At 64.3% G+C, this 113,047-nt stretch carries 108 protein-coding genes and 1 tRNA gene (2 of these 109 only partly in view); 37 read left to right on the top strand and 72 right to left on the bottom strand.

Annotated elements, in window-relative coordinates:
* Both H163_RS0106275 and lpdA read left to right on the top strand, forming a co-directional pair.
* Positions 1-561: the 3' portion of an HXXEE domain-containing protein gene (locus H163_RS0106275; RefSeq protein ID WP_019963706.1), read on the top strand. Its footprint begins 48 nt before the window's first position; the window shows 561 of its 609 coding nt (coding positions 49-609); its start codon lies beyond the left edge, outside the window; the stop codon is at positions 559-561.
* Positions 562-571: 10 nt separating this feature from the next.
* Positions 572-1,975 (top strand): dihydrolipoyl dehydrogenase, encoded by a 1,404-nt coding sequence (gene lpdA / locus H163_RS0106270; protein WP_019963705.1) that lies wholly within the window; start codon positions 572-574, stop codon positions 1,973-1,975.
* Positions 1,976-2,216: 241 nt separating this feature from the next.
* On the opposite strand, the gene H163_RS0106265 is transcribed toward lpdA, so the two are convergent.
* The 22 genes from H163_RS0106265 to ahcY form a co-directional block, all read right to left on the bottom strand.
* A complete protein-coding gene (locus tag H163_RS0106265; RefSeq protein WP_019963704.1) occupies positions 2,217-2,924 on the bottom strand; it encodes a phosphoribosyltransferase in 708 nt (235 codons plus the stop codon).
* A complete protein-coding gene (locus H163_RS0106260) occupies positions 2,917-4,095 on the bottom strand; it encodes a M20 aminoacylase family protein (RefSeq protein ID WP_019963703.1) in 1,179 nt (392 codons plus the stop codon). The genes H163_RS0106265 and H163_RS0106260 overlap by 8 nt, the downstream gene beginning before the upstream one ends.
* A gap of 12 nt (positions 4,096-4,107) precedes the next feature.
* On the bottom strand, positions 4,108-5,898 hold the full coding sequence (locus H163_RS0106255) for an adenine deaminase (RefSeq protein WP_019963702.1): 1,791 nt from the start codon (positions 5,896-5,898) through the stop codon (positions 4,108-4,110).
* On the bottom strand, positions 5,895-6,821 hold the full coding sequence (locus H163_RS0106250) for a nucleoside hydrolase (RefSeq protein ID WP_019963701.1): 927 nt from the start codon (positions 6,819-6,821) through the stop codon (positions 5,895-5,897). The genes H163_RS0106255 and H163_RS0106250 overlap by 4 nt, the downstream gene beginning before the upstream one ends.
* A gap of 3 nt (positions 6,822-6,824) precedes the next feature.
* Complete coding sequence (locus H163_RS0106245) at positions 6,825-7,850, bottom strand: ABC transporter ATP-binding protein (RefSeq protein WP_019963700.1); 1,026 nt, start codon at positions 7,848-7,850, stop codon at positions 6,825-6,827.
* Entirely contained in the window at positions 7,843-8,622 is a 780-nt protein-coding gene (locus tag H163_RS0106240; RefSeq protein ID WP_019963699.1) for an ABC transporter permease, read from the bottom strand. Before H163_RS0106240 ends, H163_RS0106245 begins: the two co-directional genes overlap by 8 nt.
* A complete protein-coding gene (locus H163_RS0106235; protein WP_019963698.1) occupies positions 8,619-9,446 on the bottom strand; it encodes an ABC transporter permease in 828 nt (275 codons plus the stop codon). The genes H163_RS0106240 and H163_RS0106235 overlap by 4 nt, the downstream gene beginning before the upstream one ends.
* 135 nt (positions 9,447-9,581) lie before the next feature.
* Positions 9,582-10,607: an ABC transporter substrate-binding protein gene (locus tag H163_RS0106230; RefSeq protein ID WP_026355514.1), complete on the bottom strand. Its 1,026-nt coding sequence runs from the start codon at positions 10,605-10,607 to the stop codon at positions 9,582-9,584.
* The gene (locus H163_RS0106225) at positions 10,604-11,671 is read right to left on the bottom strand and encodes a LacI family DNA-binding transcriptional regulator (protein WP_019963696.1); all 1,068 of its coding nucleotides are present in this window, start codon (positions 11,669-11,671) and stop codon (positions 10,604-10,606) included. Before H163_RS0106225 ends, H163_RS0106230 begins: the two co-directional genes overlap by 4 nt.
* Before the next feature lie 153 nt (positions 11,672-11,824).
* Complete coding sequence (locus tag H163_RS0106220; protein WP_019963695.1) at positions 11,825-12,244, bottom strand: MerR family transcriptional regulator; 420 nt, start codon at positions 12,242-12,244, stop codon at positions 11,825-11,827.
* 73 nt (positions 12,245-12,317) lie between these two features.
* Positions 12,318-12,749, bottom strand: a complete 432-nt coding sequence (locus H163_RS0106215; RefSeq protein WP_019963694.1) for a hypothetical protein — start codon at positions 12,747-12,749, stop codon at positions 12,318-12,320.
* 193 nt (positions 12,750-12,942) lie between these two features.
* A complete protein-coding gene (gene rpsU, locus H163_RS0106210) occupies positions 12,943-13,188 on the bottom strand; it encodes a 30S ribosomal protein S21 (protein ID WP_019963693.1) in 246 nt (81 codons plus the stop codon).
* Positions 13,189-13,518: 330 nt separating this feature from the next.
* Positions 13,519-13,725, bottom strand: coding sequence for a cold-shock protein (locus H163_RS0106205; RefSeq protein WP_019963692.1), 207 nt, complete (start codon positions 13,723-13,725; stop codon positions 13,519-13,521).
* A 186-nt stretch (positions 13,726-13,911) separates the two neighbouring features.
* Complete coding sequence (locus tag H163_RS0106200) at positions 13,912-14,859, bottom strand: tyrosine recombinase XerC (RefSeq protein ID WP_019963691.1); 948 nt, start codon at positions 14,857-14,859, stop codon at positions 13,912-13,914.
* Between the two features lie 96 nt (positions 14,860-14,955).
* Positions 14,956-15,549 (bottom strand): nucleotide exchange factor GrpE, encoded by a 594-nt coding sequence (grpE, locus tag H163_RS0106195; protein ID WP_019963690.1) that lies wholly within the window; start codon positions 15,547-15,549, stop codon positions 14,956-14,958.
* 203 nt (positions 15,550-15,752) lie between these two features.
* Entirely contained in the window at positions 15,753-16,073 is a 321-nt protein-coding gene (gene trxA / locus H163_RS0106190) for a thioredoxin (protein ID WP_019963689.1), read from the bottom strand.
* Positions 16,074-16,201: 128 nt separating this feature from the next.
* The gene (addA, locus tag H163_RS22295; RefSeq protein WP_019963688.1) at positions 16,202-19,720 is read right to left on the bottom strand and encodes a double-strand break repair helicase AddA; all 3,519 of its coding nucleotides are present in this window, start codon (positions 19,718-19,720) and stop codon (positions 16,202-16,204) included.
* The gene (addB, locus tag H163_RS0106180; protein ID WP_019963687.1) at positions 19,717-22,860 is read right to left on the bottom strand and encodes a double-strand break repair protein AddB; all 3,144 of its coding nucleotides are present in this window, start codon (positions 22,858-22,860) and stop codon (positions 19,717-19,719) included. Before addB ends, addA begins: the two co-directional genes overlap by 4 nt.
* 28 nt (positions 22,861-22,888) lie before the next feature.
* Entirely contained in the window at positions 22,889-23,623 is a 735-nt protein-coding gene (locus H163_RS0106175; RefSeq protein ID WP_026355513.1) for a nucleotidyltransferase family protein, read from the bottom strand.
* Positions 23,624-23,761: 138 nt separating this feature from the next.
* Complete coding sequence (locus H163_RS0106170; RefSeq protein ID WP_019963685.1) at positions 23,762-25,333, bottom strand: bifunctional tRNA (adenosine(37)-N6)-threonylcarbamoyltransferase complex ATPase subunit type 1 TsaE/phosphotransferase; 1,572 nt, start codon at positions 25,331-25,333, stop codon at positions 23,762-23,764.
* Between the two features lie 7 nt (positions 25,334-25,340).
* Positions 25,341-27,863, bottom strand: coding sequence for a PAS domain-containing sensor histidine kinase (locus H163_RS0106165; protein ID WP_081625967.1), 2,523 nt, complete (start codon positions 27,861-27,863; stop codon positions 25,341-25,343).
* A gap of 226 nt (positions 27,864-28,089) precedes the next feature.
* Positions 28,090-29,478: an adenosylhomocysteinase gene (gene ahcY, locus H163_RS0106160; protein ID WP_019963683.1), complete on the bottom strand. Its 1,389-nt coding sequence runs from the start codon at positions 29,476-29,478 to the stop codon at positions 28,090-28,092.
* Positions 29,479-29,815: 337 nt separating this feature from the next.
* Here ahcY and H163_RS24300 point away from each other — a divergent pair, with 337 nt between their 5' ends.
* A complete protein-coding gene (locus H163_RS24300; protein WP_147290379.1) occupies positions 29,816-30,466 on the top strand; it encodes a hypothetical protein in 651 nt (216 codons plus the stop codon).
* A gap of 282 nt (positions 30,467-30,748) precedes the next feature.
* Here the strand turns inward: H163_RS24300 and H163_RS0106150 are convergent, their stop codons facing one another.
* The 5 genes from H163_RS0106150 to H163_RS0106130 all read right to left on the bottom strand — a co-directional run bounded on the left by H163_RS0106150 (position 30,749) and on the right by H163_RS0106130 (position 34,721).
* On the bottom strand, positions 30,749-31,042 hold the full coding sequence (locus H163_RS0106150) for an HPr family phosphocarrier protein (protein ID WP_019963682.1): 294 nt from the start codon (positions 31,040-31,042) through the stop codon (positions 30,749-30,751).
* A 32-nt stretch (positions 31,043-31,074) separates the two neighbouring features.
* Entirely contained in the window at positions 31,075-31,479 is a 405-nt protein-coding gene (locus tag H163_RS0106145; RefSeq protein ID WP_019963681.1) for a PTS sugar transporter subunit IIA, read from the bottom strand.
* Between the two features lie 134 nt (positions 31,480-31,613).
* Positions 31,614-32,099, bottom strand: a complete 486-nt coding sequence (locus tag H163_RS22290) for an HPr kinase/phosphorylase (protein ID WP_019963680.1) — start codon at positions 32,097-32,099, stop codon at positions 31,614-31,616.
* Positions 32,096-34,006 (bottom strand): sensor histidine kinase, encoded by a 1,911-nt coding sequence (locus tag H163_RS0106135; RefSeq protein ID WP_019963679.1) that lies wholly within the window; start codon positions 34,004-34,006, stop codon positions 32,096-32,098. The genes H163_RS22290 and H163_RS0106135 overlap by 4 nt, the downstream gene beginning before the upstream one ends.
* A 16-nt stretch (positions 34,007-34,022) precedes the next feature.
* A complete protein-coding gene (locus H163_RS0106130; RefSeq protein ID WP_026355512.1) occupies positions 34,023-34,721 on the bottom strand; it encodes a response regulator transcription factor in 699 nt (232 codons plus the stop codon).
* A 421-nt stretch (positions 34,722-35,142) separates the two neighbouring features.
* Between H163_RS0106130 and H163_RS0106125 the strand changes: the two genes are divergently transcribed.
* From H163_RS0106125 to H163_RS0106100, 5 genes are all read left to right on the top strand, one after another.
* Positions 35,143-36,753, top strand: coding sequence for a phosphoenolpyruvate carboxykinase (locus H163_RS0106125; RefSeq protein WP_019963677.1), 1,611 nt, complete (start codon positions 35,143-35,145; stop codon positions 36,751-36,753).
* Positions 36,754-37,016: 263 nt separating this feature from the next.
* Positions 37,017-37,337 carry an XdhC family protein gene (locus H163_RS0106120; protein WP_019963676.1) on the top strand — a complete coding sequence of 107 codons (321 nt, stop codon included), beginning with the start codon at positions 37,017-37,019 and terminating at the stop codon, positions 37,335-37,337.
* Positions 37,327-38,022, top strand: a complete 696-nt coding sequence (locus H163_RS0106115) for an XdhC family protein (RefSeq protein ID WP_019963675.1) — start codon at positions 37,327-37,329, stop codon at positions 38,020-38,022. The genes H163_RS0106120 and H163_RS0106115 overlap by 11 nt, the downstream gene beginning before the upstream one ends.
* Positions 38,022-39,647, top strand: coding sequence for an NTP transferase domain-containing protein (locus H163_RS0106110; protein WP_026355510.1), 1,626 nt, complete (start codon positions 38,022-38,024; stop codon positions 39,645-39,647). The genes H163_RS0106115 and H163_RS0106110 overlap by 1 nt, the downstream gene beginning before the upstream one ends.
* A 243-nt stretch (positions 39,648-39,890) precedes the next feature.
* Positions 39,891-40,097: a hypothetical protein gene (locus H163_RS0106100; protein WP_026355509.1), complete on the top strand. Its 207-nt coding sequence runs from the start codon at positions 39,891-39,893 to the stop codon at positions 40,095-40,097.
* 198 nt (positions 40,098-40,295) lie between these two features.
* Here the strand turns inward: H163_RS0106100 and H163_RS0106095 are convergent, their stop codons facing one another.
* From H163_RS0106095 to H163_RS0106070, 6 genes are all read right to left on the bottom strand, one after another.
* Positions 40,296-40,703: a F0F1 ATP synthase subunit epsilon gene (locus tag H163_RS0106095; protein ID WP_019963672.1), complete on the bottom strand. Its 408-nt coding sequence runs from the start codon at positions 40,701-40,703 to the stop codon at positions 40,296-40,298.
* Positions 40,704-40,820: 117 nt separating this feature from the next.
* Positions 40,821-42,245 (bottom strand): F0F1 ATP synthase subunit beta, encoded by a 1,425-nt coding sequence (gene atpD / locus H163_RS0106090; RefSeq protein ID WP_019963671.1) that lies wholly within the window; start codon positions 42,243-42,245, stop codon positions 40,821-40,823.
* Between the two features lie 19 nt (positions 42,246-42,264).
* On the bottom strand, positions 42,265-43,146 hold the full coding sequence (locus H163_RS0106085; protein WP_019963670.1) for a F0F1 ATP synthase subunit gamma: 882 nt from the start codon (positions 43,144-43,146) through the stop codon (positions 42,265-42,267).
* Positions 43,147-43,183: 37 nt separating this feature from the next.
* The gene (atpA, locus tag H163_RS0106080; protein WP_019963669.1) at positions 43,184-44,713 is read right to left on the bottom strand and encodes a F0F1 ATP synthase subunit alpha; all 1,530 of its coding nucleotides are present in this window, start codon (positions 44,711-44,713) and stop codon (positions 43,184-43,186) included.
* Positions 44,713-45,273 (bottom strand): F0F1 ATP synthase subunit delta, encoded by a 561-nt coding sequence (locus H163_RS0106075; RefSeq protein ID WP_026355508.1) that lies wholly within the window; start codon positions 45,271-45,273, stop codon positions 44,713-44,715. Before H163_RS0106075 ends, atpA begins: the two co-directional genes overlap by 1 nt.
* Positions 45,274-45,493: 220 nt before the next feature.
* Positions 45,494-47,689, bottom strand: coding sequence for a primosomal protein N' (locus H163_RS0106070; protein WP_019963667.1), 2,196 nt, complete (start codon positions 47,687-47,689; stop codon positions 45,494-45,496).
* Between the two features lie 230 nt (positions 47,690-47,919).
* On the opposite strand from H163_RS0106070, the gene fsa reads away from it, so the two are divergent.
* Positions 47,920-48,573 carry a fructose-6-phosphate aldolase gene (fsa, locus tag H163_RS0106065; RefSeq protein WP_019963666.1) on the top strand — a complete coding sequence of 218 codons (654 nt, stop codon included), beginning with the start codon at positions 47,920-47,922 and terminating at the stop codon, positions 48,571-48,573.
* Between the two features lie 66 nt (positions 48,574-48,639).
* On the opposite strand, the gene maiA is transcribed toward fsa, so the two are convergent.
* The 3 genes from maiA to H163_RS0106050 all read right to left on the bottom strand — a co-directional run bounded on the left by maiA (position 48,640) and on the right by H163_RS0106050 (position 51,877).
* Positions 48,640-49,290: a maleylacetoacetate isomerase gene (gene maiA / locus H163_RS0106060; RefSeq protein WP_019963665.1), complete on the bottom strand. Its 651-nt coding sequence runs from the start codon at positions 49,288-49,290 to the stop codon at positions 48,640-48,642.
* Between the two features lie 698 nt (positions 49,291-49,988).
* A complete protein-coding gene (locus H163_RS0106055; RefSeq protein WP_019963664.1) occupies positions 49,989-51,218 on the bottom strand; it encodes an alpha/beta hydrolase family protein in 1,230 nt (409 codons plus the stop codon).
* A 98-nt stretch (positions 51,219-51,316) separates the two neighbouring features.
* Positions 51,317-51,877 (bottom strand): helix-turn-helix domain-containing protein, encoded by a 561-nt coding sequence (locus H163_RS0106050; protein ID WP_019963663.1) that lies wholly within the window; start codon positions 51,875-51,877, stop codon positions 51,317-51,319.
* Between the two features lie 127 nt (positions 51,878-52,004).
* On the opposite strand from H163_RS0106050, the gene H163_RS0106045 reads away from it, so the two are divergent.
* Both H163_RS0106045 and H163_RS0106040 read left to right on the top strand, forming a co-directional pair.
* Positions 52,005-52,697: an AzlC family ABC transporter permease gene (locus H163_RS0106045; protein ID WP_019963662.1), complete on the top strand. Its 693-nt coding sequence runs from the start codon at positions 52,005-52,007 to the stop codon at positions 52,695-52,697.
* Positions 52,690-53,013: an AzlD domain-containing protein gene (locus tag H163_RS0106040; protein ID WP_019963661.1), complete on the top strand. Its 324-nt coding sequence runs from the start codon at positions 52,690-52,692 to the stop codon at positions 53,011-53,013. Before H163_RS0106045 ends, H163_RS0106040 begins: the two co-directional genes overlap by 8 nt.
* 102 nt (positions 53,014-53,115) lie before the next feature.
* Here H163_RS0106040 and H163_RS0106035 read toward each other — a convergent pair whose 3' ends face one another.
* Positions 53,116-53,922, bottom strand: coding sequence for an undecaprenyl-diphosphate phosphatase (locus H163_RS0106035; protein ID WP_019963660.1), 807 nt, complete (start codon positions 53,920-53,922; stop codon positions 53,116-53,118).
* A gap of 181 nt (positions 53,923-54,103) precedes the next feature.
* Between H163_RS0106035 and H163_RS0106030 the strand changes: the two genes are divergently transcribed.
* Positions 54,104-54,796 carry a glutathione S-transferase family protein gene (locus H163_RS0106030; protein ID WP_019963659.1) on the top strand — a complete coding sequence of 231 codons (693 nt, stop codon included), beginning with the start codon at positions 54,104-54,106 and terminating at the stop codon, positions 54,794-54,796.
* A gap of 56 nt (positions 54,797-54,852) precedes the next feature.
* A complete protein-coding gene (queG, locus tag H163_RS0106025; RefSeq protein ID WP_040678144.1) occupies positions 54,853-55,995 on the top strand; it encodes a tRNA epoxyqueuosine(34) reductase QueG in 1,143 nt (380 codons plus the stop codon).
* Positions 55,996-56,048: 53 nt separating this feature from the next.
* Here queG and H163_RS0106020 read toward each other — a convergent pair whose 3' ends face one another.
* The 15 genes from H163_RS0106020 to rplU form a co-directional block, all read right to left on the bottom strand.
* Positions 56,049-56,600, bottom strand: coding sequence for an RNA pyrophosphohydrolase (locus H163_RS0106020; protein WP_019963657.1), 552 nt, complete (start codon positions 56,598-56,600; stop codon positions 56,049-56,051).
* Between the two features lie 86 nt (positions 56,601-56,686).
* Positions 56,687-57,826 (bottom strand): divergent polysaccharide deacetylase family protein, encoded by a 1,140-nt coding sequence (locus H163_RS0106015; RefSeq protein ID WP_019963656.1) that lies wholly within the window; start codon positions 57,824-57,826, stop codon positions 56,687-56,689.
* Positions 57,827-57,965: 139 nt separating this feature from the next.
* Positions 57,966-59,318 (bottom strand): S41 family peptidase, encoded by a 1,353-nt coding sequence (locus tag H163_RS0106010; protein ID WP_019963655.1) that lies wholly within the window; start codon positions 59,316-59,318, stop codon positions 57,966-57,968.
* Positions 59,315-60,652 (bottom strand): murein hydrolase activator EnvC family protein, encoded by a 1,338-nt coding sequence (locus H163_RS0106005; RefSeq protein WP_026355507.1) that lies wholly within the window; start codon positions 60,650-60,652, stop codon positions 59,315-59,317. The genes H163_RS0106010 and H163_RS0106005 overlap by 4 nt, the downstream gene beginning before the upstream one ends.
* Positions 60,653-61,002: 350 nt before the next feature.
* Positions 61,003-61,485: a 23S rRNA (pseudouridine(1915)-N(3))-methyltransferase RlmH gene (rlmH, locus tag H163_RS0106000; RefSeq protein WP_019963653.1), complete on the bottom strand. Its 483-nt coding sequence runs from the start codon at positions 61,483-61,485 to the stop codon at positions 61,003-61,005.
* Between the two features lie 90 nt (positions 61,486-61,575).
* The gene (gene rsfS / locus H163_RS0105995; protein WP_081625965.1) at positions 61,576-61,974 is read right to left on the bottom strand and encodes a ribosome silencing factor; all 399 of its coding nucleotides are present in this window, start codon (positions 61,972-61,974) and stop codon (positions 61,576-61,578) included.
* A 242-nt stretch (positions 61,975-62,216) separates the two neighbouring features.
* Positions 62,217-62,861: a nicotinate-nucleotide adenylyltransferase gene (locus H163_RS0105990; protein WP_019963651.1), complete on the bottom strand. Its 645-nt coding sequence runs from the start codon at positions 62,859-62,861 to the stop codon at positions 62,217-62,219.
* Between the two features lie 12 nt (positions 62,862-62,873).
* Positions 62,874-64,154, bottom strand: a complete 1,281-nt coding sequence (locus H163_RS0105985; protein WP_019963650.1) for a glutamate-5-semialdehyde dehydrogenase — start codon at positions 64,152-64,154, stop codon at positions 62,874-62,876.
* A gap of 10 nt (positions 64,155-64,164) precedes the next feature.
* Entirely contained in the window at positions 64,165-65,316 is a 1,152-nt protein-coding gene (proB, locus tag H163_RS0105980) for a glutamate 5-kinase (protein WP_019963649.1), read from the bottom strand.
* The gene (gene obgE, locus H163_RS0105975; protein WP_019963648.1) at positions 65,304-66,350 is read right to left on the bottom strand and encodes a GTPase ObgE; all 1,047 of its coding nucleotides are present in this window, start codon (positions 66,348-66,350) and stop codon (positions 65,304-65,306) included. The genes proB and obgE overlap by 13 nt, the downstream gene beginning before the upstream one ends.
* A gap of 27 nt (positions 66,351-66,377) precedes the next feature.
* Positions 66,378-66,944, bottom strand: a complete 567-nt coding sequence (locus H163_RS0105970; protein ID WP_019963647.1) for a GNAT family N-acetyltransferase — start codon at positions 66,942-66,944, stop codon at positions 66,378-66,380.
* Positions 66,944-67,513, bottom strand: coding sequence for a GNAT family N-acetyltransferase (locus H163_RS0105965; protein WP_019963646.1), 570 nt, complete (start codon positions 67,511-67,513; stop codon positions 66,944-66,946). Before H163_RS0105965 ends, H163_RS0105970 begins: the two co-directional genes overlap by 1 nt.
* Positions 67,510-68,115 (bottom strand): GNAT family N-acetyltransferase, encoded by a 606-nt coding sequence (locus H163_RS0105960; RefSeq protein WP_019963645.1) that lies wholly within the window; start codon positions 68,113-68,115, stop codon positions 67,510-67,512. The genes H163_RS0105965 and H163_RS0105960 overlap by 4 nt, the downstream gene beginning before the upstream one ends.
* Positions 68,116-68,238: 123 nt before the next feature.
* Positions 68,239-68,508 carry a 50S ribosomal protein L27 gene (gene rpmA, locus H163_RS0105955; RefSeq protein ID WP_019963644.1) on the bottom strand — a complete coding sequence of 90 codons (270 nt, stop codon included), beginning with the start codon at positions 68,506-68,508 and terminating at the stop codon, positions 68,239-68,241.
* Positions 68,509-68,558: 50 nt separating this feature from the next.
* Complete coding sequence (rplU, locus tag H163_RS22285; RefSeq protein WP_019963643.1) at positions 68,559-68,933, bottom strand: 50S ribosomal protein L21; 375 nt, start codon at positions 68,931-68,933, stop codon at positions 68,559-68,561.
* A gap of 792 nt (positions 68,934-69,725) precedes the next feature.
* Here rplU and H163_RS0105945 point away from each other — a divergent pair.
* Positions 69,726-69,815, top strand: a tRNA-Ser gene (locus tag H163_RS0105945).
* 115 nt (positions 69,816-69,930) lie between these two features.
* On the opposite strand, the gene H163_RS0105940 is transcribed toward H163_RS0105945, so the two are convergent.
* Positions 69,931-70,437 (bottom strand): ClbS/DfsB family four-helix bundle protein, encoded by a 507-nt coding sequence (locus H163_RS0105940; protein ID WP_026355504.1) that lies wholly within the window; start codon positions 70,435-70,437, stop codon positions 69,931-69,933.
* Between H163_RS0105940 and H163_RS24890 the strand changes: the two genes are divergently transcribed.
* Positions 70,436-70,558: a hypothetical protein gene (locus H163_RS24890; RefSeq protein ID WP_280176599.1), complete on the top strand. Its 123-nt coding sequence runs from the start codon at positions 70,436-70,438 to the stop codon at positions 70,556-70,558. The two genes, H163_RS0105940 and H163_RS24890, sit on opposite strands and share 2 nt — an antisense overlap.
* Before the next feature lie 106 nt (positions 70,559-70,664).
* Here the strand turns inward: H163_RS24890 and H163_RS0105935 are convergent, their stop codons facing one another.
* Complete coding sequence (locus tag H163_RS0105935) at positions 70,665-71,282, bottom strand: TetR/AcrR family transcriptional regulator (protein ID WP_019963641.1); 618 nt, start codon at positions 71,280-71,282, stop codon at positions 70,665-70,667.
* A gap of 216 nt (positions 71,283-71,498) precedes the next feature.
* Here H163_RS0105935 and H163_RS0105930 point away from each other — a divergent pair, with 216 nt between their 5' ends.
* Genes H163_RS0105930 through H163_RS0105920 form a run of 3 tightly spaced genes read left to right on the top strand, consistent with a single transcriptional unit; the run spans position 71,499 to position 76,743 of the window.
* Positions 71,499-72,572 carry an efflux RND transporter periplasmic adaptor subunit gene (locus H163_RS0105930; protein ID WP_026355503.1) on the top strand — a complete coding sequence of 358 codons (1,074 nt, stop codon included), beginning with the start codon at positions 71,499-71,501 and terminating at the stop codon, positions 72,570-72,572.
* The gene (locus tag H163_RS0105925) at positions 72,569-73,654 is read left to right on the top strand and encodes an efflux RND transporter periplasmic adaptor subunit (protein ID WP_019963639.1); all 1,086 of its coding nucleotides are present in this window, start codon (positions 72,569-72,571) and stop codon (positions 73,652-73,654) included. The genes H163_RS0105930 and H163_RS0105925 overlap by 4 nt, the downstream gene beginning before the upstream one ends.
* The gene (locus tag H163_RS0105920) at positions 73,651-76,743 is read left to right on the top strand and encodes an efflux RND transporter permease subunit (RefSeq protein WP_019963638.1); all 3,093 of its coding nucleotides are present in this window, start codon (positions 73,651-73,653) and stop codon (positions 76,741-76,743) included. Before H163_RS0105925 ends, H163_RS0105920 begins: the two co-directional genes overlap by 4 nt.
* Positions 76,744-76,822: 79 nt before the next feature.
* Here H163_RS0105920 and murJ read toward each other — a convergent pair whose 3' ends face one another.
* Entirely contained in the window at positions 76,823-78,358 is a 1,536-nt protein-coding gene (gene murJ / locus H163_RS0105915; RefSeq protein ID WP_019963637.1) for a murein biosynthesis integral membrane protein MurJ, read from the bottom strand.
* 115 nt (positions 78,359-78,473) lie between these two features.
* Positions 78,474-79,184, bottom strand: a complete 711-nt coding sequence (gene phnF, locus H163_RS0105910; RefSeq protein WP_019963636.1) for a phosphonate metabolism transcriptional regulator PhnF — start codon at positions 79,182-79,184, stop codon at positions 78,474-78,476.
* Between the two features lie 154 nt (positions 79,185-79,338).
* Between phnF and phnG the strand changes: the two genes are divergently transcribed.
* The 10 genes from phnG to H163_RS0105860 all read left to right on the top strand — a co-directional run bounded on the left by phnG (position 79,339) and on the right by H163_RS0105860 (position 87,975).
* Complete coding sequence (gene phnG / locus H163_RS0105905) at positions 79,339-79,800, top strand: phosphonate C-P lyase system protein PhnG (RefSeq protein ID WP_019963635.1); 462 nt, start codon at positions 79,339-79,341, stop codon at positions 79,798-79,800.
* Entirely contained in the window at positions 79,800-80,411 is a 612-nt protein-coding gene (gene phnH, locus H163_RS0105900; protein WP_019963634.1) for a phosphonate C-P lyase system protein PhnH, read from the top strand. The genes phnG and phnH overlap by 1 nt, the downstream gene beginning before the upstream one ends.
* Positions 80,411-81,511, top strand: coding sequence for a carbon-phosphorus lyase complex subunit (locus H163_RS0105895; RefSeq protein ID WP_019963633.1), 1,101 nt, complete (start codon positions 80,411-80,413; stop codon positions 81,509-81,511). Before phnH ends, H163_RS0105895 begins: the two co-directional genes overlap by 1 nt.
* Positions 81,508-82,398, top strand: coding sequence for an alpha-D-ribose 1-methylphosphonate 5-phosphate C-P-lyase PhnJ (locus H163_RS0105890; RefSeq protein WP_019963632.1), 891 nt, complete (start codon positions 81,508-81,510; stop codon positions 82,396-82,398). The genes H163_RS0105895 and H163_RS0105890 overlap by 4 nt, the downstream gene beginning before the upstream one ends.
* 14 nt (positions 82,399-82,412) lie before the next feature.
* Positions 82,413-83,174 carry a phosphonate C-P lyase system protein PhnK gene (gene phnK, locus H163_RS0105885; RefSeq protein ID WP_208975340.1) on the top strand — a complete coding sequence of 254 codons (762 nt, stop codon included), beginning with the start codon at positions 82,413-82,415 and terminating at the stop codon, positions 83,172-83,174.
* A gap of 3 nt (positions 83,175-83,177) precedes the next feature.
* Positions 83,178-83,861, top strand: a complete 684-nt coding sequence (gene phnL, locus H163_RS0105880) for a phosphonate C-P lyase system protein PhnL (protein ID WP_019963630.1) — start codon at positions 83,178-83,180, stop codon at positions 83,859-83,861.
* Positions 83,862-84,069: 208 nt separating this feature from the next.
* Positions 84,070-85,077, top strand: a complete 1,008-nt coding sequence (locus H163_RS0105875; protein ID WP_019963629.1) for a sulfate ABC transporter substrate-binding protein — start codon at positions 84,070-84,072, stop codon at positions 85,075-85,077.
* Positions 85,078-85,201: 124 nt separating this feature from the next.
* Positions 85,202-86,026, top strand: coding sequence for a sulfate ABC transporter permease subunit CysT (gene cysT / locus H163_RS0105870; protein ID WP_019963628.1), 825 nt, complete (start codon positions 85,202-85,204; stop codon positions 86,024-86,026).
* A gap of 3 nt (positions 86,027-86,029) precedes the next feature.
* Positions 86,030-86,935 carry a sulfate ABC transporter permease subunit CysW gene (gene cysW, locus H163_RS0105865; RefSeq protein WP_019963627.1) on the top strand — a complete coding sequence of 302 codons (906 nt, stop codon included), beginning with the start codon at positions 86,030-86,032 and terminating at the stop codon, positions 86,933-86,935.
* Positions 86,932-87,975, top strand: a complete 1,044-nt coding sequence (locus H163_RS0105860; protein WP_019963626.1) for a sulfate/molybdate ABC transporter ATP-binding protein — start codon at positions 86,932-86,934, stop codon at positions 87,973-87,975. Before cysW ends, H163_RS0105860 begins: the two co-directional genes overlap by 4 nt.
* 35 nt (positions 87,976-88,010) lie before the next feature.
* Here the strand turns inward: H163_RS0105860 and mepA are convergent, their stop codons facing one another.
* Both mepA and H163_RS0105850 read right to left on the bottom strand, forming a co-directional pair.
* Positions 88,011-89,021, bottom strand: coding sequence for a penicillin-insensitive murein endopeptidase (mepA, locus tag H163_RS0105855; protein ID WP_019963625.1), 1,011 nt, complete (start codon positions 89,019-89,021; stop codon positions 88,011-88,013).
* 137 nt (positions 89,022-89,158) lie between these two features.
* Positions 89,159-90,250 (bottom strand): patatin-like phospholipase family protein, encoded by a 1,092-nt coding sequence (locus H163_RS0105850; RefSeq protein WP_019963624.1) that lies wholly within the window; start codon positions 90,248-90,250, stop codon positions 89,159-89,161.
* A 206-nt stretch (positions 90,251-90,456) separates the two neighbouring features.
* Between H163_RS0105850 and H163_RS0105845 the strand changes: the two genes are divergently transcribed.
* A complete protein-coding gene (locus H163_RS0105845) occupies positions 90,457-92,055 on the top strand; it encodes a pyruvate kinase (protein ID WP_019963623.1) in 1,599 nt (532 codons plus the stop codon).
* Positions 92,056-92,068: 13 nt separating this feature from the next.
* On the opposite strand, the gene H163_RS22280 is transcribed toward H163_RS0105845, so the two are convergent.
* From H163_RS22280 to H163_RS0105825, 4 genes are all read right to left on the bottom strand, one after another.
* Positions 92,069-92,608: a GNAT family N-acetyltransferase gene (locus H163_RS22280; protein WP_019963622.1), complete on the bottom strand. Its 540-nt coding sequence runs from the start codon at positions 92,606-92,608 to the stop codon at positions 92,069-92,071.
* Between the two features lie 36 nt (positions 92,609-92,644).
* Positions 92,645-93,217 (bottom strand): helix-turn-helix domain-containing protein, encoded by a 573-nt coding sequence (locus H163_RS0105835; RefSeq protein ID WP_019963621.1) that lies wholly within the window; start codon positions 93,215-93,217, stop codon positions 92,645-92,647.
* A 64-nt stretch (positions 93,218-93,281) separates the two neighbouring features.
* Positions 93,282-94,100: a class II glutamine amidotransferase gene (locus tag H163_RS0105830; RefSeq protein WP_019963620.1), complete on the bottom strand. Its 819-nt coding sequence runs from the start codon at positions 94,098-94,100 to the stop codon at positions 93,282-93,284.
* Positions 94,101-94,324: 224 nt separating this feature from the next.
* A complete protein-coding gene (locus H163_RS0105825) occupies positions 94,325-94,702 on the bottom strand; it encodes a tautomerase family protein (RefSeq protein ID WP_026355501.1) in 378 nt (125 codons plus the stop codon).
* 143 nt (positions 94,703-94,845) lie between these two features.
* On the opposite strand from H163_RS0105825, the gene H163_RS0105820 reads away from it, so the two are divergent.
* From H163_RS0105820 to phnE (H163_RS0105795), 6 genes are all read left to right on the top strand, one after another.
* Entirely contained in the window at positions 94,846-95,457 is a 612-nt protein-coding gene (locus tag H163_RS0105820) for a hypothetical protein (RefSeq protein WP_040678179.1), read from the top strand.
* Positions 95,458-95,587: 130 nt separating this feature from the next.
* A complete protein-coding gene (locus H163_RS0105815; RefSeq protein ID WP_019963617.1) occupies positions 95,588-96,646 on the top strand; it encodes an aromatic ring-hydroxylating oxygenase subunit alpha in 1,059 nt (352 codons plus the stop codon).
* A 272-nt stretch (positions 96,647-96,918) separates the two neighbouring features.
* On the top strand, positions 96,919-97,755 hold the full coding sequence (gene phnC, locus H163_RS0105810; RefSeq protein ID WP_019963616.1) for a phosphonate ABC transporter ATP-binding protein: 837 nt from the start codon (positions 96,919-96,921) through the stop codon (positions 97,753-97,755).
* 64 nt (positions 97,756-97,819) lie between these two features.
* Positions 97,820-98,719 (top strand): phosphonate ABC transporter substrate-binding protein, encoded by a 900-nt coding sequence (phnD, locus tag H163_RS0105805; protein ID WP_019963615.1) that lies wholly within the window; start codon positions 97,820-97,822, stop codon positions 98,717-98,719.
* Positions 98,720-98,796: 77 nt separating this feature from the next.
* A complete protein-coding gene (phnE, locus tag H163_RS0105800) occupies positions 98,797-99,675 on the top strand; it encodes a phosphonate ABC transporter, permease protein PhnE (RefSeq protein ID WP_019963614.1) in 879 nt (292 codons plus the stop codon).
* Between the two features lies 1 nt (position 99,676).
* A complete protein-coding gene (phnE, locus tag H163_RS0105795) occupies positions 99,677-101,008 on the top strand; it encodes a phosphonate ABC transporter, permease protein PhnE (RefSeq protein WP_019963613.1) in 1,332 nt (443 codons plus the stop codon).
* Positions 101,009-101,060: 52 nt separating this feature from the next.
* Here phnE (H163_RS0105795) and H163_RS0105790 read toward each other — a convergent pair whose 3' ends face one another.
* Entirely contained in the window at positions 101,061-101,588 is a 528-nt protein-coding gene (locus tag H163_RS0105790) for a GNAT family N-acetyltransferase (RefSeq protein WP_019963612.1), read from the bottom strand.
* Positions 101,589-101,676: 88 nt separating this feature from the next.
* On the opposite strand from H163_RS0105790, the gene H163_RS0105785 reads away from it, so the two are divergent.
* Positions 101,677-102,603 carry a LysR family transcriptional regulator gene (locus H163_RS0105785; protein ID WP_019963611.1) on the top strand — a complete coding sequence of 309 codons (927 nt, stop codon included), beginning with the start codon at positions 101,677-101,679 and terminating at the stop codon, positions 102,601-102,603.
* Positions 102,604-102,704: 101 nt separating this feature from the next.
* Positions 102,705-104,510: a translation elongation factor 4 gene (gene lepA / locus H163_RS0105780; RefSeq protein ID WP_019963610.1), complete on the top strand. Its 1,806-nt coding sequence runs from the start codon at positions 102,705-102,707 to the stop codon at positions 104,508-104,510.
* Positions 104,511-104,703: 193 nt separating this feature from the next.
* Here the strand turns inward: lepA and H163_RS0105775 are convergent, their stop codons facing one another.
* From H163_RS0105775 to uxaC, 9 genes are all read right to left on the bottom strand, one after another.
* Entirely contained in the window at positions 104,704-106,227 is a 1,524-nt protein-coding gene (locus H163_RS0105775; RefSeq protein ID WP_019963609.1) for a UxaA family hydrolase, read from the bottom strand.
* A gap of 12 nt (positions 106,228-106,239) precedes the next feature.
* The gene (locus H163_RS0105770; RefSeq protein WP_026355499.1) at positions 106,240-107,661 is read right to left on the bottom strand and encodes a mannitol dehydrogenase family protein; all 1,422 of its coding nucleotides are present in this window, start codon (positions 107,659-107,661) and stop codon (positions 106,240-106,242) included.
* Positions 107,651-108,391, bottom strand: coding sequence for a 2-dehydro-3-deoxy-D-gluconate 5-dehydrogenase KduD (kduD, locus tag H163_RS0105765; RefSeq protein WP_019963607.1), 741 nt, complete (start codon positions 108,389-108,391; stop codon positions 107,651-107,653). The genes H163_RS0105770 and kduD overlap by 11 nt, the downstream gene beginning before the upstream one ends.
* The gene (gene kduI / locus H163_RS0105760) at positions 108,388-109,212 is read right to left on the bottom strand and encodes a 5-dehydro-4-deoxy-D-glucuronate isomerase (protein WP_019963606.1); all 825 of its coding nucleotides are present in this window, start codon (positions 109,210-109,212) and stop codon (positions 108,388-108,390) included. The genes kduD and kduI overlap by 4 nt, the downstream gene beginning before the upstream one ends.
* Before the next feature lie 27 nt (positions 109,213-109,239).
* Complete coding sequence (locus tag H163_RS0105755) at positions 109,240-109,554, bottom strand: cupin domain-containing protein (RefSeq protein WP_019963605.1); 315 nt, start codon at positions 109,552-109,554, stop codon at positions 109,240-109,242.
* 13 nt (positions 109,555-109,567) lie between these two features.
* Positions 109,568-110,848 carry a TRAP transporter large permease gene (locus H163_RS0105750; protein ID WP_019963604.1) on the bottom strand — a complete coding sequence of 427 codons (1,281 nt, stop codon included), beginning with the start codon at positions 110,846-110,848 and terminating at the stop codon, positions 109,568-109,570.
* Position 110,849: 1 nt separating this feature from the next.
* Positions 110,850-111,362: a TRAP transporter small permease gene (locus H163_RS0105745; protein WP_115336383.1), complete on the bottom strand. Its 513-nt coding sequence runs from the start codon at positions 111,360-111,362 to the stop codon at positions 110,850-110,852.
* A 74-nt stretch (positions 111,363-111,436) separates the two neighbouring features.
* Positions 111,437-112,417 carry a TRAP transporter substrate-binding protein gene (locus tag H163_RS0105740; protein WP_019963602.1) on the bottom strand — a complete coding sequence of 327 codons (981 nt, stop codon included), beginning with the start codon at positions 112,415-112,417 and terminating at the stop codon, positions 111,437-111,439.
* A gap of 30 nt (positions 112,418-112,447) precedes the next feature.
* A protein-coding gene (gene uxaC / locus H163_RS0105735; RefSeq protein WP_019963601.1) for a glucuronate isomerase crosses the window boundary here: on the bottom strand, positions 112,448-113,047 show its 3' end. The gene runs 810 nt beyond the window's last position; 600 of the gene's 1,410 nt are visible here — the last part of the coding sequence; its start codon lies beyond the right edge, outside the window; it ends in the stop codon at positions 112,448-112,450.

Below are 113,047 nucleotides of genomic sequence, written 5' to 3'. Positions count from 1 at the left end.
TTCCTCGCCGGTCTCGTCCTGCTGGCCATGACCAGCGTCTTCACCAAGACCTGGCCCTTTCCGGAAAAGCTCGTCTATCTGAGCCTTCCCTTCTACATGCTGCATCAGCTTGAAGAGCATGATGCCGACCGTTTCCGCCGCTTCGTGAACTATGTCATTGGCCGGGGGCATGATGTGCTCACGGTTCGAGCCGTGTTCATCATCAACGTGGCGGGTGTGTGGGGCGTCGTGGCGCTGTCGCTCTGGCTCATGCGCTCCATCGCGCCGGGCTGGGGGCTGATTGCGGTCTATCTGCTGCTGATCAACGCAGCTTTGCATGTGGCGCAGGGTCTTGTCCTGCGCCTCTACAATCCGGGCCTTGCCACCGCCGTGGCCCTGTTCATTCCCCTGGGCGTCTATGCGATCTATGGCCTTTGGCCTCTGACGACGCCCCTCCAGCACGGGGTGTCGATCCTCCTTGTGCTGGCGCTCCATGGCGCCATTGCCTTGCGCGTGCGCCAGAGGCTGCAACGGTTCGAAGCCGCAGCCGCATCTTCAAACGATTTCCCTTCGCAAACCTAGAGGCGACCTCATGTCCCAATACGATCTCGTCGTCATCGGCACCGGCCCCGGTGGTTATGTCTGCGCCATCAAGGCAGCCCAGCTTGGCCTGAAGGTCGCCGTTGTCGAAAAGCGCGCCACCCATGGCGGCACCTGCCTGAACGTCGGCTGCATCCCGTCCAAGGCGCTGCTGCATGCTTCGGAACTGTTCCATGAAGCCGGTCACGGCTTTGAAAGCCTCGGCATCAAGGTGAACGCACCTACGCTGGACCTGCCGGCCATGATGCAGCACAAGCAGGCCACCATCGACGCCAATGTCGGCGGTGTCGGTTTCCTGCTGAAGAAGAACAAGATCGATGCCTTCCACGGCACCGGCAAGATTCTGGCGGCCGGCAAGGTCTCCGTCACGGCGGAAGACGGCAAGGTCACCGAGCTTGAGACCAAGTCCATCGTCATCGCCACCGGCTCTGACGTGATGCCGCTGCCGGGTGTCGAGATCGACGAGAAGACGGTGGTTTCCTCCACTGGCGCGCTGACGCTGGAGAAGGTTCCGGGTCATCTGGTGGTCGTCGGTGGTGGCGTCATCGGTCTGGAGCTGGGTTCCGTCTGGGGCCGTCTGGGCGCCAAGGTGACTGTCGTCGAGTTCATGGACAAGATCCTCGGGCCGATGGACGGTGACATCTCCAAGCAGTTCCAGCGCATCCTTGCCAAGCAGGGCATGGAGTTCAAGCTGTCGTCCAAGGTGACGGGCGTTGAGAAGAAGGGCGGCAGCCTTGCCGTCAGCATCGAGCCGGCCGCCGGTGGCGCTGCCGAAGTGCTGGAAGCCGACGTGGTGCTGGTCGCCATTGGCCGCCGTCCTTACACCGCCGGTCTTGGCCTTGAGGAAGCCGGCGTCAAGCTGGACAACCGTGGCCGGGTCGAGATCGACGGTCACTATCAGACCAACGTTCCGGGCATCTATGCCATTGGCGACGTGGTCGTTGGCCCGATGCTCGCCCACAAGGCCGAAGACGAGGGCGTCGCTCTGGCCGAAATCCTCGCCGGTCAGGCTGGCCATGTGAACTATGACGTCATCCCGGGCGTGGTCTACACCTCGCCGGAAGTCGCCTCCGTCGGCAAGACCGAGGAAGAGCTCAAGGCTGCTGGTGTCAATTACAAGACCGGCAAGTTCAACTTCACCGCCAACGGCCGCGCCCGCGCCATGAACCACACCGACGGTTTCGTCAAGGTTCTGGCCGATGCTGCGACCGACCGCGTGCTGGGCGTGCACATCCTCGGCCACGGCGCCGGCGAGATGATCCACGAAGCTGCCGTGCTGATGGAATTCGGCGGCTCTTCGGAAGATCTTGGCCGCACCTGCCACGCGCATCCGACCATGTCGGAAGCCGTCAAGGAAGCCGCCATGGCCACCTTCGCCAAGCCGATCCACGCCTGATTGGTGCTGGACCTGCAGACATGACAAAGGCCGGAGCGGCAACGCTCCGGCCTTTTTGCTCTACGGGCTGACCTGCCAGTTTTCTCCGTCTTGCCATGGCTCGACCATGGCATCCATGCCGTTTCAGCTCCGCACGCTCGTGCGCGTATGGGTGGACCTTTCTGCAAACCGGCATGATTGGAAAGGTCAGGGAATGGATGCCATGATCAAGTCATGGCATGACGAAACACAGATATGCCCTTCACCCTTGCGGCACATACCAAAGCCCGTCAGCGCCCTTTTGCAGCATCGGGGTTTCGAAGCAGCCCACGGTGCGGGTGGTCCAGTGGTCCGGGCCTTCTGCGCCCTCGCACCAGCGGCGTGACTGCAGCATGGCGGCGCCGGTGACCACGGGGGCAAGGCCAAGACCGGCCAGAAGATCCAGCGCGGCGCGGATGGAAGCGCCGCTTGAGATCACGTCATCAACCAGCGCGATCCGGCGGCCCTGAAGCAGGGGCAGCATGCGCGGGTCTACATAGAGCCGCTTGATCTGATCCGGCGTGGTGATGGAGGTGAGTGGCACCGAAAGGCTGTCATCGTACCAGAACTTGCGCGAGGTGCCGAGCGGCACATAGCGGCTGTGGCCGAGCCTGCGGGCGGTCTCGGCGGCGAGCGTCAGGCCAAGCGTCGGCAGGCCCACCACCACTTCCGGCGTGAAAGGTGCGAGCCTCTCCGCAAGGCCCTGTGCCAGTGCATCCAGAACGGTAAAGCCCGCCTGATTGACGATGAGCGAGGCCAGTGCGTGCTTGCCATCGGCCAGCGGGCGGATCGGCAGGCGCAGCTGTTCGCCGCTGGGAAGCGTTGCCGGGAAGAAGTTGCGATGGCCAATATTGACCGGGAAGCTGCCCGGCGCATGCAGTTCCTGCCAGAACTCATGAGGCTCAAGTGCGGGCGGGTGCGGCTCAGTCATGGGCGGCCTCACCGGAAAGCTCCCGCTCCACCAGCTGCACCCAAAAGCGCACGCCGGGGCCGATGGCGGCGTCGTTGAAGTCATAGGCCGTGTTGTGATGCAGCGCGCCATCCACCGCCGGGCCATTGCCGAGCCAGACATAGCAGCCCGGTGCTTCACCGGCGAAATAGGCGAAATCATCGCCCGCCGTTGAGGGCGGGAAGGCGGTGCGCAGCTTCTCGCCAAACACATCCCGCGCCGCGCCAAGTGCCCGCTGCGTTGTGTCCGGATGGTTGATGACCGGGGGAATGCGGCGGATGTAGGTATAGTCTGCGGCAATGGCGAACATCTGCGCGGTGCCTTGGGCCAGACGGCCGATTTCCGCCTCCAGCTGATTGCGTACCTCCGGCGAATAGGCGCGGGCCGTGCCGCCGATCTCCACCAGATCCGGAATGACATTCAACGCCTTGGGGTCACCGGCCTGAACGGAACAGGCGCTGACCACGGCAGGCTGCAGCGGATCGACAACGCGGCCCGGAATGGTTTGCAAGGCGGAGAGGAAAGCTCCGGCGGCAGTGATGGGATCGCGGCCCAGATGCGGCTTGGCGCCATGGGTGCCGGTGCCCCGGAAGGTGACGCGCCAGCTGTCGGACGAGGCGAGCTGCGGGCCTTCCACAACCGCCATCTCGTCCGGGTCCAGCCCCGGCATGTTGTGCAGGCCATAGACCGCATCACAGGGGAACAGGCGGAAGAGGCCGTCCTCCACCATGCGCTTTGCCCCGCCCCGGCCTTCTTCGGCGGGCTGGAAGATGAAATGCGCCGTGCCGGAGAAATTGCGCGTTCTCGCCAGCGCCCTTGCCGCGCCCAGCAGCATGGTGGTGTGGCCATCGTGGCCGCAGGCGTGCATCTTGCCGGGCACGGTGGATTTCCATGGCCGGTCTGCGGTTTCCGGCATGGCGAGCGCATCCATGTCGGCGCGCAGGCCAATGCAGCGCGGGCCGTTGCCGCAGCGCAGGGTGCCGACAACGCCGGTGCCGCCAAGGCCCCTGTGCACCTCCAGCCCCGCCTCCGCCAGCCGGTTCGCAACGATGGCGCTGGTGCGCTCCTCCTCAAAGCCCAGCTCGGGATGGGCGTGCAGGCCGCGGCGCAGGTCTGTCAGAAACGGCAGGTCAGCGTCGATCAGGTCGCTCATGGCGGGCCTCTTTCAGGCAAGGATTTCGAGAACGGGAGACTCCAGCACGCGCCCGGTCTCCACATCGGCAATGCCCCGGTCTGTCTGGTGCGGTCCTGCATTGCAGGCAAGCGTGGCGCCGAAACAGGCCTTGAACACAAGATAGGGCGGCTGCCAGGTGACAACCTCATCCATGGCGGCGCGGATCCGGGCAAAGCCTTCGGCCACTTCGCCCAGCGGGGCATCCGACACAAGGCCGGAAAGCGGCAGGGGCAGCACGGCCAGCACCTTGCCGCTGGAAGCCACGGCCATGCCGCCGCCTGCCTCGATCACCGCATTGGCTGCTGTGGCCAGGTCTTCGGCGCTGCCGCCAAAGACCGTCAGGTTGTGGCTGTCATGGGAAACAGTGGTGGCAAAGGCGCCGTTCCAGCGGCCCCATTCGCGCAGGAAACCGACGCGCGGGCGGCTGTCCGCCCGGCCATGCCGGTGGGCAACGGCAATCAGCGTTGTCTCCTCCGGCGGCACCACAAAGCCGCCGCGCACGTCTGCTTCTGCCGTGCCCCAGCGGGTGAAACGGGGCCGGTCGATGGTGGCGAGTTTGACGCGGGAGCCTGCGGCGGGAACCCGGAAATCATCCGGACTTAGCTGGCTAATTTTCATCGATCCGCGCAGGCTGGAGAGAGCGCTGGAGCGCGGCTCTGCCAGCATCTGCCCCTCCCGTGCCACCACTTCACCGTTGACGATCACCTGCCGTGCGGTGAAGCTCTCAAGGTCAGCGAAGACGATGAGGTCGGCCCGCCGCCCGGCGGCGATAAGGCCGAGATCCTCGCGGCCGAGCCGCCTTGCGCCGTTGAGCGTTGCCGCCTGCAAGGCCCATTCGGGCTTGAGGCCATAGCGCACCAGCCGCCGCACCACGTCATCAAGGCCGCCGGCCTTCGCAAGGTCATCGGGGAACACGTCATCTGTGCAGAGCGTCACGGTCTGTGGCAGGTGGCCGAGCGTGTTCAGGGCTTCCACGAATTCCGGCAGCAGATGGTCGTGGGAGCCGCGCAGCTCGATGGAAAGCCCGGCGCGCAGTTTTTCCATCAGGTCCGCGGCGGAAGTCAGCTCATGATCGGAGGTGACACCGGCAGCCATGAAGGCGGCAAGGTCCGGGCCGGTGAGGCCGCGTGCATGGCCGCAGACCGGCTTTCCGGCGGCAAGCCCGGCCTGCACGATGCCACTCATGCGCGGCTCGCCCGCGATGACGCCGCGCATGTTCATCACTTCCGCAATGCCGGCAATGCCGGGGCGGGCGAGCAGGGCGGCGATTTCTTCCGGTCCGAAATCAGCCCCGGCCAGCTCCAGCCCCGGCGCGGAAGGCACGCAGGAAGGGGCGAGCACGGCAAGGCGCAACGGCAGACCTGCACTGGCGGCAAGCGCGGCATCGACACCCGCAAGCCCGTGCACATTGCCGAATTCATGCGGGTCCCACACGGCGGTGGTGACGCCCCGGGGCACTACGGCTGCCGCATAGGCGGCGGGCGTCACCATGGAGCTTTCGACATGCATATGCGTGTCGATGAGGCCGGGGGAGAGATAGCCGCCCTGCGCGTCGATGATGTCCGTGGCATCGCTGCGGCTGCCGGGGGCGTGGACGGAGGCAATCAAAGGCCCTGTCAGGCCCACATCGGCGGCGCGGCGCTCGCCGGTCACCATGTCGATGAGGATGGCGTTGACGATCAGCCGGTCAAACGGCGCATCGCCTCTGGCTGCCGCGACAGTGCGCAGGCGCAGGGCGGGATCTGCAAGATCGAACGGCTCGCGTGTCTGGTGTGTGGTCATGGCCGGGCTGCCTCCCGCGTCAGGGCGGTGAGGATCATGCCGCGCACGGCATCCACATCGCAGGCAGAGGCATAGGCGGCGTTGAAGCGGGCATGGGTGGCGCGGGTTTCCACCACGGTGCGCCCGCGCGTGTGCTGACCGGCCGTTTCCATGGCGATATGCGCCGGGGTGAAGCTGGCCAATTCAGGCCGGGCGAAGATGGCAGCAGCTGCCGGATCATAGAGCGCCATGGCGGGCCGTCCCCGGCTGGTGGCGATGGCGATGAAGCCTTCCAGCATGTCCGCCAGAAGCGCCGCATTGCGCCCGCCTGCGGCCCGCACGGGAGCGGCGTCCTCGGGGCTTGCGAGGATCTGGCGGCAGAAATCGAGGTCCACCATCTTCAGCGGCAGGCCCTGCGCCAGCACGATGGCTACAGCCTCCGGGTCGGCATAGGCGTTGAATTCGGCAGAGGCGGTGTGGTTGCCCTTCGTCAGCCCGCCGCCCATCCACACCAGCTCGTCAATGCGGGCGGCAAGGGCGGGGCGGGCGAGGACCAGCGCGGCTATGTTGGTCAGCGGCCCGAGCGCCAGAATGCGGCGGGGGGCAGGGGCGCTCTCCAGCCAGTCACAGAGCGCGGCAAAGGCATCGCCTTCCGGCAGCGGCTGATCCTGCGGCACGGTGAGGCCAATCGTCGGAATGCCGGTGGCCCCGAGGATGGCCTCTGCCGTCTCCATCTGGCCCATGACGGGGCGGGCAAGGCCGCTGTGCAAGGGCACGCGCCAGCCGAAGGCCGAGGCCGCGCCCGCAGCGTTGCGGCGTACCTGATCAAGCGGCGTGTTGCCGAAGACCAGCGAAATGCCGTCCACCTCAAGCCCTGCATCCATCACGGTCACAATGGCCGCGATGTCGTCAAAGCCCATATCCGTGTCGATCCACACACCCATGGTCTATCCGAACCTGTTGAGTTCCGCCGCGCCGGAAACCGGCAGGTCGAAGGCAAGGCTTGCCCCCAGCGCATGGGCGGGAAGGGCTGCATCGGTTTCAGCTTTTATCAGACCCAGCGGCGTTTCCAGCACATATTCGCGGGTGCTGCCTGCAAAGGACACGCCGCGCACAATGCCCTTGTGCGGCCCTGTTTTAAGCTGGATGGCGCGGGGCCGCCAGGCAAGGCCGGCCGCTTGCGGCAGCGGGCCGGACACCTCCAGGGCGCCCGCGTCCGTCACGAGCCTGTTGCCGTCGATCCGGGCGATGTTTTCGAAGCCGACGAAATCGGCGACGAAACTGGAAGCCGGGTGATTGTAGATCTCCTCCGGCGTGCCAATCTGCTCGATGGCGCCATTGCGCATGACGACGATGCGGTCGGCGAGGGCAAGGGCTTCCACCTGATCATGGGTGACGAAGATCATCGTCACGCCGCTTTCCTTCTGCACGCGCTGCAGCTCCGTGCGCATTTCAAGGCGCAGGCGGGCGTCAAGGTTGGACAGCGGCTCGTCCAGCATCAGGAGCTTGGGTTGCATCACCAGCGAGCGGGCCAGCGCCACACGCTGCTGCTGGCCGCCGGAAAGCTCCGGCGTCTTGCGGGAGGCAAAGGCGGAGAGGCCCACGGTCTTAAGCCCGGTCTCAACCGTCTGTTTCAGTGCCTCGCCGCTGATACCCTTCAGCCGCAGGCCGAAGGCGACATTCTCGAACACGGTCAGATGCGGGAACAGGGCATAGGACTGGAAGACGAGGCCGATCTCGCGCTTGTTGGCGCCCACACGGGTGATGTCGCGGCCATCCAGCACGATGCGGCCCGATTGCACCGGCATCAGCCCCGCGATGGCGCGCATGGTTGTCGTCTTGCCGCAGCCGGAGGGGCCGAGCAGCGCCAGAAGCTCGCCGCGCCGGATGGTGAGGTCAAGGCTCTCCACCGCCGTGGTCTTGCCATAGGCCAGCGACAGCTTGTCCAGGGTCAGATAGGTGGCGTCAGACATAGCGTGAGAACCCCAGGAAACGTTCGGCGGCAAAGACGATGCCGATGGACAGGAAGGCGAGCAGCGACGACAGTGCGGCAATGGAGGGATCGAAGACGATTTCCATGTAGCCCAGCATGTCGATGGGCAGGGTGCGCACGCCGGGACCGGAGAGGAACAGCGACACCGGCACCTGATTGAAGCTCGTCACGAAGCCGAGGATGAAGGCGGAGAGAATGCCGCCGCGAATGTTGGGCAGCACCACCCGGAAGAAGGCGCCGAGCCGCGACGAGCCGAGCAGCACGGCTGCCTCCTCCATGTCGGAGCGCAGGTTCGCAAGGCTGGCGGACACCACCCGCACCGCATAGGGCAGCACCAGCGCCGTATGGGCGACGAACAGCGCCAGGCTGATCGACAGGCCGATGGGCAGCACGAAATAGCGCAGCAGGGCAAGGCCGACGATGATGCCCGGCACGATGATGGGCATCGACACCATGAAGCGCACGGTCTCCGCCCCCGGCAGCCTGTAGCGCGACATGGCATAGGCGGCAGGCACGCCCAGCACCAGCGCCGACAGGGTGCCGCCAATGGCAAGGATCATCGAGGTGACGAAGCTCTGCTGGAAGCTTTCCACCGTGAAGACCTTTGCGATCCAGCGGAAGGAAAAGCCCTGCGGCGGAAAGGCCAGCGTCTCGCCGGCAGAAAAGGACGCGGCGACGATGATGAAGAACGGACCGATGAGGAAGGTCAGCACCAGCGTCAGGATGATCCAGCTGGACAGTCTCTGGGTCATGACTTGCTCCGGGCCGTGGCAATGCGGCGCAACAGGATGTTGGCGGCAAAGCTCATGACGATGAGGATGAGGGCGATGACGCTGGCGGCAACGAAATTGCCTGCGACGGTGACCTGCTGATAGAGCAGGGTTTCCAGCATCAGCACCTTGGAGCCGCCGAGGATGGCCGGGGTGATGTAGGCGGTGAGCGAGCCGGTGAAGACCAGCGTGCCGCCGACGACCAGCCCCTCGCGGGAGAGCGGCAGGATCACCTTCCAGAATACCTGGAACCAGTTGGCCCCCAGCACCCTTGCGGCAGGCACCGCATCACGCGGCAGGTTTTCCAGCGCGCTGATCAGCGACAGGATCATCAAGGGCAGGAACAGCTGCAACAGGCCGATGAAGACGGCGGTCTCGGTGAAGAGGATGCGCAAGGGGCCATCCGTCAGGCCGATGCCCTGCAGCGCCTGATTGACGATGCCGGTGCGCCCCAGAATGACGATCCAGGCATAGGTGCGGGCCACCGGTGAGATCATCAGCGGCAGCACGATCAGGCCGGTGACGCGGCCTTTGGAGCCTGGCGGCAGGGTGACGATGGCATAGGCTGCGGCATAGCCGATGACGGCGGCCACCACGGTGACCATCGCCCCCAGTTTCAGCGTGCGCAGGAAAACCGTCTGGTTCAGCGGCTGCGAAAAGAAATCCGTATAGGCCGACAGCGTCCAGCCTTCGGCAGAGCGGAAGCCCTCCGACAGCAGCAGCACGACAGGCACGAGAAAGACCACGGCCGCGAAGAGCGCCGCAGGCAGCGCAAGTGCCAGAGCTTCCGCCCGGTTCTGGAACATGATGTCCGCCTTAGCTTCTGGAGGGAGAAAAGTCGGGGTGCGGCGGCAGAGCGGAGCCCGCCCGCCGCACCCCCAGCCTTGGGAGGCATTCGTCCGGCAGCGCGAAGCTGCCAATGCTGGTCCGGAAGCCGGGCCTTACTGGCCGACTTTCGCGTTCCACTCCGCCAGCCAGGCGTCGCGGTTATCCAGAATGGTGGCGGAAGGCATTAGCTTCAGGGTCTCAGCCGTTTCCTCGCCGAAGGTGATGTTGTCGGCGATGGCCGGGGAAACGGTCACTTCCTTGTTGGCCGGGCTGTCGACCAGCTTTTCGGCAAGCTTGGTCTGCACTTCGGTGGAGAGCCAGTAGTCCATGAACTGCAGTGCCAGATCCTGGTTCTTGGAGCCTTTGGTCAGCACCATCACGTTCATGCCGCCGGTCTGTCCTTCATCCGGCATCGCCCATGCCAGCGGCAGGCCGAGCTTGGTGAAGGGCGCCCAGGAGAAGCGGCCAATGGGGGCAGCCCAGATCTCTTCCTGCTGCATCAGCTGCACCAGCTGGGAGGACTTGACGTAGAAGGTGACGATCTCGTCCTTCTTGGCGCCAACGGCCTCGATCGGGCCCTTCAGATCCGGCGTGTTGTTGCCGAGGGCTTCGCCCAGCATGTACAGCGCCGGCGGGCCCTGATTGGTGGTCACGTTCGGGAAGGCGACGTGGGAGACATATTCGTCCTTGAGCAGGTCGGCCCAGGAGCGGATGGTCATCTTGTCGGTGCGGTAGACGATCGACGTGGCATAGAAGGTGTAGCCAACGCTCATGCCGTCGCCATTCGGGTCCTTGGCGATGTCGTAGAGCTTGTCAAAGTTGGACAGCTTGGCGGTGTCGATCTTGTCGATCAGGCCCTTGCGGGAAGCGGCCAGCGCATCGGCCATGGAAACGACGGCCATATCCACCACCGGATTGGCCATGTTGGCTTCCATCTTGGCAAGACGCTCGACGCTGTTGCCGGTCTCCACCACCAGCTTGCAGCCGCATTTCTCTTCAAAGGGCGTGTAGAGCAGTTCCTTGAACTCGTCCTGCGCAAAGGCATAGACGGAGATCGTCAGGGTCTTTTCCTGGGCGGCGGCTGCGCCCATGGTCAGGGCAAGCGCGGTGGCCGCGCCGAGCATCCGTTTAACGGTCATTGGCTGTCTCCTGCTGGTGTCTGTTGTTGTTCTGCGGTTATGCGGGGGGATGGGCCGCAGGTCTGGCGGACCACCAGGCTCATGGGCACGCTGGGGCGGCTGGCGCGGGCAATGCCCGGGTCGCGCGGAGCAGTCCCCGTGTCCTGGCTTTCGATGAGGCGGAGGAGGGCCTGGATAGCCTCTTCCGCAATGGCGGGCATGTCCATCCGCACGCTGGTGATGGCCGGCGTGATGGCGGAGGACCAGATGAGATCGTCAAAGCCGGTAAGGCTGGCATCCTGCGGCACGCGCAGTCCTGCCTGCTGCAACTCGGTGAGGGCGCGCAGGGCCTGAAGATCGGAGAGGGCGGCAAAGGCGGTGAAGCCTTCCGCCACACGGGCTGCGAGCCCAAGGCTTGCACCCGGTCCATGCAGGGCTTCATGCGGTTCGATCCACAGCACCTCCACCCGCCGGTCCGGCCCGAGGGCGGAGCGGATGCCGCCCACCCGGTCGTTCTGCACGTTGGAGGCCGGATTGCTGCCTATGATCACCACGTCCCTGTGGCCGAGGGCGGCAAGATGGGCGCCGGCCAGCGCACCGCCCTGCCAATGATCGGCCGAAACCGTGTTGCCGGGGGTGGAGGGGCTGTCGATCACCGCAACCGGGCTGCCGGTGCTGATGATCCGCGTGCCCCGGCGCGGCACGATGATGATGCCATCCACGCCCCGGTCCTGAAGGCGGGTGATCGCCTGCGTCTGCATGGCCGCATCACCGCGCGAGTCGGCGATGAGCACGCCGTAGCCGGCAGCAGCGGCCGCATGCTCGATGGCCTGTGCGATCTGCGGGAACAGGGGATTGGCGATATCCGGCAGCACGAGGCCCAGAACCTGCGACCGGCCGGTGCGCAGCGCACGGCCTGCCTGACTGGGCATATAACCGAGTTCGGCCGCCTTCGTCCGGATCCGCTCAGCCAGCTCAGCCGAAACGCGGCCCTTGCCGGACAGCGCATTCGACACCGTCGCCGCGGAGACATCCAGCAGCGCGGCAATCTGGGTGAGGTTTGGCCGTGACCGGGGGGCGTTCATCCTGCGGGCACCTGATTAATCGTTTAATCCAAGTGCTAGATGAAGTTACTGCCGCTGTCGATGGCTTTTCCGGCTCAGAACGGTTCTTGCCTAAAAGAAATGCAACTTCATGTACCGCAATGGTTGCTTGCGGAGCGGGTGTACCGCTTCTGATCAGTGGTCGCCGGCGCAAAGGGCATGATTGCCGAGTGCACGCAGCACCTGACAGTCGGCCACCACATGATCGTGTCCGCAGGCGGCGACGATGCGCTTGAGTTCGGATTCCAGCCGCTTGAGGCGGGCAATCTTGTCCTGCACAGCCTTGAGTTGGGTTTCGGCAATCTCGTCGGCCCGGTTGCAGGGGGCCTCCGGGTGGGCGCTCAGCTCCAGCAGGTCACGGATGGCCTCCATCGGCAGACCGAGATCGCGGGCGTGGCGGATGAATTGCAGCCGCTCAAGATCCGGCTGGCCAAAGCGGCGCTGGTTGCCTTCCGTGCGCACTGGCTGCGGCAGCAGGCCTGCCTGCTCATAATAGCGGATGGTCGGAACCTTGACGCCGCTCAGCCGTGCCAGATCGCCAATCGAAAAATCCATTGCCGCTCTCCCCTCTTGCGCTTGCAAGGAGAAGTCTAGGAAGGCCCCGGAGCCTTCGCAAGAGGCTGGCTGCCTATCTGCGGCGTGTCAGCATATGGGTGGTGATCGTCTCCACCAGACGCGGATCATGAGGATCGGCAATCACGGTTGCTTCCATCCGCTGGTCCCCGAACATGCGCATATCGATGATGCGCATGCCATAGAAGCCCTTGAGTTCCACTCTCAGGCTGCCATCCGCCCTGTAGAAGGCCTCGGTCCAGCCCCATTTGCAGTCGCGGGGAATGCAGGAGGTGAAGGCGCGGGCGCGAATGAACACACGGTCGTCCTCGCAGCGGCTGGTGACCTCGATCTGCGTCAGCTCCCTTGGCTTTGCGCCACGGGTGACCCAAGTTCCATGTTCGGGAATCGGGCAATAGCTGCGCTGCTCCTGCGCTGTGGCGGGCACAACGGGCAGGATGAAAAGACCGGTCATGAGCGCCAGGGCGGCAAGGCCAGCTTTGAACATCACGTCCTCCTGTCCTCAGCCTGAAGCCTGCGCATTAACGTTGCGTTAACAGATTTGCAGGAAGGGGCACAGGGTGTGACGGGCAAAAGAAAAACCCCCGCTGGCAACGGGATCATCCCGTGTCAGTCAGGGGTCTTTTCATCCGGTTGTCCGGAGATGCCCTGCCAGATGTTTCCATCCGGCAGATAGGCAATTAGCGGCGCGGACCTGCGGCGGCCTTGCGCTTCGGACCTGCGATCAGGCCTTCGCGCTGGGCGAGCTTGCGCGCAGCCTTGCGGGCGCGGCGAACAGCTTCGGCCTTTTCACGGACGCGCTTTTCGGACGGCTTTTCGAAGGAGCGGCGCGCCTTCATCTCGCGCAGCACGCCCTCGCGCTGGAGCTTCTTCTTCAGGACGCGGAGCGCCTGCTCGATGTTGTTGTCGCGAACGAGTACCTGCAAGGTAAATCCTGACGTTGCCTGCGCCGCAGCACTCAAGTGAGGGCAGCAGGGGTTAGACCTAAAGCCATATGGCACGAGAAGTGGCGCAACCTAACAGGTTCCGCGCAAATTGCATCCCCCCGGGGGCAAAAAAATAGCACGAGAGCGAATTTTCTTTGCCTCAGGAGGCGAGCCGGCAATGAATCCGGTGCCTGAGCATGGGTCTTGACCGCAGTCTGACCCAAAAATGAAACCGGGCACCCTTTGGATGCCCGATCGCTTTTCTCTTGCAGAAGGATCCGGGCTGCTGCCGTGCTCAAAGGCTGGCGCAGCCTCAGATCCAGCCTGAAATCAGGCGATCTGCAGGTTGGCAGCGGCGCTGCGGCCCTGACGGTCGGTTTCCAGCTCGAAGCTGACCTTCTGACCTTCATTGAGGTGGCCGATGCCAGAACGCTCGACGGCACTGATGTGAACGAACACATCGCGCTCGCCGTTGTCCGGCTGGATGAAGCCGAAGCCCTTCTGGGTGTTGAAGAACTTTACGGTTCCAGTTTTCATGATGATAGTACCTTGCAAAAAGAGTCATACCCACCCCGCAGGACAGGCGTCGATACATCGCCGGATTTTTCGAAGAAAGATTTGGCGGGTCGATATCGTTGACACCGCAAACAGCCAAGTCAGGCCCAAAAAGACGATGACTTACTGTGACGGTAGAATGAGGCTTATGCAAGGCATTCTTTTATTTTATTTTCGCGGGTGAGCCTTGTCATAGGCCTCCAGCAGCCGTGCCGCATCCACTTCCGTATAAATCTGGGTGGTGGAAAGGCTTGCGTGGCCCAGAAGCTCCTGAATTGTACGCAGGTCCCCGCCCCCGGCCAGAAGGTGGGTTGCGAAGGAATGACGCAGGGCATGCGGCGTGGCGCTGTCCGGCAGGCCGAGCGCTCCACGAAGCTTTGCCATGGCCAGCTGGATCAGGCGCGGATTGAGCGGTCCGCCGCGTGCGCCAAAGAACAGCGGCCCGTTGGGCTCCGGCGTGTAGGGGCAGAGCTTGAGGTAGGCTTCCACCGCCTCGCAGACGACAGGCAGCACCGGCACCACCCGTTCCTTGCCACCCTTGCCCATGATGCGAAGGCTGCGCGTGCCTGTGCGCGGCGCATTGCGCCCGGTGATCGACAGGGCCTCGGAAATGCGCAACCCGCAGCCATAGAGCAGTGTCAGCACCGCAGCATTGCGTGCCTCGATCCAGGCCTCGCTCTCCATCGCCAGGTCACCGGAGGCAACGGCGGTGGCATCGGAGGCGGTGAGGGGTTTGGGCAGGGAGCGCGGCTGGCGCGGCGCGCGCACGGCACCGGCTGCCGCAGCATTCACCTCGCCCTTGCGTTCCAGAAAGCCGAGAAAGGACCGGATGCCGGCAAGGCCGCGCGCCAGCGAGCGGCTGCCCGTCCCGCCGGTGCGGCGGCGGGCCATGAAGGCGCGGAAGTCGGCAGGCTTCAAGTCCTGCACGTCCTTGAGATCCGGCGCCCCGCCCAGATGGCCTGTCAGAAACCGCAGGAACTGGCGCACGTCGCGTTCATAGGCAACCAGCGTCTTGTCCGCGAGGCGCCGCTCATCGCCCAGATGATCCAGCCATGCCCCAACGCGGGCGTTCAGCTCCGGTGTTGCGGTGACCAGCAGGGAATCAGTGTCGCTCATCGTGTAAGTCTACCGTGCCCAAGGGCAGCACCAAAGCGAAAGAGGCGGCCCCTGCCGGATGCCGCCTCCTGAAGATGTTGCGCTCGTGCCTCGGGATCAGGCCGTGGTGTCGACGCCGCCGGTCTGGCCGGCCTGCGGGGCTTCCTTGGGGCCGCCCTTGGACACGCCAACGAGGGCTGGGCGCAGCACGCGGTCACCGATGACGTAACCGGCCTGCACAACCTGCACGACGGTGTTGTTCGGCACTTCGGTGTTGGGCACTTCGAACATGGCCTGATGGAAGTTCGGATCGAACTTCTGGCCTGCCGGGTCCAGCTTCTTGACGCCGTGCTTGTCGAGCTGGTTCAGCAGCTCGCGCTCGGTCATTTCCACGCCTTCGATCAGGGCGGTCAGGCCGGCATCGGCGCTCTCGCGGGCGTCAGCGGGCAGGGCGTCCAGCGCGCGGCGCAGATTGTCAGACACGGTCAGGATGTCACGGGCAAAGCCGGTCACGGCATAGACGCGGGTGTCCTTGATTTCCTTTTCCGTGCGGCGGCGCAGGTTTTCCATTTCGGCCATGACGCGCAGCGCACGGTCCTTCAGCTCCGCGTTCTCCGCCTGGAGAGCCTCAATGGGATCGACGGTGGTCCCGGCCTCGGGCGCAGCGGCTGCTTCGTTTTCCGCTTCGGGGGTCTTGTTCTCGTCGGTCATCTGGGTTCCATCAATTGGGTCTGCGAATATGAAAACGCAGGCCGTTTCACCGTCAGGCAGGGCGTGTTTCCGCTGGGGAAACGTCTCACCCGATGCTTGCCCGTGGCTGAAAGCGGCCTGCGGCTGTCTTTATCCATTCCCGCCGCCGCTGCCAACCTCTGCGAGCAGTGGCATGGCGTGCGGCTGGAAAGGAAGCTGCGGGATCAGAGGGCGCTCTTGATCCAGTCGGACAGCTTGCTCTTGGGAGCTGCGCCAACCTGAACAGCCATCGGCTCGCCGTTCTTGAACATGACGAGCATCGGGATGGAGCGGACGCCATACTTGACGGCCATGGCCTGATTCTCGTCGATGTTGATCTTGGCGATCTTCACCTGGCCTGCCAGCTCTTCGGAAATTTCCTCCAGAGCCGGGGCAATCATCTTGCACGGACCGCACCACTCGGCCCAGAAATCAACCACGACCGGCTCGGACGACTTGAGGACGTCGGCATCGAAGCTGGCGTCGGTGACTGCTGTGGTAGCCATTTGCGTTCACTTTCCATGCGGTGGCCCCTAAAGCATCCAGCTTCACGGACTCACCTTGTTGCGTTGTCCCGAACGTAGGAAGGCGGACCCGTCCCGTCAAGTAATCCAGCCGCTCAGGCAACGGGCCTTCAAGCGATCTTGTCCGTGCTCTTGAGGCTGGCGAGCACTGTGTCCAGCGCATCTTCGGGGGCCATCATCAGCTTCGGCGCGCTGGTCCACAGCAGCGCGGCCGTCACCTTGCGGTCCGGATAGATGTCCGAAACCAGCCGCCGGTAGACGGCAAGCTGGGCAAGATAGTCCGGCGGAATGCCTGAAGCATCGGCCGGCACGTGCCGGTTGGTCTTGTAATCGGCAATCAGCACCTCGTCCGGGCGCACCACCAGCCGGTCGATCTGGCCGGATACAGAGGCCGTCACCCCGTCCGCCGTCACCATATGGCCGGAGATGGGCACTTCCGCCCGCCCGCCGGGGGCAAAGAGGGGGGCAAGATCCGGGTCTTCCAGAATGGCCATCACCTCGCCCAGCAGCTCGTCCTTGCGGGACGCAAAACGGGCGGGCAGGGAGGTTGCGACAAAGCGTTGCCCGGCAGCCGCGCGTTCGGCTTCAGGCAGATCCGGCAGCAGTTCCAGCAGCCGGTGCATGAGGCGGCCGCGCTCCAGCGGATAGGCTTCCGCCTGCCGGTGTGCTTCCAGCGCCGAAAGCCCGTCCGGCGCCTCGATGCCTTCCTTCGTCTCCATCGCGTCAAACACGCGGGAGGGCTGAAGCCGGGGCATGCGGGTGGGCGGCGTCACCGGGCGGGTCAGCCACTCCGGCACGGGGGCTGCGGGTTTTTCCGCTTCAGGCTCAGCATGGGCACTGTGCTTTTTCAAGGGAGCTGCCGGATCGGTGCCGGGCTTGCGCCACAGCCATGCGGTGACCGTGCCATCGGGGGCGGTCACTTCCTCGGCTTCCGGCTTCAGCGCGCTGGCGGCCAGATCATACCAGCAGCCCTCTTTGGGGCCCTTGGCAGGCTGCCAGCCGCAGACGATCAGCCGGTCCTCGGCGCGGGTCATGGCCACATAGAGCAGGCGCCGGTATTCTTCGGCAGCACTGGCGCGGAACTTGTCGATGGCCGCAGTCTGCCAGCCCATGCGCTCGGCCTTCACCGGCAGCCATACCAGCGCGGGGGCCTGTTCTGCGTCATCCTTCGGTTTGAAGGGCAGGAAGGACGGGTCGTGATGGCTGCTGACGGGGGCGTTGCACGGGTCCACCAGAATGACAATCGGCGCTTCCAGACCTTTGGAGCCGTGCACAGTCATGATGCGTACGAGTCCGGCGGCATTTGTCAGCTCGCGCTTGATCTCGGTGGGAGCAGCGGCAAGCCAGGCAAGAAAGCCTTCAAGGCCGGGAATGCCGGTCTGCTCATAGCCCATGGCCAGCGCGAGAAACTCATCCAGCACGTCATCCACTTCCGGCCCCATGCGCCCCCGGAAGGCACGCCGCCCGCCATCGACGGACAGAAGCCTTGCATAGAATTCGAAGGGCGGCATGAAGTCGGCCCGTGCGCGCCAGGCTTCCAGCTGCAGGCGCACACGGTCCCAGCGGTTGCCGTCTTCCGCCTTCTTCAGAAGGCCCTGCCACAGGGTGCCGGGGCGCAGCCGCTCCACCGGATCGCGGGCAATTTCCAGCAGGGCAGCGTCATCCAGGCCGAACAGCGGGCTTTTCAGCACGGCGGCCAGCGACAGGTCGTCTTCCGGCAGCAGCATGAAGCGGCCAAGGGCGACCAGATCCATCACTGCAATATGCTCGGTCAGCACCAGCCGGTCACTGCCCGCTGCAGGCACGCCCAGCCGTTTCATCTCCCGGTTCAGCGCTTCCACGAAGGGGCCGCGCTTGCGCACCAGGATCATCACGTCGCCGGGCCCAGCGGTGCCTTCGTCCATCCACCGGCGCAAAGTCGCGGCAATGCGCCTGGCCACCCGCAGCATGGGCGAGCCGGTGCCAAGATGATCCACCGGCAAGGTCCAGTCCTCCGGCTCCTCGCTCTCCAGCGGCTCTTCCAGCGGCCAGATTTCAACGAGCCCGGGATCGCGGCGGATCGCCTCATGCACCGGCGGCTTCACCTCCTGCGACAGGCCGGCATGGGCTTCGGCGGGCAGGAACACCCGGTCCACCGCGCCCAGCACATCAGGGGTCGAGCGGAAGGACAGCTGCAGCTCCACCGGATGGAACGGCTGGTCCGCCTGCCCGGCGCGCTTGTCGAAATAGCGGCGCATTTCGTCGAAATAGGCGGGCACGGCGCCTTGAAAGGAATAGATCGACTGCTTCTCGTCGCCCACGGCGAAGATGGTGCGCGGGCCGCGTCGTGCGCCTTCGCCGGAGAAGAACTCTTCCGCCAGCGAGCGGATCACCTGCCACTGCCGGGGGCTGGTGTCCTGCGCCTCGTCCACCAGAATGTGGTCAAGACCCTGATCCAGTTTGAACTGTACCCACTGGGCCGCGTCGCTGTTGGCCAGAAGATTGGCGGCGCGCACGACGAGATCTTCGAAATCCAGTAACCCGCGCCGCGCCTTGCCTGCCTCGTAATGGCCGATCACCCCGTCGGCGAGGCGGAAGATGGCGGCGGTGCCTTCCAGCGTGACAATCGCCCGGCGCTTGTCCAGCAGGGCCACAAGCCGGGCCTGCTCGGCCTGCATGTCCTCTGCCACTTGCGGAAACTGCTTGGTGACGCCAGCCGTGCACAGGCGCTTGGCCGGTTCCATGGCCTGCGTGAAGAACACCCGCAGCCAGTTGTGGCGGAAGGTGGCGGGATCGCCGCCGGGCTTCAGTCCTTCGGTGGCAGCGGCCAGAAGGTCCGCCTTCTCACCGTCGGTTTTGGTGCCCAGCCGCAGCGCTTCGGCAACGGCCAGCGGATCGCGGATGAGGCGGCCTTCCAGAAGCTCCTTGTCCAGCGCCTCGAGACTTGCGCCCGGCTCCAGCCCGAAATCCCGCGCAAGGCTTTCGAGCGCGGCGTCCAGATCTCCGGCACTGACGATCCAGTTGCGCAAGGCATCGCGCCGGTTGATTGCCTCGGCCAGAACCTCCTCGACAGCCGCATCCGGCATCAGCCCGATCAGCCGTTGCAAGGCCGCGCCCAGCGGGCTTTCCGGCTCGGTCTCTGCCGCATGCAGCACGTAGGCGCGCGCTTCTGCCATCAGCTCTGCCGCCAGCCGGTCGTCCAGCACGGAGAAATGCCCGGCCACATTGGCTTCCAGCGGAAACTGGTGCAGCAGCGCCTCGCAGAAGGCGTGGATGGTCTGGATTTTCAGCCCGCCCGGTGTTTCCAGCGCCCGCGCAAACAGCCGCCGCGCCCCGGCAAGCCGGGCGCGGGACGGGGGCGTTCCGTCGATGGCTGCAATTTCCTTTGCCAGATCATCATCGCTCAGCGCGATCCATTGGCCGAGGATCTTGAACACACGGGTTGCCATCTCCGCAGCGGCCGCCTTTGTGAAGGTGAGGCACAGAATGCGCGAGGGATCGGTGCCATCCAGCAGCTGGCGCACCACCCGGCGGGAGAGAACGAAGGTCTTGCCCGAGCCTGCATTGGCGCTCACCCAGGCCGAGGCATGGGGCCGTGAGGCAAGGTCCTGCCGCTGCAGCGTTGCAAGGGGGATCTGCGGCCCGCTCATTCGCTGTCCTCCGAACCGCTGGCCCATTCCTTCACGCGGGCAAGGTGATCATAGGGGCCGTTGAGGTCGCGCTCCTTCTCCACCCTTGCACGGGAGAGATAGCCGCGCCCCTCGTCCTGATAGGCGGCCACCAGCTGTTCCAGACGCTTCCAGGCGTCTTCGGCCAGTTCCTCGATGGTGCGGTCCTTCGGCTGGCGTGATTCCACCTTCAGCGCCGTGCGCCCGCCTTTCAATTCGATGTAGAGCATATCGGACACCGGATCGCCCGCAGGCACGCTGCCGAAGCCGCCGCGCCGGATCATGGCCACTTCCAGCGGCAGCTGCGGCGACAGCAGCGCCTCCACCTGCTTGATGCTGGGCACAGCGCCGGTCTTGTAGTCGATCACCGCCAGCGTGCCGTCCTGCATCAGGTCGATGCGGTCAGCGCGGCCCGTCAGCCGGAATTCGGCACCCGGCAGGGTCAACTCGACGCCGCCTGAAATTTCGAGGAAGCGCTGGCGGATGGAGGGTTCCCGTTGGCGTTCAAAGGCCACGAATTCCTCGGCAATGCGCAGGAAGCGCGGCCACCACAGGGCGCGGATGGCGGGGAAGGCATCAAGCGGGGCAAACAGCTCCGCGCCGATCTCCACCAGCCGCGCCACGGCCTTGTGGTCCAGATCACCATGCCATTCGGACAGGAACAGCGCCAGCGCGTCATGGATGATCGAGCCTTTGTCGGCGAGCGTCGGCGAGCCGCCGATGGGGTCCACGGGTTCCAGACCGAGAATGCGGCGGGCGAAGATGGCGTAAGGATCACGCACCAGCCGTTCGACTTCGGTAACGGACAGGCGCACCGGCCTTGCGCTCAACGGCGGCTTCGGAGCGGGCCGCTCCGCCGGGGTGACGGGCCCTTGGGCAAGGTCGAGGAGGCCGGCGAGCTCCGTCCAGCGCCGCCCGCGTTCCAGCAAGGCAGCTTCTGCTTCAGGTCCGGCCAGTGTCAGCAGCCTTTGCAGCCAGCGTGAGGTGACGGTGGGTGCGCCATCGGCACGGCTGGCGCGGGAGAGGATCACCCGGCGTGCGCCCAGCCCTTGCACGAAGTCATGGGCGCCAGCCCCAATGCGCCGCTCCGGCGGCTCCAGCCCCATGTCACGCTTCATCGGGCGGTTCAGCCAGGGATCGTTGCGGGTGCGCTGCGGCCAGATGCCTTCGTTGAGCCCGCCGAGAATGACCAGATCGGGCCGCTGCAGGCGCGCTTCCATGGGGCCGAGGATCTGCACCCGCGGATCGCCCGGCAGGCGCCGTCGCACGGCGGTTCCGGCAATCAGCGCGGCGAAGACGGAAGGCCATTCGCGGGCAGGCACAGCAAGGCCCGCACGGCTGCTGTCCATCAGCCCGGTCAGCATCAGCGCCAGCGCATTGCCTGTCTCGCCCCGGTAAAGCTCTGCATCCGAGCCGGCGGGGTCGCCAGCAATCTGTTGCAGCACCTTGGCATGGGCACGGGCGAGTTCATCGACGGGAACGGGCTCCTTCCGCTCCAGCAGGCATTCCAGCGGCTCCAGCGCCGTAATCAGCCGGTTGGCAAGATCGCTGACTGCGGCCCAGTCTTCTTCCACCAGCTTCTTCCAGCGGGGCGTATGGGCATCTTCGGCAGCAAGGCGCGCGGCGGCAATCGCATCAGGCAGTCCACGAGAGCCGAATTTCGGTGCAGGCCCGCGAAGCACGCCGCGTTCCAGCGAGCGGGCGGCAGAGCGGATGTCTTTTGTTTCCAGTCCGAGGCGCGCCAGCGGATGTTTCAGCAGGGCCAGCAGATCCAGCGGCGCGCAGCCTTCGAGCGCGAGGCGTGCGGCCAGCATGGCCAGCACGGCGGGCGGCGTCTGGTCGAGCGGGCGTCCGGCGCTGTCATCCACGGTGATGTTCCAGCGGCCCAGCTCTTCCGCCACGCGGCGGGCGAGCAGGCGGTCGGGGGAAACGAGCGCTGCCGTCCCGCCGCGCTCCACTGCCTCGCGCAGGGCAATGGCGAGGCTGAGGGCTTCTTCCGCCTCGTTGCGGGCAATCACCAGCTCCACCCCGTCAAGCGCGGCCTTGCGTTCTTCCGCCGGGGTCTGCTGCAGGAAAGAGGTCCATTCGTCGGTGGTCGAGGCCGGGCGCAGGGCCTCGCTCACCAGCGCCTCGCGGGCGGCCAGCTGCGGTGTTTCCGGCAGGCAAAGCTGCACCACCTTGCGCCGGTCCACGCCCAGCCGGTCGAGCAGCTGCTTCAGGCCATATTGCGGATGCCCGTTGGCGCTGGGCTCATCCTGCGGCAAAGCCTTGCCTGCTGCAGTCACCCGCCGCTGCGGGGCGCGGCCAAGGGCGGACCAGGACGCATCATCCATGCGCATGTCCAGCCCCGGCAGCACGATGGCGCCCTGCGGCAGGTCTGCAATGGCTTTCAGCAGCTCGGCTGTGGCGGGCACGGTACCGGTCGATCCGGCGGCGATGACGGGGCCCTTGGGCGGGTTGAGCCGCAGGCGCTCCGCTTCACGCCGGATCAGCGCCGACCGGCGGGCCTTGGGGTCCATGGCGCCGCATTCGGCGAGATAAGCAGGCCAGGCAAGGCGCACGATATCAAGGAATTCGAGCGTCACCTGCCAGTAGCGGGCGTGATCCTCCGGCACGAGGCTGGCGAGCGCCGACCAGTCGGCTTCCTCGGTTTCCAGCTCGTCCATCAGGGTGATGAGGTCACCGGCCAGCCATGCGGCATCGGCGGCGGAAGCAGGAAGGCCCAGCGGCTCGTCCTCGCCAAGGGCCAGAACCTGACGGCGCAGCGCCGCCTTCCAGCCCATCACCAGCCGCGTCATCGCCAGCTTGCGCTCCAGCGGCGGCAGTTCCGGCGGCAGCGCCTCTCCATCGCCGGGGACGGAGAGAAGCTGCAGGTCCTCATCCGCATCGCCCAGCGGGCGGATGCGCGGCAGCAGCACGGGCCGGCCGCCGAACATTTCCTGCACCAGCGCGGGCAGGGCACGGGCGGCACGGCGGGTTGGCAGATAGAGGGTCACATCGGAGAGCAGCAGCGGATCATCCAGCGGGCGGAAGCCCTCGATCAGCCGCCCGTCCACCAGCGCTGCGATCAGCTCCCGGGAAAAATCCGCCGAGGGCGGAATGGAGAAAATCCGCGCTGCCATCAGTCCTGCCTGCCGTCTGGATCGGGTTTCAGTCCGCGCTTTCGCGCACGGCGAGTTCCGCCTCGGCAATGGCTTCCGGCGTGCCGATATGCAGCCAGATGCCTTCCATCAGCGTGCCGTGCAGGCGCCCGGCCTCGATGGCCCGGTCAAACAGCACGTTGAGCGAGAACTTGCCCTCCGGCGCATCGCGGAAGAGGCGCGGATGCAGGATGGCCGCGCCTGCATAGGCAAATGGCGCCACCGAACGCTCCGGACGGCGCTCCAGAATGCCGTTCGGATCCATCAGGAAATCGCCACGCCCGTGATAACCGGCGCTGTTCACCATGTCGGACACCAGCAGCAGCGCATCCATGCGCTCCGGGTCAAAAGCCTCGATCAGGTGTTCCAGATTGGGCTTCACGCCTTCCACCCAATAGGCGGTGTCGGCATTCAGCACGAAGAACGGGTCATCGCCCAGCAGTGGCAGGGCCTTGGTAATGCCGCCGCCGGTTTCCAGCAGGGCCTCGCGCTCGTCGGAAATGATGATCTCAAGGTCCTTGCGGCGGCGGGCATGCACTTCCACCAGATCGGCAAGGTAATGCACGTTGACGACGCAGCACTTTACCCCGGCAGCCGCCAGCTTGTCCATGCCATGGTCCATCAGCGCCTTGCCGTTCACCTCGATCAGGGGCTTGGGTGTTGTCGCTGTGATCGGGCGCATGCGCTTGCCAAGCCCGGCAGCCAGGATCATTGCGCTATGGGGACGGAAAACGCCGTTCGTCATGAGAAACCTGCAAACTGCTCCGGTTGAAATCACCTGCCGGAGATAGGAAGTGCCGAAGCCTCCGGCAAGCCGGGGCCCTTCGCCTAGCAGTGCCTGCTTCGCGCCCTCAAGGCAAGTGCGGCTAGGTGCTGCACGGGCCTAGCCAACCCGCGCGCGGAACCAGCCGGCAAGTTCCGCCAGTGCCGGATGGGTGAGGGTGCGGTCGAGATAGTCCGTCATGCGCGGCATGTGGGCCATGTAGTGTGGCTTGCCATAGGCATATTTCAGCCGCACGAAGGCGCCGAGGATCTTGGCGATGCGCTGCGCGCCCATGACGGCATAGGCGGCCCGGAACAGCTCTTCGTCGAAGCCCGCATCCTGCGCCTTGCGGCGGGCGAGATAGCCGGTCAGCAACTCCTCTTCCAGCGCGCGCGGGATATCCACCCTTGCATCGAGCAGCAGGGAGGCAAGGTCATAGGCGACGGGGCCGATGACGCAATCCTGATAGTCGATGAGACCCAGCTTCGCGTGCCCCTCGCGCCTGTCCAGCCACAGGATGTTGGGAGAGTGATAGTCCCGCATCACCCAGCCGGTCTGCGCATCCCTGATCCGGGCAAAGGCCGTCTGCCACAGGGCGCGGTATTCCGCCCGCTCCTGCGTATCCGGCGCTGCGGGCAGGGTAGCGGGATCAGCTCCAGCGCGCCAGGGCACATACCATTCCAGAAAGAGATCGGCCTCCGTCAGCAGGGCATTTTCCGAATAGGCCGGGATGATGTGGCGGGCCAGAAGGGCTCCGTCCATGCCGGTCACGGGCAGATCCTGCGGCCAGTCCGTGTCCGCATGCATGTCCGCCAGCAGCTGCGCGGCGGCGGCGTAGCGCTCCGCGATGGGGTGCCTGTCCGGCGTGATGATGCCTTCGCTGCCAAGGTTCTCCTGCAGCAGCAGGCCCGCCTCCCGGTCGATGGCGTAAAGCTCCGGCGCGCTGTAGCCGCGCCGCCGCAATTCACCCGTCAGTGCGATGAAGGCATCGACGGTGCGGGCGCGGTGCACGGTCTCGCTGTAGCTGGGCACCTCGCCCGGCTTCGCTATGTCATAGGCGGCGGGAGAGTTCATCAGCACTGCCGATTTCTGCGGCGTGCGGATCACTTCATAGGCCCGCGCCGAGGCATCTCCGGTCAGATAGCGCCGCTCTGCGCCACTAAAACCTGCCTCCTCCGCCAGCGCCCGGATACGCTGCGTCCGCGCCAGCCGCTGCGTCCAGCGGCTTTCTGCGGCAGGGCTGGCAAATGAGAAAGTCACCGCACGGGCGTCATTGTCGCCGGAATGGGCGATGGACAGGATCAGCCGGCTGGCGGGAAGGAAACGGCCGGCCTTTTCCGGCCATTCGATCAGCGCCGCGCCCGTGGCCGTCAGATCCTCCAGCCCCAGTTCTTCCAGTTCCTCCGGCTCTTCCAGCCGGTAAAGATCGAGATGGGAGATGGTCAGCCGCTCCAGATCGTAGCTCTGGACGAGGGTGAAGGTGGGGCTCGGCACTTCCAGCGCAGGGTCGCCGGCAAAGGCGCGCAGCAGGGCGCGGCTGAAGGTGGATTTGCCCGCACCCAGATCTCCGCTGAGCGCAATCACATCGCCGGAGCCAAGGATGGCGGCGATGTCTTCGGCCAGCCGCACCATGGCGGCTTCATCCGGGATGGTGAGGTTGAGCGTGGGGGAGAGCGGGTGCGCGGGGCTCATGCCGGGCTTACTCGGCAGCAACCCGGCCGGTCACTTCGGGCTTGGCGGGAAACGTGCAGGTCACGGTCGTGCCGTTCCCCTCCCGCGACTGGATCTCCACATGCCCGCCGTGGAGTTCCACGAAGCTCTTGACGATGGACAGGCCCAGGCCTGCGCCACGGCGCCTTGCGCCGGAGTCGTGGCCGACAAAGCGGTTGAACACGGCCTCGATCATCTCCTGCGGGATGCCGCAGCCGTGGTCCTTGACGGTGAAGACGACGCTTGAGCCCTTCCGGATGCAGGTTACATCAATGATGCCGCCTTCCTGGGAATAGCGCACGGCATTGGCAATCAGGTTGAACAGCACCTGCCGCAACCGGCGCTCATCGGCCAGCATGGTGCCGATATCATCCGGCACATCTGTGCGCAGCACGATCTGCGATTCGACCAGACGGTCCTTCAGCCCCTCGACGGCGGCAGACACGGTCTGCGCCACATCCACTTCGCTGAGGTCCAGCTCCATGATGCCCGCATCAATGGTGGCCAGATCGAGAATGTCGTTGATGATGGCCAGCAACGCCGAGGACGAGGACAGGATATATTCCGCGTATTCGCCCTGCTTGTCGGAAAGCTCGCCGAACTTCGGATCGGACAGCAACTGCGCAAAGCCGATGATGTTGGTCAGCGGCGAGCGCAGCTCGTAGGAAACATGCTGGATGAAGGCGTTTTTCAGATCGTCCGCCTGCTGCAGCGCCTCGTTCTTTTCAACGAGGGCGCGTTCCATGTTGACGCTGTCGGTAACGTTAACGAAGGTCACCAGCGTGCCGCCATCCGGCAGGGGCACGGTGGCGTAATCCAGCACCGAGCCGTCGCGCCGCTCCATGCGGCCGGCCAGATGCGTGCGGCTGTCCATCAGCCCGGTGATGGAGCCTGCCAGCAGGCGCCAGGCTTCCATCTCGCCCGTGTTGGCGGCGCAGGTGTTCACGATGTCATTGACATGCGGCATCACCGAAAGCTGGTCTTCCGGCATGGCCCAGATTTCGCTGAAGGCCGGGTTCCACAGGCGCAGGCGCCCGTCGGAGCCGAACACCGCGACGGCTTCGGACAGATTGTCCAGCGTCTCGCCCTGCACGCGGATCAGCGCGTTGTAGCGGCTTTCCAGATCCAGCCGCTCGGTCACGTTCTCGTAGATGTAGGTCACGCCGCCCTGCGGATGCGGGTTGGCGATGACGCGCAGCGTGCGCCCGTCCGGCAGATGCCACCAGCTCTCTCGGGCTTCCAGCGACTGGTAGCTTTCCAGCATCTTGGTGCGCCAGACGCGATAATCTGCCTGTTCGGGCAGCTTGCGCCCGGCACGCAGCGTGTCGAGGACGATGCCGTCTTCCGGCTGGCCGTCGAGGAAACCGGTGTCCAGATCCCACAGGGCGCGGAAGGCGGCATTGTAGAACTGGAGCTTGCGGTCGGCACCATAGATGGCCACCGCTGTCGCCAGCTGGTCCAGCGTGCGCCCGTGGAATTCCTCGGTGCGCTTCAGTTCCTTCTTGGTCCGGTCCAGCTCGGAAATGTCGATGGCAATGCCGGCACTGCCGACGTTGGAGCGCACATCTGTCACTTCAAAGACGCGGCGCTCGCCGGCCGCCACAATCGGCATGCGCGAGCGGAAGCAGCCGTCATCGTTGCGCTCGCGGCTCATGGCCTCGCGCGCCGGGGCATCCAGGAATTCGACAGCGCCGCTGACGGCCGCCTCGGGTGAGGCGCAATCGACGGCGCGGGCATAGGCGCGGTTGGCCCAGTTGACCTTGCCTTCCGCATCCGTCTGCCAGGCCGGGGCGGGCATCGCCTCCAGCAGGGCATGCAGCATGTAAAGTTCGCCGGAGAGGCGGGCGTTGCGGGCGGCAAGTTCTGCTTGCGACTGGCGGTCACCTGTCAGATCGCGCAGGCGCAGCACGGAAGCAGCCCCGGCTGTCCGGCCAACGGCCTCGATATAGGTGCGGTGGCGGGTTTCCAGCGTGATGCAGAAGGCTTCGCCAATGCTGCGCAGGCGTGCCAGATGATCTTCCAGAAGTTCGGCCGATTTCGCATCCAGCCAGCTGCCGAAGCTCAGAAGCTGGGCGGCGCTGCGCGGCGCGCCACAGCTGTCCGGTAGGTTGCCCCAGACATGCGGCGTCAGACCCGGGCGTTCGCCAAGTCCGGTCCAGGCGATGATCCGCTGCTCTTCGGTGTTGAGCATGGATTCCAGCCGGTCGACGAAAAGCTTGAGATCGCGGTTTTCGCGCGAAAGGGCACCGATGCGGGCAGCGCTGGTGCGGCGGTTGCGCAGGAAGGCGAAGGAAGCCGTGACGGCAAAGGCGCAGGCCCCGCCAAGGGCGGCCAGCCAGACCATCTGGTCGGCGCCGAACTGTGCGGTGGAGGTGCTTGCCGCCTGAGCCAGACTGCTGCCCAAGCTGGCTGCGAGGGCAAGGGCGCTCACGCCCGAGAGGGAGAGCGTTTTCAGAATCCGTCTCCGCCGCCCTGCGCCCTTGCGCAAGCGTGAACCGCCGTCTACCGGCATCTGCCTACCTCTTTTGCCGCCATTCAGTCCGGCCGGAGGCCGGAGTCGTCAGGGAGCTGCCTCAATCCCCTGATTCGTCTTGACCATACCTTGTTCGGGAATCGCGCTAAAGAGTCTGTTGATGAAAAGTTAACAGGCCCCGTCCGGGTGGACGGGGCCTGCATTTGTGCTTCTACGCAAGTCAGATTCCATACAGCACAATATGTGGTGTGCCGTGTACTTGAGATCAGTACTTGTAGTGTTCCGACTTGAACGGACCGGTCTTGTTAATCCCCAGATATTGGGCCTGGTCGTCCGACAGTTCGGTTAACGTGACGCCCAGCTTGGCGAGGTGCAGGCGGGCCACCTTCTCGTCCAGATGCTTCGGCAGCACATAGACCTCGTTCTTGTACTGATCACCACGGGTGAAGAGTTCGATCTGCGCCAGCACCTGGTTGGTGAAGCTGGCGGACATCACAAAGCTCGGATGGCCCGTGGCATTGCCAAGGTTGACGAGACGGCCCTGCGACAGAAGGATCATGCGCTTGCCGTCCGGGAAGACGACCATGTCGACCTGATCCTTGACCGGGCGCCACTGCAGGTTCTTCAGCGCGGCAACCTGGATCTCGTTGTCGAAGTGGCCGATGTTGCAGACGATGGCCATGTCCTTCATCGCCCGCATGTGGTCGAGGGTGATGATGTCCTTGTTGCCGGTGGCGGTGACGAAGATGTCAGCCGTGCCGGCCACCTGATCCAGCGTCTTGACGTCGAAACCGTCCATGGCGGCCTGCAGGGCGCAGATCGGGTCGATTTCGGTGACGATGACGCGCGCGCCGGCACCTGCCAGCGACTGGGCCGAGCCCTTGCCCACATCGCCATAGCCGCAAACCACGGCGACCTTGCCCGACATCATCACGTCGGTGCCGCGGCGGATGCCGTCCACCAGCGATTCACGGCAGCCATAGCGGTTGTCGAACTTGGACTTGGTGACGCTGTCGTTCACGTTGATGGCCGGGAAGGGCAGCTGGCCCTTCTTCTGCATCTCGTAAAGGCGCAGCACGCCCGTGGTGGTCTCTTCGGTAACGCCCTGGATCAGATCGCGCTGCTTGGTGAACCAGCCCGGGTTCTTGGCCATGCGCTTCTTGATCTGGGCAAAGAGGTATTCTTCCTCTTCGGACTTCGGGTCTTCGATGAGGCCGGTCTCACCGGCTTCGACGCGGGCGCCGAGCAGGATGTAGAGCGTGGCATCGCCGCCATCGTCGAGGATCATGTTGGCGCCTTCCGGGAAGTCGAAGATCCGGTCGGCATAGTCCCAGTATTCTTCCAGCGTCTCGCCCTTGATGGCGAAGACCGGAATGCCCGCAGCGGCGATGGCGGCAGCTGCCTGATCCTGGGTGGAGTAGATGTTGCAGGAAGCCCAGCGGACTTCGGCGCCAAGAGCCACCAGCGTTTCGATGAGCACGGCCGTCTGGATGGTCATGTGCAGGGAACCTGCAATGCGGGCGCCCTTCAGCGGCTTGGAAGCGGCGAATTCGGCGCGGCTGGCCATCAGGCCCGGCATTTCGGTTTCGGCGATCTCGATTTCCGTCCGGCCCCAATCGGCGAGCTTGATGTCCTTGACGATATAGTCGGTCATGACCTGATCCTGTTCTGATCTGTTTCAGCAGCCACCCAACGGCGGCACGAAGGTGCACTGCACCCGGCCAGGCCTGCCCGCCTCACGGCAGCAGCCCCGGAATCCCGTTCCGCTCCTTATATAGCGGCCTTTCAGCCCTATCAATGCGGATATAAAGATTTCTTTATATGAGGGCGGAAATGCGGGAACGGGGTTAAGGGAGTGTTGGGGGGGGGCGTCAGCGCAAGGATGATCTCTTAAGAAAATTTACGGCGAGTGCTTTAGGGGAGGCGAGTCTAGTCTTTGACCAATCCTACGAATCGGAATATTTTGCTTTTGAATTAAAAGGAGTTGCAGATTGAAAAGTCTTCCTCATTACGCGAGAAATCTAGCAAAGATAGCCGCGATCATTGCTCTTATGGGGTCTCTTGTTTGGGGGCAATGGCCTATTGATCTCTCTAAAGTCTCTCCGGGTGCGTTACTTATATTTGTAGCCGCATTTATAACATGGGTTAGTTATGAACTTGAAGATCTCTCCTCAGTGTTGAAAATTCAAGACCGAAAGATGAATGAGGATGTTGAAAAAATAAATTCACTTATCAGAATTGCAGATAAGAAACAATATTATATTCTTCGAAATAATGCAATTGAAACTACAATGCAAAATGATGATTATGAGGGATTGAGTAAGCTTCTAGATTATTATGAGGATGATATTTTTCCGTTTAATAATCGAGATGTACAAGCGAAGTATGAAGAATTTTGTCGAGATAGCGAAGATTTTTTAAATGAACTAATGAGTATTTATAATAAGGGTAGTAATGGCTGGATGACGTGGCGACCTGATAACGGAAGTTGGGTTTCACAAGATAAATATGACTATGTTATGAATAAGATAAATGAGTTAAATATTAAAAGCCGAAATCTGAACGATTCATGGATTTCATTTTTAAAGCTGGCCTCTAAGAATTTGAGTGGTGCCTCAATATCTATTGAACGATATAAATAGTTGATGGTAATAATAAGAACTTATTTCTATTGCAAGCGGCGTCCAGTAAACTTTGCGTAAGGCTGTATGCGGATCGAGAAGAAGCTGCCGCAGCTTCCTCGTTAAGGGGCCAGGGTGGAAAACAAGCGCGTCGGAGAACATAGTTTTGGCCATGCAACAGCTCTAGGCGAGACGCAGCTGTTACACCGAAAAGATCCTCAAGGTTGATGACTTGCGGGTGTTCATTTCAATAGGCATATGTTGCCATTGTCCGCGACGCGCACCCGCAACACTCTCTGCCCCTCAATCTTCCTCGCCAAACTTGTCCGCCACAAGTGCAGCGATGGCGGTCAGGGCGGCTTCGGCTTCGGGGCCGGTCACTTCCACGTGGATGCAGCAGCCCGGCGCTGCGGCGAGCATCATCAGGCCCATGATCGAGGTGCCGCCGACCGTCTGGCCATCCTTTGACACCCGCACATCTGCGTTGAACGTGTCCACCAGCTTCACCAGCTTGGCGGAGGCGCGGGCGTGGAGGCCGCGCTGGTTGACGATCAGCAGGCTGCGTTCGAGGCGTGTCATGTTTGGCGCGGCATCCATCGTGGTCAGTGTCTTTCTTCGGGGCGCTGGCGTCAGCCGTTGCCGGACAGAACCTGGCTGGCGACGGAGATGTATTTCTGGCCGGCCTTGCGGGCTTCCTCCACCGCATCGGCAAGGCCCCGGTCGGCGCGCACGCTCGCCAGCTTGATCAGCATCGGCAGGTTCACCCCGGCAATCACCTCGATGGTCTTGCCGTCCATCACGGAGATGGCAAGGTTCGAGGGCGTGCCGCCGAACATGTCGGTCAGGAGCACCACACCAGCGCCGGTGTTCACCTCCTCGACAGCGCCAAGGATATCCTGGCGGCGCTGCTCCATGTTGTCCTCCGGACCGATCGCAATCGTTGCGACCTGCGTCTGCGGGCCAACCACGTGCTCAAGTGCCGCCTTGAACTCTTCCGCCAAGCGGCCATGGGTCACGAGTACCAGTCCAATCATGCCTTGCCGACCTGTGTCTTTCGTCGTGGGTCCGGTCTGTCCGGTTTCCCGGGGCTTGCGCCGGATCTGAACGCTGTTGCCGCAATGTCGGCAAGCGTGGCGCCCAAAGCAAGCAGTTTTCTCATTAACACGGCCTAAACAGGCGGCCGCTTTCCCGGATAAATCGCGCGCAGGGCCTCCCGGATCAAGGCCACTGCGCCTGCCGCATCGCCGGAGGGCACCGGCTGGCGGGCAATCAGCCGGTCCAGCAGCACCGTGGAAAGGGCATCTGCCTCCGGCATGCGCTCGAGTTTTGCTGCCGGCTCAAGATCGGCCACAAGGCTGATCAGGGCCGCAGGCTCATGGGGAACCGGCACGATGCCGCGCCCGCGCAGCTCCGCCAGCCCGGCGATGGTCTGCGGCGCCCGCGCCCTCAGGCCTGCCACTGCCGCATCCAGCAGGCACTGGTCATCGGCCACATGGGCGGCGAAATGGCCGTTGCGGCCAGCCCGCTCCACCAGTTCTGCCGCCAGCCGCGACTTGCCGGATCCCGAGGGGCCCCGGATCAGCACACCCGTGGTGCCGAGGATGACCGCGCAGCCATGCACCAGCAGGCCGCCATGAGCTGCATGGCCGCTCATGCACTGCCGCCTGCGGGCAGGGTGATGATGAAGCGCGCACCCAGAATGGTCTTCTCACCGGTTTCCGGATCGGTCTCCGTGCGGTTCTCCGCCGTGATCGTGCCCCGGTGCGCCTCGATGATCTGGCGCGAGATCGACAGCCCAAGGCCGGAGTTGTTGCCGAAGGCCTCGCCGTCGGGCCGGTCTGTATAAAAGCGCTCGAAGATGCGTTCGATCTTTTCGGCCCGGATGCCGGGGCCGTCATCATCGACGGTGATGACGACCGCGCTGCCCTTGCGGCTGGCGCCGATGCGCACGGTGCCGCCGGGGGGCGAAAAGGAGCGGGCATTGTCGATCAGATTGTTGATCACCTGCGCCAGACGGCTGTCATGGCCGAGGATCAGGTAGCCCTTCTCCTCCGCCTTGTCGCCTGACTTGTCGGCATGCCGGTCCTGACGGGCGCTGCTGCCCTTCACATCGGCACTCTTGACGTCTGCGATGGTCAGGATCACGCGCGGGGCATCTTCGGCGGCACGCTGGTTGGCCATGTCGGCAACATTGCGCAACAGGCGGCTGGCATCCAGCGCTTCCGCACTGCCGCGCGCCAGTTCCGCATCCAGCCGCGAGGCATCGGAAATGTCGGTGATCAGGCGGTCAAGGCGGCGCACGTCATGCTGGATCACCTCCAGCAGCCGGGCGCGGGAATTGTCCGATTTCGCCAGCGGCAGGGTTTCCACGGCGCTGCGCAGCGAGGTCAGCGGGTTTTTCAACTCATGCGCCACGTCAGCGGCAAAGCGCTCGATGGCATCCATGCGGTTATAGAGCGCATTGGTCATGTCGCGGAAGGAGCGGGCAAGATGGCCGATTTCGTCCTGCCGGTCGGAAAACTCCGGGATTTCCTGACGCGACTTGCCGCCGCGCCGCACCCGCTCCGCCGCCGCAGCAAGGCGGCGCACGGGGCCGGCAATGGTGCCGGCCGTCAGGATCGACATGACGAGCATGACACCTGCGGCCACCATGAACACGCGGATGATCGCGATCCGCTCGGCGCTGACGATGGCGTCAATGTCTCCCCCTTGCGTGGAGAGCAGCAGCGCGCCGACCACCTGCCGGAACCGCTGGATCGGCACGGCCACGGAGACGATCAGCTCGCCACGCGGCGACAGGCGCACGATGCTGGCGGGGGATCCGGAAACGGCGGCTTCCACCTCAGGATAGATCAGCCCGTCACCGGCACCGGCTTCCTGATAGACCGGCAGATCACCGCGCCGCAGCCAGATCTTCACCGACTGCCAGATCCGGTCAAAGAAGCCGTCCTCCTGCACCGTGGGCGGGGACAGGTCGTAGCGCATCACCTGGCTGTAAAGCTGGCGCGAATCAAGGATCAGCATGCCTTGCGTGTCATAGATCCGGGCGCGGGTCTTGGTCGGCGAGATCAGCCGCCGCAGTACTGGCCCGACACGCTCGGGATTGACCGGGAAATCGAGGGATTCCACTGTTGTCGTGCTGGGCATCAGGGTTTCGCCCGCCTGCATCTGCAGCAGGCGTTCCGGGTCAACCGTAATGGCCCCCGTGTCCACCGTGGCCGAGGCGGCGATGGCGCCGGCGATGATCTCGCCCTGCGTCAGAAGGCTCTGCACGCGCGCGTCGATCAGCCCGGCGCGGAACTGGTTGAGGTAGAGAATGCCGGAGACCAGCGCGATGAGCCCGGCGAGGTTCAGCACCACGATGCGCCGGGTCAGCGAGGAGAAGACATAGGTGCCGAGCAGTGCCCCGGCCCGGTTCAGGAACCTTCGGCGCAGGCGCGGGTTGCCAAGGTGGCGCAGGGCAGCCGGAGACGTGCGTTCGCCCGCGCTGTCCTCTGCGCGGGCGTTGCCGTCTTGCTCCTTCGTGTGAAGGCGCATGTCTTCCCCGGTGTCAGTTGCCATCTGGCGTCAGGAACCCTCAGGTCTCCCGGAACCGGTAGCCGACGCCATAAAGGGTCTCGATCATGTCGAAGTCGTCGTCCACCATCTTGAATTTCTTGCGCAGGCGCTTGATGTGGCTGTCGATGGTCCGGTCGTCCACATAGACCTGATCGTCGTAGGCCGCATCCATCAGTGCGTTGCGGCTCTTCACCACGCCCGGGCGCTGGGCCAGCGCCGAGAGGATGAGGAACTCGGTCACGGTCAGCGTCACCGGCTTGCCGTTCCAGGTGCAGGTGTGACGCTCCTGATCCATCAGAAGCTGGCCGCGTTCCAGCAGCTTGTCGCCATCCTCGCGCGGGGCGGAAGCATCGCGCGGCTGCACCCGGCGCAGCACGGCGCGCACACGCTCCACCAGCAGGCGCTGGGAGAAGGGTTTGCGGATGAAATCGTCCGCGCCCATCTTCAGGCCGAACAGCTCGTCGATCTCGTCATCCTTGGAGGTGAGGAAGATCACCGGCAGGTCGGAGGTCTGGCGCAGGCGGCGCAGCAGTTCCATCCCGTCCATCCGCGGCATCTTGATGTCGAAGATCGCAAGATTGGGTGTGTCGCTGAGAAGACCATCCAGGGCGGAAGCGCCATCCGTATAGGTCTGGACCCTGTATCCTTCCGATTCCAGCGCAATGGAAACCGAAGTCAGGATGTTACGGTCATCGTCGACGAGTGCAATAGTCGGCATGATGCGGGTCTTCGTCCTTTGATCCGTCAATGTCGTAACTCACCTTCAGCCTTTGGCCCCGCAATTGCGCATAAAATAAGGCAAAGGCAATTGCATACCAACTCTTTAATCTTCTGCCGGTTCCATTAGCCGCCGGTTTTATAAGGCGGGAACCTCGGCGCCCGTCTGTCATGTGGGTGTGATCTGCGAAAGACAAAGTGTTCTGCGTCACAGTTTTGCTTAAATTCACGATCCAAAATAAATCGTTCTGCCAAGTCTTTGTTTTTTAATCGATTAAATGGTCAAATCATCCTTTCTGTTCTCTTGTTGCGCAGCAGCAGATCAACTAGGGTCCGCCTGCGCCGGGACTTGAGGGGCAGCAGATCAGGTGCGATCCCCCGGCCCTCCGGCGCGTGTAGAAAGATTAAGGGACTGCGCGATCATGAAAGAGACAGGTGTCCGGAACCCGGCTTGCGGCCTTGAAACAATCGGCCTGACGGGGCTCGGTGCGATTTATTGGAACCAGAACGAGCCGTCTCTTTACGAATACGCGCTGCAGCGCGGTGAGGCGCGGCTGTCGGCCGGCGGGGCTCTGGTGGCTGACACCGGCACCCACACGGGCCGTTCGCCGAAGGACAAGTTCGTTGTCTGTGATGCTTCGACCGAAGATCAGGTCTGGTGGGACAACAACGCAAAGATGACGCCGGAGCAGTTCGACGTTCTGCTGGGCGACTTCCTCGATCATGCCAAGGGTAAGGATCTGTTCGCGCAGGATCTCTACGGCGGCGCTGAGGCAGCTTATCGTCTTCCCGTGCGTGTCTATACCCAGTTTGCCTGGCACTCGCTGTTTATCCGCAACCTGCTGATCCGCCCGAAGGCGGAAGAGCTGGCCACCTTCGTGCCGAAGATGACCATCATCGATCTGCCGGACTTCAAGGCCGATCCGGCCCGTCACGGCTGCCGTTCCGAAACGGTCATTGCCTGCGACCTGTCGCGCATGATCGTGCTCATCGGCGGCACGTCCTATGCTGGCGAGATGAAGAAGTCCGTCTTCACCTTCCTCAACTACCTGCTGCCGCCGCAGGGCGTCATGCCGATGCATTGCTCGGCCAACGTGGGCAAGGACGGCGACACGGCTGTTTTCTTCGGCCTGTCCGGCACCGGCAAGACCACGCTCTCCGCTGATCCGGAGCGCACCCTCATCGGTGACGACGAGCACGGCTGGGGCAAGACCGGCGTCTTCAACTTCGAAGGCGGTTGCTACGCCAAGACCATCAAGCTGTCGAAGGAAGCCGAGCCGGAGATCTTCTCCACGACGCAGCGCTTCGGCACCGTGCTGGAAAACGTGGTGCTGGATGAAGCCCGCGTGCCGGACTTCGACAATGGCTCGAAGACCGAGAACACCCGTGCGGCCTATCCGATCCACTTCATCTCCAACGCCAGCGCCACCGGTGTTGCGCCGCAGCCGAAGACGATCATCATGCTGACCGCCGATGCCTTCGGCGTGATGCCCCCGATCGCCCGTCTGACCCCGGCGCAGGCCATGTACCACTTCCTTTCCGGCTACACCGCCAAGGTGGCCGGGACTGAAAAGGGCGTCACCGAGCCGCAGGCGACCTTCTCGACCTGCTTCGGCGCACCCTTCATCCCGCGCCACCCGAGCGAATACGGCAATCTGCTGCGTGATCTCATCGCCGAGCAGGGCGTGGATTGCTGGCTGGTGAACACCGGCTGGACCGGCGGCGCCTATGGCACCGGCAGCCGCATGCCGATCAAGGCAACCCGCACGCTGCTGCGCGCCGCACTGGATGGCTCGCTGAAGACCGCTGCCTTCCGCATGGACCCGAACTTCGGCTTTGCCGTTCCGGAAGCCGTGCCGGGCGTCGACAGCGCCATCCTGAACCCGCGCGAAACCTGGGCCGACAAGGCCGCCTATGACGCGCAGGCCAAGAAGCTGGTGCAGATGTTCATCGACAACTTTGCCAAGTTCGAAGACGCGGTGGACAGCTCCGTTCTGGCTGCAGCTCCGGCTTCGCGCAACGCGGCTGAGTAATCCGCTTTCCCGGCCGGGAATGACGGAATGACATGAGAGACAGCCGCAGCCCCGCTGCGGCTGTCTCGCGTTTTACCGCTTCCCAAACGGGCCCCGGCATGCGCACCCATCATGCCTGGTTCCGCTGCAGCGCCCCGGCCCTCCGGGGCGCTGTTCCTTTTTCCGGCCGGTATTCCTGCAGCTGAACCGGCTGAACGGGTTTTTCTTTCCAGCGCCTGCATCCTCCCTATATCCTTGCTGGAAAGACCATGAGGGAGAGTGCCATGGCGGATGAACTGGCAGTGGCAGAAGCCTGGGTTAAGGCGGGCCGCAAGGTGGCGGTGGCAACGGTGGTGGAGACCTGGGGCTCGGCGCCCCGGCCGGTCGGCTCCCATCTCGTCATTGATGCGCAGGGCAATTTCGAGGGCTCCGTCTCCGGCGGCTGTGTCGAAGGCGCGGTCGTCGCCGAGGCGGCGGATGTGATTGCCTCTGGCAAAGCCTCCATGCTGGAATTCGGCGTTGCCGATGAAACCGCCTGGCGCGTTGGCCTGTCCTGCGGCGGGCGCATCCGCGTCTATGTGGAGCCGGTCACCCATGCAGCTTGATCTTCTCACCGCTCTCAATAAGGAGCGTTCGGCCCGCCGCGCCGCGATTCTGGTGACGGACCTTGCCAGCGGCGCCCAGCGGCTGGTGAAGAAGGGGGCGGTCGCGGCTGCGGATCCCCTTGCCGCAGAACTCGGCAAGCGGTTCCTGTCCGGCGCGTCCGGGCTGGTGAGCACGGAGGATGGAACGCAGGCCTTCCTCACGGTATCCGTCCCATCACCGCGCCTCGTGATCATCGGCGCGGTGCATATCTCGCAGGCGCTTTTGCCTATGGCGCAGGTTGCCGGGTTTGACGTCGCAGTCATCGACCCGCGCACCGCCTTTGCCAGTCCCGAGCGGTTCCCGGCGGATGTGCTGATGGCCGACTGGCCGCAGGACGCACTGCGCGAGCGCCCGCTGGATGCCTATACGGCACTGGCCGCCGTCACCCATGACCCGAAGATCGATGACTTTGCGCTGGAAAGCGCGCTGCGGGCGGGGTGCTTTTATGTGGGTGCGCTCGGCAGCCGCAAGACACATGCCTCCCGCCTGCAGCGGCTGGCGGCGGCGGGTGTCGCTGAGATAGATCTCGCTCGCATCCGCGCCCCCATCGGCCTTGATATCGGGGCAGCCTCACCGGCCGAGATCGCCGTCGCTGTGCTGGGTGAGGTGATTGCCGCGCTGCGCAAGCCGGGCGGGGGGCGCTGATGCAATTTGGTTCAGTCCCCTTGGTGCAAGCCGAAGGCGCGCTGCTGGTTCATGCGACGCGCACGGCTGGCGGGCTGCTGAAGAAGGGGCACCGCCTCACCGCAGCCGACATCGAGGCGCTGGCCGCAGCGGGGCTGGCGGATGTGACGGTGGCGCGGCTGGAGCCCGGCGACGTGGATGAAAACACGGCGGCGCAGAGGCTGGCAAAGGCCGCAGCGGGCAGCGGTTTGATCCGCGACGGGGTGCAGACCGGCCGCGTCAATCTTCATGCGGAGGTGAATGGTGTGCTGGTGATCGACCGGCAGAAGGTCGATGCCATGAACCGCATTGATCCGGCATTGACTTTCGCCACCCTGCCGGAATTTGCCGCCGTCAATGCGGGCCGGATGGTGGCAACAGCCAAGATCATCCCCTATGCGGTGGCCGAACACCATCTGGCTGCGGCGGAATTGGCTGGGGCAGGGGCCATCCGTGTCGCGCCTTACCACGCCCGCCTGGTGGGGCTTGTGGCAACCCTGCTGCCGCAGCTGAAGCCGGTCACCCTGGACAAGACCCGCAAGGTGCTGGAGCGGCGGCTTGAGGCCTCCGGCAGCGTGGTGATTGGCGAACACCGGGTGGCCCATGACAGGGACGCGGTGGCAGAGGCGCTTGCCGCCCTGAAGCGCCAGGGGGCGGATTTCTTCGTGCTCTTCGGCGCCTCCGCCATTGCCGACCGGCGCGATATTCTGCCCGCCGCCATCGAACAGGCCGGTGGCCGGGTGATCCACTTCGGCATGCCGGTGGATCCGGGCAATCTGATGCTGCTGGGCGAATTGGACGGCATGCCGGTGATCGGCGCGCCGGGCTGTGCTCGCAGCCCGGCGGAAAACGGCTTCGACTGGGTGCTGAACCGGCTGCTGGCGGAGCTAGCCGTGACGCCGGAGGTGGTGACCGGGCTTGGCGTCGGCGGCCTCCTGATGGAAATCGCCAGCCGCCCGCAGCCCCGGCAACAGGGCGCGGGCAAGTTTTCAGCCGCCAGTGCGAGCGGGCGCTATGGCGGCATCATTCTGGCGGCGGGCAGTTCCAGCCGCATGGCGGGCGGGAACAAGCTTCTGGCGCAGCTGGACGGAAAAAGCGTAGTACGCCATGTGATTGATGCAGCTGCGGCCAGTCAGCTCGAAAGGGTGATCCTGGTCACCGGCCACATGGCGGAACGGGTGAGTGGAGAAGCGGACGGAAGCCGTGTGCGGGCGGTCATCAACCCCGGTTTTGCGGAGGGCATGGCCAGTTCCATCCGCCTTGGGCTGCGGGCCTTGCCGGAAGATCTCGATGGCGTCATGATTCTTCTGGGCGACATGCCGCGCATCACCGGCGCCATGATTGATGCGCTGATCGCCGCCCATGACCGCAGTGAGGGGCATCTGATCGTGCTGGCGACAGCAGAGGGCAAGCGCGGCAATCCGGTGCTCATCGACACGCGCTTTCGCGAAGATCTCATGCAGCTTCAAGGTGATACGGGCGCCAGGCATCTCATCGGCGCGCATGATGATGTCTGTGCTGAAGTTGAACTGGGCCGAGCGGCGCGGCTTGATCTCGACACGCGTGAGTCTCTGGCTGCGGAGGGCGGAGTATTGACAGAAGGTTAACTGCAGTTTCAGCCATGCTTTGCCTGCAGGTCTTCCATGACGGCTAAGCTCTTGCGCAAATCGGGCTGGGGCATTATGTAACCTTCACTTGATTTGCGGTTGCGGACGTGAACTTCGGTCCTGTCTGGCTCCGCCATGAAATTCCAGCACGAGAATGCGACGTCTGGCCGCCCGGCAAGTTCCGGAGGAGCGGCCGGTCTTTTGCGTTTTCTTGCAACAGAGACCGGCAAGAAGGAAAAGAAGATGGATAATGCTCTGAGCCTCCCGCGTCCTGGCCGCTGCAAGTGGGCCGAAGGTGACAGCGGCAACTACACGTTCCCGTGCAATGTGCGCGTCGAGTCCGGCACGTCCTACTGCACGGACCACCGCGCGCTGGTCTACATGCCGCCGGAAGAGCGCCGCCGTTCCAAGAGCGCATCTGCTCCGGCCTTCAAGCGCATCGCGGCCTGATAGAGGCACACTCAAGACAAGGCAGCTTTCCTCCTCCCGGCTGTCCTCTTTCAACCCGGCTCCCCGTTGAGCCGGGTTTTTTCTTGTTCAGGCAAGAGTGGAGCAGGGAGGAGGATTGCCCTGTGGAAAACAAAAAACGCGGCTCCGGAGAACCGCGTTTCAAAAAATGTCCGCTATGAGCGTGACCGGCCGTTATTCTCAGGCTGCCTTGAGCGCCGTCTGGATCTCGATCAGCTGGGCCAGCGTTGCTTCGGCCTTGGTGCGCGCTTCGTCGTCGCGGGCGTCGGCAACGTCCTCACGGGCGTCCTGCACCTGCTGGGCGATGACTTCGGCCTTCAGCTCGGAAACCGGAATGGCCTGTTCGGCCAAAACGGTGAGACCGCTGGTGGACACGTCGGCAAAACCGCCGCGCACGAAGTACTCGACCAGCTTGCCTTCGCCGGTGCGGACCTTCAGCAGGCCCGGACGCATGGTGGCCATGAACGGGCTGTGATCCTTCAGGACACCAAACTCGCCTTCGCTGCCGGGAACGGTGACCTCGAGAACCTTGTCCGACAGGAGAAGGCGCTCAGGGGAGACAAGCTCAAACTGAAATGGCTGTGCCATCTGGCGTGTCCTTTGTTCGTCGCAATGCGGGCGGCAGTGCCGCCCTGCAAGAGGCGGCGCCACACGGGCGCCCGCCGGTTACAGGCCGCTGCCGGGTTCCGGCAGCGGCAGATCGCATCAGGCAGCTTCAGCAGCCAGGCGCTGGGCCTTCTCGATCGCTTCCTGCATGTTGCCAACCATGTAGAAGGCAGCTTCCGGCAGGTGATCGTATTCGCCTTCGACCAGGCCCTTGAAGCCCTTGATCGTGTCTTCGAGGGCGACGAGCTTGCCCGGCGAACCGGTGAAGACTTCGGCCACGAAGAACGGCTGGGACAGGAAGCGCTCGATCTTGCGGGCGCGGGCGACGGTCAGCTTGTCTTCTTCAGACAGCTCATCCATGCCCAGGATCGCGATGATGTCCTGCAGGGCCTTGTAACGCTGCAGGGTCTGCTGCACCTGGCGAGCCACATTGTAGTGCTCTTCGCCGATGATGCGGGCATCCAGCATGCGCGAGGTCGAGTCCAGCGGGTCCACGGCCGGGTAGATACCCTTTTCGGCGATCGAGCGGTTGAGAACCGTCGTTGCGTCGAGGTGGGCGAAGGTCGAAGCCGGCGCCGGGTCGGTCAGATCGTCGGCGGGCACGTAAACGGCCTGCACCGAGGTGATCGAACCCTTGGTGGTGGTGGTGATGCGTTCCTGCATGGTGCCCATGTCGGTCGCCAGCGTCGGCTGGTAACCCACGGCCGACGGGATACGGCCGAGCAGAGCGGACACTTCGGAACCGGCCTGGGTGAAGCGGAAGATGTTGTCCACGAAGAACAGCACGTCCTGGCCCTGGTCACGGAAATGCTCGGCGACGGTCAGACCGGTCAGAGCAACGCGGGCACGTGCCCCGGGGGGCTCGTTCATCTGGCCGTAAACGAGAGCAGCCTTGGAGCCTTCGCCGCCGCCCTTCTTGTTCACGCCCGATTCGATCATTTCCCAGTAAAGGTCGTTGCCTTCACGGGTGCGCTCACCCACGCCGGCGAACACGGAGTAACCGCCGTGCGCCTTTGCGACGTTGTTGATGAGTTCCATGATCAGAACGGTCTTGCCGACGCCGGCGCCGCCGAACAGGCCGATCTTGCCGCCCTTGGCGTAAGGAGCCAGCAGATCCACCACCTTGATGCCGGTGACGAGAATCTGGGACTCGGTCGACTGCTCGACGAAGCTCGGAGCTTCCTGGTGGATCGCACGCTTGGAGTCGTGAACGATCGGGCCGGCTTCATCAACCGGTTCGCCGATCACGTTCATGATGCGGCCCAGGGTGCCGGCGCCAACCGGCACTTCGATCGGGGCACCGGTGTCGGTGACCTTCTGGCCGCGCACGAGGCCTTCGGTGGAGTCCATCGCAATGGTGCGAACGGTATGCTCGCCAAGATGCTGGGCAACTTCGAGCACCAGACGGGTGCCCTGGTTGTCCGCTTCCAGGCTGTTCAGAATCTGCGGCAGGTGGCCGTCGAACTTGACGTCGACCACGGCGCCGATGACCTGGGTGATCTGTCCGACTTTGTTGTCAGCCATCCCTCAATCCTCGATCCGGTCAGAGCGCTTCGGCGCCCGAGATGATTTCAATCAGTTCCTTGGTGATCTGAGCCTGACGCTGGCGGTTGTAGCGCAGCGTCAGTTTCTTGATCATGTCGCCTGCGTTGCGGGTCGCATTGTCCATGGCGGACATGCGGGCGCCCTGCTCGGAGGCGGCGTTCTCAAGGAGCGCACGGAAGATCTGCACCGACACGTTGCGGGGCAGAAGGTCGGTCAGAATAGCGGCCTCGTCGGGCTCGTACTCGTACACCAGCGAAGCACCACCGGCAGCCTTGGCCGTCTCCGGCAGCTTGGCCGGAATGAGCTGCTGCGCCGTCGGCACCTGGCTGATCACCGACTTGAATTCGGCAAAGAACAGGGTGCAGACGTCGAACTCGCCGGCCTCGAACATCTTGAAGACGACGTCCGAGATGTCAGTCGCGTTGGCATAGCCAACGGACTTGACGCCGCGCAACTCGATGGTGCGGATGACGTACTTGCCAAGCTCGCGCTTGATGGCATCGAAGCCCTTCTTGCCGACGCAGAGGATTTTCACCTCCTTGCCCTGTGCAATGAGGCTCCGGGCCCGCTCGCGCGCCAGCTTGGCGATCGAGGAGTTGAAGCCGCCGCACAGGCCGCGTTCGGCGGAGGCAACGATCAGGAGATGTACCTGATCGCGCCCCGTTCCGGTCATCAGCTTCGGCGCATCATCGCGGCCTTCAAAGGCAGCGGCAATGTTGGCCAGCACCTGCTCCATGCGTTCCGCATAGGGCCGGGCCGCTTCCGCAGCGTCCTGGGCGCGACGCAGCTTCGCCGCGGCCACCATTTTCATGGCCTTGGTGATCTTCTGCGTCGCCTTGACCGAGGCGATACGGTTTCTTAGGTCCTTCAGGCTCGGCATGGCCGCCCCTGCTCCTTATCCCGACAGCGTTTCTGGTTTACGAGAAGCTCTTGGCGAAAGCTTCGATCGCGGCACGAAGGCGCGCGGTCAGCTCATCGTCGAGGGCCTTCTTCTGCCAGATGGCGTCGAGGAGATCCGCATGCTCACCACGCAGGGAGAGCAGCAGGCCAGCCTCGAAATCGCGCACGCGGTCCACCGGGATCTTGTCCAGGTAGCCGTTCACGCCGGCGTAAATGACCGCAACCTGCTCCTGCGTCTTCAGCGGCGAGAACTGCGGCTGCTTCAGCAGTTCGACCAGACGGGCACCACGGTTCAGCAGGCGCTGGGTGGTGGCGTCGAGGTCGGAGCCGAACTGGGCAAAGGCCGCCATTTCGCGGTACTGCGCCAGCTCGCCCTTGATCGGGCCTGCCACCTGCTTCATCGCCTTGATCTGGGCCGAGGAGCCGACGCGCGACACCGACAGACCCACGTTCACGGCCGGGCGGACACCCTGGTAGAACAGGTCGGTTTCAAGGAAGATCTGACCGTCGGTGATCGAGATCACGTTGGTCGGAATGTAGGCCGACACGTCGTTTGCCTGGGTCTCGATGACCGGCAGCGCGGTGAGCGAACCGAGGCCATTGTCCTCGTTCAGCTTGGCCGCACGCTCCAGCAGACGGGAGTGCAGGTAGAACACGTCGCCCGGGAAAGCTTCGCGCCCGGGCGGGCGGCGGAGCAGCAGGGACATCTGGCGGTAAGCCACGGCCTGCTTGGACAGGTCGTCGTAACCGATCACGGCATGCATGCCGTTGTCGCGGAAGTACTCGCCCATGGCGCAGCCGGCGAACGGAGCCAGGAACTGCAGCGGGGCAGCATCCGAAGCGGTCGCGGCGACGACGATGGAGTACGGCAGCGCACCGCTGTCTTCCAGAGTCTTCACGAACTGGGCGACGGTGGAGCGCTTCTGGCCGACGGCAACATAGATGCAGTACAGCTTGTTGCTCTCGTCGTTGCCTTCGTGCAGCGGCTTCTGGTTCAGGAAGGTGTCGAGCAGGATCGCGGTCTTGCCGGTCTGACGGTCACCAATCACCAGTTCGCGCTGGCCGCGGCCAATCGGGATCAGGGCGTCAATGGCCTTGAGACCGGTGGACATCGGCTCGTGCACGGACTTGCGCGGCAGAATGCCGGGAGCCTTCACGTCAACGCGGCGCATTTCTGCTGCCTCGATCGGGCCCTTGCCGTCCAGCGGGTTGCCCAGCGGATCGACAACGCGGCCGAGCAGGCCCTTGCCGACCGGGACTTCCACGATGGCACCGGTACGCTTGACGATGTCGCCTTCCTTGATGTTCCGGTCGGAACCGAAAATCACGACACCGACGTTGTCGGTTTCAAGGTTGAGCGCCATGCCCCGGATACCGCCCGGGAATTCGACCATTTCACCGGCCTGGACGTTGTCCAGACCGTAGACGCGCGCAATACCGTCACCGACGGAAAGCACTTGACCGACTTCGGACACTTCGGCCTCTTGGCCGAAACCCTTGATCTGGTCCTTGAGGATAGCGGAAATCTCCGCGGCCCGAATATCCATCAGCCGACCTCTTTCATTGCGAACTTGAGAGTATTGAGCTTGGTGCGCAGCGACGTGTCGATCATGCGGCTGCCAACCTTGACGACAAGGCCGCCAATGAGAGCAGGATCAACGCTCGCGGCGATCTTGACGGACTTGCCCGTGGAAGCAGAGAGCGCTTCCTTCAGGGCAGCGACATGCGCATCCGACAGGGGAGCAGCGGAAACGACTTCAGCAGTCGCCTCGCCACGCTTCTCGGCGAGAAGCGCCCGGAAGGCCTTGATCATGTCGGGAAGAACGAAGAGGCGGCGGTTCTTTGCAGCCAGCTTCACGAAATTCGCGGCAAGACCGGTGATACCGGCCTTGGCAAGCAGCGCGTCCAGAGCCGCAAGCTGCTCATCGGCGCTGAATACGGGGCTGCGCACCAGACGGACGAGATCCGCGCTTTCGGCAAGCATGCCTTCAAACGCATTGAGATCCCGCTCGACGTCTGCGGTCACGCCGCCGTCCCCGGCAAGGTCCAGCAGGGCCGAAGCATACCGCTTCGCAACGCCGGATACGAGAGATACGTTGTCAGTCACCAGGTTCAAGCTCTCTGACACATTTCTTGGCACCGGCAAGGGTCAACCCCGAGTCAATGCCTTGAAAATTATTGGTTTTTCAGGGTCATAAGGTTTGACGGCAGAACCGCACCCCCCAGAAGCCGCGCCTCGAATAACACAGCCCACCGAGGTGTGCAACTTTGCCAGTGGGCAGAAATGCTGCATTTTGGCGGAATCTTGCCGCAACGTGCAACAGCGGTCACAAAAACTGCTGCGGGTCGATATCGATCTGCAGCCGCAACCCGCCGCGGGCGGGTGGAACGAGGCTCATCCAGTGCCGCAGATAGCTCTGAAGGTCCACCTGACGCGGCGCCATGGCGAGCAGGCGGAAGCGGTGGCGGCCGCGCACCAGCGCCATCGCCGCCTCGGCTGGCCCCAGCACGGTGATGCCCTGGTGCGGCGGGGCGGCACGCAGCACGGCGCGGGCAAAGCCTTCCGCCTGCGCCTTTTCGGGGCCTGAGATGATCAGCGCCGCCAGCCGCCCGAACGGCGGCAGGCCGGTGACGCGGCGGGTCTCGATCTCGGCCTGATAAAAGGCCTCGCGGTCGGCGGAAACCAGCGCCTTCAGCACCGGATGATCGGGAGAATAGCTTTGCAGCAACCCGCGCCCGCCGCCGGTCATGCGCCCGGCACGGCCCGTCACCTGCGCCAGCAGCTGGAAGGTGCGCTCGGCCGCGCGCGGGTCGCCATGGGCAAGGCCAAGATCGGCATCGACCACGCCGACAAGCCGCATCAGCGGAAAGTTGTGGCCCTTGGCGACGAGCTGTGTGCCGATGATGATGTCGGCGCCGCCCTCCTCGACGATCTTCATCTCCCGCCGCAGCCGTTCAGGTCCGCCGCTGATGTCCGACGAAAGGATGAGGGTGCGCGCCTGCGGAAAAAGGCCTTCCACCTCTTCGGCGATTCTTTCCACGCCGGGCCCGCAGGCGACCAGCGCATCCTGCGTGCCGCAGGCAGGGCAGGCGCGGGGCACGGGCTCCTGATGGCCGCAGTGGTGGCAGACCAGCTTGCCCTTCATCCGGTGTTCCACCAGCCAGGCGCTGCAATGGCCGCACTGGAAGCGGTGGCCGCAGGAGCGGCAGAGCGTCAGCGGGGCATAGCCGCGCCGGTTGAGGAACAGCAGCGACTGGTGCTTTTCGGCAAAGGTCTGGCGGATGGCCTCGATCATGGCAGGCGCCAGCCAGCGGCCGCGCTCCGGCCCTTCGGTGCGCATGTCGATGAGCCCCAGTTCCGGCAGAGCGGCGCCCGTGGCGCGCTCCGGCAGAACATGGCGGACGTAGCGCCCGGTATCCGCATTCACCCGGCTTTCGACCGATGGCGTGGCTGAGGCCAGCACCACGGGAAAGCGCGCCAGATGCCCGCGCACGACGGCCATGTCGCGGGCGTTGTAGGACACCCGGTCGTCCTGCTTGAAGGCGGTGTCGTGTTCTTCGTCCACGACAATCAGCCCCAGATTGGCAAAGGGCAGGAACAGCGCCGAACGCGCGCCCACCACCACAGGGATCTCGCCCTTCGCCACCCCGCGCCAGACGCGGGCACGCTTCTTCGGTGTGATTTCGGAATGCCACTCGGCAGGCGGCACGCCGAAGCGCTGCTCGAAGCGGCGCAGGAACTGTTCCGTCAGGCCGATTTCCGGCACCAGAATCACCGCCTGCCGTCCGCGCCGGATGGCCTCCGCCACAGCCTCGAAATAGACCTCCGTCTTGCCCGAGCCGGTGACGCCATCGATGAGCGACACCACGCCGACTTTGTCGAAGCTCTCCACCAGCGCAGCTGACACGGCACTCTGGGCCGGCGTCAGCTGCGGCGGGGCAAAGGCCGGATCCGGCGGCAGGGGCAGCGGGCTGGCGGTCATCGCCACGGTTTCCAGCACGCCCTGCTGCAACAGCCCGTCGATGACCGAGGCGCTGACACCCGCCGTCGCGGCAAGCCCCGGCTTCGTCCAGGCCATGCCGTCTTCCATCAGCGCCAGAACCTTGGCGCGGGCAGGCGTTGCCCGGTCCGGCGCCGCGCCCTCGACGCGGATCACGCCGGAAACGGGCGCCTCCGGCTCCAGCGCATCTTCCGAGCGCAGCACCATGCGCACCACCATCCCCGGCGCGGCCAGCGTCCAGTTCGCCACCCAGTCGATGAAGCGGCGCAGTTCATCGCCCAGCGGCGGGGCGTCATAGACATGGGTGATGGACTTGAGCTTGCGCGGATCGATGCCGGCCTCCGGCTCAACATCCCAGACGACGCCCACCACCTCGCGCGGGCCCAGCGGCACGCGCACGATGGCGCCCGGCCGCACGCTCATTTCCGCCGGCACCTTGTAGGTATAGGGCGCGGGCACGGCGACGGGCACCAGCACGCTGACGATGGTTTCGTGGTTGCGGGGCAGATCGTCAAACAGCATGGGTCCTCGCTTCGCGGAGGCTCATGCGTCCTGCGCCAGAAAACCGGGTCAAATGCTGAGGTGCGTTCCGCAATCGCTTGTCACATTCCGAATCGGGGGTGTTGCTCGGCGCAATCCTACGCTAAAGAGGCAGGGACGGGACAGACGCGCGGCACCTCCATCGCACGCGTCTCAACTCATGCCTGATTGCCCCAGAGGGCAAGCCGGGCGCAAGGGGAGTGGATACTCGCATGAAATTCTTTGTCGATACCGCAGACACCGCCGAGATTGCCGAGCTGGAATCCACCGGCCTGCTCGATGGCGTCACCACCAATCCGTCGCTCGTGATGAAGGCCGGCCGCCCGATGAAGGAGGTCATTGCCGAGATCTGCAAGATCACCAAGGGCCCCGTGTCCGCCGAAGTGGCCGCCACCGGCTATGAAGGCATGATGCGCGAAGCCAAGGTGCTGGCCGCCATTGCTGACAATGTCGTCATCAAGCTGCCGCTGACCATGGACGGCCTCAAGGCCTGCAAGGCGCTGACCTCTGCCGGTCACAAGACCAACGTCACCCTGTGCTTCTCGGCCACGCAGGCGCTGCTGGCTGCCAAGGCTGGTGCCACCTACATCTCGCCCTTCATCGGCCGTCTCGATGACATCAACATCGACGGCATGGAGCTGATCCGCGAGATCCGGGTGATCTACGACAACTACGGCTTCCAGACCGAAATCCTGGCCGCGTCGATCCGCACCATCAACCACGTCAAGGATTGCGCCATCGCCGGCGCCGATGTTGCCACCATTCCCCCGGCAACGCTGAAGGCACTGGTCAAGCATCCGCTGACCGACAAGGGCCTCGAAACCTTCCTGGCCGACTGGGCCAAGACCGGCCAGTCGATCGCCTGATTGACGAATTTGCCGGTTTGCGAAGACACACGGCGCCCCCAGCGGGCGCCGTTTGCGTTTTGGGGGCTATTCCGCGTCCGGCTGATTCTGCGGGGCGGCAGCGATGAAGGCGGGGAACTCCATGGCGGCGGCGTGGATGCGGGAGATCACCGGATAGGGGCTCATGTCCACGCCGAAGCGGCCGTTGTTGGCCACTTGTGCCACAAGGCAGAGATCGGCCATGGTCACCGCATCGCCGTGGCAGAAGCGGCCGGTTTCCGGGCTCTGCGCCAGCAGCGCCTCCAGCGGGCCGAAAGTCTCGGCCACCCATGTGCGGAACCAGTCCGCGACAGCCGCATCATCAGCGCCGAAGCGGCTGCGCAGGGCGTTGAGGATGCGCAGGTTGTTCACCGGGTGGATGTCGCAGGCAATCATCTGCGACAGCATTCGCACCCGCGCCCGGCCTCTGGCATCCTCCGGCAGCAGCCGGGGCTCGGACACCATCTCGTCCAGAAACTCGATGATGGCCAGCGATTGGCTCAGCACCGTGCCGTCGCTCCATTCCAGCGTGGGCACAAGCCCTTGCGGGTTGACGGCAAGATATCCGGGTTCCCGGTGCTTGCCAAGGCGCAGGTGATGAAACACCGGCTCATAGGCAATGCCCTTCATCGCCAGCGCAATGCGCACCCGGAAGGACGTGGAACTGCGGAAATAGGTGTGAAGCACAACGCGGCACATAAGCCCCTCCCAAGGCGGACTGGAAATGCAATTGATTGCAAATGCAACTATGTGCCGTCAAGTTGGAAAGGGGATTTCAAAGGGAGACACGAACGGCCAGCCGCGCGCTTCCCTCAGAAGTGCCACCAACCCCTCTCCCCCCTTGAGGGGCAGGGCTATCGCATATGGCGGAAATCCCATCCGCCTACGCAAGGATCGAACATTCAGTCCTTGCGAAAGGTAATTTTGGAATCCAGAGGCGCCTTGCGGCGAAAGATCGGAATCCAAAAATTGCATATGCGATTCCCCTGCCTTGAGGGGGAGATGCCCCCGGCAGGGGGCAGAGGGGGGTAACTGACTGTCCTGTCATACGAAAGGTGATGCCGTTCCGAGGCGCTGCCCCCCCCCCTCTGTCTGCTAACGCAGACATCTCCCCCTCAAGGCAGGGCTATCGCATATGGCGGAAATCTCTTTCGCCTGCGCAAGGATCGAACGCTCAGTCCTTGCGAAGGGAAATTTTGGAATCCGGAAATGCGTTGCGACGACAGATCCGAATCCAAAAATTCCATATGCGATTCCCCTGCCCCTCAAGGGGGGAGAGGGGCGCTGCGGCCTCATGTGAGGGTGCCTTCCTGCTTGCAGCCCGTTTCAAGCGCGGCCCCATGAGGGGCGGAAAATCCGTGCCGTGGGATGAAACGGTTACTTCGTTCAGGCAGCCCTCACAGCCCGTCGAACCAGCCCTTCCACTGCGGGGTGGCGCGGGCGAAGGTGCCGCGGTGGGTGGTGCCGCCGGTGGAGACGGCCTCCACAGCCGGGTTTCCGGCGCCAATGGCCTGCTGATAGGTCATGGCCATGCGGCCGACGCCCACGGAGATAGCTTCGTCCGTTTCGCCGTAATAGTTGCGCACCGGGGTCTTGTAGATCCAGCGGAAGACCTCGTTCTGCGCCGCAAGGCGGCCAAAGGCGGAGGCAGCGAAGAACTGGGTGTCGAAATATTCCGGCTTCAGAAGCTTGTGCAGGTCGCCCGGGATCGTAGACGGATCAATGGGCTCGCGCAGATAGGCTTTTTGTGCCACGTCATAATACTCCTCCGCGATCATCGAGCGGGCGAGGCCGGGCAGGCCATAGTAGTGCTCGTAGGAGAAGGATGACAGGATGAACAGGCTGTTGACCCAATCCGCATCGAACTTGCGCGGGAAATTCAGGAAGCCGTTGAGGGCCGCGAAAATGTCGATGGGCGCGCTGGCGGTGGCCGCTGCCGTGACGGGCACACCGGCCTGTTCCAGCTTCTGCACCATGGCCATGGTGACATAGCCGCCCTGCGACCAGCCGGCGAGGAACAGCTTGCTGTCTTCCAGCTTCATGGCCTTGAGCACGGACTGGCTGGCTGTAAGCATGTCATAGGTGGCCTGCTGGTGGCTGGCCTTGACCATGTAGCTTTCCGTCTCGGGCGAATCGCCGAGGCCGAAATAGTCCGCACCGATCAGCAGATAACCCTGCCCGGCGAACTGGGCGATCATCAGCTGGGTTTCCGGCGACTGATCCGGATAGGACGGCACCTGCTGCTTCAGGTAGACAGTGCCGTGCTGATAGGACACGAGAGGGAAGCTGCTGCCTTCAACGTCGGGAACGGCGAGCAGGCCGGTGGCGACGGTCGGCTTGTTGCCACGCTCCGGGATCACGGACGGATAGGTGACGCGGTAGAGCTTCACCGCGTTGCGGGCCGGGGTGTAGGTCTCGGTGATACCGGCAAAGGCAGGCGTATCCTTGGTAAGGATTTCGTTCAGCTTGTCCACGTCCCAGCGGTCGAGATATTCGTAGGTCACGCCCTGTTCGACGGAGACAGGGCCGTTATCTGCGGCGTGAGCTGCGGGCGCCACGGCGAAAATGGCGGCGCAGAAGCTGGCGGCGGCCAGCAGATGACGGAAAATCGAAAGCTGCCCTTGCACGGAAGGTCCCCTTCATGGCTGCGGCGCACCCCGCGCCGGATGCCGTGTTTTACCGTATGGGAAACGAAGAAAGCGTTAGGACCGGAAAACCCCTGACGTCAGGCGTGCTCCATCACCAGCAGCAGCACCGTTCCGGGCTCGAGGGCTTCGTAGAGATGGGCCGTATCGCCGGGATAGGTGTAGTAGTCGCCCGGCGACAGGTCTTCGGTTTCCGCCTCCGGGCCGACGCGGGCGCGGCCGGATGCGACCAGCACATGTTCCGTCGTGCCTGCAATGTGGGCCGGAGAGCGGCGCGCGCGTCCGGGCTCAAGATCCATGCGGTAGATGTCCCGCCTCGCGCCGGTGCTGCCGGTGGACAGAAGCGTTGCGCGGACGGCGGCCTCCTCGGACAAGGTGTAAGGGCCTTCGCCCGCCCGCACCAGACGCGTGCTGCGCTCCGGCCGGTCGACAAGGCGGCTAAAGGGGATGTTGAGCGCGACCGCCAGCATCCACAGCGTCTCGATGCCCGGATTGCCGTTGCCTGCTTCCAACTGGGACAGGGTGGACTTGGAAAGGCCCGCCCGCCGCGCCAACTCGCTGAGGCTCAGTCCCGCCTTCTCCCGCTCGGTCTTGAGTGCGATGGAAATCCATTGCCGGAGGGCTTCGGCGGTGTCTGACATGCGGGGCCTTTGCGTCTTATAGTTCGTTCTCGATGACGAACGAATGTTCGTCTTGACGAACGGTGTGGCTTTGTCCATTTTATCGCACATGCGGACGATATTTCAAACACTCACGCGCCGGGACTGGATGGACGTGCTGCTGGTCTGCGGCGCCACCACCATTGCCGGTGTCTCCTTCGGGGCCATAGCCACGGGCGGCGGATTGCCGTTCTGGGTGCCTCTGGCCATGTCCACCATCGTCTTTGCCGGGGCCTCGCAATTTGCGGCCGTTGGCGTGGTGCTGGCGGGCGGCGGCCCTGTGGCTGCGGTTCTGGCCGGGCTGGTGCTCAACGCCCGGCATCTGCCCTTCGGCTTTTCGGTGGCAGGCCTGCTGCGCGGCGGGCTCTTGCAGAAACTGCTCGGATCGCACCTGCTCACCGACGAGGCGCTGGCCTTTTCGCTGAAGGACAGCAATCCGGAGCGTGCCCGTGCGCTTTACTGGGCCTGCGCCATCGGTCTCTACATCCTGTGGAACGTGGGGACATTCGCCGGGGCATTGCTCGGTCAGGCGGTGGGGGATGCCTCGGCGCTGGGCCTTGATGCGGCCTTCCCGGCTGTGCTGCTGGCGCTGGTTCTGCCGGCGCTGAAGGATGCCCGGCTGCGGCTGGCTGCGGCTCTCGGGGCGGCCATTGCCTTCGTGCTGACACCGGTTCTGCCCGCAGGTGTGCCGGTGCTGGCCGCACTCAGCGGGCTGGTGGTGTTCGCCGTCTGGCCGCGTACGGCCGCACCAGCCCGTGAACTGTCAGGGCGTGAACTGTCTGGGGATTGCGCAAATGACTGAGAACCTGATGCCGATGGCCGCCATTCTGGCGCTGGCCGCCGGCACCTTCGCCTTCCGCGCGACCGGTCCCCTGCTGCATGGGCGGCTGGTGCTGTCGGGCCGTATGCAGCAGCTGTTTCAGGCTGCGGCTGTCGTCATGCTCGTGTCGCTGATGGCCAGTTCCGCCCTGCTGGACGGGGGCGCCTTTGCGGGCTGGGCGAGACCTGCAGGCGTTGCCGCCGGTCTCGGGCTTTATCTGCTGCGGGCGCCGTTTCCAGTGATCGTCATTGGCGCCGCCGCGGTGACAGCAGCCTTGCGGGCCTTCGGCATAGCCTGAAGGCTTTCGATGCTGACGCATCACGCCTTGAAATTGCTCATGCGCCGCACGGCCTTGACCAGCTCTCGATGAGTCAAGCTCATCGAGAGCTGGTCAAGCCGCTTATCCGAAGAAGTAGAGACCGGCAAAGCCCGCCAGACCCACGCCGATGCGCCACCAGGCGAAGGGCGCAAAGCCGTGGCGGGAGACGAAGTCCAGCAGTCTGCGCACCACAAACACCGCTGCCACGAAGGATGTGACGAAGCCGATGCCGATGAGCACCGCGTCGTCCATCGAAAGCACGTCGCGGTTCTTGTAGAGGTCATAGGCGAAGGCGCCTGCCATGGTCGGCATGGCGAGGAAGAACGAGAACTCCGCCGCAGAGCGCTTGTCCGTGCCCATCAGCAGCGAGCCTGCGATGGTGGCGCCAGAGCGCGAAACGCCCGGCACCATGGCAAGGCACTGGACAAAGCCGATGGCAAGGCACAGCGGCAGCGGATAGTCCATGGCATCGTGATAGCGCGGCTTCAGCGGCAGCCGGTCGATCACCAGCAGCACGATACCGCCCAGCAGCAGTGTGGTGCAGATCAGCATGGGCGATTCGAACAGCACCGACTTGATGAAGCCATGCGCCATCACGCCGATGACGGCGGCCGGCAGGAAGGCCAGCAGGATGCCGGCCACAAAGCGCTGGGCCCGCCGGTCATTCGGCAGGGCGGTGGCGATGGACCACAGGCGGCCGAAATAGACGCTGAGGATGGCGAGGATCGCGCCGAGCTGGATCAGCACCTCGAAGGTTTTGCCCGTGCTTTCAAAGCCGAGAAAGTGGCCGAGCAGCAGCAGGTGGCCGGTGGAGGAGACCGGAATGAATTCGGTCAGGCCTTCGACGATGCCCAGAATGAAGGCACTGATGATCGTATCGCTTGTCATCGCAAATGAACTCCTGAAAAGACCTGTTGAGAGCCTATTGAATCCCGCTGCGGGGCATGATCTATGCGGGCGCGCTGGCTCGCGGGAAAAGAGGGCGGCAGCAACAGGATGCTAACCATATCCTACTAGAGTTGTGACGGGCGCTTGGGGGGCACCCGGCGCTGAAGGTCCAAATCACTGAATGCTCACGCTTTATCATCATCCGTTCTCGCCGTCTTCCCGTTTTGTGCGTCTCATCCTCGGTGAGTACGGCGCAAACTACGAGATGCACACCATCAACCCCTGGGAACGGCGCCGGGAATTCCTGATGCTCAATCCGGCCGGAACCGTGCCGGTTCTGATCGAGAACGGCGGCACGCCGGTCTGCGGTCCCTATGCCATCATGGAATATCTCGATGAAACGCGTGGCTATGCGATGGGCGACCGGCGGCTGATGCCGGACCATCCCGAACTGCGGGCGGAGACCCGGCGTCTGGTGGAATGGGGCCTGCGCAAGTTCGATGACGAGGTGGCCGGCCATTTCGTGCGCGAGCGCATCTACAAGCAGGACATGCCCCGCTCTGTCGGCGGCGGTGAGCCTGATTCGGCCATTCTGCGGGTGGCGCGCGCCAATATTCACCATCACATGCGCTATTTCGGTTATCTTGCCGCCTCGCGCAAATGGCTGGGCGGCGACCGGTTGAGCTTTGCGGATTTCGCGCTCGCCGCCGAACTGTCCTGCGCCGATTATCTGGGCGAAGTGCCATGGGACACCGAGGAGAACGTGAAGGCCTGGTATGCGCGGGTGAAATCGCGCCCGAGCTTCCGTCCGCTGCTGAGCGAAAAGATGCTCGGCATGCCGCCGTCGATGACCTACGCGGATCTGGACTTCTGACGCAGAGCCGCAACAGCCCTGCCGTGCCCTCAAACCCGGTGCTTCCGGCAAAGGCTTTGGACCGTCTTTGCAGCCAGCTCAGGGAAAAGGCCGCCCAGTTGGGCTTTGATGATCTCGCCATCACCCGGCCCAATGCCATCCCGCAGGCCCCGCAGCGGCTGGCGCAGTTTCTCGCCGATGGCCACCACGGCTCCATGGGCTGGATGGAGGAGACGGCAGACCGGCGCGCCAGCCCCAGCGTGCTGTGGCCGGAGGTGCGCTCTGTCATCATGCTGGCCATGAACTATGGCCCTGCCGGGGATGCGCTGGAGAACCTTGCCCATCCGGACCGGGGCAACATTTCCGTCTACGCCCGCCACCGGGATTATCACGATGTCATCAAGGGCAAGCTGAAGGAGCTGGCGAGCTTTCTCGTCTCGCGCGCAGGCGGCGGCGATGTGAAGGTCTTCGTTGATACGGCCCCCGTCATGGAAAAGCCGCTGGCACAGGCTGCCGGCCTTGGCTGGCAGGGCAAGCACACCAATCTGGTGTCGCGGCGGCTCGGCTCCTGGTTCTTTCTCGCCAGCATCTTCACCACGCTGGATCTGGCTGCCGCAGAGCCGGAGCGGGACCATTGCGGCTCCTGCTGGGCCTGCCTGTCCGCCTGTCCGACAGGTGCCTTCCCGCAGCCCTACCGGCTCGATGCCCGCCGTTGCATTTCCTATCTGACCATCGAGCATGCGGGGCCTATTCCGCAAGAGTTCCGCGTGGCCCTCGGCAACCGCATCTATGGCTGCGACGATTGCCTTGCCGCCTGCCCATGGAACAAGTTTGCCGTGGAGGCCCGCGAAGCCAAGCTGCAGGCGCGGGAGGATCTGGAGGCACCGTCGCTGGCCACGCTCTTGAGGCTGGATGATCCGGCCTTCCGCCAGCTCTTTTCCGGCTCGCCGGTGAAGCGGATCGGCCGGGACCGGTTCATCCGCAACTGCCTGATCGCGGCAGGAAACAGCGCCGATGCCGGCCATGTGCCACAGGCCGTGGCGCTGCTGGACGATGATGCGGCTGTCGTGCGCGGTGCCGCCGTCTGGGCCCTGTCCCGCCTGCTTGAGCCGGAGGCCTTTGCAGTATTGGCAGAGGACCGGCTCACCCCGGAAGCGGACGCCGATGTGCGCCGCGAATGGCAGGCTGCAAAGGCCAAGGCGGCCTCAGAGACAAGGTGAAGCCAGGGCCTGCCGCAGGTCCGGACATCCTGAATGCGCCCTGGAGCAGGATCTCAAAGCCCCGGCACAAGCCTCGCGAAGGCCTCGACCACCTGCTGATAGACATGCCGCTTGAAGGGGACGATCAACTCCGGAAGCCTCGCAGCCTCCTCCCAGCGCCAGCCGTCGAACTCCTGGGAATGGCCTTTGGGCGGAGTGAGGATGCCAATCTCGCTGTCCTCGCCTTCAAAGCGCAGGGCATACCATTTCTGCGCCTGCCCGCGGTACTTGCCGTGGCGGGTGCTGGCCAGCACTTCCGGCGGATAGTCGTAGGTGAACCAGCCGGGGGCTTCGGCAATCAGCGATGCGGAACGGACGGAGGTTTCCTCATAGAGTTCGCGGAAGGCGGCAGCCAGCGGATCTTCGCCTGCGTCGATGCCGCCCTGCGGCATCTGCCAGGCGTATTCTTCCTCGATCTTGCGCCCCTTGTGGGCGGCCTTGGGATCGAACCGGTGACCGGCCCAGACGCGGCCTTCCCGGTTGACAAGCATGATGCCCACACAGGGGCGGTAGGGCAGCTCGCCGGGTGCATCCGCACCCGGAAAATCATGCAAGGCCTTGCTCACGTCTTACTCCACATACCGTCAGCCCGGTCAGACTATCACAAAACCGCAGGCTGCCATCCGCTGAAACACGGAGGGTGCTTCCGGTATCAGCCTTGCGGTGCTCTGTCGATGGTGGCGCTGACGGGGACCAGCTGCAAACCGCGCCGTTCCAGATCTGCCGCCCATTCCTGAAGCATCTTGACGGTCACGGGCAGGGCCGTGCCGGACGCAACGGCGACGCCGCGGGCGCGGGCCAGAGCCTCGAGCTGCAGAAGCTGGCCGTTGATTTCCTCGGCTCGCGGCACGCTGTCCAGCACAACATCAACGCGGCTGAAGGGGGTGCGGGCCGCAGAGGCGGCTGCCGGTGCCACCGTGCGCGAGGAGGAGCCGTCGTCCACATACATCAGGCCGCGCTGGGTGATCTGGTCCAGCAGAAGCTGCATGGAGGGCTCGGCTGCGGTGAAACGGCCGCCTTGGGTGTTGATCACCCCGGCATAGTTTGTGGTCCGCGACAAGAGCCAGCTCAGCCGGTCAAGGAACTCGGGGCTGCGCAAGCTCACCAGCAGGGTATGCGGGCCGGGATCATTGTCCGGATAATCGAAAGGCTCCAGCGGCAGCTGCATCAGCAGCTCATGGCCCGCCGCACGGGCCTGTTTCATCCAGCGGTCCGGTGAAGCGGCATAGGGTGCGATGGCCAGCGTGACTTCCGGAGGCAGGCTCTTCAGCGCATTCTGGCTGCCTGCTTCCGACAGGCCGATCCCGCCGATGACAACGGCGATGCGCGGTGCGGAAATCAGCTCACCCGACAGAGGTCTTGCATAAAGGTCCAGCGGGCGGATGCCGTCGCCACCCAACTTTGGCAAATAGCCGTATTCGACACGCTCGGTCACACGCTGATCCGGCGTGGCCGAGAGGCCCTCGCCCGTGCGGGCCGGCTGGTTGGCAACGTCATCGAAGCGGGGGCCAAGGGTGGCCGGTTCCTTGCCGGCTTCCCCATGCTGATCGGAACCCAGATCCTGCTGCACACTCAGTGCAGCGATGTCACGGGCGGCCAGGCCCTCGACAGTGCGTTCCAGAGGCAGGACGGCGGTCGGCTCACCGCCAAGCGGATCATCAACGACGCCCATCCACAGCAGCCCGGTGGTGATGATCACCGTGATCAGGCCCATGCCGATGAGCCCGAACGGCAGGCGGATCAGCTTCCGCTTGCCCATGCCCAGAGGCGCTGTGAGGTCCTTCGCCGCCATGACGCTCCAAATATCCTTGCGCCGCCTTCCGGGGAACGGAACGCGGCGCGTGCCTGCTGGTTCAGATGCTACTCACCTCCGGCGGGCTTGCAAGCGACGAAACGGCCTGCCGGAGAGTGACACTTTGCGGACTGCCCGGTCAGTTCGGCACAGCCGCCTTCTGCTGGTCAGCGGACGGCGGGAAGGCGCTGTTGGCCTGGACGCCGCGCAGAAGATCCAGCGCAAGGTTCAGCTGCTTGTCGTCCTTCGGGTCGGCCGGGACATAAGCCTGGCTGCCCGATTCTTCCTTCTGTTCGGCGCCTTCCTGATTGCCGGAAGACAGATGCCCGCGCAGGCCTGCCTCACCGGTCGTTTCAGCACGGCCCTGCATGTCTTCCGGCAGGTCCTGCAGAGCAACGATATCCGGCTGGATGCCCTTGGCCTGGATCGAGGTGCCCGACGGGGTGTAGTAGCGTGCCGTGGTCAGGCGGATCGCCCCGTTGGCGCCCAGCGGGATGATGGTCTGCACGGAGCCCTTGCCGAAGGACCGGCTGCCCAGAACGGTGGCGCGGCGGTGATCCTGCAGGGCGCCAGCCACGATTTCCGAAGCAGAGGCCGAACCGCCGTTCACCAGCACGATGACAGGCTTGCCGCGGGTCAGATCCCCGGCGCGGGCGTTATAGCGCTGGGTCTCTTCAGCGTTGCGGCCGCGCGTGGAGACGATCTCGCCCCGGTCAAGGAAGGCGTCGGAGACGGCAATTGCCTGATCCAGCAGGCCGCCCGGGTTGTTGCGCAGGTCAAGCACATAACCCTTCAGCTTGTCGCTGCCGATCTTGGTGGAGATTTCGTCGATGGCCTTCTGCAGCCCGTCATAGGTCTGCTCGTTGAACTGGGTGACGCGGATGTAACCCACGTCGCCTTCCTCGCGCCAGCGGACGGAACGGATGCGGATGGTGTCGCGGGTCAGCGTCACGTCAAAGGGCTCTGCGCGCCCTTCACGGCGGATGGTGACCTTGATCTCGGTCTTGACCGGGCCGCGCATCTTTTCGACCGCCTGGTTCAGGGTCAGGCCCTGCACCTGCTCGCCATCGATCTGCACGATGAAGTCGCCGGCCATCAGGCCTGCCTTGGCGGCCGGGGTGTCATCGATCGGCGAGACGACCTTTACGAGGCCATCTTCCATCGTCACCTCGATGCCGAGGCCGCCGAACTCGCCGCGCGTCTGCACCTGCATGTCGCGGAAAGCCTTCGGCGGCATGTAGCTGGAATGCGGGTCCAGCGAGGTCAGCATGCCGTTGATGGCGGATTCGATCAGCTCAGCGTCATCCGGCACCTCGACATAGTCCGAGCGGACACGCTCGAACACGTCACCAAACAGGTTCAGCTGACGGTAGGTATCCGAAGCTGCTGCGTTGGCTGCGCCGCTCAGACGAATGGGCAGGTTTGAAAAGGATGTGACCGCCACAGCGCCGATCAGTGCGCCGGTGAACAGCAGAGAAGCTTTCCGTATCATCCGCGAGCCTTTTCTTCCTCTGTGCTGGCCCACCAGGGGGTGGGGTCAATCGCACTGCCATCTTTTCTGAATTCAACATATAGGACCGGGCTGGTCGATCCCAAGCCATAGGTCGAAGCACTCGCCCATTGGGTGGAGCCCATCACACCGACGGGCTCTCCGGCAAGAACAAACTGCCCCAGTTCGACATCAATCCTGTCCATTCCGGCAAGCAGTACATGATAACCGTCGCCGGCGTTCAGGATCAAGAGTTGGCCGAACGACCGGAAGGGGCCGGAATAGACCACCCAGCCGTCGCCAGGGGCGGTCACCTGCGCGCCCGGGCGGGTGGAGAAGGTCTGGCCTTCCGTCTGCCCGCCATAGTCGTCGCTCTGGCCGTAGTCCTTCAGCATGCCGCCTGCAACTGGCCGTGCCAGCAGGCCTTTTGTCTCTGCGAAGGCGACCGCCGGGCTCAGCCGGCCCGGATCGGGCGGCGCCGTGCGGGAGGGCGCGCGGCCGCTCTGGCGCAGGGCCGTTGCGGCCGCTGCCGCCTCCGCAGCCTTGCGGGCGCTCTCGATTTCCGTCTCCAGCGAGGCGATCAATTCCTTGAGAGATCCGGCCTGCGCTGCAAGGTCCTCTGCCTTCTGCCGCTCTGCGGCCAGTTCCCCGGCCGATCTTTCCCGCTCCTGCCGCTTGGCGGCCATCAGCAGTTCCAGACGTGATTTTTCTTCTGCAAGCCGTGTGGCATCGGCCCGCAGCTTGTCTTTCTCGGCTACAATGCCGGACTTGAGGCGGTTCAGTTCCTCAAGATCGGAGGCAAGGGCCTCGGCTTCGATCCGCAGGCCCGGCATCACCGCATTGAGCAGGATGGCGCTGCGGACCGCTGACAGGGCGTCGCTCGGCTGCACCACCAGCGCAGGCGGCGGACGCCGCCCGATCCGCTGCAGCGAAGCGAGGATTTCGGCCAGCGTGCCCCGGCGCTGCCACAGGGAGGCGCGCACGGTGTCTTCATTGGCCGTCAGCCGCTCCAGCCGGCGTTCGGTATCGGCAATGTTGCCTTCCAGTCCCTTGATCCGCCCGGCCGTGCTCAGGATCGAATTGGTCAGGGATTCGCTATCCCGGTCGAGCGAAGCAATTTCCTGCTCGATTTCCTGCTGGCGCCCGGAGGACAGTTCGATATCCCGCGACAGGGCAGCCAGTTCCGCTTCGCGTTCCAGCTTGCGCTTCAGCACCTCTGCCGCAGGGCCCGGAACACTCGCCTCCACCGCCGTCGCAGCCTGGGCTGCGGCTGGCTGCGGCAGTGCCGAGACAAGGGCAAGCAAACTCAGCAGCGCCAGAGGGCGCCGTGACTTCAAAGCTCTGCTGCTTCCCGCCGTTCGCAAGGGCTGCACCACGATAGTCCTGTCAGATGTGCCGGAGGCACCGGTCTTGGCATACCCTCCGCCCGGGGGGTGATTCCACCGGGACAGCCAGATACTTGGGACGAGGATGCGGCCTTGTCATTAACGAAGCGTTTACCGTCCCGCTCGCTCCACAACTCAGAAATTAGAGCGCAAATGCGGCGGGATCCGGGCCGCAAAGGCCATGGCAGATGATCATTTTGTCATCTTGCGTGAAGCTGACCGCAGATCTTCGCCTGTGCTGCGGCGCAGAGACGCCGGCGCATCACGCCTTGAGATCACGCGCAAGCCATAGGGACTTGCCATCAAACCCTGTGATAGGGGTGGCCGGACTGGATTGTCAGCGCCCGGTAGACCTGTTCCGCCACCAGAATGCGCACGATCTGGTGCGGCCAGGTCATCGCGCCGAAGGCAAGCTTCAGGTCGGCGCGGGCCAGAAGATCGGGGCCGTGGCCGTCTGCTCCGCCGATGGCCAGCACGATTTCCGGACAGCCTTCGTCCATCCAGCCGCGCAGAACCTCTGCAAAGGCCGGGCTCGCCATGGTCTTGCCGGTTTCATCCAGCGCAATCAGCCTTGCGCGCGGATGCAGGCCCGAGAGCAGCACCTGCGCCTCCTCCGCCTTGCGGTCTTCGGAGCGCTGGGCACGGCTTTCCACCGTTTCGGTGACATCGACCGCAGTCACGCCAAGGGCCCGGCCGGTCTTGCGGGCACGGTCGAGATAACGGTCCAGCAGCTCACGCTCCGGACCGGATTTCATGCGGCCGACTGCCGCTATGACATAGCGCATGAATTACGTTCCCCCGGCGCTTGCTGCCGGGAGCTCCAAGGGCCGTCGGGCCAGATGCCTTTTGCGCATCTGGCCGGGCCAGCTTTGGCCTTACTGCACGTCGTTCGCGTCGGCGGACCACATCTTCTCAAGATTGTAGAAGCCGCGGACTTCCGGACGGAAGACGTGGACGATCACGTCACCGGCGTCGATCAGCACCCAGTCACAATGGGTCTGGCCTTCGATGCGGGCATTGCCGAAGCCCAATTCCTTGATGTCGCGCAGCAGGTGGTCGGCGATGGCGCCCACATGCCGGTGCGAACGCCCGGAGGCGATCACCATGAAATCGGCGAGCGAGCTCTTGCCCGCGATGTCGAGGGAAACGATCTCTTCCGCTTTCGAAGCGTCGAGACTGGAGAGGATCGCGTCGATCAGATTGCCTTTGGGAGCTACATCCAAAGACGGCTGAGTGGGAGAGGACACGTGTGCCTCTCCGGAGTGCAAGGTCATGCTCAGGTGTTTCGCCTTTCGCCACAGGTTGGATAGGGATGCCCGGGCATCCCCGTTTCGCACCACAAGGACGGCAGAGTTTCAGACCCTGGATCTGCCATCTGCCCCAAGAATAGTGCTTCATATCTGTCATTTTCAAGACACAAGCCGTGTCAGTGTTAATTCTTTGCCGTCTCAGGCTCGGGCGCCGGCACGCAGAGGCTCAGGCCCTGCTTGTGTCCGGATGCCGCAAGTGCCTGTATTCAGAGCCCTTCCTTCTGTCTGGCGCGCAGGACTGTCGAGGAGACGGGGTCCAGCGGCGCATGCAGGAAAACCCAGTGCGGCGGCTTCATGGACAGCGCCAGCGGGGCATCCACTTCGGCCAGCCGGTAGCGGGCAAAGGCTCTTGCTGCGGGAGCAAAGAGAGGTGACAGGGACGCGCCGGGCCGGTTGACCACGGCGACGGTGACCTGATTGAGAATGCCCCGCCAGTCCTGCCAGCGGTGGAAACTGGCGAGATTGTCCGCCCCCATGATCCAGGCGAAGGAAAGATCCGGCCTCAGGCCTTTCAGCCGTGCCAGCGTCTCAGCCGTATAGGCCGTGCGCAGCCGCGCTTCAATGGCCGTCACCTTCATACGCGGATGGCGCGCAAGGGCCGCCGCCTGTTCCAGCCGCTGGCTCAGCGGCGCCAGATCGCCGTGGTCCTTCAACGGATTTCCGGGCGTCACCAGCCACCACACCTGATCCAGCTTCAGCCGGTTCAGCGCCGTTTCCGCCACGAGGCGGTGCCCCGAATGGGCCGGATTGAACGAGCCGCCAAAGAGGCCGATCCGGTTGCCCGGCTCCGCATGCGGCAGTCTGGTCCAGCGGGGATCGGCCTCGAACCGGCCGGTGGCGGATGATGTCACGTCATGGGTCCGTTACGGGCGAAGCTGGCCGTTGCCGTGCACGCGGTACTTGAAGGAGGTCAGCTGCTCGACACCCACAGGTCCGCGCGCATGCATGCGGCCCGTGGCAATGCCGATTTCCGCGCCCATGCCGAATTCGCCGCCATCGGCAAACTGGGTGGAGGCATTGTGCAGCACGATGGCCGAATCCACCTCGGCAAAGAAGCAGCGTGCCGCCTCTTCGTCCTCGGTCAGGATGCAGTCGGTGTGATGCGAGCCGTAGGTCTCGATATGCTCGATCGCCTCATGCAGCCCGCCGACGATGCGCACGGAGAGGATCTTGTCGAGATACTCCGTCGTCCAGTCCTCATCCGTGGCCGGCAGTACGCCGGGGCACAGGTGCTGCACTTCAGCGTCGCCGCGCACCTCGCAGCCCTTGTCCTGCAGCGCGGCGATGATGCCGGGCAGCAGGTCCCGGGCGATGGCGCGGTCCACCAGCAGCGTTTCCAGCGCGCCGCAGATGCCGGTGCGGCGCAGCTTGGAATTGACGATCACATCCGTTGCCTTGGCAGGATCGGCCGCCTTGTCGAGGAAGATGTGCACGATGCCTTCCAGATGCGCGAAGACGGGCACGCGCGCGTCGTTCTGCACCCGTGCGACAAGGCTCTTGCCGCCGCGCGGCACGATCACGTCCAGATTGCCGCCGAGGCCCTTCAGCATTTCGCCGACGGCATCGCGGTCCGCCACCGGCACCAGCTGGATGGCATCGCCCGGCAGGCCGGCAGCCTCCAGTCCCTTCTGCAGGGCGGCGTGAATGGCAAGGTTCGACTGCAGCGTGTCGGACCCGCCGCGCAGGATCACCGCATTGCCTGCCTTCAGGCACAGGGCGCCGGCATCCGCCGTCACGTTGGGGCGGCTTTCGTAAATGACGCCGATGACGCCGAGCGGCGTGCGCACGCGCTCGATCTTAAGCCCGTTGGGCCGCTCCCATTCGGACATGACATGGCCGACCGGATCGGGCAGGGCGCCAATTGCCTCGAGCGCCTGGGCGATATCCTCGATCCGCTCCGCCGTCAGGGTGCCGCGGTCGAGGAATGAGGCAATCTGGCCGTTGGCCGTCATGGTTTCCACGTCCTGAGCATTGGCGGCAAGGATCGCGGGCGTTGCCTCGCGCACAGCGGAGGCCATGGCGCGCAGGGCGCGGTTCTTCTGCTCCTCTGGGGCAAGGCCGAGCTTGCGGGCTGCGGCGCGGGCACGCTTGCCCAGATCCGCCATCAGTGCCGTAATGCTGCTTGCTTCAACCTTGTCCTGCATCGGATTTTCCTCAGGCTTCTTTCTCGAACTGGGCGTCGTCCAGCGCCAGATCATCGCGGTGGATCATCTCGGCGCGGCCCGGATAGCCGACGATGGCTTCGATCTCGCGGCTGTTGCGGCCCGCGATCATGCGTGCCTCTGCCGCATCATAGGCAATGAGGCCGCGCCCCAGCACCCGGCCTTCCGGGGCGATGATCTTGACCGTATCCCCGCGCGAGAAGCCACCCGAAATGTGAGTGACGCCTGCGGGAAGCAGGCTTTTGCCGGATTTGAGCGCGGAAACCGCGCCTGCATCCAGATGCACCTCGCCGCGCGGCTCCAGATGGCCGTTGATCCAGGCCTTGCGGGCTGTGGCGGGGGTGGAGGCGGCCAGGAACCACGTGCAGCGCACGCCCTCATCAATGGCGCGCAGCGGGCTCATGCGCTTGCCCGAGGCAATCGCCATCACCGTTCCGGCGGAGGTGGCAATCTTGGCCGCGTCGATCTTGGTCTTCATCCCGCCACGCGACAGCTCCGACCCGGCGCTGCCTGCCATCGCCTCGATCTCCGGCGTGATGCGCGGCACTTCGGGCAGGAACACCGCATCCGGATTGGTCGCCGGGGGGGCGGTGTAGAGCCCGTCGATGTCCGACAGCAGCACGAGACAATCGGCGGTCGTCATGGTGGCGACGCGGGCGGCGAGCCGGTCATTGTCGCCATAGCGGATTTCCGAGGTGGCGACCGTGTCATTCTCGTTGATGATCGGCACCGCCCCCATGCGCAGCAGCGTGCCGATGGTGGCGCGGGCGTTGAGATAGCGGCGGCGCTCTTCCGTGTCGCCCAGCGTCAGCAGAACCTGCCCCGCCTTCAGCCCCTTGCGGCCAAGGCATTCGGAATAGGCCTGCGCCAGCGCGATCTGGCCCACGGCGGCGGCGGCCTGGCTTTCTTCCAGCTTCAGCGGCCCGCGCGGCAGGCCAAGCACGCCGCGCCCCAGGGCGATGGAGCCGGAGGACACCACCAGGAGCTCACAGCCCTTTTCCGCCAGCGCGGCGAGGTCATCGACGATGGCTTCCAGCCACTCGCGCCGCAGCTTGCCGTTTTCGACAAGCAGAGCCGAGCCAATCTTCACAACAATGCGCTTGAACTCGCCAAGCTGCCGGGTTGCCTGCTTCACGGACGCCATCCCTCTTCAGGACGGGAGGGAACCTCGTTTGCGGCGTCCTCCTTGTCCTTGTCGATTGCCCTGATGATCATGCGCAGCGCCGTATCCACATTCTTGCGGCTGGCCGACGAGAGGATCAGCGGCTTGCGGCCGCAGGCTGCTTCCAGCGAGGCGGCCCGTTCGGCGCGCAGCTCCGGCGATAGCGCGTCGGCCTTGGACATGGCGACGATTTCCGGCTTGTCTTCCAGCCCGTTGCCATAGGCCTCCAGCTCGCCGCGCACCACACGGTAAGCTTCGCCCGGATCTTCCACGCCCGAGCCATCGACCAGATGCAGCAGCACGCGGGTGCGCTCGATATGGCCAAGGAAGCGGTCGCCCAGGCCCGTGCCTTCATGCGCGCCCTCGATCAGGCCCGGAATATCGGCCAGCACGAAGCCGCGCCCGTCCAGCTCGACCACGCCGAGGTTCGGATGCAGGGTGGTGAAGGGATAGTCGGCGATCTTGGGCTTGGCCGCAGACACGGAGGCCAGGAACGTGGATTTGCCCGCATTGGGCAGGCCGACGAGGCCGGCATCGGCGATGAGTTTCAGCCGCAGCCAGATCCACTTCTCGATGCCCTCAAGGCCCGGATTGGCATGGCGCGGCGCCTGATTGGTGGAAGACTTGAACTGGGCATTGCCGAAGCCGCCATTGCCGCCGCGCAGCAGCAGCAGGCGCTGGCCGGGCTCGGTCAGGTCGGCAATGACGGTTTCGTTGTCTTCTTCGAGGATCTCCGTGCCCACCGGCACGCGCAGCACCACATCATTGCCCTTGGCGCCCGTGCGGTTGCGGCCCATGCCGTGGACGCCGGTACCGGCCTTGAAATGCTGCTGGTAGCGGTAGTCGATGAGCGTGTTCAGGCCTTCGACGCATTCGACCCAGACGTCGCCGCCGCGCCCGCCGTCGCCGCCATCGGGGCCGCCGAATTCGATGAACTTCTCCCGCCGGAAGGAGACCGCACCGGCACCGCCATTGCCGGAGCGTACATAAATCTTGGCCTGGTCGAGGAACTTCATCTCATGTCCATTTCTGCTGCCCGCGCGTCAGGCATCACTAGATTCCAGAAAACGCGCGCGCTCAAGGCGTGTGCGGATTGAAGCCGCCGCCGTGCCGGTGGCAAGGCTGGCGCAGGTGCCGGTGCCCGTCTCGCGGAACCCCAGCCTGCGCAGCGCAGCCAGCGACGCGGCATTGCCCGTCATGACCTCTGCCTCCAGAGCCTCATGATCTGTGACGGCAAAGAACCAGCCAAGCGCAGCCTTCAGGGCTTCGCTCATCAGGCCCTGACCCCAGAAGGGGCGGCCAAGCCAATACCCGATCAGGGGGCTTGCGTGCAACTCGCGAAACGTGATCGAGCCAATGAAGGCATCATTCCGGTCAAGAACCAGATTGATGCTGGTCAGATCCGTCCCGTCCATCGCCGCCTGCAGCCAGGCTTGCGCATGCTCTGCCGTATAGGGATGCGGCATCCGCGCCAGCGTGCGGGAGACCTCGATATCCCCGGCCAGCGGGACAATATCAGCGGCATCGGCGGCCCGTGCCGGGCGCAAGGTCAGCCGCGATGTGGCGAGCGGCAGGCCCTGCCATTTGCCGGAGCTCTCCGCCGCGCCCATCAGGCCGCTGCCTTGCGCTGGCGGAAGGCCTTGCCATCCAGCCGCACGACGATGTTGCGGACCTTGCGGTCCAGTGCCCTTGCATAGCGCTCGGTGATGGCTTCCGGCTGGAAGCCAAGCTTGCGCAGGAGCGCCCGCGAAGCGGCATTTTCCTCGAACACCCGCGCGGCAACGGCCGTGCAGCCATGGGCGGCAAAGGCCCAGTCGAGCGCCGCTTCCGCTGCTTCCCCGGCATAGCCGAAGCCCTGGAAGGGCCGGCCCAGCCAGTAGCCGATGGTCGGGCAGCCGGCCGCTTCCGCCAGCTCACCCGGTGCATCGATTGCCATGACGCCGATGAAGACGCCGCCCAGCGTGATGGCGAAGACGGCCGCCTCCTCCACCGGATCACAGGTCATCGCCCGGGCGGTGAAAGCCTCGGCCGAGCCCTCTTCATAGGGCCAGGCCATGCTCGTCAGCCAGCGGACAACCTCGAATTCCTGCCCGCACAGGCGGACGATGGCCTCCGAATCCTCTCCGCGCAAGGGGCGCAGGATGAGGCGGCGGGTGCGCAGTTCCGGCAAGCGGCTCATGACCGGCCTCCCCATTGCTTCAGCGAGCGCCAGACGGAGCGCTCCAGCACGAAGCGCTCGATGGGCACATTGCCGCCTGCCCCCAGCGACCGGGCCATGCCCTGGTCGCGGTACTGGAAGCCGCTCTTGATCAGCACCCGGCGCGAGGCCGGATTGGTGACGCGGCAGCTGCCCTGCAGCTCATACATGTCGCCGTTGCTGAAGGCGTGATCGACCAGCCGGTGCAGCGCTTCGGTGGCAAAGCCGCAGCCCCAGAAGGGCTCGCCCAGCCAGTAGCCGACCTGGATCGGACCGCCCGGTTCGGCGGCGGCATACTTGGCCTGTCCGATGAAGCGCCCGGTGGCCTTCAGGCGGATGGCAAAACTTGCGTAATGGGGAGTTGCCATCTGGCTCTTCTGCACCAGCGCCCGCGCATCCTCCAGAGCGAAGGGATGGGGCATGGTGGCCAGATGCGAGGCAATCTTGCGGTTGTTGGCGAGAAATACAATGTCTGCCAGATCGTCCTTGCGCGGCGTATCGAGCCGGACACGAACCCCTTCCAGCGGCATCCGGGCCGCAACCAGACTGCTTTCGTCTAAGTATCCTTCACTCTCGACAACCATAACTTCCTCCGGTCAAAGAAAAACGAAAAGGGGAGATGGCGTCCCATCTCCCCTTGAACTTTGACCGGTTCACCAGAACCGCCGGGTCGATCAGGACGCCGGCGAACATGGTTTCACTCGGCTTTACTCCGCTGCTACCGCTGCCGGCAGCACGTTAATGAAGGTTCGGCCGTTGGATTTGGCCTGGAATTCCACTTTGCCCTCTACGGTCGCAAAAATGGTGTGATCCTTGCCCATGCCGACGCCGTTGCCCGGATGCCAGGTGGTGCCGCGCTGACGTGCGATGATGTTGCCCGGAATCACGGCTTCGCCGCCGAACTTCTTGACGCCGAGGCGGCGGCCGGCGGAGTCGCGGCCGTTGCGGGATGAACCGCCTGCTTTTTTGTGTGCCATGACGAAACTCCTCGTCTTTCGCTGTTCAAGTTGCGCTGAGGTGGCGGCGATTACTCGCCAGCGGCTTCCTCAGCCTGTGCCTTCTTGGTGGTCTTCTTCGCCGGCTTTGCATCGCCGGTGGAGATGGCCGTCACCTTGACCAGCGTATAGGACTGACGGTGACCGTTGCGGCGCCGGGAATTCTGACGGCGGCGCTTCTTGAAAATGATGATCTTGCGGGTGCGGGCCTGATCGACCACTTCCGCAGTCACGGTGGCGCCAGCCACGAGCGGCGCGCCAACGGTGGTTTCTTCGCCATTGCCGACCATCAGGACCTCTTCAAAGGTCACGGTGGCGCCAGCTTCGGCGTCGAGCTTTTCGACCTTCAGAAGGTCGTCCTGTGCGACGGTGTACTGCTTACCGCCGGTCTTGATCACTGCGAACATGTCTTGCACGTCCTTTTTTTCGTTCTGTTGCCGTATCTCCGGAACCCCTCCCGCCGGTCAAAACCACGCCGCAGGCCGCCTGGCCCATGTCGGAGTTTCTTCTCTTCGGGAACAGCCAGCCCTGCGGAAAAACCGGCAGCAATGCTGGATGGTTGGAGGTCTGGAGACAGCACAATGCACAGAGCCTATTGGCCCCATTTCACTGAGCAGAGGCTGTATAACGCCGCGAACAAAGGAAAGTCAATCCACAACCCGCCGCAAACCGCCATTTTTCCTGCCCCGGCAAAGGTGGGCAGGCATGGTGCGGCAGCTTTTGTCACGGACGATCTCCCTGCCGTTCTCCCGGCTGTCGGGGGCGGCGCTGCCAGGAGACACCGGGCCGCCCCGGCCAAGCGCAGCGCGAGCCCGGGTCTGCTCGCTTGCAGAGAGGTGCCATCATCCTGAGCCTTGGCAACGGGTTGCCGCCGGAAGCTCCACTGACCGCTCTGCGAACGAGTGGTTCCCGGATCTCCGCTGCGCTTCGTCCGGGACGGCGCCTCGTGTACCGGTCCCGTGCAGTCTGCACGGGGGCGCGTGCAGCCCCGGCAAGCGGCGTCTGCTGTCTTTCTTGCATGCGCCCCTGCCACCATACGGCCAGCGTGAAACACCCTCAACCCCTTGCCGCTCAAGGTTTTCTGCCGGTCCCGGCTGTGCATGGCAAAAAAACCGGCAAAAGCCGAAATTGCCTCTTGCGAGGGTCAATCCCCTTGTCTATGTTCCGCGCCACTTAAGACCACGTTTGACGTGTGCCGCGGAGAGGTGCCGGAGTGGTTGAACGGGACGGTCTCGAAAACCGTTGTGCGGGCAACCGTACCGTGGGTTCGAATCCCACCCTCTCCGCCATTCACCGCTCATTATGGGCTGTGGTGAAACTTCCATGAGATAGCTGTGTGAATGCTGCAAGTCACGGTGCCTCCTGCTATTGCTTGCAGATGCCCCTCCGCCAGGAACAGCACCTTCAGCCTTGCGCCTTCTGCCAGCTCCTGATCCGGGCTCGGGCATTGGTATAGGCGGACGAGGTGTTGAGCTGGATCATGCGGCCCTTGGTCCATTTTCCGTACCAGGCGCTGCCATAGAGCTCCTCATCGGATCGGGCTGTGACCGTCGCGATCAGTCCTGCCTTCGCATGCTCCAGACGGGCGAGCAGGCCGTGCCATTCCATTGCGCTGTAATCGGCGTAGAACTTCCGGGCCAGCAGGCCGAGCTGGTTCCATTGGAAGCCCGCTTCGGGGTAATCGACTGGTTCGTCGCGGTCGTTGCGGTCCAGCCATTTCAGAACCAGTTCGTTCCATCCGATCAGATAGGCGACCAGGTCCGCCGGGCTCATGGTGGTCCCTTCAGCATGGCCCTTCATCGTGACCTCACGTGCGCGGTGGGGCTGAACCTTCGCTAAATCCTCGATCAGCCTTTCGAACGTTGTCGTAATAGCCGCCAGTAGTTCCGTCTTGGTGGTGGGAACAGCCATGTCTTTCCTTCTTTTGCAAGCATCGATCTTTGAAAAGATCTGGCCATTGCCGTTGACCGGCAAGGTCCCCGGCAGTGCTCAAAACCGCGTCAGCGTGCTGCATTTGAGAGCCGAAGCGTAGAGGTCGTGTTTATCCTCATCGCTCGCGGCCCGCCATTCCCTTTCCCACGCAAAACTCCCCCTAGCCGCAGCCTCAAAAGAGGCCGGCGCTTGCAGTGGCGTGCCCTCTACGCTTTCAACCCCGCCATCACCAGATCCAGATGCCCGGCGATGTGGGTTTCGAGGGCGATGGGCTGGCGGCCGGCGAAGATGAGGTGTTCGATCATCATGGCCAGCACCGGGCCGGCGATGACGCTGGCGGTGGCGGAGGGGCTCTTGCGGAATTCGCCTGAGGCGATGCCCTGGTCGAGAAGGTGCTGGATCTGGTCCATCAGCGGCTCGACGAACTGGGTGTGGTGCAGGTCGATGACCTGCGGAAAACGGCTGCTCTCCGAAACGACGAAGCGCATCAGCTCGCGCATGCGCCGGTCCTCCACCACCTTTTCATAGCTGAGCAGGATCAGCCGCTGCAGCCGCTCCGTGCAGGTGCCGGTGAGGCTGCGGGTCTCTGCTGCCAGATCTTCCAGCGGCACCGCAATGTGATTCAGCATGGCGGTGAACAGCTCGTCCTTGGTGGGAAAATAGACATAGACCGTGCCCTTGGTCACGCCGATGCGCTCGGCGATGTCTTCCACCCGGGCGGCGGTGAAGCCGTGTGTCACAAATTCCTCAAAGGCCGCATCCAGAATCTGGGCGGGGCGCAGGGCCTTGCGTTCGGCGCGGGTGAGCTTGGCCTTTGGTGTCATTCTTCCGGGTCCGTTTTTTGTTCTGGCGCGGCATCTATATCAAGGCTTTCGATGCTGACGCATCGCGCCTTGAAGATGCTCAATCGCCGCACGGGCTTAACCACTGCTTGATGAGCTTGCCTTATTGAGCAGCGGCATTTACCTGATTGCTGTTTTTTCATTGACCTTCGAGTCAGTCAATAATAATTTGCCGCATCTTTTTAGGAAGGGGCGATCATGCGACGGATAGCCACACATATTCCCTGGATGCTCGCAGCCGCCTTTCTGGCGGCCTGCGGGCCGCAGGATGAGCCACAGCAGAAGCCTGAGCGGCTGGTTCAGGTGACGAAGGTGCACGAGGTCTCTGTGCCGGACACGGTGACGGCAACGGGGGAAATCCGTGCGCGGGTGCAGTCGAACCTCTCCTTTCAGACGACGGGCCGGATCATCGCGCGGCTGGTGGATGTGGGCGGCCGCGTCAGCGCCGGACAGGTGCTGGCGCGGATCGACCCGAGCGAGCAGCAGGCGGATCTGGACGTGGCGGTTGCCTCGCTCAATTCCGCCATGGCCGAACGCACGCAGGCGCAGCAGGCCTTTGACCGGCAGCAGCGGCTGTTTGAAAGCGGAGTGACCACGCGGGCCTCGCTGGACAGCGCCCAGGAGCAGCTGACGCGCGCGCAGGCCAATGTGGAAGCCGCGCAGGCGCAGGCCGGCCGGGCGCGCGAGGCGCTTGAACGGACCAGTCTGAAGGCCGATGCGGATGGGGTCATCACCGCCCGCAGCGCCGAGGTGGGGCAGGTGGCGCAGGCCTCGCAGCAGGTCTTCTCCCTTGCTCATGACGGCCCGCTCGACGTGGTGCTCAATCTGGATGAATCGGTCTTTCTGGACCGCAAGCTGGAACCGCTGGTGCTGGTCTCGCCCCTGAGCGGGGGCATGCCGGCCAAGGCGGTGATCCGCGAAATCTCCCCGGCGATCGACCCGTCCACCGGCACGATCCGGGTGAAGATGCAGCTTGAGGACACCGCCTCCTTGCGCCTTGGCAGCGCGGTGACGGCCACCTTGAGCTATCAGCCCGTGCCTGTGATCGAACTTCCCGCGGCGGCCATGGCCTCGGATGGCGGGCGCACGGCTGTATGGGTGATGGACCCGGCAGAGCGCAAGGTCTCGCTTCGCCCGGTCGAGGTGCTGGCCTATAGCAGCGGTGCCTTCACGGTCGCCTCAGGCGTGACGGCGGGGGAACTGGTGGTCATCAATGGCACGAAATTCCTGAGCCCCGGCGAAACCGTCAGTTTTGAGGAGACCGCCCAATGAGACTCGCTGCCAGTCTTTCAGTCCTGCTGCTCGCCGGCATTTCGCTGGCCGCATGCGAGCCGCATGAGGCCGAAGAGGCTGCGCCGGTGCGCCCGGTGCTGTCCGTGCGGGTGGAGGAAGCGCCTGCCACCCGTCTGACCCTGCCCGGCACCGTCGCGGCCCGTGTCGAGACGGACTATGGCTTCCGCGTGCTCGGCCGCATCGTCACCCGCGATGTGCAGACGGCCGACATCGTCCGCAAGGGCGATGTGCTCGCCACCATCGATCCGGTGTCGCTGGAACTGGCGGTGAAAAGCGCCCAATCCGATCTGGTCAATGCCAATGCCCAGCTGAGCAATGCCATCACCACCGAAGCGCGGCAGAAGACCCTGTTCGAGCGCCAGTCCGGTGCGCTGGCCACGTTCGAGACGGCCGAGCAGGACCGCAAGATTGCCGAGGCGGCGGTGGCAAGGGCCAAGGCCAATCTGGACAAGGCGCAGGAGCAGCTGGGCTATGCCCGACTTCTGGCCGAGTTCGACGGAGTTGTCACCGGCACCTCGGCGGAAGTGGGTCAGGTCGTCACCGACGGGCAGACCGTGGTGACGGTGGCCAAGCCGGATGAGCGCGATGCGGTGATCGACGTGCCCGAGGACGCCAGCGGCAAGCTGAAGCCGGGGGCCGTCTTTGATGTGGCCCTGCAGCTGGACCCCAGGGTGCAGGCAAAAGGCATCGTGCGTGAAATCGGCCCGCAGGCTGACGGGGCCACCCGCACCCGGCGTGTGCGCCTGACATTGGTGGACCCGCCCGAAGCCTTGCGGCTGGGTGCCGTCATCATGGCCTTTGCCGATGTCCATTCCGAAGCCCGTTTCTGGCTTCCGGCATCAGCCATCCGCGCGGAAGGGGATGCGCGGTCGGTCTGGGTGGTGGACGAGGCCGCCGGCAAGGTGGTTTCCCGCAAGGTGAGCGTGGATGAAACGGCGGCCCAGGGCGGACGCGTTCCGGTTTTGCAAGGGCTTGAGGCGGGCGACCGCGTGGTCGTGGCAGGCGTCAACACGCTGACGGAAGGCCAGGCCATCCGGATTGATCAGGAGACGGTCAAGTGAAGAAGTTCAACCTTTCGGACTGGGCGCTGGAGCACCGTTCCCTCGTCTGGTACTTCATGATCGTCTTCCTGCTGGCGGGCGTCTTCTCCTACATGAACCTTGGCCGCGAGGAAGATCCGAACTTCACGATCAAGACCATGATCGTCAGCGCCCAGTGGCCCGGCGCCTCTGCGGAGGAAATGCGGCTGCAGGTGACGGACCGGATCGAGCGCAAGCTCGAGGAGCTGGAGGCACTGGACTATACCCGCTCCGAAACGCGGGCGGGCCAGACCACGATCTTCCTGGAGCTTCTGCCGACGACGAAGGCAAGGGACGTGGCCGGCAACTGGGTGCGCGTCCGCAACATGATCAATGACATCCGGGGTGAATTCCCCAGTGGTGTGCTCGGGCCGTTCTTCAATGATTCCTTCGGCGACGTGTATGGCAACATCTTTGCCTTTACGTCCGATGGCCTGACCCAGCGCCAGCTGCGCGATCTGGTGGAGGATGCCCGCGCCAAGCTGCTGACGGTGGAGAATGTCGGCAAGATCGACATTCTGGGTGCGCAGGACGAGGTAATCTATCTGGAATTCTCCACCCGCAAGATTGCGGCGCTCGGCATCGACCAGCGGGCGATCATCGAGACCCTGCAGGCACAGAATGCGGTGACCCAGTCCGGTTTCGTCGAGGCCGGAGCCGAGCGGATTGCCCTTCGCGTCAACGGCCAGTTCACCTCGGAAGAAAGCCTGAAGGCAATCAACCTGCGTGTGAATGACCGCTATTTCCCGCTGACGGATATTGCCACCGTCACCCGCGGCTACGTGGACCCGCCGTCGTCGCTGTTCCGCTACAACGGCCAGCCAGCGATCGGCCTTGCCATCGGCATGAAGGCAGGCGCCAACCTGCTCACCTTTGGTGAGGAGCTGGAAGCCGAATTGCAGCGCGTCATCCGGGATCTGCCGGTCGGCGTGACCGTGTCACAGGTCTCGAACCAGCCCAAGGTGGTGGAGGAGGCGGTGTCCGGCTTCACCAAGGCCCTGTTCGAGGCGGTGGCCATCGTTCTGGCCATCAGCTTCATCAGCTTGGGGCTGCGTGCCGGTCTGGTGGTGGCGATCTCCATTCCGCTGGTGCTGGCCATCACCTTCGTCTTCATGGAGTACACCGGCATCTCGCTGCAGCGTATTTCGCTGGGGGCGCTCATCATCGCGCTGGGCCTGCTGGTGGACGATGCCATGATTGCGGTGGAGATGATGGTGTCGCGGCTGGAAGCGGGCGATACCCTCAGAAAGGCAGCGACGCACGTCTACACCTCCACCGCCTTCCCGATGCTCACCGGCACGCTGGTGACGGTCGCCGGCTTCATCCCCATCGGCCTCAACAGCAGTGCGGCCGGGGAGTTCACCTTCACGCTCTTCGTCGTCATTGCCGTGTCGCTGATCGTGTCCTGGATCGTAGCCGTGCTGTTCACACCCCTCCTGGGCGTGACGATCCTGCCGAAGACGATGAAGGCCCATCACGAGAAGAAGGGGCGCATGGCTTCGCTGTTCGCCTCGCTGCTCACGCTCGCCATGCGCTGGCGCTGGGTGACGATCCTGCTCACCATTGCCGCCTTCGGCGTGTCGGTGGGTGGTCTCGGGCTTGTGCAGCAGCAGTTCTTCCCTGCGTCAGACCGTGTCGAACTGATCATCGACTGGAACATGCCGCAGAACACGACCATTGCCGAAACCAACCGGCAGATGGCGCAGCTGGAGCGCGAGAAGCTTTCCGGCAACGAGGATGTGGAGCACTGGTCGGCCTATGTGGGGCAGGGGGCGCCGCGCTTCATCCTGTCCTATGACGTGCAGTCCGCATCGCCCTGGTTCGGCCAGATCGTCATCGTCACGAAGGATCTGGAGGCCCGCAACCGGCTGCGCGCGGATCTTCAGGCCTATGCGGCGAAGACCTTCCCCGGCAGCGATGTCTTCGTGAAGCTGCTCGACATCGGGCCCCCGGTGGGCAAGCCCGTCCAGTACCGGATCAGCGGCCCGGACGTGCAGCAGGTGCGTCAGCTGGCGCAGAAGTTCGGAGCGGTCCTCAACACGCATCCGCTTCTGTCCAACCTCACCTACGACTGGAACGAGCCCATTCGCGTGGTGAAGGTGGACGTGCTGCAGGACAAGGCCCGCCAGCTTGGCATTTCCTCGCAGGACATTGCCTCGGCGCTGGGCAGCATCGTGCAGGGCTCATCGGCAACCCAGGTCCGGGACGATATCTACCTGATTGATGTCATCGGCCGCGCCCAGGCCTCCGAGAGGGGTTCTGTCGAGACGCTGAAGAACCTGCAGCTGCCCAGTGCCAGCGGCAAGTCCATTCCGCTGTCGACGGTCGCCCGGTTCCGCAATGAAGTCGAGCAGCCGCTGATCGCCACCCGCGACCGCATCCCCACCATCACGGTGAAGGCTGCGGTGGTTGGACCGACCCAGCCTGCAACGATTGTCGAGCAGCTGAAGCCCCGGATGGAGCAGTTCCAGAAGGAGCTTCCGGCCGGCTACAACATCGAGATCGGCGGTTCGGTTGAATCAAGCGCCGAGGCGCAGGGCCCGATTGCGGCCGTGGCTCCGCTGATGCTGTTCATCATGGCCACCATCCTGATGATCCAGCTGCAGAGCTTCAGCCGCCTGTTCCTGGTGTTCGCCGTGGCGCCGCTGGCCCTCATCGGCGTGGTGTCGGCGCTGCTGCTCAGCAATGCGCCGATGGGCTTCGTCGCCATTCTCGGCATCCTTGCCCTCGTCGGCATCCTCATCCGCAACTCGGTCATCCTCGTGGTGCAGATCGAGCACTTGAGAAGTGAGGGCATGCCGGCGTGGAAGGCGGTGATCGAGGCAACCGAGCACCGCATGCGGCCGATCATGCTGACGGCAGCAGCGGCGACGCTCGCGCTCATCCCCATTTCCCGTGAGGTGTTCTGGGGGCCGATGGCCTATGCCATGATGGGCGGCATCGTGGTGGGCACGGTTCTGACGCTCCTGTTCCTGCCCGCGCTCTATGTGGCCTGGTTCCGCATTCCGCGCGATGACAGCCCGGCAGAGCCGCATGGTGACGCGCACGAGGGTGGAGCCTCACACGCCTGAGGTCAGGGGTGAGATGAAAGAAGATGGGCGGCCAGCTGGAAGACTGGCCGCCCGTTTTGCATTTCAAGGGAGACGGAAATCAGCGCCTGCGGCGGCGCAGGAACCCGCGTGCCGGGTAGAGCATGACGGCGTAGAGGCCAAGGGCGGCACCTGCCAGCAGCGTCAGCGTGGCAAAGGGCACGAGCGCGCCGAGGCTTTGCGGCAGCAGGCTCGAGAACAGCACCAGCGTCTGGTCCTGCAGCAGCATCAGGCCAGCCATCAGCACGGTACCGGTCAGCAGCAGAACGGTCAGCCGGGCGGGCGGGGTGCCCATGTAGTCGCGGTGGCGTGCCGTCAGATAAAGCCCCATGGCGTAGATCCACACGCCTGCGGAAGTGCCCGCCGCAAGGCCAGCTGCTTCCCAGGGACCGGAGAGGGTGGCCTTCAGCGCGACATTCACCAGCGTTGCCACGGCGAGGATCTTCAGCGGCGTCACCATGTCGCCGCGCCCGTGGAAGGAGGCAACGAGGGAACGCACGGCAAGGGCGGCCGGCAGGCCGAGCGAATAGGCCAGCAGCACCGCGCCCGCACCTGCGGTGGCGGCGGCATCAAAGGCCCCGCGCTGGAAGAAGGCGGCAATGGCCAGTTCCCCGAGCCCCGCCATCAGCACCGCCACCGGCAGCCCGGCGGCAAGGCAGATGTTGAAGGCCTGATCCATGGTGGCGCGCAGCTTCTGCCGGGCTTCGTCCGTCTCTGCCGCAGCGCCCCGGCTTACCTCCGGCAGGAGCGCCGTTCCCAGAGCAATGCCGATGACACCCAGCGGCAGCTGATACAGCCGGTCGGCATAATAGAGGTGGGAGAGGGCGCCGGAGGGCAGGAAGCTGGCGAGGATCGTGTCGGCGAAGATGGCGATCTGAACGACGCCGGAAGCAAGCAGCGCCGGCCCGAGGCGGCGGAAAAACAGGCGCACGCCCGGATCAAGCTTCGGCAGGCAGAAGCTCACGGAGAATTCGCTGCGGAAGGTGGCTGCCGTCAGCAGCAGAACCTGCGCAATGCCGCCCGCCAACACACCCCAGGCCGCCGCGCTGCCTGCATCGGGGAACTGGCTGACGGCCAGCAGCGTGCCGATCATGGCGATGTTCAAAAGCACGGGCGCAGCCGCGGCCGCAGCAAAGCGCCGCTCCGCATTCAGCACCGCCGACAGCAGCACCACGATGGACATGCACAGGAGATAGGGGAAGGTGATGCGCGTCAGCTCGATGGCCATGGGCCGGGCGGGGTCTTCTGCACCCAGCCCCGGCGCCAGCAGGGTGATCAGCGTGCCGGTTGCCACCCAGGCGAAGACGAGCAGCGCCAGATTGGCGAGCATCAGCCAGGACAGGATCTGCGATCCGAAATGGCGTGCCTTGTCCGGCCCGTCCTTTTCCAGCGTCGCCGCATAGGTGGGCAGGAAGGCCGCGTTGAAGGCCCCTTCGGCGAAGATGGCGCGGAAGTGGTTCGGCAGGCGGAAGGCCAGCATGAAGGCATCGGCAATGGGGCCTGCCCCGAGGACGCCAGCCATGATGAGGTCGCGGATGAAGCCGAGCAGCCGGCTCAGAAGGGTCAGTCCGCCGATAAGGCCAAGGCGACGCAGCATGTCTCAAGGTTCCGCACATCAGGCCGGACACCGCGCCCGGCTGCGGCGTGCTGCTTACCCCATATCCGCGCCGCCGTCACGCCGCGGCGGCAGCGGGCTTCTGTTCTCCTGATGCCTAGTCCGGTGCCATGGTGAGGGACACCCGGTCCCCGGCAAACCACGTGATGCCGTATTCGATCGGCTGGCCGTCCTCCGTCACATTTATCGAAACGGAGCGCAGGATCGGCGCGGCTTCGGCAATCTGCAGCGTCAGGGCCTGCACAGGGCGGGCCAGCTTGGCTGTCAGGCGGGTCTGGGCACGGGTGTAGTCGGCGATGCCGCAATCGGCCAGCGCCTCGGTGATCGACTGCCGCCCCGCCATGGCCTGCAGGAAACCGGGCACGCGCGCAGCCGGAAAGACCGAGCGGAACAGCGCCAGCGGCACCCCATCGGCCAGGGATACGCCCTCCACCACATGCACCGGGTCACCGGGGGCCAGTTGCAGCGCTTCGGCTTCCTTTTCGCCGCAGGCCCGGGTTTCCATCAGGCTGATGCGGCGCGAGGCCATGCGGCCGCTGGCGGCAAGGTTCTGCTGGAAGCGCACACGCCGGCCGATGGCATAGTCCGTTGGCTGGATGGTGACGAAGACACCCGCCCCGCGCCGCGAGTGCACGGTGCCCGCTTCCGCCAGCGCCGCCAGCGCATGGCGGACGGTGTGCCGGTTGACGCCAAAGCGGGCGGCAAGCTGCGCCTCGGTCGGCAGCTTGTCACCGGGCTTGTAGTGGCCTTCGGCAATCTCCGCCGAAAGCGTGTCCACGATGGATTTCCAGATTGCGCTGCGCGCCATTGCCCTGCCCCGAAGTCTGTGCCTGCCCGATGCTGAAACCGGTCCGTCGCAAAAATTTCACAAGACGGCGGTTGAGCCGTATGGCCCCTTGCGGTATCAATATGTCTAGTTGTCTATCATTATATAGACAGGACCCAAAGATGTCGAGGTGCCGATGAAGCCCGCCGTTTCCCCCAAGGAGGATGAGCCGCACAGCCAGCGCAAGGTCTGGCTGTCGCTGCTGGCCAAGGCCAGTCCGGCGCGTCTGGCCGTGCTGTTTCCGGATCTGCCGGACCACACGCTGCTGCGCCGCCCGGAGGTGGGGGCCGTGATGGTGCGCGGACGCACGGGCGGCACGGGTGCGCCCTTCAATCTGGGCGAGATGACCATTACCCGCTGCTCTGTTCAGCTTACCACCGGCGAAGTGGGCCATGCCTATGTGCAGGGGCGGGACAAGGCCCATGCCACCCGAGCGGCCTGCGTGGATGCGCTGATGCAGACAGAGGCCGCCGCTGACCTTCAGGCCCGCGTGCTGGATGTGCTGGCTGCAGAGGCTGCCAGCGCCCGGCAGGTACGTGCGGAGAAGGCTGCGGCCACCAAGGTCGATTTCTTCACCCTCGTGCGCGGAGAAGACTGATGACCGCCAACACTCAGACTGGCGCCCTGACCGGCGGCTTCGCCGATGCGCCCATCGAGGCCGCGCGTGCCTTCCGCTGCCTGCTGGAAGCGCTTGCCCGCCCCGGTACCATCCACGCGCTGGACGCGGCCCAGCCGCCGCTGCCCGTTTCTCCAGCCGCCGGAACCGTGCTCCTGACCCTTGCCGACACCACGACGCCGGTGTTTCTGGCAGGTGCTGCCGATTGCGAGGCCATGCGCGGCTGGATCACCTTCCATACCGGCGCCCCGGTTCTGACGGCGGCCAGCCTTGAGGCAGGGGCAGATGCCGCCAGCATCCGTTTTGCCCTCGGGCGCCTTGAGGACCTGAAGCCCCTTATGGAGCAGTTCTCCATTGGCGACCCGGATTATCCGGACCGCTCCGCGACGCTGGTGCTGGAAGTGGAAACGCTCGCAGCAGAAGGCTGCCGCCTGACGGGGCCGGGCATTGCGGATGAAACCCTGCTGAACCTGCCCGATCCGGAGCTGTTCCGGCAGAACCATGCACTCTTTCCGCTCGGTTTCGACTTTTTCCTGACCGCAGGCCGCCAGGTCTCCGGGCTGCCGCGCACAACCATCGTGGAGGCTTGCTGATGTATGTCGCCGTCAAGGGTGGCGAGCGCGCCATCGGCAATGCCCATGAATGGCTGGCGGAGGAGCGGCGCGGGGACACCACCGTCGCCGAACTCACCGTGCCGCAGATCCGCGAGCAGCTGAAGCTCGCCGTCAACCGGGTCATGGCGGAGGGCAGTCTTTACGATCCCGATCTTGCCGCCCTTGCCATCAAGCAGGCGCGGGGCGATCTGATCGAGGCCATCTTCCTCATCCGCGCCTACCGCACCACCCTGCCGCGCTTCGGTGCTTCGCTGCCGGTGGAGACGGTCGGCATGGCCGTGGACCGCCGGGTCTCGGCCACGTTCAAGGACCTGCCCGGTGGCCAGATCCTGGGGCCGACCTTCGACTACACCCACCGCCTGATCGACTTCAAACTGGCCGCCGAAGGGGATGTTGATCCGGCCCCGCAGGCCCCGGCGGAGGGCGGGCCGGTGCCGCATGTCACCGGCTTTCTTGGCCGTGACGGGCTCATTCAGGAGGAACCGCGCAGCGATGCCACCCCGCCGGACCTGACCCGCGAGCCGCTGGAGCTGCCCGCCAGCCGCCCCTTGCGCCTGCAGGCGATCACGCGCGGGGATGAGGGCTTCATCCTGTCGCTCGCCTATTCCACCCAGCGCGGCTACGGGCGCACCCATGCCTTCGTCGGCGAGTTGCGCATCGGCACGGTGGCGGTGGAGCTGGATGTTCCGGAGCTGGGCTTTGCCATCGAAATCGGCGAAATCGAGCTGACGGAATGCGAAACGGTCAACCAGTTCACCGGCTCGCGCACCGAGCCGCCGCAGTTCACCCGCGGCTACGGCCTCGTCTTCGGTCAGTCGGAGCGCAAGTCCATCGCCATGTCGCTGGTGGACCGGGCTCTGCGCTGGCAGGAACTGGGCGAGGACTACATCGGCGCCCCCGCGCAGGATGAGGAATTTGTCCTGTCCCACTGCGACAACATCCAGGCGACCGGCTTTCTGGAGCACATCAAGCTGCCGCATTACGTGGATTTCCAGGCGGAGCTGGAACTGGTGCGCCGCCTGCGGGCGGAAGCCGAAGCCGCCCGCAACGCAACCGCCGACAGGGAGGCCGCCGAATGACCGACGATGCCTACAACTTCGCCTATCTGGACGAGCAGACCAAGCGGATGATCCGCCGCGCCATCCTCAAGGGCATTGCCGTTCCCGGCTATCAGGTGCCCTTTGCCAGCCGCGAAATGCCGATGCCCTATGGCTGGGGCACAGGCGGCGTGCAGGTGACGGCGGCCTGCCTTGTGCCGGAGGACCGGCTGAAGGTGATCGATCAGGGGGCGGACGACACCACCAACGCGGTGAGTATCCGCCGCTTCTTCCAGCGCACCGCCAGCGTTGCCGTAACGGAACGGACCGATGAGGCGACCCTGATCCAGACGCGCCACCGCATTCCGGAAACGCCGCTGACCGAGGGCCAGATCCTCGTCTATCAGGTACCGATCCCCGAGCCCCTGCGCTTTCTGGAGCCGCGTGAAACTGAGACACGCAAGATGCATGAGCTGGAGGAATACGGCCTCATGCATGTGAAGCTCTATGAGGACATCGCCCGTCATGGGGAGATCGCCACGGCCTATGATTATCCGGTGAAGGTGGAAGGGCGCTATGTGATGGACCCTTCGCCGATCCCGAAATTCGACAATCCGAAGCTTTCGGGCAATCCGGCGATCCAGTTGTTCGGCGCGGGGCGCGAGCAGCGCATCTATGCCCTGCCTCCCTACACGCAAGTGGTCAGTCTCGACTTTGACGATCACCCCTTCGTTCCCGGCAAGGCGCCGCATGCTTGCGACCTCTGCGGGGCGGAAGACAGCTATCTGGATGAGGTGATCACCGATGACGCGGGCAGCCGGATGTTCGTCTGTTCCGACACCGATTATTGCGGCCAGCGGCAGGCCTGCGGCCACACCGGGCGGCTGAGCGCAAGCCCGGCTGCCGGGGCAGGGGAGATGGTGCGATGAGCCTTCACCAGACCATCACGGACACACCGCTTCTGAAGGTGTCCGGCCTCACCCGGCGCTATGGCGCCCGCATCGGCTGCGCCGATGTGTCCTTCGATCTTTACCCCGGCGAGGTGCTGGGCATTGTCGGGGAAAGCGGTTCGGGCAAATCCACCCTGCTGTCCTGCCTTGCCGGACACCAGCAGCCGGATGAAGGGGCTGTGCTCTATGACGGGCGCGACGTGCTGGCCATGGCGGAAACCGCTAAGCGCCGGCTGTCACGCACCGAATGGGCCTATGTGCACCAGAACCCGCGCGACGGCTTGCGCATGGGCGTTTCCGCTGGCGGCAATGTGGGCGAGCGGCTGATGGCTGTCGGCGCCCGGCATTACGGCGCAATCCGCGACAAGGCCACGGACTGGCTGGGACGGGTGGAAATCGCCGCCGACCGCATCGATGACCGCCCCTCCGCCTTTTCCGGCGGCATGCAGCAGCGCCTGCAGATCGCCCGCAATCTGGTCACCGGCCCGCGCCTTGTCTTCATGGACGAGCCGACCGGCGGGCTGGACGTGAGCGTGCAGGCCCGGCTTCTCGATCTTTTGCGCGGGCTGGTGCGCGACCTCGGCCTGTCGGTGATCATCGTCACCCATGACCTTGCCGTGGTGCGGCTTCTCGCCGACCGGCTGATGGTGATGAAATCCGGCCGCGTGGTGGAGCAGGGCCTCACCGATCAGGTGCTGGACGATCCGCAGCATGCCTATACCCAGCTTCTCGTTTCCTCCGTCCTGCAGGTGTAGGCCATGATCCAGATTGAAAACCTGTCGAAGTCCTTCACCCTGCACAATCAGGGCAGCGCCGTGATCCCGGTGATGGAAGGGGCGAGCCTCACCGTCGAGCCGGGCGAGTGCATCGGCCTCACCGGCCAGTCGGGTGCGGGCAAGTCAACGCTTATGCGGATGATCTACGGCAATTATCTGGCTGCCGGCGGGCAGATCCTCGTGGGCGGCACCGATGTGACGAAGGCCGAGCCGCGCCAGATCATTCGCCTGCGCCGCGAGACGCTGGGCTATGTCAGCCAGTTCCTGCGCGTGGTGCCGCGCGTGCCTGCGCTGGATGTGGTGGCCGAGCCGCTGCTGCAACTGGGCACGCCGATTGAAGAGGCCCGGGCGCGGGCTGCGGATCTGCTGCGGCGCCTCAATATTCCCGAAAGGCTCTGGCAGCTTTCCCCCACCACCTTCTCCGGCGGCGAGCAGCAGCGCGTCAACATCGCCCGTGGCTTTGCCCATGCCTATCCGGCCCTGCTGCTGGACGAGCCCACCGCAAGCCTTGATGCCGCCAACCGGGAAGTGGTGCTTTCGCTCATTGCCGAAGCCAAGGCGCGTGGTGCCGCTATTGTCGGCATTTTCCATGACGAGGAAGCCCGCGCCCGCATCTGCACCCGGCTGGTGGATGTGACCGGCTTCACGCCCAAAGCGGCGGCGTGATCCGGGTTCACCTTCCGCGCATTCTTTGAGGACGCAGGCCATCCTGCGTCCTGCCCCCGGCCCTTTGCTGCCAACAGGAACAGCGCACCCCGGATTGGCAGCAATTTGGCATAGGTTTTTCCTCTTGGCGCCTGCCGAAGACCGCCATGCCTCGTGTCCTGCCCTGCCTTGATTATGCTTTGGGCAACATCAAACGGGGGTTCCCATCATGACGTTCAAGGCTCTTCTGGCAGCCGGTGCTGCTGCCGCCGCACTTCTGACCGCGCCGCTGCAGGCCTCTGCCGCCGACAAACTGCTCAATGCCTCCTATGACATCTCCCGCGAGCTCTTCGTCGAGGTCAACGAAGCCTTCATTGCCGATTACAAGGCAAAGACTGGCAATGAGGTCACCATCGACCAGTCGCATGCCGGCTCCTCCAAGCAGGCCCGTGCCATTCTGGAAGGCATGGAAGCCGATGTGGTGACCTTCAACCAGACCACCGACATCAACGCGCTCGTGAAGGGCGGTGCCGTGTCGCCGGACTGGGTGGAAGACTTCCCGAACCGCGCCTCTCCCTTCTACTCCCTGCCGGCCTTCCTGGTGCGCGAGGGCAACCCGAAGAACATCAAGGACTGGAGCGATCTCGTCCGTGACGACGTGAAGGTGATCTTCCCGAACCCGAAGACCTCCGGCAACGCCCGCTACACCTATCTGGCGGCAACCGCTTATGCCCGTGAAGCCTTCAACGGTGACGAGGCCAAGGTGGACGAGTTCATCGGCAAGCTCTTCGCCAACGTGCCGGTGTTCGACACGGGCGGGCGCGGCTCCACCACCACCTTCGTCGAGCGCGGCACCGGCGACGTGCTGATCACCTTCGAGGCCGAGACCAAGGGCATTGCCAAGGAATTCGGCGAAGACAAGTTCGATCTCGTCACCCCGTCCGTCAGCATTCTGGCCGAATTCCCGGTCGCCATCGTTGACCGTGTGGTCGATGCCCGCGGCTCCCGCGATCTCGCCAAGGCTTACCTCGACTACCTCTATGCGCCGGAAGGCCAGCGCATCGTGGCGGCCCGTGGCAACCGGGTGCATGATGAAGCTGTGAAGGCCGAGTTCAAGGACAGCTTTCCCGAAGTGCGCCTTGTCACCGTGGAAGACGTCTTCGGCGGCTGGGACAAGGCGCAGGAAGAACACTTTGCCTCCGGCGCCAAGCTTGACAAGCTGTTCGGAAACCGCTGATTTCCCTGCGCAATCACAGCATCTGAGACCGGCGGGCCCGTGCCTGCCGGTTTCGGCTTGAAAGGGGCCGCGCCCCGTAACCTGAGGACCGTCACCTGAGGACCGCCACACCAGGAGAAGCCGGATGAGGCACCGCCGCGTCCTGCCGGGACTGCCGTTATCGCTCGGCGTCACGCTGTTCTATGTCAGCCTGATCGTGCTGCTGCCGCTGGGCGCGCTGGTCTACAAGGCCGCCAGCCTCGGCCCAACGGCCTATTGGCAGATCGTCTCCTCCGAACGGGCGGTGGCGAGCTATATGGTCACGGCCGGTTCCGCGCTGGCGGCAACGCTGTTCAATCTGGTCTTCGGCCTCATTCTGGCCTGGGTGCTGGTGCGCTATGAGTTTCCCGGCAAGCGGCTGATCGATGCCATGGTGGACCTGCCCTTTGCCCTGCCGACAGCGGTGGCCGGCATTGCGCTGACCACGCTCTTCGTGGAAACCGGCTGGATCGGCCAGTTTCTGGCTCCCTTCGGCATCAAGGTCGCCTACACGCCGCTTGGCATCATGGTGGCAATGGCCTTCACCAGCCTGCCCTTCATCGTGCGCACGGTGCAGCCGGTGCTGGAGGATCTCGACCCGGCCCTGGAGGAAGCGGCCCAGTCGCTCGGCGGCTCGGATGCGCGGATTTTCCGCAATGTGATCCTGCCGCTGCTGACCCCGGCGCTGCTGGCAGGCACCTCGCTCGCCTTTGCCCGCAGTCTTGGCGAATTCGGGGCCATCATCTTCATTGCCGGCAACCAGCCGTTCCAGACCGAAATCACGGCGCTTCTCGCCTTCATCCGGCTGGAGGAATACGAGTATCAGGCTGCCGCCGCCATCGCCTCGGTCATGCTGATCACCGCCTTTGTCATGCTGGCCATCACCAACCTGCTGCAGGCCCGTGCCCTGCGCTACATGTCGAGGGGCTGAGCCATGGCGCATGCCCATACTTCCCGCAAGCCGCCCCGCGTCGGCGACAGCCCGGCGATCCGCCGCACGCTGATCGGCATCGTGCTGAGCGTTGGCGCCATCGTGCTGCTGGCGCCGCTGCTCGTCATCTTCGCGCAGGCCCTCAGCAAGGGCTTCGGCTTCTTCGCGGCCACCATCGCCCAGCCGGACACGCTGCATGCCATCGGCCTGACGGTGCTGACCGCGCTCATCGCCGTGCCCATCAACACGGCCTTCGGCATTGCCGCCGCTTGGGCCGTCACCAAATTCGACTTTCCCGGCAAGCGGCTGCTGATCGTCGTGATCGAGATCCCCTTCTCCATCTCGCCGATCGTGGCAGGCGTCGCCTATATGTTCGTCTATGGCCTTCAGGGCCTGTTCGGGCCGATGCTGCAATCGGCGGATATCAAGATCCTCTTTGCCCTGCCGGGCATTGTGCTCGCCTCCATGTTCGTCACCGCGCCTTTCGTCGCGCGCGAACTGATCCCGCTGATGCAGGCGCAGGGGCGTGATCTCGAAGAGGCGGCCACCTCGCTGGGCGCTTCGGGCTGGCGTACCTTCCTGACGGTGACGCTGCCGAACATCCGCTGGGCGATGCTCTATGGCGTGGTGCTGTGCAACGCCCGCGTCATGGGCGAGTTCGGTGCGGTTTCCGTGGTATCGGGCAATATCCGCGGCCAGACCAACACGCTGCCGCTGCATGTGGAACTGCTCTACCACGACTACAACACGGCTGGCGCCTTTGCGGCGGCCGCCATTCTCACGGTGCTGGCGCTGGTCACGATCATCGCCAAGCTGCTTCTGGAACGCGTTGGTGCAGGCCGTGCCTCCCGCCCGGCGCTTGCCGGCGCTCCGCTTTCCGGTGATCAGGCCAAGGGTGAAAAGCCATGAAAATCGTCCTCGACACTGTGGTGAAGACCTTCAACACCTTCCGTGCCGTGCGCGGCGTTTCGCTGGAAATCGAAAGCGGCGAGCTTGTCGCCCTGCTCGGTCCTTCAGGCTCCGGCAAGACGACGATCCTGCGCATGGTGGCGGGCCTTGAATATGCCGATGAGGGCCGCATCCTCTTCGGCACGGAAGACGCAACCAATATCCCCGTGCGCGACCGGGGTGTGGGCTTCGTGTTCCAGCACTACGCCCTCTTCCCGCATATGACCGTCGCGGAAAACATCGCCTTCGGCATGAAGGTGTCCAAAACCCGCCGCAGCCGCCAGGAAATCGCGGACCGGGTGGCGGAACTTCTGTCGCTGGTGCGCCTTGCCGGGCTTGGTGGCCGCTTCCCTTCGCAGATTTCAGGCGGCCAGCGCCAGCGTGTCGCCCTTGCCCGTGCGCTCGCCGTTGACCCGAAGGTGCTGCTGCTGGACGAGCCTTTCGGCGCGCTCGATGCCAATGTGCGCCGCGACCTGCGCCGCTGGCTGCGCGAGATCCACGACGAGCTGGGCATCACCACGCTGTTCGTCACGCACGATCAGGAAGAGGCGCTGGATCTGGCCGACCGGGTGGTCATCCTCAATGAAGGCCGCATCGAGCAGCAGGGCACCCCGCGCGATGTCTGCCGCACCCCGGCCTCGCCCTTCGTCACCCGCTTCCTCGGCGATGCCAACCGCTTCACCGGCGAGGCCCGCGAAGGCATGCTGCTGGTGGATGGCCAGCCGGTGGGCACCAGCGGAGAGGCGAGCGGGCCGGTGGAAATCTACGTCCGTCCTGCGGATCTTGGCTGGCAGAGGGAAGCGGACGGCGGCATCCCCGCCACCGTGCAGCGCGTCATCGACCATCCGGGCGGCCGCCGCCTGATCGTCCGCGCCACCGGCAACGGTGCACCGGAAGAGGCTCTGGAGCTGGAAGTGCCGTCGACGGCTGACGTTAGCGCCGGTGAAACCGGACGCCTCACCATCCGCAAGGCCGACATCTTCCCGCTGGCCGGGCTCTGAGCTTCAGACCCGGCGGGCCTCAGATTGCCAAGCCTTCACCGTGCGGTCAGAACCTCGCCGCAGGTCTTCGGCAGGGCGGCAAGGACCAGCGGGCGCTTCTTCTGCACCGGGGGCAGCTTGCCGGTTTCCGGGTCGATCTTCGGCACCCAGGGCCCGTCTGCCAGCCAGGACGCCAGTTCCGTGCCGCAGCCGTCGCCCTCCGGCGGCTCGTCCTGATCGGCACAGCCCACGCTGCCCGCCGGGCAGGACATGCGCACGTGGAAATGATAGTCGTGGCCCCACCAGGGCCGCACCTTGCGCAGCCAGGCCCGGTCACCGGTTTCGAACTGACAGAGCGCCTTCTTGATCGCCGGATTGACGAAGATGCGGGCAACGCGCTGGTCCTTCGCCGCAAGGCGGATCAGCGCGGCATGAGTATCGGTCCAGCGCTTCGGGTCCACGCTGCGGTCTGCGCCTGCCACATCCTGCGGCTGCTTGACCATGGAAATGGCGGAGATGTTTTCCCGCTCGTCCCGGCTCAGCACCCGGTCCGGCATCGGCGTCAGCCAGATATCCGCATCCAGCCCGATCTGGTGGCTGGAGTGGCCGGAGGTCATCGGCCCGCCGCGCGGCTGGGAAAGATCGCCCACCAGCAGCCCGCGCCAGCCCACCTTCGGTGCCTTCGCCGCGAAGTCCTCCAGAAAGCTGATCAGCGCCGGATGGCCCCAGTTGCGGTTGCGCGACAGGCGCATGACCTGCCAGGAGGGGCCATTGATGGGCAGGGCCGAAGCTCCTGCCAGGCAGCCCTTGGCGTAAGAGCCGATGGCGCGGGAGGCGAGCGCTGCTGGCTCTTTCATGGCACCGAAATAGTCCTTGGCCGGGGCCTCCGGGTCGACATGGCGCGGCAGCTTCGGCGCCGCTGCCTCGCGTGCGGCAGGCTTGGATGCTGGAGTGGCGGAGGCCTGAACCGGCGCAGCATCAAACAGGCCGGACAGCCCTAAAGCGGCGAGGGCAAAGGCAAGGCGCCGGGCCGCGACCGGCCGGGGAACACAGGAAAGATAAGCCATGAGCACTGAAATCCGTGGCGAGGGCCATGATGACCCGTGCCCGGTGAGTCTCAACAGAGTCGGGCGCTGAGGGCAAGCCTGCCGCGATCACGGATCATGTCAGCCGGCGCTTCCGGGCCTGTCCTTCATGCCCCCTTTCAGGCCGCTTCCCGCTCCTTTCCGGCAGACGTGCCGGCCTCCTCAGCCTCTTCGCAGCTGGCCGCGATCAATGCCGCCAGTTCATCCAGCATCAGCGTCTGGTCCCGGATGATCCGGTCGGCCGCGCCGTTGAGCAGGATGAGATTGCCGGGCCGGCCATTGTCCATCTCCTCGGCCTCCGGCGGCAGCTCGCCGTCAAAGCGGTAATAGGCGGGGCCGTCCAGATCGGCGAAAACCTGTTCCGCCAGACCGGCGGCGGCGGCCGCATGCCCGTCCTGCAGCACCGAGAGGAGCGGTGCGCCATTCGACGGCAGCATCCAGCCGAGCGCGCCCCAGCGGCATGCAGGCCCGAATTCGAAGGCTCGTCCACTTGCATGGCCGGTGCCCAGCGAGATCATCACGATATCTTCCGTTGCCCAGCCCATGCGGCGGGCCTGCGCATAGGCGGCCATGGACGGATTGCCGAGAATTGCGCTGCCGCTGATCATCGCCTCGTTGCAGCCACGGGTCAGATTGTCGATGCGGGCAGGCTCAAAGAAGGATGGTTCGGCCATCGAGGCGCGCACCGCTTCCCAGAAATAGTAGTCATCCGGCCGCGCCCCATCGGCCCCCGGCGCGCTGGACATCATCACCAGATTGCGCCGTTCGATGTCATAGGCCGGCAGCATCACATGGGTGAGGGCGCTGGCCATGGAGGTCCAGCCGAAACGGTCCTTCAGCATCCGCTCCAGCGGGCGGGCATCATAGCGCTCGTCGAAGAGGCCAAGCGGGTTGGTGACAAAGCGGCCAAGGCGCTTGCTGAAGCTGTAGGTGAACAGCTCGCGCGCCTCGACCTCGAAGAAGTGGCGCAGGTCCGACAGGGTGCCCGCCGCCTCCCCGCCAGCACCGCCGTTGCGCGGCGCGGCAAGGGCCGCAGCAACAAGGCCGCTGGCAGAGGTGCCGCAGATCAGGCTGAAAATCTGGTGAAGGGGCCGGGTCACGCCTGCGCGGCGCAGACGCCCGTCCAGCGCCTCCAGAATACGTAAGGGGATGATGCCTCTGATGCCGCCGCCGTCCATGGACAGGATGAAATGCTTCGCCTTTCTGCTCACCGCAGGCCTCCTTGGTCTTCTTCCCGGCCAACAGGTCTCTCTCCCCCGAGTGAAGATCACTGCCGGGCGCTGTCCCGTACCCGGAGGTGAGTGTTGACGAGGATTGCGACGAAGGGAAGGCGGAAGACTGCGTGTTTTCCCTGGCCGATTGCGCAAGGTCAAGGTCCTGTCATGGGCGGATGCTACCAAACCTGCGGAGGTGCGCCATGGATGAGCATGATATGACCGCCGTAAAATCCGCCGTTGATGCAAAGCCTGCAACTGCCCGCAAGAGCCCGGCCCGGACACGCAAGCCTGCAGCGTCAAAGAAGAAGACGCCTGCAGATCCTGATCTCGCGGCGCTGCAGGCAGATGTGAACCAGCTTGCCGCCTCCGTCGCCGCAGATGGAGCTGTGCTGGCAGCCCGCTGGGAGGGATGGGTGGAAACACCGGAATTTGCCCCGAGCGCGGCGAACCTCTCGCATTATCTCGCCCTGCGGCACAGGGATCTGCGGCCCTTGCAAAGACGGCTGATGGCGGCGGGCCTGTCCTCCCTCGGACGGGCGGAGAGCCGCGTGATGCCCACGCTCCATGCGGTGGAGCGCCTGCTGGGCGCGGCCACGGGGCAAGGTCTGGCGGCATCTGGCTCGTCTGCGGCACAGGATGACCGTTTCTTCGCCGGTGAGGAGCGCATCCGGCAAAGGGCCGATGCCCTGCTGGGCGCCTTGCAGGAAACGCGCCCCACACGGCTGCTCGTCACGGTTCCGGGTGAAGCTGCGGGCGACCCTGCCTTCTTTGCTGAGCTGGCTAATCTTGGTGTGGAGGCGGTGCGCATCAACTGCGCCCATGACGGGGAAAGTGCCTGGGCCTCGATGATCGCCCATGTGGAGGCCGCCGCCCATGCCACCGGCCGCCGGATGAAGGTGATGATGGATCTGCCGGGCCCGAAAATCCGCACCGGGGCCCTGAAGAAAGGCAAGAACGGCAGCCGGGTGTTCCCGGAAAGTGAACTGGCTGTGGTGCGTCCGGGCCACCTTGACGCGGCGCCGCGCAAGCTGCCGGCGATCGAATGCGAGCTGGGTCAGGCCCTGGAAGCGGCCGAGCCGGGGCACCGCGTCTTCATCGATGATGGCAAGCTGGCCGCCACCGTTCTGTCGGCACAGGACTGGGGGCTGGTGCTGGGCATCGATACCGGTCCTGAAACCGATGGTTACAAGCTGAAGCCCGAGAAGGGCATCAACTTCCCCGACAGCGACGTTCTGGTGCCGGCCCTGACCGCTGATGACCGGGCGCTGCTGCCCTTCGTTGCCCGCCATGCGGACGGGGTGGAGTTCTCCTTCGTGCAGACCCCGGAAGACGTGGAAGAGCTGCAGGCAGCACTTGCCCGGGAACGCCCGGAAGACTGGCGCAGCATCGGCCTTGTTCTGAAGATCGAGACCCGGCGCGCCGTGCGCAACCTGCCGGACATGCTGGTGCGCGCAGCCGGGCGCCAGCCCACCGCCGTGATGATTGCCCGTGGCGACCTTGCGGTGGAAATCGGCTTTGCCCGGCTGGCAGAGATGCAGGAGGAAATCCTCTGGCTCTGCGAAGCCGCGCATGTGCCGGTGATCTGGGCGACGCAAGTGATGGAGAGCCTGATGAAGACCGGGATCGCCTCACGCGGGGAAATGACCGACGCCGCCATGGCGGCACGCGCCGAATGCGTCATGCTCAACAAGGGGCCGCATCTCTTCCGGGGCATTGCCGTGCTGGAAGGGCTACTGACGCGCATGGGCGGGCACATGCACAAGAAGGCCCACCTGCTGCGCAGCCTGCAGAGCTGGTAGGCTTCACCTTGGGTTATGAGCCTGGAGACGCCAGCACCTTGTAGAAGAAGGTGCAGCCCTCCGGCTCACCGCTCTGCGGGTGATTGGCATAGGCGGGAATGCGGCCGAGGATCTGGTAGCCGAGCTTGAGATAGAGCTGTTCGGCTGAATCGCCTTCGCGGGTGTCGAGGGTGATGAGGCTGCGGCCCCGCTCGTGCGCCAGCCGCTCCACCTCACGCATCAGGGCTTCTGCGATGCCACGGCGGCGGAAGTTCGGATGAACCAGCAGCTTGCGCACATCGGCCCGGTGCGGCTGGTTGGGCGGGGTGTCGCAGGCTAGCTGCACCGTTCCGGCAATGCGGCCCTCCACAACGGCCAGCAGCAGATCACTGTCGCCGCTGGCGACGGACGGGGCGACCTTCTGTTCAAAGAAACGGCGGGCGTCCTCCCGCGTGAAGGGTTCCACAAAGCTGACGCTGGCCCCGCCGCTGACGCAGCCGAAAAGCACGTCTGCAAGGCCATCAAGGCAGGCGTCATCCAGCTGCGCCGGGCTACGGCGCAGGTCAAGGCTCATATCGGACAAGGGAACTCTCCGGACTTGCGGGTGGTCTCAAACCATGAAAATCAGGTAGCAGGCGCCGGTTTCGGCCGGCGTTTCGAAGCTGTTGCCGCCATAGAGCTGGAACCGCAGGCAGTCCCCCGGCGCCAGCGCATGCGCTTCGCCGTCGAGTGTGACTGTCAGCTTGCCATCCAGCATCACCAGATGGTGCTCAAGGCCGGGACGGGGCGGGGCTTCATAGGTGATGGAGGTACCGGGCGGCAGAACGGACTCCAGCACCTCACCCGACAGCGCGCTGGTGGGGGGAGAGATGACACGGCGGCGGTGGCCGGTTTCCGGATCGGTCCAGACGGGCTGTGCATCCCGCCGCACCACGGCGGGAAAGGCATCCTCCGCCATCTGCATCAGCCGCGACAGAGTCAGCCCATGTGCGGTGCAGAGCTTGGCCAATACGGCCGTGGTCGGGCTGACTTCGGCATTTTCCAGCCGCGACAGGGTGGCGCGGCTGACGCCGCTTAGAGCTGCAAGCTGATCAAGCGAAAGCCCCTTCTCCTGACGCAGCTGGCGCAGGCGCAGGGCGATCTGCTGATCAAGTTCAGCCTGGTCTGATTTTTTCTTTTCCATATTTGGGATTAAATCCCGAATATGGAAATTCGTCAAGCAGGGATGAGGGCCGGCTTGAAAAAACTCAGCAGGCCGCTTCCAGAACGCGCTCTGCCGCGCCGCTCAGGGGCACGGCCAGCGGCGTCTGCTCAACACCGGTCGGGGACAGGCGGTAAAGATGGCCCTGTTCCACCGGACGCCAGCGCGCGCAGGCGCCCTCCAGCGGCTCGGAGGCAAAGGCGCGGCCACCGTGGTCGAGGCATTCGGAGATGTAGAGCGTAGGGGCTGCCGCATCATCGGCATAGCGGAAGGCGAAAAGCTCCGTGCCCTCGGTGAAGACACAGGTGAGCCGGATGGGCTTTTCGCCGGTGGTGCGGCGGGCGGCTATATCCAGCACCTGCGAGAGCGTCAGATCCAGCGCGGCACGCGGGTTCTCCTCCAGGCCATTGGTCAGGAGCAGCAGGAAGAAGAGTTCGGAATCCGTCGTGCCCCGGCGCAGCGCATAGAAATCCTCATTGATGAGCATTTCCATCTCGCGGCGGATGCGGGCGAAATCGCCGATGTTGCCATTATGCATGAAGGCCCAGCGGCCATGAGAGAACGGATGGCAGTTGTCCCGTGACGTCGCTCCCGTGGTCGCTGCGCGCACATGCGCCAGAAACAGCCGGGAGGTCACCAGCCGGCAGATGCTCTGCAGATTGGTATCGGCCCAGGCCGGCAGCACGTCCTTGAACAGGCCGGGCTCTGCTGCATGGCCATACCAGGCAATGCCGAAGCCGTCGCCATTGACCCTGAGTTTCGCTTCCTGCGCATCCAGGCTCTGCACGAGCAGGGAATGCCGGGGCTTGGCAATGATGTTTTCGAGCGGGATCTCGGTTCCGAGATAGGCAGCCAGACGGCACATGGTTCGGGGCGACCTGCAAACTGTTGCGACAGGATGGGAATGGGCGGCAGCCGGCGAAGCAACCTTCCAATCCCTGCAAGATTAAGGACACTGAGCCGGGATTGGATACGGATTTTCCGTCAGGATTCGTCATATCCTGGGGAATCGTCCCACTCACACGTTAACACTTCGATATTTTTCGCCTCCGGCGCCTGAGCGGGATTGCGCGTTCCATGCGAAGCCGGTCAGGTGTATTGCGCAATGCCCCGGCCGAAGGACCAGCAGTCGCGCGTCACCTCGACGAGCGACACCATCACGTCGTCATGCATGACGCCTGCCTTGCGGCCGAGCTTGTCGCAGATGGCCTTGTAGAGGTTCTTCTTCATTTCCACGCTGCGGGTGTTGCTGACGGTGATCTGGATCAGAAGGAAGGCATCACTGCGCTCCATCTCGGGGAACGTGCCGAAAAAGAAGTCCTCCCGCGCCTTCTCGTTGAAGATCATGTACTGATCGTCATGGGGAATATCGAAACGCGTCATCAGCGCCTCATGGATGCACTCCATGATGAGCTGCTTTTCCTCGGCGCTGCGGCCGGGAAGCGAGAAGATCTGTGTGACCGGCATGATCGTTTCCTCCGTTTCAATCCCCCAGCCCATCAGTCAGGCCCGCAATCCAGCTTCCAGAAAGATTGGTTAATGGTGCGTTAATCTTTTCCCCCGACACTCTGCTTCAGATTCGCCGCCCGCAGCCCAGGATGGAGCCCGGCATGCAGCTTTCGATCCAGACGACGACCACCTCTGCCAGCCTGTTTTCCATGTCCCAGAACTCGACCGGGTCAAAGGGCGGGAGCCTGCTGGATGCAACGCCTGCCGGTTCCTCTGCGAAGCCTGCAGCCAAGGATAGCGCAAGTAGTTCTGTTCTGGAAGCCGCAACCAAGCAGGCTCAGGAAGCGGAAGCCGTCATCAAAACGCTGCGTGAGGCTGTCCAGAAGGGCAAGGAAGACGGCAAGGATAACGAAAAATCTCCTTTGGCCTCTTCCGAGGATTACACGAAGGCTGCAAATAAAATCCGCTCGGCACTCGGCGAAGACAGCGGAACAGGCGGCTCATCCCTGAGCTCAATGGCCTACGAAAGCGCCACGATCACCGAGACCCTGATCGAAGGCGAGATCGGCGGCCAGAAGATTTCTGCCTCCTTCGTATCCTATGACCGCGTTTCCTATGACAGCGCGACCGGCCTCTCCGCCCGTTCCGCCAGCGCAGGCAGCATCAATGTCAGCGGCAACGGCGTCTCCTCCAGCTACCAGAGCGCGTCGGTTTCCTCGCTCTATGCGGGCACGCGTGAACAGATCGGCACGCTTCTCTCCAGCGCCGCCTGAGGCCTTCCTGCCCGCCCTGCATCCGTAATGCTGCGGACCGGGCCGCTGCATCGAAGCCTTGAGCCTGCCGTCCTGCTCGGGTACACCCGGACAAAAGAGGCTTCGGCAGCCGGTTTCAGGGTGACTTCAGGTGGATAATCTCAAGGCGGAACTTCTGCGCGGTCTGTGGTACGTGGCCTGTCCGGGCGCGGAGATCAAACCCGGCGCGATGACCGGCAAGAAGCTGATGGGGGACATGGTGCTGCTGGGCCGGGACAAGGCCGGCAAGGTGTTCGCCCTGCGCGACATCTGCCCGCACCGCGGCATACCGCTGCGCCATGGCAAGTTCGACGGCGAGACCGTGCAATGCTGCTATCACGGCTGGCGCTTTGATACGGATGGCGTCTGTGTTGATATTCCCTCCACCCACGAAGACCAGACCATCGACTTTTCCAAGATCACCTGTGGTGCCTATCCCGTCGTGGAGCAGCAGGGGCTGATCTGGGTCTATTTCGCCGCCAATGGCGAAAGCCCGGCGGAAGGCCGCCGGCCGCAGCCGCCGATGCTGCCGGATTTTGCGGTGGAGCAGGGCCCGGCCCTGCACATCATGCAGCACTTCGTCTGTTCGGTGGACCATGCGGCCCTTGGCCTGATGGACCCGACCCACGCCGCCTTCGTCCATACCTCCTGGTGGTTCAAGAAGAACGCCTCGAAGCTCCGGCCCAAGCGCAAGCTCTTCGAGCCGTCGGAACTGGGCTGGGCCATGGTGCGCCACAAGCTGCCGCCGCAGAACATTGCCTACAAGCTGCTGGGCGATGATGTGACGACGGAAATCCGCTACATGCTGCCGGGCCTGCGCATCGAGCATATCAAGGGCTCGAAGCATTCCGTTGTCGGCCTGACCACCATCACCCCGGTGAGCGAGGATGAGACGGAAGTGCGGCAGATGTTCTGGGCCAGCATGGGCTGGATCGGGCCGTTCAAGCCGCTGATCCGCCATCTGATGAATGTCTTCCTCGGTCAGGACCGCCGCGTCGTCATCCAGCAGCGCGAGGGGCTGGAGTACAATCCCAAGCTCATGCTGATCAATGATGCGGATACGCAAGGGCGCTGGTGGATGCAGCTGAAGCGCGAGTGGTCCGCGTCACAGGCCGAGGGGCGTGCATTCGTCAATCCGGTGCGTGGCCGTGAACTTCGCTGGATGAGCTGAAGCTTCCTCCAGAGCCTGATGTTCCAAGATCCCGGCCTTCTCCTGCAGGCCGGGATTTTTGTTAACGCCTGAAGGCCATCAGAACGGCGCGGAGCCGGGTTGATACTTAGCCGAAAAATAAACCAGAAAGAATTTCGTTATTTATTTCAGTGCGTTAATTTAGATGGTCGTCAAAATGTATCCGGCTAAATCTATTCGCATGATCTTCATGCTTCCTACAAGAAACTGTCACACAGGAGCACTAGGTTACGCCGAGCAAAAAGGGGTGGCCAATGCTGGAAGTCAGGGAAGTTACGCGTCTGTTCGGTCAGAAGGCAGCCGTGAACCGGATCAGTTTTGAGGTCTCCGGTCCCGCCTTCGTCGGCATCATCGGCCGGTCCGGGGCGGGCAAGTCGACGTTCCTGCGCATGATGAACCGCCTGACGGATGCCAGTGCCGGCGAAATCCTGGTTGAGGGCCGCAACATCCTGGCGCTGAAGGGGGCGGCCTCGCGGGCCTGGCAGTCCCAGTGCGCCATGATCTTCCAGCAGTTCAACCTGGTGCCGCGCATGGATGTGGCCTCCAATGTGCTGCACGGCATCCTGAACCGCCGCTCCACGATCGAGACGCTGTTCAGCCTCTGGTCCCGCGCCGATATTCTCAAGGCGCTCGAAATTCTGGACCGGCTTGGCATCGCCGAGCAGGCGCCGAAGCGGGCGGAGGCTCTCTCCGGCGGCCAGCAGCAGCGCGTCGCCATTGCCCGCGCCCTGATGCAGGATCCGAAGATCATTCTGGCTGACGAGCCGATTGCAAGCCTTGATCCGATGAATGCGCAGATCGTCATGGACACGCTGAAGAAGATCAACGTGGAAGACGGCCGCATGGTGATTGCCAACCTGCACACGCTCGACACCGCGCGGCGCTACTGCGACCGGGTGATCGGCATGCGCGATGGCGAAGTGGTGTTTGACGGCACGGCGGACGAGCTGACGACCAGCGTTGCCCGCGAGATTTACGGAGCCGATGACAGCTTCAACGAAGCTGCCACCTCCACAAGCATTCCGGCGGACGCAAGGGCTGAAGATCCCGCGTGGTCCCAGCCTGCCTACGCCGCCGCGATGGTGTCCTGACGGTCCCGGCCTGAATCCGGACCCAAGCCGGTTCAGGCCCCTATTCTGTGAAAATGGAGTTCTCATGAAGAAGCTGCTTCTGGCGACTGCCCTCTCGCTTGCCTGCACCACCGTTGCCGGTGCGCAGGAAAAGATCACCCAGTTCAACATCGGCATCCTCGGCGGTGAAAACGCCCAGGACCGCATGACCTCGAACGAGTGCTTCCGCGTCAAGGTGGAAGAAGCCCTCGGCGTGCCGGTCAAGCTCTTCACCCCGGCCGACTACGACGGCGTGATCCAGGGCATGCTCGGCGGTTCGATCGACTTCGCCGGCCTCGGCGCTTCGGCCTATGCCAAGATCTACCTGACCAACGCTGAAGCCGTTGAGCCGGTTCTGACCAAGCAGAACCTTGATGGCTCCACCGGTTATTACGCCATCGGTTTTGCCCGCAAGGACAGCGGCATCACCTCGATGGAAGACGCCAAGGGCAAGCGCTTTGCCTTTGCTGATCCGAACTCCACCTCGGGTTATCTGGTTCCCGGCGCGGAGCTGCAGGACACCTATGGCAAGCTGGACCAGTACTTCAGCGAAGTGAAGTTCTCCGGCGGCCATGAGCAGTCCATCGTTGGCGTCGCCAACGGCGACTTTGACGCCGCTGTAAGCTGGTCTGACGGCCTTGGCGAATGGGAAGACGGCTACAACTCGGGTGCCTTCCGCAAGGCAGCTGACGCCGGCATCGTGGACATGAACGATCTCGTCGAGATCTGGAAGTCCAAGCTGATCCCGGAAGGCCCCTTCGTGATCCGCAAGGCTCTGCCGGACGACGTGAAGGCCAAGGTCACCGCCATCGCCGACACCATGTGGCAGGATGATCCCAAGTGCGCCTATGCCCTGTCGCATGGCGATGCCAAGGATCTGGTCCCGGTGACCCATGATGCCTACCTCGGCATCATCGCAGCCCGCAAGCTGCAGGAAGCCAAGTAAGCCTTCCGCATATCCATGCCGGGCTCCAGTGATGGAGCCCGGCACTCGCATTTTTCAGGGCACCATTTCAGGGCACCATGACCAATCTCGCGTACGGAGCTGATGGCGGCAGCCGCAAGGGCGTTGCCTCGCATCATGAAGCCTATCTGGAGATGACGCGGCGCAAGCGCCTTTATGGCGGCGTGCTGCTGCTGTTCTTCATCATGCTGTTCTCCTCCGGCTGGATCATGGCCGACGGGCGCAATGCCGGCGGCTTCTGGAATGGCCTGTCGCAGGTTTTCGACTTTCCCTCCGAAGTGCTCTCTGAAGCCTGGGCCAAGCGGGCGGTCCTGCCCGGCCTGATGGCCGATCATTTTGCCTCGCTGATCGAAACGGTGAACATCGCCGCCACGGCAACACTCATGGGCGCGCTGGCCGCCATGCTGCTGGCGCTGCTGGCCACCCGCAGCCTTGCCCGCTGGCCCCGCCTTGTGCCGCTGTTCCGCCGGATGATGGACGCCCTGCGCGCCATTCCGGAGATCGTCGTGGCGCTGATGCTTGTCTTCATTCTCGGCGGCGGTCCGGTGCCGGCCGTCATCGCCATTGCCCTTCACACGGCGGGCGCGCTTGGCAAGCTCTTCTCGGAAGTGGCGGAGAACGCCGATCTGAAGCCGGTCGAAGGCCTCGCCTCTGTGGGCGCCTCCTGGATGCAGAAGATGTGGCTCGGCGTCATTCCGCAGGTGTCGCCGAACTGGCTTTCCTATGCGCTGATGCGCTTCGAGATCAACGTGCGCGCTTCCGCCATTCTGGGCTTCGTCGGCTCCGGCGGCATCGGCTATGACCTGAAGATCGCCATGCAATGGGGCCAGGGCCGCTACGACGAGGTGGTGGCCATCTTCCTGATGCTCTTCATCACAATCGTGCTGATCGACCGGCTGTCGGACCATGCCCGTCACAGGCTGGTGAAAGGACACTGACATGGCCACCATGGACATGCCGCAGACGGCGGATCTCAACAGCACCATCCTCACCCGCTTCCGCAACCGCCGTATCGCAGCCTTCGCGGTGCCGGGGCTGATCCTGGCCTATCTCGCCTATGCGGCCTTTGCCTTCGATCTGGCGGGCCTTGCGCAGCGGGCAAGACTGGACAATGCGGCCATCCTTCTGGCGGACTTCTGGTCCTACAAGGTGCATGTGACGCGCGACAACCGCAACGGCGGGCTGACTGTCGCTGTCGAAGGTGAAAACAAGGGTACCTATCCGGAGGGCATGCTGCCGGACTGGGTGACCAGCGACGGCACCACCACCGTGGTCGATCTGGGGGATGGCCACGTCGTCACCTATGACGCAACTGGTGCGCGTTATGATGTGCCGGGTTATGGGCTGATCGATATCAAGCCGGAAGGTAACAGCCTGAAGCTGACAGCCCCGCAGCCACTGCCGGATTGGATCAACGCTTCGGATTCCCGCGTGTCCGTGACGACCAAGGCTGGCCGCTTTACCTACACCCGCTCCAAGGTGGATACCTTCCGTTACTTCCCTGGCTGGGAGCTGTTCTTCTTCACCCTCGACAGCCCCTTCTACGGCAAGGGCCCGCTGGAGCTGATGAACCTTGCGCTCTGGGGCGAGCGGCTCAATCCGGAGCTGGCCAATGCGCCGGCCATGCTGCATGACTTCTGGACCAACCGGATGTGGCGGCATGGGGATGTTATGTGGGCCATGTTTGAAACCATGCTGATGGCTTTCCTCGGCACGGCCGGTGCTGCGCTGATTGCCTTCCCGCTCAGCTTCCTTGCGGCCCGTAACTTCAACCCGCTGGGGCCGTTCCGCTTTGCCGCCCGCCGCGTGTTCGACTTCATCCGCGGTGTGGATGGCCTGATCTGGACCATCATCCTGTCACGCGCCTTCGGCCCCGGCCCGATGACCGGTGCCCTCGCCATCATGATCACGGACACGGGCAGCTTCGGCAAGCTCTTCTCCGAAGCGCTGGAAAACATCGACGAGAAGCAGGTGGAGGGTGTGCGCTCCACCGGCGCCAATGCGGTGCAGCGCGCCCGCTTCGGCGTCATCCCGCAGGTGATGCCGGTGCTGCTCAGCCAGGCGCTCTACTTCCTTGAATCCAACACCCGCAGTGCCACGGTCATCGGTGCCATCGTGGGTGGCGGCATCGGCCTGCTGCTGACGCAGGCCATCCAGACCCAGCGCGACTGGGAAGAGGTGGCCTATTACATGACGCTGATCGTGCTGATGGTCATGGCCATGGACAGCCTGTCCGGCTGGCTGCGCAAGAAGCTGATCAAGGGCGAGTGAGCTGGGGCGAATAATATAAAATCCCGGTGAGGTAGCCTCACCGGGGGCCGTATCAGACCGCAGAGCCAGCCGGCGGTGCGGCTTGGTCTGACAGCACCTTGACCACGAAGATCAGGTCCATCCACTGGCCGAACTTGAAGCCGATCTGCGGCAGGCGGCCTGTTTCGGTGAAGCCGAAACGGCTATGCAGGGCGAGGGAGGCGGCATTGTCCGCATCCACTGCGCCCACCAGCGCATGCAGCCCGGCGGCCTTGGCCCGTTCGATCAGCTCTGCCAGAAGCGCCTTGCCGGTGCCTTTGCCCTGCGCCGCCTTGCTGACATAGATCGAGTGCTCCATGGTCAGGTTATAGCCCTCCTTGGCCCGGAAGGGGCCGTAGCTGGCGTAGCCCATAAACCCGCCATTCTCATCAACGGCGACGATTACCGGCAGGCCCGCGGACTGCCGTCCCTCCAGCCATTTGCGCCTGTCTTCCAGAGTGTCGAGGCGGTCGGTCCAGATGGCCCGAAGCTCCCGCACGGCGGTGTTGTGCAGGTCGAGAAGGGCGGGTAGATCTTCGTGAGTGGCGGGGCGCAGCTGCATGGCTCGGGTTCCGGATTGCATTAGATTTTCGTCTTCTATACCCTCTCAACGCAAAAGAAATTATCCCTTCCATAAGAAAATTCAATCGATGGACTTCGATCAACTCCACACCTTCGACCGTGTGGTCCGCGATGGCAGCTTCACCCGCGCCGCTGCCCGGCTCAATGTCACGCAGGCGACCGTTTCCATGCGCATCAAGGCGCTGGAAGATGCGGTGGGCGGGTCATTGTTCCTGCGCGGGCGCAATGTGCGCCTGACGGATGTGGGCATCAGCTTCCTGCCCTATTGCCGGCGCATGCTGGGTGTGATGCAGGAGGCGCGCGAGGCGCTCAAGCGCGCCGAGCGCGGACGTGTCGCCATCGGTACGCTCAGCACCATGATCATGCCGCTGGTCAGCCGCGCGCTGCTGCGGTTTCAGCGCCGTCATGCCGGGGTGGATGTGATCGTGCGCGATGGCCGCCACACACATGTGGCCACCATGCTGCATGAGCGCGAGGTGGATCTGGCCGTCATGTGCTGGCCCAACATCGATCCGCTGCTGACCCATGTGGAGCCGCTGTTCGTGCTGCGCGAGGATCTGCCGCTGGTGGCGGCGCCTGCCGTCGCGGAGCGGATCGGCGAGGCACCGGACATGCAGGAGGCTTTGCGCCTTGCGCCGCGCTTCTTCAATCTGCGCTGGTGGCAGATCGCACCGGCACGGATGACGTCGCTGACGCTTGCGGCCCCCTCCTGTGTGGAGCTTCCAACCGAGCCGGGCCGCTATCTGGTGGAGGCGGGCGAGGGGATCGGCTTCTTTGTCCGCTCATCCGTCGAGGCATCGCTGGCGGCGGGGCGTCTCGTCGAAATCCGCCCCGCCGACTTCGAGCCTTTGACCCGTGACATTGCGCTGGTGGTGCAGTCGCGCAAATCACTTGAGCAGGAAATGCTGCTCGACTTTGCCCTCGAAATTGCGGACGAAGCAGCCCGGTTCGGCACCATCCTGCGCCGTGATTTGCCGCCCCGGCCCGGGATTTGAGTCAAGTCTTCGCATCAGGGTTAAAAAATACGCCGGAAACCCATGCTTCAACCACTGCAATCCCCTTTGCGGAAGCCAAACGGAGTGGTAAACGGGCAAGCATGACGAGCCAGCCCATTTCCAATATTCGCAACTTCTCCATCGTGGCCCACATCGACCACGGCAAGTCCACGCTTGCGGACCGTCTCATCCAGATGACGGGCACGCTGACGGACCGGGAGATGACCGATCAGGTTCTTGACTCGATGGACATCGAGCGGGAACGCGGCATCACGATCAAGGCGCAGACCGTGCGCCTCGTCTATAATGCCAAGGACGGGCAGCAATATATCCTGAACCTGATCGACACGCCGGGCCACGTCGACTTCGCCTATGAAGTCTCGCGCTCGCTGGCGGCCTGTGAGGGCTCGCTGCTGGTGGTCGATGCCAGCCAGGGCGTGGAAGCCCAGACGCTGGCCAACGTCTATCAGGCCATCGACAACAACCACGAGATCGTCACCGTCCTCAACAAGATCGACCTGCCCGCCGCCGAGCCGGACCGGGTGAAGGAGCAGATCGAGGAAGTGATCGGCATCGATGCCACCGATGCGGTGATGATCTCCGCCAAGACCGGCCTTGGCATCGAAGATGTGCTGGAAGCCATCGTCACCCGTCTGCCGGCGCCGAAGGGCGACAGGGACGGGCCGCTGAAGGCCATGCTGGTGGACAGCTGGTACGATCCCTATCTGGGCGTGATGGTGCTGGTGCGCATCATCGACGGCACGCTGAAGCGCGGCCAGCGCATCCGCATGATGGGCACGAATGCGTCCTATGAAGTGGACCGCGTCGGCGTGATGACGCCGAAGTTCCTGCAGGTGGACCAGATCGGCCCCGGCGAGATCGGCGTTCTGACCGGTTCCATCAAGGAAGTCGCCGATACCCGCGTGGGTGACACGATCACCGACGAGCGCAAGCCCTGCGCCGAGGCGCTGCCGGGCTTCAAGCCGGCGCAGCCGGTGGTTTTCTGCGGTCTCTTCCCGGTGGATGCGGGGGACTTTGAGGATCTGCGCGCTGCCGTCGGCAAGCTGCGCCTCAACGACGCCAGCTTCTCCTTCGAGATGGAAACCTCTGCGGCGCTGGGCTTCGGCTTCCGCTGCGGCTTCCTCGGTCTCCTGCATCTGGAAATCATCCAGGAGCGCCTCTCGCGCGAGTTCGACCTCGACCTCATCGCCACCGCGCCCTCGGTGGTCTACCAGATGACGCTGACAGATGGCTCGGAAGTGGAACTGCACAACCCGGCGGACATGCCGGATGTGGTGAAGATCAGCGAAATCCGCGAGCCGTGGATCCGCGCCAACATCATGACGCCGGACGAATATCTCGGTGCCATCCTGAAGCTGTGCCAGGAGCGGCGCGGCGTGCAGGTGGATCTGGCCTATGTCGGCTCGCGTGCCATGGTCACCTATGACCTGCCGCTGAACGAAGTCGTCTTCGACTTCTACGACCGCCTCAAGTCCATCTCCAAGGGCTATGCGTCCTTCGACTATTCCTTGTCGGACTACCGCGAGGGTGACCTCGTCAAGATGTCGATCCTCGTCAACGAGGAGCCGGTCGACGCCTTGTCGATGCTGATCCATCGCTCTCAATCCGAGCGCCGTGGCCGTGCCATGTGCGAGAAGCTGAAGGATCTGATTCCCCGGCACATGTTCAAGATCCCGATCCAGGCCGCCATCGGCGCCCGGGTGATCGCCCGTGAAACCCTCGCTGCCTTGCGCAAGGACGTGACCGCCAAGTGCTACGGCGGTGACGCCACCCGCAAGCGCAAGCTTCTGGAAAAGCAGAAGGAAGGCAAGAAGCGGATGCGCCAGTTCGGCAAGGTCGAGATCCCGCAGGAAGCCTTTATCAAGGCCCTGAAGATGGACGAGTAAAACAAAATACCCGGCGAGCCTGCCCCGCCGGGTATTGTTTCAGTCCGCAAGGATCTGCCAAGGCATGGCGCCAGCGCCATGCCTTTTTCATTGTACCAAGGCTTTCGATGCTGACGCATCACGCCTTGAAAAGGCTCAAGCGCCGGACGGGCTTGACCAACTCTCGATAAGTCAAGCTCATCGAGAGTTGGTATTACATCACGGCACCAACCTGCCAGGGCACGAACTCGTTGTCGCCGAGGCCGAGGGCTTCGGATTTGCTCTTCTGGCCCGAGGCGACGGCGAGGATCATGCCGAGGATTTCCTCGCCCTTGTCTTCCAGGCTGATGCCTTTCGACAACACGTCACCGGTGTTCAGGTCCATGTCTTCCGGCATGGCGTTGAACAGGATGTCGTTGGTGGCCACCTTGATGGTGGGAGCCGGCTTGGAGCCGAAGGCGGAGCCGCGGCCCGTGGTGAAGACCACCAGCTGCGCACCGCCCGCAATCTGGCCCGTCGCTGACACAGGGTCATAGCCGGGCGTGTCCATGAAGACGAGGCCGGGTTCCGTCACCTGTGCGGCATAGTCGTAGAAGGCGGTCAGCGGCGTGGAGCCCGCCTTTGCAACGGCGCCCAGCGACTTTTCCAGAATGGTCGTCAGCCCGCCCGCCTTGTTGCCGGGGCTCGGGTTGTTGTCCATGCTGCCGCCGTTCATCTCGGTGTAATGCTCCCACCAGCGGATGCAGCCGATGAGATCATCCGCCACCTTCTGCGAGGCAGCACGGCGCAGCAGAAGCTGTTCGGCACCGTAGATTTCCGGCGTTTCCGACAGGATCACCGTGCCGCCAAGGCCGACAATCATGTCCGACGCCTTGCCAAGGGCCGGGTTTGCGGTGATGCCGGACAGGCCGTCCGAGCCGCCGCACTGCAAGCCGATGCGCAGGGCCGAGACAGGGCAGGGCTGGCGCTGTGCCTTGTTCACCTCGGGCAGGATCTCCAGCACCTTGGCCTTGATGGCCGCGATGGTGGCACGGGTGCCGCCGGTGTCCTGAATGGTCAGGCCGTGGAAATGGTCAGCGCCTTCCGCCCCGAAGGTGTGCTTCATGCGGGCGATCTGCATCACCTCACAGCCGAGGCCGACGAAGACGGCCGCGCCGACGTTGGGGTGGGTGGCATGGCCCCACAGCACGCGCTGAAGGATGTCAAAGCCGCGCCCCTCGGAGGCCATGCCGCAGCCGGTGCCATGGGCAAAGGCGACGATGCCGTCCACATTCGGATAGTCTTCGAGCACGCCGGAGTTTTCCAGCTCGAAGGCCGCCCGGCGGATCACGGTGGCAGAGCAGTTCACCGTGGCGCAGAGGGCGATGAAGTTGCGGGTGCCCACCCGGCCATCCTTGCGCAGATAGCCGTCAAAGGTACGCGGAGCGGGCGAGGGCACGGCGGCCTTCGCCCGCTCCAGATCGGCACCGGTCTGATACTGCTGATCGTGGTCCCCGAAGGCGCAGTTCTGGGTGTGCACATGCTCCCCGGCGGCAATGTCCCTGCTGGCCCGGCCGATGATCTGGCCGAACTTGAGGATTTCCGCTCCTGTGGGGATTGCGGTCAGGGCCACCTTGTGGCCCGGAGTGAGGGGTGTGGCGAGAGCCACACCCAACCCGAGAGGATCGCTGCCTGCGGCAAGGCGCTCCTTCACGATACCCACATTGTCGTCGGGATGAAGAACGATCAGCTGGCTCATGGCTTGCCTCGGTTACAGGGACTGCAAGGTCTTGCGGGCGCCCTGGCTCAGCAGCAGGCCAAGGGCCTCTGCCACCGGGGCCTGCAACTGGCTGGCAAGGGCAGGATCAAAGATCTCGCGCACGCCCAGAAGGGCTGCGGCCTTGCCTTCCGCCGTTGCGGCGCTGTCGAAGAGTTCACGCAGGCGTGCGGCCAGCGGGTCCTTCACCTCGATCGGCGCCCCCGTTTCGTCCACGCCGCCCACATAGCGCATCCATGCGGCCACGGCGAGCATCAGGCGCGGGCTGCTGCGGCCGGCCTTCAGGTTCTCGCCAAGGGTGGAGAGAATGCGCTGCGGCAGTTTCTGGCTGCCGTCCATGGCGATCTGCCAGGTGAGGTGGCGGATGCCGGTGTTGGCAAAGCGTGCCTTGAGGGCTGCCGCATAGCCGGCAAGATCCACGCCCGGCGGCGGGGTCAGGGCGGGGATGATCTCTTCGCTCCACAGGCGGGTGACGAAACCGGCCAGAGCCTCATCGGCCATGGTGTCGGCGATCGTCTTGTGACCCGAGAGGTAGCCCAGATAGGCGAGCGAGGAATGCGCGCCGTTGAGCATACGCAGCTTCATGTGCTCGTAGACGGCCACATCGGACACCAGCTCGACGCCAACGGCGCCGAGGTCCGGGCGCTCGCCGCCCACGAAGTCATCCTCGACCACCCACTGGCGGAACGGCTCATGCACCACGAGGCCGTCTTCATTGCGGCCGGTGATGGCTGAGAGGCGCTCGATGTCTTCCGGCTTGGTCGCAGGGACGATGCGGTCCACCATGGTGGAGGGGAAGCGGCCTTCGCGCTCGATCCAGTCCGCAAGGGCCGGATCGATGAGGCGGGCGAGGTCCAGCACCACTCCGCGCACCACCTTGCCGTTGTGGGGCAGGTTATCGCAGGTCATGACGGTGAAGGGCGCAAGACCGGCGGCAAAGCGGCGCTGCAGGGCACGCACCAGATAGCCCGGCGCGGAAACCGGGAGTCCGTTTTCCAGATCCTTCTGAATGTCCGGGTGGGACTGGTTCAGGCGGCCGGTGCTCGGCTCGTGGCAATAGCCCTTCTCGGTGACCGTCAGGGTGACGATCTTCACATCGGGGCTGGCCATGGCGGCAAGCACGGCGTCCGGGCTTTCCGGGGCCACCAGCACATCACGGATGATGCGCACGTCACGGCGGGTTTCCCCATCGGGGCCCAGTTCCACGGCGGTGTATTCGAAATTGCGCGGCGCCATGCGGTCGCGCGTCGTCGGGCTCTGCAGCGAAACGCCGGCAATGGCCCAGTTGCCGCCGGAGCGGGCAACGGCTTCCTCGATGAAAATGGCACCATGGGCACGGTAGAAGGCACCAAGCCCCAGGTGGACGATGCCCACCTTGGCATTCACGACACGTTCGATTTCCAGATCAGCGGGCAAGCCAGCCTCCGTCAACATTCAGCACTGCACCATGGATGTAATTGGCAGCCGGAGAGGCAAGGAATACGGCGGCTTCGCCGATGTCCGAGGCCTGGCCCCAGCGGCCGGCAGGGATACGCTCAAGGATGGCCTTGTTGCGCACCGGGTCCGCCCGCAGTGCTTCGGTATTGTTCGTTTCGATGTAACCGGGGGCGATGGCATTCACATTGATGCCCTTCGCCGCCCATTCGTTGGCCAGAAGCTTGGTGATGCCTGCAACACCATGCTTCGAGGCCGTGTAGGACGGCACCCGGATACCACCCTGGAATGACAGGAGCGAGGCAATGTTGACGATCTTGCCATTTCCTCCACGGCCAAGAACGGCCTTGCCGAAGGCCTGGCAGGTGAAGAACACGGCCTTCAGATTCACGTCCATCACCTCATCCCAGTCGGCCTCGGTGAAATCCACTGCATCGGCGCGCCGGATGATGCCCGCGTTGTTGACGAGGATGTCCACCGGTTCGGCGGAGAACACGTCACGGGCGGCCATCGGGTCGGCGAAATCGAGCACCAGTTCGCGCGCCTTGCCCTTGCTGCCAGCAATGAGACCAACGGTCTCTGCACAGGACGAGCGTCCCGCGCAGATGACGTCCGCCCCGGCGCGGCCAAGCGCCATGGCGATGGCCTGACCGATGCCCGTGTTGGCACCGGTCACCAGAGCCGTCTTGCCCTCAAGCGAGAAGGGGTTCACCGCAGGTCCTCCATGGCGACCATTTCCACGTCCTTGTAATCGACGTTGTCGCCGGCCATGGCCCAGATGAAGGTGTAGCTGCCGGTGCCTGCGCCGCAGTGGATGGACCAGGGCGGGGAGACCACCGCATCCTCGTTCTTCATCACCAGATGGCGGGTTTCCTGCGGCTCGCCCATGAAGTGGAACACGCGCTGCTCCGGCTTCATGTCGAAATAGAGATAGGCTTCCATGCGGCGGTCATGCACGTGGGCGGGCATGGTGTTCCAGACAGAGCCGTTGTGCAGCTGGGTGTAGCCGACGACGAGCTGGCAGGAAGTCATCACCGCCGGATGCACTAACTGGTAGATGGTGCGGTCGTTGGAGGTCTCGGCCGAGCCGAGCTTGACCTTTTCGGCCTCGCCGATGCGGATCAGGCGCGCCGGATAGGCGGCATGTGCGGGCGCGGAGAGAATGTAGAAGCGGCCTTCGCCCTCGAAGGTCACCTTGCCGGAGCCCAGCGGCAGATACAGCACGTCGCCGCGTTCCATGGCGTAGGTTTCGCCCGCTGCAGAGACCTTGCCGCTGGCGCCGACGTTGACGACGGCCATCTCGCGGCGGTCGAGGATGCTGGCGGTGCCGCATTCCTTGACCTGATCCAGCACCAGCGGCGCGCCCGAAGGCACGGCGGCGCCGACGATCATGCGGTCATAGTGGGTGTAGACGAGGCGGATTTCCCCGGCAGCAAACAGGCTGCCCATGTGGAAATGCTTGCGCAGCTCTTCCGTGTCCATCCGCTTTGCGGTCTGCGGATCAATGGCGTGGCGGGTTTCGACGGTCAGCATGGAATGGGTCCTTCGTTGACTTCAAACTCAGAGAAAATCGTCACGGCGGGGCGTGAAGGTGTCGATCAGGGTGCCGGGCTCAAGGCAGCGGCAACCGTGGATGGCCATGGAGGGGATGACGAAACTGTCGCCCGGCCCCACCTCGGTCTCCTTGCCGTCCACCTGAAACAGAAAGCGGCCGCTTTCCACATAGGTGGACTGGATATGCGGGTGGTTGTGCAGCTTGCCCTCGGCCCCCTCGTGGCCGAAGCGGAAGGCAACGACCATGAGTTCCGGGCTTTCGGACAGAACCTGGCGGGTGACGCCAGGATCTGCAGGGACAGCGGGATAGGTCTTCAGCATGGGACAGTCAGCCTCAATGGAAGAGTGAAGGGAGCCAGAGCGAGAATGCCGGCACATAGGTGACCAGCATCAGCACGGCCATGGCCGCCCCGTAGAAGGGCCAGATGGTCTTGATGGCATCCCAGACGGAGATCCGCCCCACGGCACAGCCGACGAAGAGCACGGCGCCCACGGGCGGGGTGCACAGGCCGATGCCGAGGTTGAGGATCAGGATCACGCCGAAATGCACCGGATCGACACCGAAAGCGGTGGCCACGGGGAGGAAGATCGGCGTGGTGATGACGATCAGCGGCGACATGTCCATGAAGGTGCCGAGGAACAGCAGGGCGACGTTGATCAGCAGCAGGATGACGATGGGGTTGTCGGAGACGCCGCGCAGCAGGGCGACCATTTCCGCTGGCACCTTCAGGAAGGCCATCAGCCAGCCGAAGGAGGCTGCGCAGCCGATGACCAGCAGCACCATGGCCGTGGTGCGCACCGCCGCGAAAGTGGAGGCGGTGAAATTCTCCCAGGTCATGGTCCGGTAGGCCAGAACCGTCACCACCAGCGCATAGACCGCAGCGATGCACGAGCTTTCGGAGGCGGTGAAGACGCCCGAGCGCACGCCGAAGAAGATGATGCCGATGAGCAGCAGGCCGGGAATGGCATTGGCGAAGAGCCAGCCAAGGGCCGCCCAGCCGGGGAAGGCTTCCGTCGGATAGCCGCGGCTGCGCGCCACCCACCAGGCCGCCATCATCAGGCTGAGTGCCAGAAGGAAGCCGGGGATGATGCCTGCCGTGAACAGGTCCGCGATGGAAATGCGCCCGCCTGCCGAGATCGAATAGATGATCATGTTGTGCGAAGGCGGGATCATCAGGGCGATGATCGAGGACACCACCGTGACATTGACCGCATAGTCGACGCCGTAGCCGCGCTCCTTCATCTGCGGGATCATCAGTCCGCCGATGGCCGACGCATCTGCCGCTGCGGAGCCGGAGATGCCGCCGAACATGACGGAGGCGGTGATGTTCACCTGGCCAAGGCCGCCGCGAAGATGGCCGACAGCGGCCCCCGCGAGGGCTACGAGACGGCGGGCAATGTCACCGCGCACCATCAGTTCGCCGGCGAAGATGAAGAAGGGGATGGCCATCAGCGCGAAGACGGAGACACCCGAATTCAGCCGCTGAAACACGATGACCGGCGGCATGCCGAGATAGAGCACCGTCATCAGCGAGGAAATGCCGAGGCAGAAGGCCACCGGCGTGCCGATGAGCAGCAGAACGGCAAAGGAGCCGAACAGAATCCAGAGTTCCATCTCAGGCCTCCTGCATGTCGGTTTCGCCGAAGCGGGCGGTTGGCAGCCCTGCGGCCCGGCGGGCGATGCGCTCCAGCGAGAACAGGAAGATGAGAATGCCGCCGCCGATCAGCGGGGCGAAATCATAGGCACCGGAGATGCCGATGGACGGCAGCTTCACGTTCCAGGCAGACAGGGCAAGCTGCAGCCCGTACCAGAACATGCCTGCCCCGAAGAGGGCGACGAGGGAATCCGACACCGTGTAGAGAACCAGTTTGGCTTTCACCGGAATGACGTAGAGCAGCACGTCGAAGCTGAGGTGATAGCCTTCCCGGATGCCGACTGCGGCGCCGAAGAAGATGAACCAGCCCATGAGAATGACCGCGAGCGGTTCACTCCAGATGAGGCTGTCGTTCAGAACGTAGCGGAAAAAAACCTGAGCCGAAATGATGGCGGTCATCAGAACGAGACCGGCGCCAGCCAGCCAGAGAGCGAGGCGAGCGATGAGGCCCAAAGCCTGCGCGATTGATTTCATGGTGTCCTGCACCTGACGTCTCCACGCAAAAGAAGGCCCGTGCCGCTGGGTGCGGCACGGGTTTGGGCTTCACATCACTCGGTTGCCTGAATGCGGGCAACGAGATCCTTCAGCTTTTCAGAGGTCACGTGCTTTTCGTAGACCGGCTTCATCGCGTCGATGAAGGGCTGCTTGTCGATGTCCGTGACGACAGTGGCACCGGCAGCGCGCACCTTCTCCTCGGAGGCCTTTTCACGGGCCTGCCACATCTCGCGCATCATCGGCACGGAATCCTTGGCGGCCTGGCGGACGGTGGCCTGGTCTTCGGCGCTGAGCTTGTCCCAGGATGCCTTGGACATCACCAGCACTTCCGGAACGATCAGATGCTCATCCAGCGTGTAGTAGCCTGCGACCTCGAAGTGGCCGGAGGATTCATAGGACGGCCAGTTGTTCTCTGCCCCGTCGATGACGCCGGTCTGGATCGAGGAATAGACCTCGCCATAGGGCATCGGGGTGGCATTGGCGCCGAGTGCGGACATCATGTCGACGAAGATGTCCGACTGCATGACGCGGACCTTCATGCCCTTCAGGTCGTCGATGGTCTCGATCGGCTTCTTGGCATTGTAGAAGCTGCGCGAGCCGCCGTCGTAGAAGGCGAGGCCGACATAGCCATGCGGTTCAAATGCGGTGAGGATTTCCTCGCCGATCGGGCCATCCATCACCTTGTGCATGTGATCGACCGAACGGAAGATATAGGGCAGCGAGACAACCTTGGTTTCTTCAACGAGGTTGTTGAAGGGGCCCATCGAGACGCGGTTCATGTCGATGACGCCGAACTTCGTCTGCTCGATGGTGTCCTTCTCCTGGCCGAGCTGGGCCGAGTGGAACACTTCGATGCAGAGCTTGCCGCCGGTGCGCTCCTCAAGCAGCTTGCCCATGGCCTTGACGGCCTCGACGGTCGGATAGCCGTCCGGGTGGGTATCAGATGACCGGAGCGTCGTCTCGCAGGCCGTTGCAGCCCCGGTCATCATCACACTGGCCAGCAGAGCGGCCTTCGCAATCTTCATGAATGTCATTTGGTTCTCCTCCCAAGTGAACGGCCCTCCTCAGAGCCGGTAGGCTTGCTTGGCAAGCCTGTAGGTGAGGTCATAGGCGACCTCACCCGCCTCGTCCTGATCCAGCCGCCCTGTGGCGACCAGATGGGCGAGGTAAGCGCAATCCACGCGCCGGGCCACATCGTGGCGGGCGGGGATGGAACAGAAAGCACGGGTGTCGTCGTTGAAGCCGACGGTGTTATAGAAACCCGCAGTTTCCGTAACCTGCTGACGGTAGCGCATCATCCCTTCCGGGCTGTCGAAGAACCACCAGGCGGGCCCCAGCTTCAGGGCCGGATAAACGCCGGCGAGCGGTGCAAGCTCGCGCGAGTAGGTGGTTTCATCCAGCGTGAAGGCGATGATGGACACATCGTCCCGCATGCCGACTGCATCGAGCAGCGGCTTGAGCGAGCGCACATAGTCGGTGCGGCTCGGGATATCGAAGCCCTTGTCGCGGCCGAAGGTGCTCAGCACCGGGCCGGAATGGTTGCGCGAGCTGCCGCAGTGGATCTGCATGACGAGGCCATCGTCAATGCTCATGCGGGCCATCTCGGTCAGCATCTGGCCACGGAATGCATCTGCCTCCTCCGCAGTGCATGCGCCGCGCAGCGC

This window comes from Pannonibacter phragmitetus DSM 14782 (genome assembly GCF_000382365.1).
Taxonomy (GTDB): Bacteria; Pseudomonadota; Alphaproteobacteria; order Rhizobiales; family Stappiaceae; genus Pannonibacter; species Pannonibacter phragmitetus.
This window is presented reverse-complemented; position numbering and strand designations above follow the sequence as displayed.

Bases quoted from the DNA above. Each gene is read 5' to 3' on its own strand.
- H163_RS22280 (WP_019963622.1), bottom strand. From the start codon at position 92,608: ATGAGCCTTGACCTGCGCCGTAGCCCGGCGCAGCTGGATGACGCCTGC.
- H163_RS0105845 (WP_019963623.1), top strand. From the start codon at position 90,457: ATGGATGAGCATGATATGACCGCCGTAAAATCCGCCGTTGATGCAAAG.
- proB (WP_019963649.1), bottom strand. From the start codon at position 65,316: ATGGCGTCCGTGAAGCAGGCAACCCGGCAGCTTGGCGAGTTCAAGCGC.
- H163_RS0105835 (WP_019963621.1), bottom strand. From the start codon at position 93,217: ATGGAAAAGAAAAAATCAGACCAGGCTGAACTTGATCAGCAGATCGCC.
- H163_RS24890 (WP_280176599.1), top strand. From the start codon at position 70,436: ATGTCTTTCCTTCTTTTGCAAGCATCGATCTTTGAAAAGATCTGGCCA.
- H163_RS0106115 (WP_019963675.1), top strand. From the start codon at position 37,327: ATGCAGCTTGATCTTCTCACCGCTCTCAATAAGGAGCGTTCGGCCCGC.
- atpA (WP_019963669.1), bottom strand. From the start codon at position 44,713: ATGGATATTCGGGCCGCGGAGATTTCCGCTATCCTCAAGGACCAGATC.
- H163_RS0106050 (WP_019963663.1), bottom strand. From the start codon at position 51,877: ATGTCAGACACCGCCGAAGCCCTCCGGCAATGGATTTCCATCGCACTC.
- ahcY (WP_019963683.1), bottom strand. From the start codon at position 29,478: ATGACCGACTATATCGTCAAGGACATCAAGCTCGCCGATTGGGGCCGG.
- kduI (WP_019963606.1), bottom strand. From the start codon at position 109,212: ATGCTGACCGTCGAAACCCGCCACGCCATTGATCCGCAGACCGCAAAG.
- obgE (WP_019963648.1), bottom strand. From the start codon at position 66,350: ATGAAGTTCCTCGACCAGGCCAAGATTTATGTACGCTCCGGCAATGGC.
- rlmH (WP_019963653.1), bottom strand. From the start codon at position 61,485: ATGCGCTATGTCATAGCGGCAGTCGGCCGCATGAAATCCGGTCCGGAG.
- H163_RS0106170 (WP_019963685.1), bottom strand. From the start codon at position 25,333: ATGAGCCCCGCGCACCCGCTCTCCCCCACGCTCAACCTCACCATCCCG.
- H163_RS0106230 (WP_026355514.1), bottom strand. From the start codon at position 10,607: ATGACCGTTAAACGGATGCTCGGCGCGGCCACCGCGCTTGCCCTGACC.
- H163_RS0106215 (WP_019963694.1), bottom strand. From the start codon at position 12,749: ATGTTCAAAGCTGGCCTTGCCGCCCTGGCGCTCATGACCGGTCTTTTC.
- rsfS (WP_081625965.1), bottom strand. From the start codon at position 61,974: ATGACCTTGCACTCCGGAGAGGCACACGTGTCCTCTCCCACTCAGCCG.
- H163_RS0106120 (WP_019963676.1), top strand. From the start codon at position 37,017: ATGGCGGATGAACTGGCAGTGGCAGAAGCCTGGGTTAAGGCGGGCCGC.
- H163_RS0105830 (WP_019963620.1), bottom strand. From the start codon at position 94,100: ATGTGCCGTCTGGCTGCCTATCTCGGAACCGAGATCCCGCTCGAAAAC.
- H163_RS0105960 (WP_019963645.1), bottom strand. From the start codon at position 68,115: ATGGTTGTCGAGAGTGAAGGATACTTAGACGAAAGCAGTCTGGTTGCG.
- H163_RS0105985 (WP_019963650.1), bottom strand. From the start codon at position 64,154: ATGCAGGACAAGGTTGAAGCAAGCAGCATTACGGCACTGATGGCGGAT.
- murJ (WP_019963637.1), bottom strand. From the start codon at position 78,358: ATGCTGCGTCGCCTTGGCCTTATCGGCGGACTGACCCTTCTGAGCCGG.
- grpE (WP_019963690.1), bottom strand. From the start codon at position 15,549: ATGACCGACGAGAACAAGACCCCCGAAGCGGAAAACGAAGCAGCCGCT.
- phnF (WP_019963636.1), bottom strand. From the start codon at position 79,184: ATGGCGCGCAGCGCAATCTGGAAATCCATCGTGGACACGCTTTCGGCG.
- H163_RS0105790 (WP_019963612.1), bottom strand. From the start codon at position 101,588: ATGCAGCTGCGCCCCGCCACTCACGAAGATCTACCCGCCCTTCTCGAC.
- H163_RS0106250 (WP_019963701.1), bottom strand. From the start codon at position 6,821: ATGGGTGTGTGGATCGACACGGATATGGGCTTTGACGACATCGCGGCC.
- H163_RS0105860 (WP_019963626.1), top strand. From the start codon at position 86,932: ATGAAAATCGTCCTCGACACTGTGGTGAAGACCTTCAACACCTTCCGT.
- H163_RS0106235 (WP_019963698.1), bottom strand. From the start codon at position 9,446: ATGTTCCAGAACCGGGCGGAAGCTCTGGCACTTGCGCTGCCTGCGGCG.
- H163_RS0106265 (WP_019963704.1), bottom strand. From the start codon at position 2,924: ATGACTGAGCCGCACCCGCCCGCACTTGAGCCTCATGAGTTCTGGCAG.
- H163_RS0106240 (WP_019963699.1), bottom strand. From the start codon at position 8,622: ATGACCCAGAGACTGTCCAGCTGGATCATCCTGACGCTGGTGCTGACC.
- H163_RS0106030 (WP_019963659.1), top strand. From the start codon at position 54,104: ATGCTCACGCTTTATCATCATCCGTTCTCGCCGTCTTCCCGTTTTGTG.
- atpD (WP_019963671.1), bottom strand. From the start codon at position 42,245: ATGGCTGACAACAAAGTCGGACAGATCACCCAGGTCATCGGCGCCGTG.
- H163_RS0106130 (WP_026355512.1), bottom strand. From the start codon at position 34,721: ATGCCGACTATTGCACTCGTCGACGATGACCGTAACATCCTGACTTCG.
- fsa (WP_019963666.1), top strand. From the start codon at position 47,920: ATGAAATTCTTTGTCGATACCGCAGACACCGCCGAGATTGCCGAGCTG.
- phnE (WP_019963614.1), top strand. From the start codon at position 98,797: ATGACCAATCTCGCGTACGGAGCTGATGGCGGCAGCCGCAAGGGCGTT.
- H163_RS0106085 (WP_019963670.1), bottom strand. From the start codon at position 43,146: ATGCCGAGCCTGAAGGACCTAAGAAACCGTATCGCCTCGGTCAAGGCG.
- H163_RS0105875 (WP_019963629.1), top strand. From the start codon at position 84,070: ATGACGTTCAAGGCTCTTCTGGCAGCCGGTGCTGCTGCCGCCGCACTT.
- H163_RS0105930 (WP_026355503.1), top strand. From the start codon at position 71,499: ATGCGACGGATAGCCACACATATTCCCTGGATGCTCGCAGCCGCCTTT.
- H163_RS0106200 (WP_019963691.1), bottom strand. From the start codon at position 14,859: ATGAGCGACACTGATTCCCTGCTGGTCACCGCAACACCGGAGCTGAAC.
- H163_RS0106255 (WP_019963702.1), bottom strand. From the start codon at position 5,898: ATGACCACACACCAGACACGCGAGCCGTTCGATCTTGCAGATCCCGCC.
- H163_RS0105820 (WP_040678179.1), top strand. From the start codon at position 94,846: ATGCAGCTTTCGATCCAGACGACGACCACCTCTGCCAGCCTGTTTTCC.
- H163_RS0105925 (WP_019963639.1), top strand. From the start codon at position 72,569: ATGAGACTCGCTGCCAGTCTTTCAGTCCTGCTGCTCGCCGGCATTTCG.
- H163_RS0106260 (WP_019963703.1), bottom strand. From the start codon at position 4,095: ATGAGCGACCTGATCGACGCTGACCTGCCGTTTCTGACAGACCTGCGC.
- H163_RS0105965 (WP_019963646.1), bottom strand. From the start codon at position 67,513: ATGAGCCGCTTGCCGGAACTGCGCACCCGCCGCCTCATCCTGCGCCCC.
- H163_RS0106125 (WP_019963677.1), top strand. From the start codon at position 35,143: ATGAAAGAGACAGGTGTCCGGAACCCGGCTTGCGGCCTTGAAACAATC.
- H163_RS0106110 (WP_026355510.1), top strand. From the start codon at position 38,022: ATGCAATTTGGTTCAGTCCCCTTGGTGCAAGCCGAAGGCGCGCTGCTG.
- H163_RS0106205 (WP_019963692.1), bottom strand. From the start codon at position 13,725: ATGAAAACTGGAACCGTAAAGTTCTTCAACACCCAGAAGGGCTTCGGC.
- H163_RS0105890 (WP_019963632.1), top strand. From the start codon at position 81,508: ATGACCGACGATGCCTACAACTTCGCCTATCTGGACGAGCAGACCAAG.
- mepA (WP_019963625.1), bottom strand. From the start codon at position 89,021: ATGGCTTATCTTTCCTGTGTTCCCCGGCCGGTCGCGGCCCGGCGCCTT.
- H163_RS0105940 (WP_026355504.1), bottom strand. From the start codon at position 70,437: ATGGCTGTTCCCACCACCAAGACGGAACTACTGGCGGCTATTACGACA.
- H163_RS0106100 (WP_026355509.1), top strand. From the start codon at position 39,891: ATGGATAATGCTCTGAGCCTCCCGCGTCCTGGCCGCTGCAAGTGGGCC.
- H163_RS0105970 (WP_019963647.1), bottom strand. From the start codon at position 66,944: ATGGGCGCGGCGGAGAGCTCCGGCAAATGGCAGGGCCTGCCGCTCGCC.
- H163_RS0106015 (WP_019963656.1), bottom strand. From the start codon at position 57,826: ATGGCGGCGAAGGACCTCACAGCGCCTCTGGGCATGGGCAAGCGGAAG.
- addA (WP_019963688.1), bottom strand. From the start codon at position 19,720: ATGAGCGGGCCGCAGATCCCCCTTGCAACGCTGCAGCGGCAGGACCTT.
- H163_RS0105825 (WP_026355501.1), bottom strand. From the start codon at position 94,702: ATGCCGGTCACACAGATCTTCTCGCTTCCCGGCCGCAGCGCCGAGGAA.
- phnL (WP_019963630.1), top strand. From the start codon at position 83,178: ATGATCCAGATTGAAAACCTGTCGAAGTCCTTCACCCTGCACAATCAG.
- H163_RS0105935 (WP_019963641.1), bottom strand. From the start codon at position 71,282: ATGACACCAAAGGCCAAGCTCACCCGCGCCGAACGCAAGGCCCTGCGC.
- H163_RS0106040 (WP_019963661.1), top strand. From the start codon at position 52,690: ATGACTGAGAACCTGATGCCGATGGCCGCCATTCTGGCGCTGGCCGCC.
- H163_RS0105740 (WP_019963602.1), bottom strand. From the start codon at position 112,417: ATGACATTCATGAAGATTGCGAAGGCCGCTCTGCTGGCCAGTGTGATG.
- H163_RS0106070 (WP_019963667.1), bottom strand. From the start codon at position 47,689: ATGCTGTTTGACGATCTGCCCCGCAACCACGAAACCATCGTCAGCGTG.
- addB (WP_019963687.1), bottom strand. From the start codon at position 22,860: ATGGCAGCGCGGATTTTCTCCATTCCGCCCTCGGCGGATTTTTCCCGG.
- H163_RS22290 (WP_019963680.1), bottom strand. From the start codon at position 32,099: ATGAGCGGCCATGCAGCTCATGGCGGCCTGCTGGTGCATGGCTGCGCG.
- H163_RS0106035 (WP_019963660.1), bottom strand. From the start codon at position 53,922: ATGACAAGCGATACGATCATCAGTGCCTTCATTCTGGGCATCGTCGAA.
- rplU (WP_019963643.1), bottom strand. From the start codon at position 68,933: ATGTTCGCAGTGATCAAGACCGGCGGTAAGCAGTACACCGTCGCACAG.
- H163_RS0106165 (WP_081625967.1), bottom strand. From the start codon at position 27,863: ATGCCGGTAGACGGCGGTTCACGCTTGCGCAAGGGCGCAGGGCGGCGG.
- phnE (WP_019963613.1), top strand. From the start codon at position 99,677: ATGGCCACCATGGACATGCCGCAGACGGCGGATCTCAACAGCACCATC.
- cysW (WP_019963627.1), top strand. From the start codon at position 86,030: ATGGCGCATGCCCATACTTCCCGCAAGCCGCCCCGCGTCGGCGACAGC.
- H163_RS0106175 (WP_026355513.1), bottom strand. From the start codon at position 23,623: ATGACGAACGGCGTTTTCCGTCCCCATAGCGCAATGATCCTGGCTGCC.
- H163_RS0106245 (WP_019963700.1), bottom strand. From the start codon at position 7,850: ATGTCTGACGCCACCTATCTGACCCTGGACAAGCTGTCGCTGGCCTAT.
- H163_RS0106095 (WP_019963672.1), bottom strand. From the start codon at position 40,703: ATGGCACAGCCATTTCAGTTTGAGCTTGTCTCCCCTGAGCGCCTTCTC.
- rpmA (WP_019963644.1), bottom strand. From the start codon at position 68,508: ATGGCACACAAAAAAGCAGGCGGTTCATCCCGCAACGGCCGCGACTCC.
- phnG (WP_019963635.1), top strand. From the start codon at position 79,339: ATGAAGCCCGCCGTTTCCCCCAAGGAGGATGAGCCGCACAGCCAGCGC.
- lpdA (WP_019963705.1), top strand. From the start codon at position 572: ATGTCCCAATACGATCTCGTCGTCATCGGCACCGGCCCCGGTGGTTAT.
- H163_RS0106010 (WP_019963655.1), bottom strand. From the start codon at position 59,318: ATGATACGGAAAGCTTCTCTGCTGTTCACCGGCGCACTGATCGGCGCT.
- maiA (WP_019963665.1), bottom strand. From the start codon at position 49,290: ATGTGCCGCGTTGTGCTTCACACCTATTTCCGCAGTTCCACGTCCTTC.
- lepA (WP_019963610.1), top strand. From the start codon at position 102,705: ATGACGAGCCAGCCCATTTCCAATATTCGCAACTTCTCCATCGTGGCC.
- H163_RS0106145 (WP_019963681.1), bottom strand. From the start codon at position 31,479: ATGATTGGACTGGTACTCGTGACCCATGGCCGCTTGGCGGAAGAGTTC.
- phnH (WP_019963634.1), top strand. From the start codon at position 79,800: ATGACCGCCAACACTCAGACTGGCGCCCTGACCGGCGGCTTCGCCGAT.
- H163_RS0106220 (WP_019963695.1), bottom strand. From the start codon at position 12,244: ATGGATTTTTCGATTGGCGATCTGGCACGGCTGAGCGGCGTCAAGGTT.
- trxA (WP_019963689.1), bottom strand. From the start codon at position 16,073: ATGGCTACCACAGCAGTCACCGACGCCAGCTTCGATGCCGACGTCCTC.
- H163_RS0106225 (WP_019963696.1), bottom strand. From the start codon at position 11,671: ATGAACGCCCCCCGGTCACGGCCAAACCTCACCCAGATTGCCGCGCTG.
- H163_RS0105895 (WP_019963633.1), top strand. From the start codon at position 80,411: ATGTATGTCGCCGTCAAGGGTGGCGAGCGCGCCATCGGCAATGCCCAT.
- H163_RS0105750 (WP_019963604.1), bottom strand. From the start codon at position 110,848: ATGGAACTCTGGATTCTGTTCGGCTCCTTTGCCGTTCTGCTGCTCATC.
- H163_RS0105745 (WP_115336383.1), bottom strand. From the start codon at position 111,362: ATGAAATCAATCGCGCAGGCTTTGGGCCTCATCGCTCGCCTCGCTCTC.
- H163_RS0105785 (WP_019963611.1), top strand. From the start codon at position 101,677: ATGGACTTCGATCAACTCCACACCTTCGACCGTGTGGTCCGCGATGGC.
- H163_RS0106135 (WP_019963679.1), bottom strand. From the start codon at position 34,006: ATGGCAACTGACACCGGGGAAGACATGCGCCTTCACACGAAGGAGCAA.
- phnD (WP_019963615.1), top strand. From the start codon at position 97,820: ATGAAGAAGCTGCTTCTGGCGACTGCCCTCTCGCTTGCCTGCACCACC.
- H163_RS0105775 (WP_019963609.1), bottom strand. From the start codon at position 106,227: ATGAGCCAGCTGATCGTTCTTCATCCCGACGACAATGTGGGTATCGTG.
- H163_RS0106150 (WP_019963682.1), bottom strand. From the start codon at position 31,042: ATGGATGCCGCGCCAAACATGACACGCCTCGAACGCAGCCTGCTGATC.
- H163_RS0106045 (WP_019963662.1), top strand. From the start codon at position 52,005: ATGGACGTGCTGCTGGTCTGCGGCGCCACCACCATTGCCGGTGTCTCC.
- cysT (WP_019963628.1), top strand. From the start codon at position 85,202: ATGAGGCACCGCCGCGTCCTGCCGGGACTGCCGTTATCGCTCGGCGTC.
- phnC (WP_019963616.1), top strand. From the start codon at position 96,919: ATGCTGGAAGTCAGGGAAGTTACGCGTCTGTTCGGTCAGAAGGCAGCC.
- H163_RS0105755 (WP_019963605.1), bottom strand. From the start codon at position 109,554: ATGCTGAAGACCTATCCCGCTGTCCCTGCAGATCCTGGCGTCACCCGC.